This is a genomic window from Paenibacillus sp. FSL R5-0912, assembly GCF_000758605.1.
Lineage (GTDB): Bacteria > Bacillota > Bacilli > Paenibacillales > Paenibacillaceae > Paenibacillus_AQ.
The window spans coordinates 1,787,818-1,903,160 of sequence record NZ_CP009282.1; the positions used below are offsets into that span (position 1 = coordinate 1,787,818).

General features: G+C 52.6%; 93 protein-coding genes, 1 pseudogene and 1 riboswitch (2 of these 95 only partly in view). Of the genes and pseudogenes, 74 read left to right on the top strand and 20 right to left on the bottom strand.

Annotated features, from left to right (window positions below):
* From R50912_RS07605 to R50912_RS07620, 4 genes are all read left to right on the top strand, one after another.
* Positions 1-1,567, top strand: partial view of a glycoside hydrolase family 2 protein gene (locus tag R50912_RS07605; RefSeq protein ID WP_042233661.1) — the 3' portion only. 395 nt of this gene lie to the left of the window's left edge; 1,567 of the gene's 1,962 nt are visible here — the last part of the coding sequence; the start codon falls outside the window, past its left edge; its stop codon occupies positions 1,565-1,567.
* A gap of 16 nt (positions 1,568-1,583) precedes the next feature.
* Positions 1,584-3,938: a beta-galactosidase gene (locus R50912_RS07610; RefSeq protein WP_042233663.1), complete on the top strand. Its 2,355-nt coding sequence runs from the start codon at positions 1,584-1,586 to the stop codon at positions 3,936-3,938.
* A 21-nt stretch (positions 3,939-3,959) separates the two neighbouring features.
* A complete protein-coding gene (locus tag R50912_RS07615; RefSeq protein ID WP_042233665.1) occupies positions 3,960-5,246 on the top strand; it encodes a cellulase-like family protein in 1,287 nt (428 codons plus the stop codon).
* Between the two features lie 141 nt (positions 5,247-5,387).
* Positions 5,388-5,783 (top strand): DUF488 domain-containing protein, encoded by a 396-nt coding sequence (locus tag R50912_RS07620; protein WP_042233667.1) that lies wholly within the window; start codon positions 5,388-5,390, stop codon positions 5,781-5,783.
* A gap of 98 nt (positions 5,784-5,881) precedes the next feature.
* Here R50912_RS07620 and hmpA read toward each other — a convergent pair whose 3' ends face one another.
* A complete protein-coding gene (gene hmpA / locus R50912_RS07625; RefSeq protein ID WP_042241829.1) occupies positions 5,882-7,063 on the bottom strand; it encodes an NO-inducible flavohemoprotein in 1,182 nt (393 codons plus the stop codon).
* 236 nt (positions 7,064-7,299) lie between these two features.
* Between hmpA and R50912_RS07630 the strand changes: the two genes are divergently transcribed.
* Positions 7,300-7,836 (top strand): RrF2 family transcriptional regulator, encoded by a 537-nt coding sequence (locus R50912_RS07630; protein WP_042233669.1) that lies wholly within the window; start codon positions 7,300-7,302, stop codon positions 7,834-7,836.
* Here R50912_RS07630 and R50912_RS07635 read toward each other — a convergent pair.
* A complete protein-coding gene (locus R50912_RS07635; RefSeq protein WP_042233672.1) occupies positions 7,745-8,161 on the bottom strand; it encodes a hemerythrin domain-containing protein in 417 nt (138 codons plus the stop codon). The genes R50912_RS07630 and R50912_RS07635 overlap by 92 nt on opposite strands.
* 288 nt (positions 8,162-8,449) lie before the next feature.
* Between R50912_RS07635 and R50912_RS07640 the strand changes: the two genes are divergently transcribed.
* The 12 genes from R50912_RS07640 (at position 8,450) to ilvB (ending at position 23,612) form a co-directional block, all read left to right on the top strand.
* Complete coding sequence (locus tag R50912_RS07640) at positions 8,450-12,124, top strand: nitrate reductase subunit alpha (RefSeq protein WP_042233674.1); 3,675 nt, start codon at positions 8,450-8,452, stop codon at positions 12,122-12,124.
* Positions 12,114-13,685 (top strand): nitrate reductase subunit beta, encoded by a 1,572-nt coding sequence (gene narH / locus R50912_RS07645; protein WP_042233677.1) that lies wholly within the window; start codon positions 12,114-12,116, stop codon positions 13,683-13,685. Before R50912_RS07640 ends, narH begins: the two co-directional genes overlap by 11 nt.
* The gene (gene narJ, locus R50912_RS07650) at positions 13,678-14,244 is read left to right on the top strand and encodes a nitrate reductase molybdenum cofactor assembly chaperone (protein WP_042233679.1); all 567 of its coding nucleotides are present in this window, start codon (positions 13,678-13,680) and stop codon (positions 14,242-14,244) included. The genes narH and narJ overlap by 8 nt, the downstream gene beginning before the upstream one ends.
* Complete coding sequence (gene narI / locus R50912_RS07655; protein WP_042233681.1) at positions 14,241-14,927, top strand: respiratory nitrate reductase subunit gamma; 687 nt, start codon at positions 14,241-14,243, stop codon at positions 14,925-14,927. The genes narJ and narI overlap by 4 nt, the downstream gene beginning before the upstream one ends.
* 50 nt (positions 14,928-14,977) lie before the next feature.
* Positions 14,978-15,436, top strand: a complete 459-nt coding sequence (locus R50912_RS07660; protein WP_042233682.1) for a GAF domain-containing protein — start codon at positions 14,978-14,980, stop codon at positions 15,434-15,436.
* Entirely contained in the window at positions 15,436-16,479 is a 1,044-nt protein-coding gene (locus tag R50912_RS07665; protein WP_042233683.1) for a PAS domain-containing sensor histidine kinase, read from the top strand. The genes R50912_RS07660 and R50912_RS07665 overlap by 1 nt, the downstream gene beginning before the upstream one ends.
* A 28-nt stretch (positions 16,480-16,507) precedes the next feature.
* Entirely contained in the window at positions 16,508-17,155 is a 648-nt protein-coding gene (locus R50912_RS07670) for a response regulator transcription factor (protein ID WP_042241832.1), read from the top strand.
* A gap of 23 nt (positions 17,156-17,178) precedes the next feature.
* The gene (locus R50912_RS07675; RefSeq protein WP_042233684.1) at positions 17,179-17,706 is read left to right on the top strand and encodes a hemerythrin domain-containing protein; all 528 of its coding nucleotides are present in this window, start codon (positions 17,179-17,181) and stop codon (positions 17,704-17,706) included.
* Between the two features lie 297 nt (positions 17,707-18,003).
* Entirely contained in the window at positions 18,004-19,494 is a 1,491-nt protein-coding gene (locus R50912_RS07680) for a nitrate/nitrite transporter (RefSeq protein WP_042233685.1), read from the top strand.
* Between the two features lie 65 nt (positions 19,495-19,559).
* Complete coding sequence (locus R50912_RS07685; protein WP_042233686.1) at positions 19,560-20,810, top strand: molybdopterin molybdotransferase MoeA; 1,251 nt, start codon at positions 19,560-19,562, stop codon at positions 20,808-20,810.
* A gap of 24 nt (positions 20,811-20,834) precedes the next feature.
* Positions 20,835-21,851, top strand: a complete 1,017-nt coding sequence (gene moaA, locus R50912_RS07690) for a GTP 3',8-cyclase MoaA (RefSeq protein ID WP_042233687.1) — start codon at positions 20,835-20,837, stop codon at positions 21,849-21,851.
* Between the two features lie 84 nt (positions 21,852-21,935).
* On the top strand, positions 21,936-23,612 hold the full coding sequence (gene ilvB / locus R50912_RS07695) for a biosynthetic-type acetolactate synthase large subunit (RefSeq protein WP_042233688.1): 1,677 nt from the start codon (positions 21,936-21,938) through the stop codon (positions 23,610-23,612).
* A gap of 84 nt (positions 23,613-23,696) precedes the next feature.
* Here ilvB and R50912_RS07700 read toward each other — a convergent pair whose 3' ends face one another.
* Positions 23,697-24,410 carry a YwiC-like family protein gene (locus tag R50912_RS07700; RefSeq protein WP_042233689.1) on the bottom strand — a complete coding sequence of 238 codons (714 nt, stop codon included), beginning with the start codon at positions 24,408-24,410 and terminating at the stop codon, positions 23,697-23,699.
* 169 nt (positions 24,411-24,579) lie between these two features.
* Between R50912_RS07700 and mobB the strand changes: the two genes are divergently transcribed.
* Genes mobB through R50912_RS07715 form a run of 3 tightly spaced genes read left to right on the top strand, consistent with a single transcriptional unit; the run spans position 24,580 to position 26,276 of the window.
* Positions 24,580-25,134 (top strand): molybdopterin-guanine dinucleotide biosynthesis protein B, encoded by a 555-nt coding sequence (mobB, locus tag R50912_RS07705; RefSeq protein ID WP_042233691.1) that lies wholly within the window; start codon positions 24,580-24,582, stop codon positions 25,132-25,134.
* Positions 25,135-25,171: 37 nt separating this feature from the next.
* On the top strand, positions 25,172-25,786 hold the full coding sequence (gene mobA, locus R50912_RS07710; protein ID WP_042233694.1) for a molybdenum cofactor guanylyltransferase: 615 nt from the start codon (positions 25,172-25,174) through the stop codon (positions 25,784-25,786).
* A 4-nt stretch (positions 25,787-25,790) separates the two neighbouring features.
* Positions 25,791-26,276, top strand: coding sequence for a molybdenum cofactor biosynthesis protein MoaE (locus tag R50912_RS07715; RefSeq protein WP_042233696.1), 486 nt, complete (start codon positions 25,791-25,793; stop codon positions 26,274-26,276).
* Positions 26,277-26,432: 156 nt separating this feature from the next.
* Here R50912_RS07715 and R50912_RS07720 read toward each other — a convergent pair whose 3' ends face one another.
* Positions 26,433-27,923, bottom strand: a complete 1,491-nt coding sequence (locus tag R50912_RS07720) for a glycoside hydrolase family 43 protein (protein ID WP_042233698.1) — start codon at positions 27,921-27,923, stop codon at positions 26,433-26,435.
* Positions 27,924-28,089: 166 nt separating this feature from the next.
* Between R50912_RS07720 and R50912_RS07725 the strand changes: the two genes are divergently transcribed.
* From R50912_RS07725 to R50912_RS07775, 11 genes are all read left to right on the top strand, one after another.
* Entirely contained in the window at positions 28,090-28,995 is a 906-nt protein-coding gene (locus R50912_RS07725; protein ID WP_042233701.1) for an ArsR/SmtB family transcription factor, read from the top strand.
* A gap of 107 nt (positions 28,996-29,102) precedes the next feature.
* Positions 29,103-29,810 (top strand): DNA alkylation repair protein, encoded by a 708-nt coding sequence (locus R50912_RS07730; RefSeq protein WP_042233702.1) that lies wholly within the window; start codon positions 29,103-29,105, stop codon positions 29,808-29,810.
* A gap of 609 nt (positions 29,811-30,419) precedes the next feature.
* The gene (locus R50912_RS07735) at positions 30,420-30,977 is read left to right on the top strand and encodes an RNA polymerase sigma factor (RefSeq protein WP_042233705.1); all 558 of its coding nucleotides are present in this window, start codon (positions 30,420-30,422) and stop codon (positions 30,975-30,977) included.
* Positions 30,959-32,116, top strand: coding sequence for a hypothetical protein (locus R50912_RS07740; protein ID WP_042233707.1), 1,158 nt, complete (start codon positions 30,959-30,961; stop codon positions 32,114-32,116). The genes R50912_RS07735 and R50912_RS07740 overlap by 19 nt, the downstream gene beginning before the upstream one ends.
* A 199-nt stretch (positions 32,117-32,315) precedes the next feature.
* Positions 32,316-33,656: an ABC transporter substrate-binding protein gene (locus R50912_RS07745; protein ID WP_042233711.1), complete on the top strand. Its 1,341-nt coding sequence runs from the start codon at positions 32,316-32,318 to the stop codon at positions 33,654-33,656.
* A gap of 217 nt (positions 33,657-33,873) precedes the next feature.
* Positions 33,874-34,836, top strand: a complete 963-nt coding sequence (locus R50912_RS07750; RefSeq protein WP_042233713.1) for a carbohydrate ABC transporter permease — start codon at positions 33,874-33,876, stop codon at positions 34,834-34,836.
* Positions 34,833-35,678 carry a carbohydrate ABC transporter permease gene (locus tag R50912_RS07755; protein ID WP_042233714.1) on the top strand — a complete coding sequence of 282 codons (846 nt, stop codon included), beginning with the start codon at positions 34,833-34,835 and terminating at the stop codon, positions 35,676-35,678. Before R50912_RS07750 ends, R50912_RS07755 begins: the two co-directional genes overlap by 4 nt.
* A 101-nt stretch (positions 35,679-35,779) precedes the next feature.
* Positions 35,780-37,534 (top strand): sensor histidine kinase, encoded by a 1,755-nt coding sequence (locus R50912_RS07760; RefSeq protein WP_042233716.1) that lies wholly within the window; start codon positions 35,780-35,782, stop codon positions 37,532-37,534.
* A 94-nt stretch (positions 37,535-37,628) separates the two neighbouring features.
* Positions 37,629-39,233, top strand: coding sequence for a response regulator transcription factor (locus R50912_RS07765; protein WP_042233718.1), 1,605 nt, complete (start codon positions 37,629-37,631; stop codon positions 39,231-39,233).
* A gap of 249 nt (positions 39,234-39,482) precedes the next feature.
* The gene (locus R50912_RS07770) at positions 39,483-40,565 is read left to right on the top strand and encodes a Gfo/Idh/MocA family protein (RefSeq protein WP_042233719.1); all 1,083 of its coding nucleotides are present in this window, start codon (positions 39,483-39,485) and stop codon (positions 40,563-40,565) included.
* 284 nt (positions 40,566-40,849) lie between these two features.
* The gene (locus tag R50912_RS07775; protein WP_081956419.1) at positions 40,850-41,242 is read left to right on the top strand and encodes a DUF4073 domain-containing protein; all 393 of its coding nucleotides are present in this window, start codon (positions 40,850-40,852) and stop codon (positions 41,240-41,242) included.
* Between the two features lie 343 nt (positions 41,243-41,585).
* Here R50912_RS07775 and tnpB read toward each other — a convergent pair.
* Both tnpB and tnpA read right to left on the bottom strand, forming a co-directional pair.
* A pseudogene (tnpB, locus tag R50912_RS07780) lies at positions 41,586-42,660 on the bottom strand (IS200/IS605 family element RNA-guided endonuclease TnpB).
* 9 nt (positions 42,661-42,669) lie between these two features.
* Entirely contained in the window at positions 42,670-43,068 is a 399-nt protein-coding gene (tnpA, locus tag R50912_RS07785; RefSeq protein WP_156123092.1) for an IS200/IS605 family transposase, read from the bottom strand.
* Positions 43,069-43,232: 164 nt separating this feature from the next.
* Here tnpA and R50912_RS07790 point away from each other — a divergent pair, with 164 nt between their 5' ends.
* From R50912_RS07790 to R50912_RS07805, 4 genes are all read left to right on the top strand, one after another.
* Positions 43,233-44,435 (top strand): S-layer homology domain-containing protein, encoded by a 1,203-nt coding sequence (locus tag R50912_RS07790; protein WP_042233725.1) that lies wholly within the window; start codon positions 43,233-43,235, stop codon positions 44,433-44,435.
* Between the two features lie 250 nt (positions 44,436-44,685).
* Positions 44,686-45,366, top strand: coding sequence for a hypothetical protein (locus R50912_RS07795; RefSeq protein ID WP_042233727.1), 681 nt, complete (start codon positions 44,686-44,688; stop codon positions 45,364-45,366).
* Positions 45,367-45,555: 189 nt separating this feature from the next.
* Entirely contained in the window at positions 45,556-45,870 is a 315-nt protein-coding gene (locus tag R50912_RS07800) for a transposase (protein ID WP_052416094.1), read from the top strand.
* 5 nt (positions 45,871-45,875) lie between these two features.
* A complete protein-coding gene (locus R50912_RS07805) occupies positions 45,876-46,808 on the top strand; it encodes an IS3 family transposase (protein ID WP_081956422.1) in 933 nt (310 codons plus the stop codon).
* A gap of 321 nt (positions 46,809-47,129) precedes the next feature.
* Here R50912_RS07805 and R50912_RS07810 read toward each other — a convergent pair whose 3' ends face one another.
* Complete coding sequence (locus tag R50912_RS07810) at positions 47,130-48,173, bottom strand: HAMP domain-containing sensor histidine kinase (protein ID WP_042233731.1); 1,044 nt, start codon at positions 48,171-48,173, stop codon at positions 47,130-47,132.
* Positions 48,170-48,844: a response regulator transcription factor gene (locus R50912_RS07815; protein ID WP_042233733.1), complete on the bottom strand. Its 675-nt coding sequence runs from the start codon at positions 48,842-48,844 to the stop codon at positions 48,170-48,172. Before R50912_RS07815 ends, R50912_RS07810 begins: the two co-directional genes overlap by 4 nt.
* 258 nt (positions 48,845-49,102) lie before the next feature.
* Between R50912_RS07815 and R50912_RS07820 the strand changes: the two genes are divergently transcribed.
* The 4 genes from R50912_RS07820 (at position 49,103) to R50912_RS07835 (ending at position 54,081) form a co-directional block, all read left to right on the top strand.
* Positions 49,103-51,481 (top strand): ABC transporter ATP-binding protein/permease, encoded by a 2,379-nt coding sequence (locus tag R50912_RS07820; RefSeq protein ID WP_042233735.1) that lies wholly within the window; start codon positions 49,103-49,105, stop codon positions 51,479-51,481.
* 178 nt (positions 51,482-51,659) lie between these two features.
* The gene (locus tag R50912_RS07825; RefSeq protein ID WP_042233738.1) at positions 51,660-52,586 is read left to right on the top strand and encodes an ABC transporter ATP-binding protein; all 927 of its coding nucleotides are present in this window, start codon (positions 51,660-51,662) and stop codon (positions 52,584-52,586) included.
* Entirely contained in the window at positions 52,583-53,737 is a 1,155-nt protein-coding gene (locus tag R50912_RS07830) for an ABC transporter permease (protein ID WP_042233741.1), read from the top strand. The genes R50912_RS07825 and R50912_RS07830 overlap by 4 nt, the downstream gene beginning before the upstream one ends.
* The gene (locus R50912_RS07835; protein WP_042233742.1) at positions 53,734-54,081 is read left to right on the top strand and encodes a hypothetical protein; all 348 of its coding nucleotides are present in this window, start codon (positions 53,734-53,736) and stop codon (positions 54,079-54,081) included. The genes R50912_RS07830 and R50912_RS07835 overlap by 4 nt, the downstream gene beginning before the upstream one ends.
* A gap of 40 nt (positions 54,082-54,121) precedes the next feature.
* Here the strand turns inward: R50912_RS07835 and R50912_RS07840 are convergent, their stop codons facing one another.
* Both R50912_RS07840 and R50912_RS07845 read right to left on the bottom strand, forming a co-directional pair.
* Positions 54,122-54,412 (bottom strand): hypothetical protein, encoded by a 291-nt coding sequence (locus R50912_RS07840; RefSeq protein ID WP_039308497.1) that lies wholly within the window; start codon positions 54,410-54,412, stop codon positions 54,122-54,124.
* 166 nt (positions 54,413-54,578) lie between these two features.
* Positions 54,579-56,069: a DHA2 family efflux MFS transporter permease subunit gene (locus tag R50912_RS07845; RefSeq protein WP_042233745.1), complete on the bottom strand. Its 1,491-nt coding sequence runs from the start codon at positions 56,067-56,069 to the stop codon at positions 54,579-54,581.
* Between the two features lie 234 nt (positions 56,070-56,303).
* Here R50912_RS07845 and R50912_RS07850 point away from each other — a divergent pair, with 234 nt between their 5' ends.
* From R50912_RS07850 to R50912_RS07900, 11 genes are all read left to right on the top strand, one after another.
* Positions 56,304-56,885 (top strand): TetR/AcrR family transcriptional regulator, encoded by a 582-nt coding sequence (locus R50912_RS07850; protein WP_042233747.1) that lies wholly within the window; start codon positions 56,304-56,306, stop codon positions 56,883-56,885.
* Between the two features lie 96 nt (positions 56,886-56,981).
* On the top strand, positions 56,982-57,809 hold the full coding sequence (locus R50912_RS07855; protein WP_042233749.1) for a metallophosphoesterase: 828 nt from the start codon (positions 56,982-56,984) through the stop codon (positions 57,807-57,809).
* A 447-nt stretch (positions 57,810-58,256) separates the two neighbouring features.
* Positions 58,257-59,864 (top strand): extracellular solute-binding protein, encoded by a 1,608-nt coding sequence (locus R50912_RS07860; protein ID WP_042233751.1) that lies wholly within the window; start codon positions 58,257-58,259, stop codon positions 59,862-59,864.
* Between the two features lie 100 nt (positions 59,865-59,964).
* Positions 59,965-60,867: an ABC transporter permease gene (locus tag R50912_RS07865; RefSeq protein ID WP_042241837.1), complete on the top strand. Its 903-nt coding sequence runs from the start codon at positions 59,965-59,967 to the stop codon at positions 60,865-60,867.
* Positions 60,868-60,903: 36 nt separating this feature from the next.
* Positions 60,904-61,776, top strand: a complete 873-nt coding sequence (locus R50912_RS07870) for a carbohydrate ABC transporter permease (protein ID WP_042233753.1) — start codon at positions 60,904-60,906, stop codon at positions 61,774-61,776.
* 25 nt (positions 61,777-61,801) lie between these two features.
* Positions 61,802-63,505: a DUF8769 domain-containing protein gene (locus R50912_RS07875; RefSeq protein ID WP_042233755.1), complete on the top strand. Its 1,704-nt coding sequence runs from the start codon at positions 61,802-61,804 to the stop codon at positions 63,503-63,505.
* A 108-nt stretch (positions 63,506-63,613) separates the two neighbouring features.
* Positions 63,614-63,832: an ROK family protein gene (locus tag R50912_RS07880; protein WP_042233757.1), complete on the top strand. Its 219-nt coding sequence runs from the start codon at positions 63,614-63,616 to the stop codon at positions 63,830-63,832.
* Complete coding sequence (locus tag R50912_RS07885) at positions 63,825-65,003, top strand: MFS transporter (protein WP_042233759.1); 1,179 nt, start codon at positions 63,825-63,827, stop codon at positions 65,001-65,003. Before R50912_RS07880 ends, R50912_RS07885 begins: the two co-directional genes overlap by 8 nt.
* A gap of 63 nt (positions 65,004-65,066) precedes the next feature.
* On the top strand, positions 65,067-67,304 hold the full coding sequence (locus R50912_RS07890) for a helix-turn-helix domain-containing protein (protein WP_042233763.1): 2,238 nt from the start codon (positions 65,067-65,069) through the stop codon (positions 67,302-67,304).
* A gap of 534 nt (positions 67,305-67,838) precedes the next feature.
* On the top strand, positions 67,839-68,294 hold the full coding sequence (locus R50912_RS07895) for a VOC family protein (protein WP_042140871.1): 456 nt from the start codon (positions 67,839-67,841) through the stop codon (positions 68,292-68,294).
* Between the two features lie 30 nt (positions 68,295-68,324).
* On the top strand, positions 68,325-69,023 hold the full coding sequence (locus R50912_RS07900) for an SDR family oxidoreductase (RefSeq protein ID WP_042233764.1): 699 nt from the start codon (positions 68,325-68,327) through the stop codon (positions 69,021-69,023).
* 75 nt (positions 69,024-69,098) lie between these two features.
* Here the strand turns inward: R50912_RS07900 and R50912_RS07905 are convergent, their stop codons facing one another.
* Both R50912_RS07905 and R50912_RS07910 read right to left on the bottom strand, forming a co-directional pair.
* Entirely contained in the window at positions 69,099-69,521 is a 423-nt protein-coding gene (locus R50912_RS07905; protein WP_042233766.1) for a response regulator, read from the bottom strand.
* Positions 69,522-69,535: 14 nt separating this feature from the next.
* Entirely contained in the window at positions 69,536-70,753 is a 1,218-nt protein-coding gene (locus R50912_RS07910) for a sugar efflux transporter (protein ID WP_042233769.1), read from the bottom strand.
* 136 nt (positions 70,754-70,889) lie between these two features.
* Between R50912_RS07910 and R50912_RS07915 the strand changes: the two genes are divergently transcribed.
* Complete coding sequence (locus R50912_RS07915; RefSeq protein WP_052416096.1) at positions 70,890-71,801, top strand: helix-turn-helix domain-containing protein; 912 nt, start codon at positions 70,890-70,892, stop codon at positions 71,799-71,801.
* Between the two features lie 180 nt (positions 71,802-71,981).
* A complete protein-coding gene (locus tag R50912_RS07920) occupies positions 71,982-74,804 on the top strand; it encodes a glycoside hydrolase family 3 protein (RefSeq protein ID WP_042233771.1) in 2,823 nt (940 codons plus the stop codon).
* 336 nt (positions 74,805-75,140) lie between these two features.
* Here R50912_RS07920 and R50912_RS07925 read toward each other — a convergent pair whose 3' ends face one another.
* Positions 75,141-76,052: a helix-turn-helix transcriptional regulator gene (locus R50912_RS07925; protein WP_042233773.1), complete on the bottom strand. Its 912-nt coding sequence runs from the start codon at positions 76,050-76,052 to the stop codon at positions 75,141-75,143.
* Between the two features lie 192 nt (positions 76,053-76,244).
* Between R50912_RS07925 and R50912_RS07930 the strand changes: the two genes are divergently transcribed.
* Together R50912_RS07930 and R50912_RS07935 are read left to right on the top strand one after the other, a co-directional pair.
* On the top strand, positions 76,245-79,376 hold the full coding sequence (locus tag R50912_RS07930) for an alpha-mannosidase (protein ID WP_042233775.1): 3,132 nt from the start codon (positions 76,245-76,247) through the stop codon (positions 79,374-79,376).
* Positions 79,377-79,393: 17 nt separating this feature from the next.
* Positions 79,394-80,533, top strand: a complete 1,140-nt coding sequence (locus tag R50912_RS07935; RefSeq protein WP_042233777.1) for a glycoside hydrolase family 88/105 protein — start codon at positions 79,394-79,396, stop codon at positions 80,531-80,533.
* A gap of 336 nt (positions 80,534-80,869) precedes the next feature.
* Here R50912_RS07935 and R50912_RS07945 read toward each other — a convergent pair whose 3' ends face one another.
* The 4 genes from R50912_RS07945 to R50912_RS07960 form a co-directional block, all read right to left on the bottom strand.
* Positions 80,870-81,817 (bottom strand): phosphotransferase enzyme family protein, encoded by a 948-nt coding sequence (locus R50912_RS07945; protein ID WP_042233780.1) that lies wholly within the window; start codon positions 81,815-81,817, stop codon positions 80,870-80,872.
* 58 nt (positions 81,818-81,875) lie between these two features.
* A complete protein-coding gene (locus R50912_RS07950) occupies positions 81,876-82,331 on the bottom strand; it encodes a DinB family protein (RefSeq protein WP_042233782.1) in 456 nt (151 codons plus the stop codon).
* A 200-nt stretch (positions 82,332-82,531) separates the two neighbouring features.
* Positions 82,532-83,074, bottom strand: coding sequence for a poly(ethylene terephthalate) hydrolase family protein (locus R50912_RS07955; protein WP_231637800.1), 543 nt, complete (start codon positions 83,072-83,074; stop codon positions 82,532-82,534).
* 328 nt (positions 83,075-83,402) lie between these two features.
* Positions 83,403-83,837 (bottom strand): GNAT family N-acetyltransferase, encoded by a 435-nt coding sequence (locus tag R50912_RS07960; protein ID WP_042233787.1) that lies wholly within the window; start codon positions 83,835-83,837, stop codon positions 83,403-83,405.
* A 213-nt stretch (positions 83,838-84,050) separates the two neighbouring features.
* Between R50912_RS07960 and iolG the strand changes: the two genes are divergently transcribed.
* The 14 genes from iolG (at position 84,051) to R50912_RS08030 (ending at position 104,801) form a co-directional block, all read left to right on the top strand.
* Positions 84,051-85,094 carry an inositol 2-dehydrogenase gene (gene iolG, locus R50912_RS07965; RefSeq protein ID WP_042233790.1) on the top strand — a complete coding sequence of 348 codons (1,044 nt, stop codon included), beginning with the start codon at positions 84,051-84,053 and terminating at the stop codon, positions 85,092-85,094.
* Positions 85,095-85,132: 38 nt separating this feature from the next.
* Complete coding sequence (iolB, locus tag R50912_RS07970) at positions 85,133-85,963, top strand: 5-deoxy-glucuronate isomerase (RefSeq protein ID WP_042233792.1); 831 nt, start codon at positions 85,133-85,135, stop codon at positions 85,961-85,963.
* 607 nt (positions 85,964-86,570) lie between these two features.
* Positions 86,571-87,581 (top strand): LacI family DNA-binding transcriptional regulator, encoded by a 1,011-nt coding sequence (locus R50912_RS07975; protein WP_042233795.1) that lies wholly within the window; start codon positions 86,571-86,573, stop codon positions 87,579-87,581.
* A gap of 954 nt (positions 87,582-88,535) precedes the next feature.
* Positions 88,536-89,546 carry a 5-dehydro-2-deoxygluconokinase gene (iolC, locus tag R50912_RS07980; RefSeq protein WP_042233796.1) on the top strand — a complete coding sequence of 337 codons (1,011 nt, stop codon included), beginning with the start codon at positions 88,536-88,538 and terminating at the stop codon, positions 89,544-89,546.
* Between the two features lie 111 nt (positions 89,547-89,657).
* Positions 89,658-91,118: a CoA-acylating methylmalonate-semialdehyde dehydrogenase gene (locus R50912_RS07985; RefSeq protein WP_042241843.1), complete on the top strand. Its 1,461-nt coding sequence runs from the start codon at positions 89,658-89,660 to the stop codon at positions 91,116-91,118.
* A 7-nt stretch (positions 91,119-91,125) separates the two neighbouring features.
* Positions 91,126-93,153: a 3D-(3,5/4)-trihydroxycyclohexane-1,2-dione acylhydrolase (decyclizing) gene (gene iolD, locus R50912_RS07990; RefSeq protein ID WP_442950504.1), complete on the top strand. Its 2,028-nt coding sequence runs from the start codon at positions 91,126-91,128 to the stop codon at positions 93,151-93,153.
* 156 nt (positions 93,154-93,309) lie between these two features.
* Positions 93,310-94,206, top strand: coding sequence for a myo-inosose-2 dehydratase (gene iolE / locus R50912_RS07995; protein WP_042241848.1), 897 nt, complete (start codon positions 93,310-93,312; stop codon positions 94,204-94,206).
* Between the two features lie 686 nt (positions 94,207-94,892).
* Positions 94,893-97,145: a helix-turn-helix domain-containing protein gene (locus tag R50912_RS08000; protein ID WP_042233800.1), complete on the top strand. Its 2,253-nt coding sequence runs from the start codon at positions 94,893-94,895 to the stop codon at positions 97,143-97,145.
* 388 nt (positions 97,146-97,533) lie between these two features.
* Positions 97,534-99,144: an extracellular solute-binding protein gene (locus R50912_RS08005; RefSeq protein WP_042233801.1), complete on the top strand. Its 1,611-nt coding sequence runs from the start codon at positions 97,534-97,536 to the stop codon at positions 99,142-99,144.
* 137 nt (positions 99,145-99,281) lie between these two features.
* Positions 99,282-100,121, top strand: a complete 840-nt coding sequence (locus R50912_RS08010; RefSeq protein WP_231637878.1) for an ABC transporter permease — start codon at positions 99,282-99,284, stop codon at positions 100,119-100,121.
* A gap of 25 nt (positions 100,122-100,146) precedes the next feature.
* Positions 100,147-101,019 carry a carbohydrate ABC transporter permease gene (locus R50912_RS08015; protein ID WP_042233805.1) on the top strand — a complete coding sequence of 291 codons (873 nt, stop codon included), beginning with the start codon at positions 100,147-100,149 and terminating at the stop codon, positions 101,017-101,019.
* Positions 101,020-101,057: 38 nt separating this feature from the next.
* Positions 101,058-102,026 carry a sugar phosphate isomerase/epimerase family protein gene (locus tag R50912_RS08020; RefSeq protein WP_042233808.1) on the top strand — a complete coding sequence of 323 codons (969 nt, stop codon included), beginning with the start codon at positions 101,058-101,060 and terminating at the stop codon, positions 102,024-102,026.
* Between the two features lie 58 nt (positions 102,027-102,084).
* The gene (locus R50912_RS08025; RefSeq protein ID WP_042233810.1) at positions 102,085-103,839 is read left to right on the top strand and encodes a hypothetical protein; all 1,755 of its coding nucleotides are present in this window, start codon (positions 102,085-102,087) and stop codon (positions 103,837-103,839) included.
* Positions 103,840-104,360: 521 nt separating this feature from the next.
* Positions 104,361-104,801, top strand: a complete 441-nt coding sequence (locus R50912_RS08030; protein WP_231637801.1) for a DUF5680 domain-containing protein — start codon at positions 104,361-104,363, stop codon at positions 104,799-104,801.
* Between the two features lie 104 nt (positions 104,802-104,905).
* Here R50912_RS08030 and R50912_RS34830 read toward each other — a convergent pair whose 3' ends face one another.
* Together R50912_RS34830 and R50912_RS08040 are read right to left on the bottom strand one after the other, a co-directional pair.
* Positions 104,906-105,301 carry a hypothetical protein gene (locus R50912_RS34830; protein WP_042233812.1) on the bottom strand — a complete coding sequence of 132 codons (396 nt, stop codon included), beginning with the start codon at positions 105,299-105,301 and terminating at the stop codon, positions 104,906-104,908.
* A 139-nt stretch (positions 105,302-105,440) separates the two neighbouring features.
* Positions 105,441-106,742, bottom strand: a complete 1,302-nt coding sequence (locus R50912_RS08040; RefSeq protein WP_052416097.1) for a helix-turn-helix domain-containing protein — start codon at positions 106,740-106,742, stop codon at positions 105,441-105,443.
* Positions 106,743-106,862: 120 nt separating this feature from the next.
* On the opposite strand from R50912_RS08040, the gene R50912_RS08045 reads away from it, so the two are divergent.
* The 4 genes from R50912_RS08045 to R50912_RS08060 all read left to right on the top strand — a co-directional run bounded on the left by R50912_RS08045 (position 106,863) and on the right by R50912_RS08060 (position 111,056).
* Positions 106,863-109,145, top strand: coding sequence for a glycoside hydrolase family 3 C-terminal domain-containing protein (locus R50912_RS08045; RefSeq protein ID WP_042233814.1), 2,283 nt, complete (start codon positions 106,863-106,865; stop codon positions 109,143-109,145).
* An 83-nt stretch (positions 109,146-109,228) separates the two neighbouring features.
* Positions 109,229-109,336, top strand: a riboswitch (guanidine-I (ykkC/yxkD leader).
* Positions 109,337-109,393: 57 nt separating this feature from the next.
* Positions 109,394-109,759: a DMT family transporter gene (locus R50912_RS08050; protein WP_042233816.1), complete on the top strand. Its 366-nt coding sequence runs from the start codon at positions 109,394-109,396 to the stop codon at positions 109,757-109,759.
* Between the two features lies 1 nt (position 109,760).
* Positions 109,761-110,075 (top strand): DMT family transporter, encoded by a 315-nt coding sequence (locus R50912_RS08055; protein WP_042233818.1) that lies wholly within the window; start codon positions 109,761-109,763, stop codon positions 110,073-110,075.
* Between the two features lie 117 nt (positions 110,076-110,192).
* On the top strand, positions 110,193-111,056 hold the full coding sequence (locus R50912_RS08060) for an aldo/keto reductase (protein ID WP_042233820.1): 864 nt from the start codon (positions 110,193-110,195) through the stop codon (positions 111,054-111,056).
* A gap of 728 nt (positions 111,057-111,784) precedes the next feature.
* Here the strand turns inward: R50912_RS08060 and R50912_RS34835 are convergent.
* Entirely contained in the window at positions 111,785-112,123 is a 339-nt protein-coding gene (locus R50912_RS34835) for a hypothetical protein (RefSeq protein ID WP_156123005.1), read from the bottom strand.
* A 468-nt stretch (positions 112,124-112,591) separates the two neighbouring features.
* Between R50912_RS34835 and R50912_RS08065 the strand changes: the two genes are divergently transcribed.
* Complete coding sequence (locus R50912_RS08065) at positions 112,592-114,034, top strand: PTS mannitol transporter subunit IIBC (protein WP_042233822.1); 1,443 nt, start codon at positions 112,592-112,594, stop codon at positions 114,032-114,034.
* A 202-nt stretch (positions 114,035-114,236) separates the two neighbouring features.
* Positions 114,237-115,343, top strand: the 5' portion of a protein-coding gene (locus R50912_RS08070; RefSeq protein ID WP_042233825.1) for a BglG family transcription antiterminator. Its footprint extends 960 nt past the window's final position; 1,107 of the gene's 2,067 nt are visible here — the first part of the coding sequence; it begins with the start codon at positions 114,237-114,239; its stop codon lies off the right edge, out of view.

The window sequence follows — 115,343 nt, forward strand, 5'->3', positions numbered from 1 at the left end:
CAACAGCAACAGTGACGTGGCCTTGCCTCAAGGCAACAGCTTTGACTGGGCCGATGACGGCGGGCTGATCCGGCCGGTAACGCTTGTTGTCACAGGATTGGCGTCCATTCAGCAGTTCAAGGTGGAACCGCTGGTCATCTTCGCTGACCAAGGCGGAAATACAGGCGGCAGACTATCCGCCGCTATTAAGCTTTGCGAACCATCCGCTGACGCGCTCAGTGCAGACATTGCCGACTACCGCAATGAAGTGCGGATTTGGCAGGGGACGGAAGAAATCACAGGCGGGGCCTTATCCTGGAGTTTCACAGACATCCTGCTGCCGGAGGTTGATTTGTGGCATTTTGACCATCCGGATTTATATGAGCTTGAGATTGTACTGCGCACCGGGGATCAGGTCCAGGACCGGGTAGTCCGCCCGTTTGGCTTCCGGGAGATTGTTGTTAAGGGACATGAGCTGTGGCTGAACCGCGAACCGGTCCGGCTGATGGGTGTGGAGTGGATGCCTGGCTCGAATCCGGCGACTGGAATGGCCGAGAAGCAGGCAGATCTGATTGCGATGCTTGAGCGGTTGAAGGAAGCGAACTGTGTCATTACACGATTCCACTGGCAGCAGGGAAATGATTTGCTGGACTGGTGTGACCGTAATGGCCTGCTGGTTCAGGAGGAAATTCCGCATTGGCAGCAGCCTTCAGAGCCGGGGAAGGACACCTTCGTGCTTGCCCTGTCTCAAGCCAGGGAGATGATTGATAGTCATGCGCATCATCCCTGTATCTTTGCCTGGGGAATGGGGAATGAGCTGGATGGCCAGTCTGCAGTGACTCTGCGTTATATGGAGCAGCTGAAGGCGGAGCTTCTGCAGCTCGACCCGAGCAGGCTGATTAATTATGTAAGCAACAGTGTTCTCTATCAGCCTGACAGGGATGCGACTGGTGCTGGAGATCTGCTGATGTGGAACGAATACATCGGATCATGGCATGGTGATTTGGATGAGCATAAGGTCATCCGGCAGATTATTGCCGATTACCCTGAGAAGCCTATTGTTGTGGCAGAATATGGGCTTTGTGAGCCGGTGTTTGAAGGCGGGGACGCCAGAAGAGCCCGGTTGCTTATCGAAAAAACAGAAATCTACCGCCAGTATCCCCAGTTCGCAGCGCTGATCTTCTTCAGCCTAAATGATTACCGTACGCAAATGGGCGAAGAGGGTGAAGGGAAGCTGAAGCAGCGGGTTCATGGTTCTGTAGACATTTATAACCGGGTGAAGCCGTCGTTTGCTGTCTTGCGCGAGATTTCTTCCCCCCTCTTGCTGGCAGAAGCCCCTGTATGGCACGAAGGGGGGCTTGAGGTGAGTCTCAAATGCCGGAAGGATATTCCCAGCTATGCCGCGCGGGGTTATTACTTAACGGTGTCCTCAGCAGGCGCGGAAGGAACCAGACTGGTAATTCCAGCTATGCAGCCGGGAGATATCCTGAACTTGAACATCCCTGTGCAACCAGCGCCGGGACAGCAGCAAGTGCTCACCGTGTATCGGCCTAACGGGTACAGTGTAGTTGAACGGGAATTGAACTAAGGAGAGACAGACCTTTATGAAGAACTACCCGATCAAAGTAAACGATGATAAAAAGAATATATTCTCAGGTCACATTAAGCTTGGCGGTGTGAACCCTTCGGGCGAACGGATCAGCTTTACGAACTATTATATGGAGAAGAACGGGGAGCCGTTTTTTGGCGTGTGCGGTGAATTCCATTTCTCCCGTTATGATGAGCTGTACTGGGAAGATGAGATTATTAAGATGAAGATGGGTGGCGTTAACATCGTCACGACTTATATTTTCTGGAATCTGCATGAAGAAATCGAAGGCGTATATGAATGGTCAGGCAATAAAAACTTGCGCCGGTTCATTCAGCTATGTGATAAGCATGAGCTGTATGTCATGATCCGTATCGGCCCTTTCTGTCACGGGGAAATGCGAAGCGGCGGGATGCCGGACTGGCTGTTCGGCCGCCCGTTCGAGGTCCGCTCCAATGATGAGGGGTATCTGGCCTATGTACGGAGGCTATATGCAGAAATCGGTTTGCAGGTTCAGGGCTTGCTGTATAAAGACGGAGGCCCGATTATCGGTACCCAAATCGAGAACGAGCATAACCATTCCTCGGCGCAGTGGGGCCTTACCACCGGCATTAACAATATGTGGCTGAACGGCGGCAGCGGCGGTAATGAGCATATGCTGCTGCTGAGAGACATGGCCATTGAGGCAGGAATAGATACGCCTATCTATACTTGCACTGGCTGGGGCGGCGCTACGACACCAGTACCGGATATGCTCCCGTTATGGGGCGGTTATGCCTACTGGCCATGGATTTACTATGAGACAGACCGCTTCGACGGCATTAAGGAGCATCCGGCAACGCCCGAGTATATTTTCCGCGACAAACATAATAATGACCTTCCGGTGAGCTATAATTTCGAACCGTTCTACCAGCCGGAGGATTATCCGTATGCCTGCTGTGAAATGGGCGGCGGGATGGTCCAGTTCTATAAATACCGGTTCGAGTTTCCGTATAACAGTGTTCCGGCCATGTCTGTCATGAAGACGGCGGAGGGCTGCAATATGCTCGGATACTATATGTATCACGGGGGAAGCAATCCTAAGGGCAAGGTTAACCCCTACACGAATGATCTGGCGACGCCTAAGATCTCCTATGACTTTAACGCGATGATCGGCGAATTCGGGCAGGTGCGTGAATCGTATAAACGGACGAAGCTGCAGCATTATTTGTTCACAGAGTTCCAGCATCAGTTCGCTTTGACCAAGACGATCCTGCCGGGTGACACCTCGGAGAATGATCCGTATGATGTGAGCGAATTACGCTATGCTGTACGTTCGCACGAGGGATCAGGCTTCCTGTTCCTGAATAATTTCCAGGATCATGCGGAGAATCACGATCTGCAGGATATGAACGTCAGCATCGAGCTTCCCGGCGAGACGCTTACGATTCCGGCTCAAGGAGAGCTGACACTGGGCAGCGGGAGCTTTGCGATTCTGCCGTATAACTTCGATCTGGCCGGAATTACGCTGAAATATGCAACCGCGCAGCTGATCACGAAGCTGGACGTAGCGGATGAGGTGTATTACTTCTTCTTTGTGCCGGAAGGCATGAAGGGGAGTTATGCGCTGCACTCAGCCGATGTGGCGGGTATTGAGACCGAAGGCGGTCATACCAGGCAGCTTGAGGATATGACGATCATTGAAGTTGAAGAGCAGACTTCGGGCATCGTGCGCCTCGTCTCCGCAGCAGGCAAGAAAGTTATCATCTACACCATGACGGACGAGCAGAGCCTCGGCTTCTGGAAAACCGAAGTCCGCGGGAAGCAGCGTGTCCTGTTCACAGACGCCAATCTGCTGGTAGCTGGGGATGAAATTAAGCTGGAATCGACAGACAGGGAGGAAGTTACGCTAAGCGTATTCCCTGATTTTGAAGCGGGGTTAGGTTCGGTATCGGGCGGAGAGCTGGCGGCAACTTCCGATGGCGGTTTATTTACAACCTACAAGCTGCTTATCCCCGGGAGAGAGATCGCTTTTACATGGACGAAGGTCAAGGATGAACGGGCGGTTCTTGAATTCGCATCCGGCTCTCTGGACGGTGTGAAAGAAGCCTTGCTGCAAATCGATTATTCCGGTGATATCGGCTACGCCTTCATTGACGGAGATCTCATTAACGATAACTTCTGCAACAACACGACCTGGGAAATCGGACTCAAGCGGTTCGAAGAGCGGCTGTACGACAAGGGGATGTACCTCTATGCATCACCGATCCGCAAAGGGACTGTCGTGAACAGTAATACGACGATGGCAGGCTGGAATGAGACCGCTGCTGAGCTGATTGCCGATATAGCTTCGGTCCGCGCTGTGCCTGTATATGAGATTGTGATCAGATAACATAAGGAGGGAGTAACAACTATGGATTCTGTATTTGAACATTTGCCGCGCAAACTAACCATTACGATGTGGGATTTCTCCTGGTATACGATGACCCTGCCCGGCGAGCCTTACCACGATTTGGCCGCACGCTTCCAGGAAGCAGTGGATAGAGGCTACAATACGGTCCGGATCTGTGCGATGCCGTTCTTATTGTTCACGGCGGAAGGTAAACGGCCGGGCCCGTTACATTTCGGCAGCCTCGGAGAAGTCGGGCAGCGGACCCGCTGGTATAATTGCCGCGGCGGTGCCGAGCTGGACGGGCACGCCCACCTGCTGGAGCTGTTCAGGCAGGCCAAGGCACATGGCGTCTACATCATGCTGTCTTCCTGGGAATACCAGCAGAGTCCGAGCTTCCTGGCGTATCCCGCGCTGCGCGACGAACTGGCCGCTATCGCTCCTAAGGATCGCTTTATGGCAATCGCCAGATCCATGGATCAGCTCATCTTGTTGGTTAAAGAAGAAGGCTTCGCCAGTCAGATCGTCTATGCCGAGCTGCATAACGAGGTGGAATTCGGACAGCTTACCGCTGTCGGCGTGGAGCGGGGGATCGGAGAGACGGATACGCCTAAGCTGGTGGAAGCGATGCAGCCATACATAGAAGAAGCGGTGGATTATCTCCGGGCGCAGCATCCCGACATCCTGATGACGGCCAGCTATACGCTGAATGAAGCCTATCCGAAGGCTTATGTGGCCCGCAATATGCAGGTCGCCCATTATCATCTCTATATTAAAGGCGTATTAAATGAACTCATGGATGCAGCCGGATTAAATGATGAACAAATGTCATTTCCGAATGCCTTTGTCCGGACTTTATTAAGAGAGGATGCTCCACCCTTTGAGAAGTGGACACTGCCGGCAGGGCAGGAATGGCGGATGGAGGGCAATCCGGTCGGGATGAAGCTCATCTACCTGCATGATTGGGCCGATCCGGACCGGTGGGACCTCTATTTATATGACCGTTACGGTGCCCATAAGCTGGCAATGCTGCAAAAAGCGGATATGCGTCTGGAGGAAGCCCATGAGTGGGCCACGCATTCCGGCATACCGGTCGTTATCGGTGAAGGTTATGTCGGTTATACCCCGCTGCATGCAGGCTTCGAGGAAGGACCGGTCGGCAAATTCATTGCCGAGTATTCGCTGCACAAAGGTATGGCGCTGGGCTTCTGGGGAATGACGTTATGCTCCAACTGTGCACCGCATCATCCATTCTGGAACGACATCGCCTGGCAGCAGAAGTGGAACCGGTTCATTCTTGAGGCGGAATAGCTGCAGCGTATGGGCAGCCCTGACTGGTACGGTAACGCATTCTTACGGGCAGCCTGTCACTGGCAGGGCAATTTGCTCTATGGTATATTGAGTGTAATAAACAACGGTCTGTTCCAGTATGAATAACAGGAGGGAGACTAGATGTTAGAGCGTTCCTGCCGGAAGTCAACTGACCTTCCTTACTCTATATATCTGAAGCGCGTTTATGAGCCGGCGGCTCCGGAGGACGGGTACCGGATACTGGTGGACAGGCTATGGCCCAGGGGAATTACGAAACAGCAGGCTGCCATAGACGAGTGGATGAAGGAGCTTGCTCCGAGCCCCGGGCTGCGCCAATGGTTCGGCCATATTCCAGAGCGGTTTGCAGCATTCAGTGACAGCTATATCCGGGAGCTGGAGGAAGATCCGGCGCGCGGGAGACTTGCTGCGGAGATCGCAGAATTAGCGCTGGGGCAGGACGTTACACTGGTATATGCCGCGAAGGACCCTATACACAATCATGCGCAGGTACTATATAAATGGCTTCTTTCCCGATAAAAAGCACACGAACCTCCCCGAATCGTTAATGATTTGGAAGGGGTTCGTGTGCCTTTTTGGTATACCGGGTTCATGGGCTGCGTACTTAGACCCGCAATCTATTTGCTGTTCAATTGAAGGGCCGGTCCGAAGAACTCATAATGAATCTGCTCTTCCTTCATTCCGAGTGCCCGCAGCTCTCCGATCATCGCTTCCATGAAAGGAACAGGGCCGCAAACATACGCATCGCCGGTAATGTCCACATAACTCTTCAGAATCTCGCCTGTAATGATGCCGTCCGGGCCGCCGGAGTAGAAGGTTCTGGTCTGTACATTGCTCATGGCTGCAGCATGTTTCTCAATATCCTTAACGAAAGCGGCGAGCGATTCATTCCGTGCAGAATGCAGGAATACGGTCTTTCGGTCCGGTGTTACGGCCGCAACGGTCTCGAACATGCTCATCATGGGGGTAATGCCTACGCCGCCGGAGATGAAGGCAACAGGTGTGGTTTTGGTAACATCGAGCAGAAATTCGCCTGCCGGAGCGCTGACTTCAACAATGTCTCCTTCATTCACCTGGTTATGGAGATAGACGGAAACCACACCATTCGGATCATTCGTCTCTTCACGTTTCACGGAAATACGGAATCCATCTGCCCGGGGAGCCTGCGACAGGCTGTATTGGCGGATCATGGTGTATTGCTCTCCAGGAATCAGCACACGGATAGAGATGTACTGGCCCGGCTTGTAATCCGGTACGCCTAAGCCGTCCGCCGGCTTCAGATAGAACGATGTAATACTGCCGCTTTCCTGAACTTTACGTTCAACGGTAAAAGGCTTGAAGAAGTTCCAGCCATTATCCTGTTCGCGCGCTTCCTTGTACATGCTGTCTTCGACGCCGATAAAAGCGCCTGCAATAACTCCGTATGCTTCTTCCCAGGCTGTAAGAATCTCATCCGTAGCTGCCTCGCCCAACACTTCCTTGATCGCCTTCAGCAGGAATTCCCCGACAATCGGATAATGCTCCGGCTTGATGCCGAGGCTGACATGCTTGTGTGCAATCTGGACTACCGCCGGCAGAATATTCTCAAGATTATCTATGTGGACTGCCGCTGCGTAGACCGCATTGGCCAGTGCCGCCTGCTGACGGCCTTGCGCCTGGTTGGCATGGTTAAATACATTCAGCAGTTCCGGGTGGGCTTCGAACAGATTCCGGTAAAACACCGTTGTAATAGTGGTGCCGTGTTCCGCCAGGACTGGCGCTGTGGATTTGACAATGTCACGAGTTTGTTGTGATAAAATATCAATCATCCCCTCTCCATATACTACAAAATTAATATATACGCTTTTTAAGATAAAAGATATATTTAAAATACCACTTTAACAAAATGGACAAAAAATATGATATCATCTGTTAATAATATCACTTACATAAGGCCGGATTTGTGTTCTCCTTCTTCGCTTGTTGGCTGTATGTCCGCTAGACAAGCAGAAATCCGTTGACTGCATTGCATTTGTAAACAGAATGGAGAGAAGAGATGAGGCTGACGTTATATACCGACTATTCCTTGCGAATCCTCATGTATCTCGGAGCGAAGCAGCGGGAAGAGCTGACAACTATACAGGATATCTCCAGCGCATATGGCATCTCCAAGAATCATCTGATGAAGGTCTCGCATGAACTCGGTAAGGCGGGCTATATTGAAACGGTCAGAGGGCGCGGGGGAGGGATTAGGCTTGCGCTTGCGCCGGAGAAGATCAATATCGGGGAGGTCGTGCGCCGGATGGAGGATGATTTCTATCTCGTCGAATGCTTCCATCCTTCAGGCGGCAGTTGTCCGATCTCCCCGGTGTGCGGACTCAAAGGCGTGCTGGGCAGAGCCCTGCAAGCTTATCTGCAGGTACTGGGCGAGTATACGCTTGAGGACCTGTTGATGAATAGAGATGATCTGCGTGCCATTCTGCAGGAGAGCAGCAGCCGTGCTACTCCCCGAACAGAAGACGTTCCTCATCCCGGCTATGAACCGCGTTCACTACCAGCAGTGCGTGGAACTGGTGAACCACCTCAGGAGTGAGGCCTTGTTCCGCCAGCATTGCTTTGACATCCTGAACTATAATCCGCAGTAAGTCATGATCACGTGCAAGCCGGAGAACTGCGTCTTGCAGGCCGGGATGCTTCCCGGCCATCTCCTGATAGAATCCGTCTTCCTCCGCATCGGCGTGGCTGATAATCCGCGTCTCCCAGTACTCGATTAAATGCTCAGCGGCCTGGTGCGCCACTTCGAATTCCTTCGCTTCCAGCAGTTCCTCTACTTCCTCCGTCTTGGCTACAGCGCCGGATAGCCCGCCCTGATGTATAGCGTGATGGGCGTGCAATTGGCGCAGTGAGGGTCCTGGCATGTTGCTTCATCCTCCCGTTTTTGTGTCAGTATAACACACAGATTTGTAGTGTAATTCCCGCTAAGGCATTCCCCGGACAAGAAAGAGGGAAGTCCCTAACAGGCCGCTGCCGGATACAATAAACGGCCAGAACCCAGCTTTTCTCCTCAGCGGGAAAGGCTTATTTGCATTGGATTCAGATCAAGGGAATTCCCGAGGTTCAATAGGTGTTTCCCTAATGGGAAGCAGGGCCGGGGAGATCCATAATGGACTTAACTGAATAGATTTTGAAGGGAGTGTTCCTGAGCGATGAAGAAGAAATTCGGCCTTAACTTTTTTAAACCGGTGGAGAGCTATTCCGGGAACTGGTCCATTCTTGAAGAGAAAAACAGAGATTGGGAGAATATGTACCGCCAGCGCTGGTCTCACGATAAAGTAGTGCGCACCACTCACGGAGTCAACTGTACAGGCTCCTGCAGCTGGAAGGTGTTCGTGAAGAACGGAATCATCACCTGGGAGAACCAGCAGATTGACTATCCTTCCTGCGGACCGGATATGCCGGAATTTGAGCCGCGCGGCTGTCCCCGCGGAGCTACCTTCTCCTGGTACGAATACAGCCCGCTGCGCGTGAAATACCCGTATATCCGAGGGAAGCTGTGGCGGCTGTGGCAGACGGCGCTGCAGGAGCATGACAATTATGTCGACGCCTGGGCCAGCATTGTTGAAGACCCTGAGAAGGCAAGCCTGTACAAGAAAGCGCGCGGGAAAGGCGGCCACATCCGTGTGGCCTGGGACGACGCGCTGCGGCTGATCTCCGCACAGCTGATCTATACAATCCGTAAATACGGCCCCGACCGGATCGCCGGCTTCACCCCGATTCCGGCTATGTCGATGGTCAGCTACGCCTCGGGGGCGCGGTTCATCTCCCTCCTCGGCGGCCAAATGCTGAGCTTCTATGACTGGTATGCCGATCTTCCTCCGGCTTCGCCGCAGATCTGGGGGGAGCAGACGGATGTGCCGGAATCTTCGGATTGGTACAACGCCGGTTACCTGATGATGTGGGGCTCTAATGTACCGCTAACCCGGACGCCGGATGCCCACTTTATGACGGAAGTACGCTATAAGGGAACCAAAGTCGTGTCAGTCGCGCCGGATCTCGCCGAGAACGTCAAATTCGCCGACAACTGGCTGGCTCCGAATCCAGGCTCGGACGCGGCGCTTGCCCAGGCCATGACCCATGTCATCCTGCAGGAGTTCTACCAGGAACGCCAGGAGCCGATGTTCCTGAATTATGCGAAGCAATATACAGATATGCCGTTCCTGATTCTGCTTGACCCCCATGAGGATGCCCTGAAGGGCGGACGTTTCCTGCGGGCGAGTGATCTAGGAGATACCTCCCCGCACTCGGACTGGAAGCCGGTCATCTTCGACGAAGCAGCGGGTGAGATGATGGTTCCGAACGGAACCATGGGGCAGCGCTGGGAGGAGGGCAAGAAATGGAACCTGATTCTCGAGCGGGAGGACGGCCGTAAAGTGCAGCCCGCGCTGACCATAGAAGGGCACGGGGAAGAGTGGACGGAAATCGTGTTCCCGTTCTTCGATAATGCGGGCAACGGCACGTTCAGACGGATGATTCCGGCCCGGACAATCGTGCTGGCCGATGGCACAGAACGTTATGCCGCCACAGTCTATGATCTGATGATGAGCCAGTATGGCGTGGCGCGTACAGACAGCCCGCTGAATGCCAAGGGGTATGAGGATGAATCCTCACCGTACACCCCGGCCTGGCAAGAGAAGATTACGACGGTGAAGGCGAGTGTCGTCGTGCAGATTGCCCGCGAATTCGCCCAGAATTCGCTGGATACAGGCGGGCGCTCCATGATCATCATGGGCGCAGGGATCAACCACTGGTTCAACAGTGATACCATCTACCGTTCCATTCTGAATCTGGTGGTGCTGACCGCTTCCCAGGGTGTCAACGGCGGCGGCTGGGCGCATTATGTCGGCCAGGAGAAATGCCGCCCGATTGAAGGCTGGTCAACGGTTGCCTTTGCCAAGGACTGGCAGGGTCCGGCACGCCAGCAGAACGCGACATCCTTCTTCTACTTTGCCACAGAGCAGTGGCGTTATGAGGAGAGCGGCACCGATTCGCTGAAATCACCGACGGGCGGGGAGGTAGCTTACCAGCATCCGGCGGACTACAACGTGCTGGCTGCACGTCTCGGCTGGCTGCCTTCCTTCCCGCAATTTAACAAGAACAGCCTGCTGTTCGCCGAGGAGGCTGCGCAGCAGGGCAAGAAGACGAATGCGGAGATTATCAGCCACACCGTGGAAGAGATCACCTCGCGGAAAACACGGTTTGCCGTGGAAGATCCCGGCGCACCGGAGAACTTCCCCCGCTCCCTGTTCATCTGGCGCTCGAACCTGATCTCCAGCTCCGCCAAGGGGCAGGAATACTTCATGAAGCATCTGCTCGGAGCCTCCGACGGGCTGCTGGCCGAGCCGAACGAGGAACAGAAGCCGGAGGAGATCGTCTGGCGGGAGGATGTGGAAGGCAAGCTTGATCTGATGGTGGCTCTGGATTTCCGGATGACGACTACGCCGCTGTATGCGGATGTTGTCCTGCCGGCTGCAACCTGGTATGAGAAGACCGATTTGTCGTCCACCGACATGCATCCGTTTGTGCATCCGTTCAATCCGGCCGTGAATCCGCTATGGGAATCCCGTTCCGACTGGGATATCTACCGCCAATTGTCAGAGGTATTCTCCGAGATGGCGAAGTCGCAGCTGCCCGGCGTCTATAAGGATGTTGTGATGTCACCGCTGGGCCATGACTCCATCAGCGAGATTTCGCAGCCGATGGGTCTGGTCAAAGACTGGGCCAAGGGCGAAATCCCGGCCATCCCGGGCCAGACCATGCCGAACTTCACGATTGTGGAGCGGGATTACACCCAGATTCATGACAAATACACCTCACTCGGACCGAATCTGGCAACCGGCAAAGCAGGCGCGCATGGCATCAGCTTCTCTGTTGCTGAAGAATACGAGGAGCTCAAGAAGATCAGCGGCGTGCATTACGATGAATCGATTAAGAACGGACTGCCGAAGCTGCTAACCGCCCGTCAGGCCGCAGATACCATTCTTCATCTGTCTTCAGCCACCAACGGCCGCGTATCCCAGAAGGCTTATGCTGCAGCGGAGAAGGATTCAGGTGTAGAGCTGAGGGATATCTCGGCAGACCGGGCAGCCGAGAAAATTACGTTCCAGAGCATTACCGCACAGCCGCGCGAAGTTATTCCGACCCCGGTATTCAGCGGCTCGAACAAGCAGGGACGGCGCTATTCCCCGTTCACCACGAATATTGAACGTCTCGTTCCGTTCCGGACCCTGACGGGAAGACAGCATTTCTACATTGACCATGAAATCTTCCAGCAGTTCGGCGAAGCGCTGCCGGTCTACAAGCCGACGCTGCCTCCGATGGTGTTCGGGCCGCGCGACAAAGAAGTGAAGGGCGGGCAGGATGCCCTGGTTCTGAGATATCTGACACCGCACGGGAAATGGAATATCCACTCGACCTATCAGGATAACCAGCATATGCTGACGTTGTTCCGGGGCGGTCCAACGGTGTGGATCAATAATGAGGATGCCGCGGCCCATCAGATTGCCGATAATGACTGGCTCGAGGTCTATAACCGCAACGGTGTCGTAACGGCACGTGCGGTAGTCAGCCACCGGATGCCGAGAGGCACCATGTTCATGTACCATGCCCAGGACAAGCACATTCAGGTGCCGGGTTCTGAAATTACGGATACGCGCGGAGGAAGCCACAATGCGCCTACCCGGATTCATCTGAAGCCTACCCAGATGGTCGGCGGATATGCACAGCTCAGCTACGGCTTCAACTACTATGGTCCGATCGGCAACCAGCGTGATGTCTACGTAGCCGTCCGCAAAATGAAGGAGGTCAACTGGCTTGAAAATTAAAGCGCAAGTCGCAATGGTAATGAATCTGGATAAATGCATCGGCTGCCACACCTGCAGCGTGACCTGCAAGACGACCTGGACGAACCGCAAGGGTGCGGAATATATGTGGTTCAATAACGTGGAAACGAAGCCCGGTATCGGTTATCCGAAACGCTGGGAGGACCAGGAGCTCTACAAGGGCGGCTGGCAGCTGCGCAAGGGGAAGCTGGAGCTGAAATCCGGCAATAAGCTGTCGAAGATCGCACTCGGCAAAATCTTCTACAACCCCGACATGCCGGAGATGAAGGATTATTATGAGCCGTGGACGTACAACTACGAGCATCTGACGAATGCTGGAGAACAAAAGCATTCCCCGGTGGCGCGGGCCCATTCCGCTGTAACCGGTGAGAAGATGGATCTGGAATGGGGACCGAACTGGGAGGATGATCTGGCGGGAGCCCATGTAACCGGCCCGCTGGACCCGAATATCCAGAAGATCGAAGAAGAAATCAAGTTCAACTTCGAGAAATCGTTCATGATCTATCTGCCGCGCCTCTGTGAGCACTGCCTGAATCCAAGCTGTGTCGCCTCCTGTCCTTCCGGTGCGATGTACAAGCGGGATGAGGACGGCATTGTCCTCGTGGATCAGGAAGCCTGCCGCGGCTGGAGATACTGCATGACCGGCTGTCCGTACAAAAAAGTATATTTCAACTGGCAGACCAACAAAGCAGAGAAGTGCACCTTCTGCTTCCCGCGCGTGGAAGCCGGGCTGCCTACAGTATGCTCCGAGACCTGTACAGGCCGGATCCGCTATCTCGGGGTGCTGCTGTATGACGCCGACAAGGTTCTTGAGGCGGCATCCACGCCGGACGAGAAGGATTTATACAAGGCGCAATGTGATCTGTTCTTGAACCCGCATGATCCGGAGATTATGGCGCAGGCGAGAAAAGACGGCATCTCCGAGGACTGGCTGGAAGCCGCCCAGAACTCGCCGGTCTATAAGCTGGCGATTGAGCACAAGCTGGCCTTCCCGCTTCACCCGGAATACCGCACACTGCCTATGGTGTGGTATGTACCGCCGCTTAGCCCGATTATGAATTATTTCGAAGGCAAGGATTCGCTGAAGAATCCCGATATGATCTTCCCGGCCATCGAAGAGATGCGCACGCCGATCCAGTATCTGGCGAACATGCTGACGGCCGGCGACACGGAGACGGTCAAAGAAGCCCTGCAGCGGATGGCGATGATGCGCTCCTATATGCGCGCCCAGTCCACCGGCCGGGAATTCGATCTTACCCGTCTGGACCGTGTCGGCATGACCGCACAGCAGACAGAGGAAATGTACCGGCTGCTTGCGATTGCTAAATATGAGGACCGGTTCGTCATCCCGACCTCCCACAAGGAGCAGCACATGAATCCTTACCGTGCCCAGGGTTCGGCCGGTTACGGCAGCGGGATGGGGGACATGGGCTCCGGCTCCGGCTGTGACGGCTGCGGACCGGCCAGCCCTTCCGGCGACACCATGAAGACCGGCAAGGAAATGTATGAAGAGAATTTCTACGGGGGGATTTGGCGTGATTGATCTGATCAAACTGCATGATTACAAGGAATCCTTCGGTTATTTCGCCCTGCAGCTGATGTATCCGGAGAAGCTGGACTTTCATCCGGCTTTTCTGGAAGAGGCGTTTGACAGCACTCATCCGGGTTATGCCCACGTGCATGCCTATTGGAAGCAAATGCAGAGCTTCAGCCTGGATGAGATCCAGGAGAGCTATGCGGCCACCTTTGATTTTCAGAAGGACTGCGCGCTGTATATGACCTATTTCAAATTCGAGGACGCCAAGGAACGGGGGCAGATGCTCGCCAAGCTGAAGCTTCTGTATGAAATGTTCGGCCTTGTCATGCCGGAGAGTGAGCTGCCTGATTATTTACCGCTGATGTGTGAATTTATATATGCCGCCCAGTGGCTGGAGGTTCCGGGAGCGCCGGAGAATTTCCGGATGCTGATGGCGATTCTTGAGGATGGCACCTACCATTTGCTCAAGGCGCTGGAGCGGAATGAAAGTCCCTATTACCACCTGGTTAAGGGATTGCGCGAAACCTTCAAAGCTTGTGTTGAACAGGAGGCCCTGAGTCAATGAATATGGCAGGTCAGTTTTTATGGGTCATTTTCCCCTATATGTGTCTGGTGGTCTTTATCGGCGGGCATATCTTCCGTTACCGTAAGGACCAATTCAACTGGACAGCCAAATCGAGTGAATTTATTGAAAAGAAACAGCTGAAATTCGGCAGCATTCTGTTCCATCTGGGTATTATGCCGGTTATTCTAGGTCATATCGGCGGGCTCGCTGTCCCGAAATCATGGCTGGAGGCCGTCGGCGTGAGTGATCATCTCTACCACATCGGCGCGGTATATATCGGGGGAATCTTCGGCGCAGCTACCCTGCTCGGGATGCTGATACTGACCTCGCGGCGCTTTACGCTGAAGAATGTCCGCCGGCTCAGCAGCGCATCGGACCTGATTGTCAACTCCCTCCTCCTGTTCATCGTGTTCATGGGGATGTACTCCACGATTGTAACGAATGCCGTACAGCCTGAGTTTGATTACCGTGATACGATTTCTGTCTGGTTCCGCGGTTTATTCATGTTCCGTCCGGACCCGTCGCTGATGGCTGATGTGCCGTTTTCCTTCAAGCTTCACATTCTGTCAGGGTTTGCGATCTTTGCCTTTTGGCCGTTCACCCGGCTCGTCCATGTATGGAGTGTTCCGTTGAATTATGTAGGCAGAAGTTATATCCTATACAGAAGAAATAAATCGAATTAACGGAAAGAGCCGGGTGAATTTCTTTCCCTGTTCAAATGAGGAGAGAAACGATGAACAATAAGGTGGATTACCAAATTGAGCTTGACCGGATGCGCACAGCTTTGGGATATGACTTTATGTCGCTGGCCTTTGCCGAACCGGCGGAATATGACTATGTCATCCGGTGGAAATACGCCTCAGGCCATACAAATGACCGTTACAAACGAATTATACTTCAATCCGGCAGGGGGATTGCAGGCATCGTGTTCAAGACAGGCAAACCGTTCTTAATCCCGTCCGTGCAGACAGATGTGCAGCCGGACACCTTGTTTAACTATCCCATTACCAAGATGGAGAATCTGAGCAGCATCGGGGCTGTGCCGGTGTGGAATGATGCCCGTGTCGCAGGCGTGCTTCTTGGCGGTTTCAGGGGCGAACGGCAGGTAACCCCTGACATGCTGGGGGACCTGGACAGGGCAGCGCGTAGGGGGATTGGAGACTTGAACGGAAAGGAATTGTTGCTAAGTTGATGACACCCGGAACGGATCTGCAGAGTCTGCTCATGACGAAGCTGTTTGAGAACAGCTCGGAGGCGATGTTCTTTTTTGACCGGCAAGGGAAAGCCCTGGCCATGAATCCGGCTGCCGAGAACATCGTGGACAAGGATATTCTGAAGCAGCTGTATCAGGGGAATCCTGAGGCGCTTTGCGGGACCTGCCGGGGATACACGAGTGAGACGGAGCTCCGTACCTGCCTCAATTGTTATTTTCATACACCGGACTCCGAGGAGTTCACCTCATACCAGGTCTATCTGGAGACGAAGGATAAGGGGGTTGTCCCTTATGCCGCCACCTTTCACACCATAGATGACGAGAAGGGTATCAGAGTATTTATGCTTAGGGATCTGACCAGACAGTTCAAGACGCAAGAGAAGTTCTACCAGAACAAAATGATGAAGCATATCATTGAGGCGCAGGAGAATGAACGCAAGCGGATCTCCCGGGAGCTGCATGACAGCGTAGCCCAGGAGCTGATGAGTGCCGTGATTGATCTGCGTGTGCTGAAATATATGACAGCGGATGAGCAGCTGCTGAAGAAGATGAAGCAGACCGAGGTCTCCATGACCAGGCTTCTGAATGATATCCGCAACCTTTCGGTAGAGCTTAGGCCGGCTGCTCTGGATGATTTCGGCCTGGAGGCCGCATTCCGGTCGCACTTCAAGCGGGTGGAGCAAACCTATGGCCTGGTGATTGATTATGAGTCCCGGCTCTCCGAGAAACGGTATGGGAGTGAGATTGAAACCGTCATGTACCGTGTGTGCCAGGAAGCGGTGCTGAACGCCCTGAAGTATGCGCAGGTTGACAGTGTTAAAGTTTCCCTTACCGAAAACGACGGTGTGCTGCTGCTTCGGGTAGAGGATAAGGGAACCGGCTTTAATCAGGGTGACGAGCCGGATGGAACCGGACTTGGCCTGTTTGGCATGCAGGAGCGGGCGGAGCTGGTGGGCGGCACCTTCAGCGTAGATTCAGAGACAGGCAGGGGTACGACAATTATTTTACAGGTACCTGTATGATTTGCGCGAGGAAAGGAATGAGCTTCTGATGAAGATCGTCATTGCAGACGACCATGCGATCGTACGCAGCGGATTCTCCATGATTCTCAATTTTCAGAATGACATTGAAGTGATCGGGGCGGCGGCAGACGGCAGGGAAGCTTACACCATGGTAGCCAAATTCCGGCCGGACATTCTGATTATGGATTTAAGCATGCCTCCGGGAGAGAGCGGGCTGACCGCTACCGGCAAGATTAAAGAGGACTACCCCGATACCAAAATCCTGATTCTGACGATGCATGACGATGATGAATACCTCTTCCATGTGCTGAAGAACGGGGCCTCCGGTTATGTGCTCAAGAGTGCGCCGGACGAGGAGCTGCTGCTGGCCATCCGGACCATTTATGAAGGCGGGACCTATATTCATCCCAAGATGGCAACCTCGCTGGTCCGTGAGTTCATCAAGCAGGACAAAACCGGCGGTACAGAGGATCTGTTCGAGCTGTTATCCAAGCGGGAGCTGGAGATCCTGCCGCTCATTGCCAAAGGATACGGGAACAAGGAAATTGCCGAGAAGCTGTTCATTTCGGTGAAAACTGTGGAAGCCCACAAAGCGAAAATTATGGAGAAATTAAACCTTAAAAGCCGGCCGGAGCTGGTCGAGTATGCTTTGAGGAAAAAAATGCTGGATTTCTGACCGGCGAATGGAGGTAAGCCTTGATGCCGGAACATGCAGGGCTCAAGTTTACGGTGCCCGCCATGCGCATTCTTGAGAATGAACACCGCTATTTATCTTTTCTGATGGAAGAATGGCATGATATCGTACTTTGGTTTGAGGGGGCGCAGCCCGCTCCGGAAGAAGCCAGAGCTCAGCTTCATAAGCTGCGTAAGGCGGTTCTGGAGTTTACGGGCCCGCTGAAGAAGCATACCGTGAAGGAAGAAACACATTTTTTTCCGCTGCTGGGCCGTTACATCGGTTTTGAACAAGGGCCGCTGGTCGGCATCCAGGAGGAGCACCGCGAGATTGACGGGTATATAGGACATTTCCTGCATCACACAGAGGGCAATGCTGATCTGATGACGCTTGAGGATATTCGTGCTGCGGTGAAGGATGCAGGGGAAGCCTTTGAGGTGCTGACGGTACACTTTGTCAAAGAAGAGACGGTTATCTTTCCGATGGCTGAGCATCAGCTGAGCGCGAAGGACAAAGAGCGGTTAAGCCAACAGCTGAATACGCTTATTACTTGAGAATGCACATTTAAGAATGAATAATTATGTGATTCTGAACAGGCTGCTCCTATGGGGGGCGGCTTTTTTTGTGCACAGGAAATTAGACAACAAGAAATCCGGATAAATCGGGGGGAGGCGGCAGGAGTGAATAAGCTCTGGAGCAATGCCCCGCTGTGCGGGGTTATTTTTTTAGGGTTTCCCCTGTCAGGGAAAGGGGACTCCCCTATATCTGAGCCGGGGGACCGGCGGATACAATGAGTACAGGAAGTATTCATACGAATAATCAAGAGAATAAACGGCGAAAAGGTGAGTCGAATGATTAAAAAAGTGCAATTGCCGCTACAAACCTTAAACTTGATTACCGGATTCATGGTGTGGGTGATCATCTCTTCCCTGATGCCCTTTATTTCCGAGGACATCAGCATCCCTCCGGGAAGACTTGCGATGGTCACAGCGATTCCGGTAGTGCTTGGCTCGATTCTAAGAATTCCTTTGGGCTATTATGCGAACATTCTGGGAGCACGTATTATTTTTATGTCCAGCTTTATCCTGCTGTTGTTTCCGGTCTTCTTCATCAGTGAAGCGTCCACGGTTACTCACTTGATTATCGGAGGCCTGTTCCTTGGAATCGGCGGGGCTGTATTCTCGGTGGGGGTGACCTCTTTGCCGAAATATTTTCCCAAAGAAAAGCATGGTCTGGTCAACGGGATCTACGGAATCGGGAATATCGGCACGGCGGTCACAACCTTCTCGGCTCCGATGGTGGCGGCACAAATAGGCTGGGCCCCTGCGGTGAAAATGTATCTGATTCTGCTGCTGGTGTTCATCGCCTTGAACTTCTTCTTGGGGGACCGTCATGAGCCTAAGCTCAAAACACCGATTATTGAACAAATCAAAGGCGTATCCAAAAATGAGAAGCTCTGGCTGTTCTCCTTGTTCTATTTCATTACCTTTGGCTCCTTTGTAGCCTTCACGATTTATCTGCCTAACTTTCTGGTATCGAATTTCGGGCTGGAAAAGGTGGATGCCGGGATGCGTACAGCCGGCTTCATCGCCGTTGCGACCTTCTTCCGTCCGGTAGGCGGCTGGCTTGCCGACAAGTTCCAGCCGTTGTTCCTGCTCACCGGCACATTCAGTATCTATACCATTGCTGCTATTATCCTGGCCTTTATGCCTGACATGGGATTATATACAGCCGGATGCCTTGCGATTGCGTTCAGTGCAGGAATCGGTAACGGAGTCATTTTCAAATTAGTCCCGCTGTACTTCAATAAGCAGGCGGGTGTTGCGAACGGAATTGTATCGATGATGGGCGGCCTGGGCGGATTTTTCCCTCCGATCATGCTGTCGGTGATTTATTCGGCGACCGGGCAATATTCCATCGGGTTCATGCTGCTCTCCCAGGTGGCGCTGGCCAGTCTGGTGCTGGTCGTGTGGCTCTATTTCCAGGACCGGCTTGCGCTTACCTCTGAAGTGTTCAATTCTACCGGACAGGGGATTCTGGTTACCGATGTTTCCGGTTTGATTAAGACCGTCAATCCGGCCTTCACGAAGCTCACCGGCTATACGGAAGACGAGGTTCTCGGCAGACAGCCCAGCATTCTCAAGTCAGGCCGCCAATCCAAAGAATTCTACCGCGTCATGTGGGGGGAGGTCAGGGAGACGGGAATGTGGCAGGGTGAGATCTGGAACAGGCGCAAGAACGGGGAAGAGTATCTGCAGTGGCTGAACATCAGCGCTGTGAAGGATGACACCGGCGAGGATGTCCGGTATGTAGGCACATTCAGCGATATTACGCAGAAATAACCAATCCCTTTCCATACAGGACGGCATAGCCGGTTCTACTGGGTCCGGCATCAAGTTAGGAGCAGATGAAGGTGGAAAAGACCAGAAATCCGGTTACCGTGGCGGAGGCTGTATTCCGGGTAACCGAAAGAGTGTGCAGCACAGGTACAGAAAGAGTGCCGCTTGCCGCAAGCTATGGACGCATTCTGGCGGAGCCGCTGACGGCAACCCATGATGTTCCGCATTTTACGCGGTCCCCCTATGACGGGTATGCAATTGCTTCGGCAGATTCAGCCGGTGCTTCCGGCAACAGCCGGATCAGCTTCACGGTTGTAGATCATATCGGCGCAGGGGAGATATCTCAGGTTACGCTTGGGGCATTTGAAGCTGTCCGTCTGATGACGGGAGCCGCGCTGCCGGCGGGTGCCGATGCGGTAGTCATGTTCGAACAGGCCTCGGATGCGGGCCGGACGTTTACCATCCGCAAAGCCTTTGCGCCGCAGGAGAATCTGTCCCTGCAGGGTGAAGATATGCGGTCAGGCGAAAGGATCGTTCCGGCTGGCAGCTTCATTCATCCCGGAACTGTGGCGCTGCTGGCTACCTTCGGGTATGGGGAGGTACGGGTCGGCAAGCGGCCGGTTGTAGGCATATTGTCAACGGGAAGCGAACTGCTGGAGGTGACGGCTCCGCTCGTACCCGGTAGAATCCGCAACAGCAACGGGCCGATGATCGCTGCCCAGCTCGCCCGGATGGGTATTCCTTACCGGATGTACGATACGGCAGCGGACCAGCTGGAAGAATGCCTGCTGACGGTCCGGCAGGCGATGACAGAAACAGACTGCCTGATCACCACAGGCGGCGTATCCGTCGGCGACTATGACTACTTGCCGGAAATATACAAGCGCCTCGGGGCCGATGTGCTGTTCAACAAGGTGGCGATGCGTCCGGGCAGTGTGACTACAGTCGCGGTTGCCGGGGAGAAGTGCTTGTTCGGATTGTCCGGCAATCCGTCGGCGTGCTTCACAGGCTTCGAGCTGTTTGTCAGGCCCGCCCTGCTCACGATGATGGGGGCAGATAAAGTCTATCTGCCGCGTACGACAGCCGTACTGGCAGAGGATTTCCCGAAGGCCAATCCGTTCACCCGGTTTATCCGGGCTGTTCATGACCGGACCTCGGTGCGTCCCGCCGGCTTCAACAAATCGAATGCGGTATCTTCCATCGCACGCGGCAATTCGCTGATTGTGCTGCCTGGCGGGACAAGAGGTTATGCTGCAGGGGATCCTGTGGATGTACTGCTCCTCGGCGTTGAGGAAGGTACGGACGAATGGGTGCTGTAAGCTTACACGAAGGGAGATAGACCTATGACTGCTCATCCATTGCAGGACCAGCTGCGGCGGCCGATCCATGATTTGCGGATTTCGGTAACGGACCGGTGTAATTTCCGCTGTTCCTACTGCATGCCGAAGGAAGTGTTCGGTGAGGATTATGCCTTCCTCCCGGCAAGCGGGCTGCTTACCTTTGCAGAAATTCTCCGGCTGACGAAGCTCTTCGTCTCCCTTGGCGTAAGCAAAATCAGGCTTACCGGAGGCGAGCCGCTCATGCGGCGGAGCCTGCCCGAGCTTGTTGCCGGAATCCGCGCTATCCGTGGTGTCGAAGATATGGGGCTGACGACGAACGGGGTACTGCTGGGCGGGCAGGCATTGCCGCTCTATGCTGCGGGACTCCGCAGGCTGAATGTCAGCCTGGATGCTCTGGAGCCTGAGCTGTTCGGCAGAATGAACGGGCGGGGTTACAAGCCTGGAGCGATTTTACGACATATTGATTATGCCGTAGCAGCCGGCTTTGAGGTCAAAGTAAACATGGTGGTACAAAGAGGGGTGAACGAATCGGAGATTGTGCCGATGGCGGCCTACTTCAAGGATAGAAATATAACGCTGCGCTTCATCGAATTCATGGATGCCGGCAACGACAACGGCTGGAGCTATGAGAAGGTCGTTACCAAAAAAGAAATTCTGGAGCGCCTCCAAGGTGCTTTTGTGCTGGAAGCCCTGGAGCACCATTATTTCGGCGAGGTTGCGCAGCGTTATGGCTACAAAGGCAGTCAGGCGCAGATCGGCTTTATCACTTCCGTATCCGAATCCTTCTGCTCCTCCTGCACGCGGGCCCGGCTGTCTTCCGACGGCAAGCTGTATACCTGCCTGTTCGCATCGGACGGCTTTGATCTCAGGGCAATGCTCCGCAGCGGTGCGGATGATCAACATCTGCTGGCTGCCATTAGAGATGTCTGGGAGAAGCGCGTTGACCGCTATTCCGATGAGCGGACAGAACAGACCGCGGGGAACAGAACCAAGATCGGCATGTCCTATATTGGAGGTTAAGCACAGAACGCATTATTCAGCGGTTGAGCGGGCAGGAATGCAGCCTGAAACTACATTGTATATGACGGGAGACGAACTGAACTTATGAACGGAGCACAGCTGCTGATTGAGATGCTGATCGAGAAAAAGATTGAGACCCTGTTCGGCTACCCCGGCGGTGCCGTATTGCCTATATACGACGCGCTCTATGATTGTGACCGGATTCAGCATGTGCTGGTCAGACACGAGCAGGCTGCGGTCCATGCTGCGGACGGATACGCAAGAGCGACGGGACGCCCGGGGGTAGCCCTTGTTACCAGTGGTCCTGGAGCAACCAATGCCGTCACCGGAATTGCTACCGCCTTCATGGATTCGGTTCCGTTAATTGTCCTCACCGGCCAGGTATCCACCGAGCTTATTGGTCTGGACAGCTTTCAGGAAGTGGATATTTACGGAATGACGATGCCGGTTACGAAACACAATTATATCGTAAGGGAGATCAAGGAGCTTCCAAGAATTATACATGAGGCGTTCCATGTGGCGACAACAGGACGGCCCGGTCCGGTTCTGATCGATCTGCCGAAGAATGTCATGAATGCGGAGTTCATTGCAGACAATGACTCCTCCGGCCAGCCCTCCCCGCCAGTTATCCGGGGGTACCAGACCGAATATTTCATAGACCCAGCGGATTTTCAGCTGGCGGCAGAGCGGCTGAACCGTGCGCAGCGGCCGCTTGTGCTTATTGGCGGAGGCTGTATTCAAGGGGAGACCCCGGCACTCCTGAAGGAATTCGCTGAGCAGCTGGGACTTCCTGTAGCCAGCACGCTGATGGGCCTCGGAGCTTTCCCGTCCGGACACTCCCTGCATCTGGGCATGGTCGGGATGCATGGAACAGTAGCTGCCAACCGTGCACTCCAGGGTGCTGACGTTGTGCTATGTCTCGGTGTGCGGTTCAGTGACCGGGTAACGGGCAACCGGAAGGCGTTCTCACCGGGTTCCTATAAAATTCAAGTAGATCTGGATACCTCCGAGCTGAACAAGAACATTCCTATAGATCTTGCGGTCACCGGTTCTTGTGCAGATTTCCTTAGCGGATTACGGGGACAAGTACAGGCAGCGGAGCATTCCACCTGGGATCAGCAGATCATGGCCTGGCTGAAGCGTCCGGTGAAATCAACCAAGAGCCAGGATGCCAAGATGACTCCACAGGAAGTTATCGGATGCATTCAAAAGGCTACAGCGGGCGATGCGATTATAGCCACAGATGTCGGCCAGCATCAGATATGGACGGCTACGCATTACGAGTTCTCGGAAGCACGTTCGTTCCTGACCTCCGGCGGACTGGGCACCATGGGGTACGGCTTGCCTGCTGCAATTGGCGCCGCTGTTGCTTTTCCTGACCGCCATGTGATTTGCATTACAGGGGACGGAAGCTTTCAGATGAATATGCAGGAGATTATGACGGCTGTTGATCATGGGCTGAACGTCAAGGTGGCTATCTTTAAGAACGGGTATCTGGGGATGGTAAGACAGTGGCAGCAGCTGTTTCTGGGCCGGCGGTATTCCTCGGTGCGGATCAGCTCTCCGGATTTTGTCGCCTTGGCGGCGTCCTTCGGCGCCCACGGGTTCCGGGCACGCACGCTTGCTGAAGCAGAGCAGATTATTGAACTTGCGCTGCATACGGAGGGGCTTGTTGTTATGGAGTTCGATATTACCGAGGAGAGCAATGTATACCCCATTGTGCCGCCGGGATCGAGCAATCAGGATATGATTGTGGAATAGCATTATGCTGCAATCAGGAAGCTCCTCTACCGTGATTACCGGCAGAAGAGCTTCCTGATTATACGTTTGGGGTTATTGTATACACTAGAAGTACAGCACAAGCACAGACACATATAACATAACGGAGAAGCCGATCTCGATGATTCCGGTACGTTTGGCAGTGATGCCCGTCTTAGGCAGGATGGCCGCCCGCAGGAGCAGGATTAGCAGCGGAACCAGCAGAGACGGAAACAGGAACAGTCCGGCTGCTGCAACCAGCAGATGATAGAGCACAGAGCCGTAATAGAAGCGGATATTGTTCCGTTCACGGATGACGGTTTTGACATATAATGCGGTTCCTGTGAAGTACAGCACGGCCAGCACGAACAGCTCGGTCGCAGTCTGCCAGCTCCCGCCCTGACCGACATAGAAGACCGGATATATGATCAGGCAGAAGGCCACTATGGCCGAGATGTCATTGAGCAGGGCCCGTTCATTTTTGGTTTTGGCATAATAGAGATTCACAGCGAACAAAGGCACGAGCGGCAGAACAAACCATAACAGCACAGGCTCAGCTGCCACCAGATAGATGATTAAAGGGAGCAGCAGAATGCCATACAGCTTCAAGGGCTGGGCATAACGCTTGAATTTCCTTGTCTTCACCCCCTGCAGCAAAGGAAAACTGAACAAATAGATCAGCAGCCAGCAGACAAACAGCGGAATATGTATAAGCTGCCCCCGGGATGCGGCTACCCCGAACAGAAAGGGCAGAACGAGCATCGCCCAGGCGCCGTGCTGGTTAGGAATATATTTCTTCATACTAAACATGACCTCCTACCCTGAACTATCATGGCATGTGAGGATGCCAGACTCCTTAACTATACTTTTTTTGATGGGGGACGCGGGTGATTTGAAGCACAAGATATGCACTGCTCCCCAGGGTTATCACTGAACGTTATTATGACGAAGGAGAGGCTGCAACGTGACTATGGAATCTCATCATGCAGCAGTACGGGGACCGGTTCCTGTACTGCAAATTGTCGGTTATAAGAATAGCGGAAAAACAACCCTGGCCTGCCGCATAATCCGCGTCTTATCCGCCCGTGGGCTGCGTGTCGGGTCGGCCAAACATGATGCTCACCACTTTGAATTGGATGATCCGGGCACAGACAGCAGCAAGCATCTGCTGCATGGTGCAGTTGAAGCTGTACTGACCTCGTCAGAGGCTACAAGAATCATGCGGAGGTCCGAAACCTCATTGGAAGACATCGCAGCATCTATGTACGGTAAGGTTGATCTGCTGGTTGCAGAAGGCTTCAAGTCTGCGGATTATCCCAAAATCGCATTAATCCGCAATGCAGACGAGATGATTCTGCTGCGAAACCAGACTGCGAATATATGCCTATGGCTGAGCTGGGAGGAAAACGCGGTTGAGCACCGTGCAGCCTCTCCGGTCAGCCCGAATACTATCCCTGTACTGCCTCTGCAGGATCAAGCGCTTATTGATGAAGAAGTTCTTTCACTGGCTTTGTCACTTCTCTAATCCAATGGAGCCGGAATACTTACGGGAGGTGTTTGATTTGCTGACTGGAATCATACTGGCAGGCGGACAGAATTCCCGGATGAAGGGCCAGAATAAAGCGCTCCTGACCTATCAAGGGGAGCGTTTCGTGGATAGACAGCTGAAGGAATTGCGAACCGTCTGCTCTAAAATTATTGTTGTTACGAACGATGCTTCTCCGTACATGGATTACCCTCCCCAAGGAGGTATCCGGTATCTTCCGGATATCTGTGCGGGGCATGGACCGATGAGCGGGTTTCATGCTGCTTTTGCCGGGGTGGAGACGGAATATGCCTGGGTTGTGGGCTGTGATATCCCTAAGATTTCCGCTCCCGCCGCTTCGTGGATGCTTACCCGGCTCATGGAAGGGAACTATGAGGCTGTTCTTCCCCTGATGAATGGCAGACATCAGATGCTCCATGGGGTATACCGGCCGCACCGGATCCTGGCAGATATTATTGAACGAATGGATACACGGCAGTACCGGCTATCCGGATTATTAGATTCGATGCACTGGTTAGGGGTAGACAAGGACGATCTTGCTGGTGCGGGTATACATGAGGATTTCACTGCAGATATTGATACACCTGAGCAGTATAAGGACTTGCTGCACGCAGATATGGAAAGGGAGTGATCACTTGGGCAGTTCATTATTCGAAATTACAGATAACCCGATTCAGCCGCAGGCGGTGTCTGATAAAGTTCTGCGGAGAGAAGCAGGAGCTGTCACTTTATTCATAGGTACGGTAAGGGAGCTCACGCAGGGTAAGCGGACATTATATCTTGAATATGAAGCGTATCCGCTTATGGCGCTCACGCAATTGGAACGCATCGGGCAGGAGGTCAGTGAACGCTGGCCGGATACCAGGGTTGCTGTGACACATCGGGTAGGAAAGCTTGAAATTATGGATATCGCTGTGGTGATCGCTGTATCTTCGCCGCACCGTAAGGCTGCTTACGAGGCAAATGAATATGTGATAGACCGGATTAAACAGATTGTACCGATCTGGAAAAAAGAAACGGGCGAAGACGGCAAAGCATGGATTGGCGACCAGCTGAATCAATGTGCTTATCCGGAAGGCCGGCCCCTCTTGCCGGATATTCCTGTGGAAGACAGGAAGTAAAGAATCCGCAATTCGCGATCCGATGAACTATCGGATCGCTGATCTGAATGCATTAAGGGAGCTCCGTAACGGGGCTCCCTGTTTTTTTATATCCCGGATATACGCAAAGCGGTGCAGAGATAGAGCGCGGATACCCGCAGGCTCTACTTCTGCTTGTTACAAGTACTCGCACTTAAACTCTGTGAACTCCGCCGAAGCATCTTCCCCGCAAGCGTACAGTCCGATGAGTACCCCTGTAAATCCTCCGGCCACCTCGGAAGAGAGGTATCTGGTCTGGGCCGTGCCGAGGGGGATTTCACCGTGTTTACTACTAATGAAGAAGCTGTAGCGCTCCTTACCGGATTTGATCAACAGCGTGGCCTGATTGTCACTGCCCAGATTCACTACATGCTGGATGGATTTCACATCTCCAATATTGAGGCGTTCGATCACCCGGTACTGCGCCCCGTCTTGGCGGATTGCCAGATCATAATGATGATTCTCATCCATATAGAGTGTGAAGCCGGCTTCTCCGCCTGTGAGCGTTACGTTGCAGGAAATCACCGCGTCGAAATCCCGTTGGCGGAGGCCTATAAAGGTCGGGGATGCCGGAACATCCAGTGTTACTTCTGTGCCTTGTAACGTCAGCTTGTCTTGTCCCAGTAGATACTTCTCTGTGGCCGGATGGCGGAGATAAGCCCAGTCCAGATTCCAGTCGGTATTCTCAAAAGTATAGCTCTTCTTCTCCTGCTGAACCACCGTGTCCGGAATGCGGTCAGTCTCGAAGCTCAGGAGAACCGTTCCGTTATGCCCGGCTGTAAACCAGCCGTCTTCGCCGAAGGTCACCGGAGTAAGGAACACTTCGCGGCCCAGATGGTGGTAAGTGAGCCAGCGTCCGGTTTGCCGGAATCCCAGATGCAAGAGCCACCAGTTCCCGGCGTCATCCTGGATCAGATCGCTGTGCCCGACACCCTGCAGCTCGTAACCGCCCAGATTGCGGTTGGTCAGGACAGGATTCTCCGCATAGGCTTCGAACGGGCCGGAAGGGGAAGTCCCCCGCGCATAAGTCGCCATATGTCCGTATTCGGTTCCGCCTTCGGCTGCGAGCAGGTAGTAATACCCGTTGATTTTATAGAGATGAGGGCTTTCCAGATAACGTCCGCCCGTTCCCTGCCAGATAGACTGGCTTGGCGATAGCTTGCTGCCCGTTTCAATGTTAATTTCACACTGAATCACACCTGGAGTGCCGTTATCGTCCAACCCGTTGCTCATAAACAAAGTCTTGCCGTCTTCGAAATACAAATCCGGATCGATTCCGCCCTGATCGACATAGACCGGTTCCGACCATTCGCCGTAAATATCGTCCGTCCAGACATAGAAGTTCTGGTGGGTCGTGTCATTGGTAGTCACCATGTAGAAACGGCCGTTATTGTGGCGGATGGTAGGGGCGAACACGCCGCCGGAGCTGCTCACCGTACCCAGCTGGATCTGGCTCCCGCGGGTCAGGCAATGGCCGATTTGCTTCCAGTTAAGCAGGTCCGTGCTCTCGAAGATGGGCACTCCAGGGAAATACTGAAAGGAGCTGCAGACCATATAATAGATGCCGTCCACTTTGCATACGCTGGGGTCAGGGTAGAAGCCTTTGATTACCGGATTGTTGTATTTCATACATACACCTCTTCTATAAATTCATATATATATAAATTCAATATGATCACTTCTAAGGAAATTAAACACCAACTTGAGATTCATAGCAATAGATTAAGTTTGTCGGCGGGATTTAAATCGGTTAAATTAATAGAAATATGAATTCAGTGATCAGGAGAAAATCATGATGATAAAAGCGGACGGGAAACCGGAGTACATGCCTTTATACGAGGCGCTGGCCAGTGAAGTCAGGTGGAGAATTATGAGCCTCATTGCCGAGTGTGAAATGAATGTGAAGGATATCGCGGATAAGCTTGCGCTCAGCCCGTCCATCGTTACCCTGCACATCCGGAAGCTCGAAGCCGCCGGGCTGACCGGAAGCCGCAGGGTCCGGCTGAACGGGGGGACGCATAAGCTGTGCTTCCTCAAAGCAGCAAGCATTGATATCCAGCTGCCGTCTGTCCGCAAGGACGCGAAGGTGCTCGAGCAGAGTATTTCTGTGGGTCACTATACGGCGTTTGAAGTCCATCCAACCTGCGGGCTGGGTACACATGAGATGGAAATTGGGGTGTGGGATGATCCGCGTTATTTTCTGGATCCCGAGCGGGTTAATGCTGCGATTCTATGGTTTGGCAGAGGATACGTGGAGTATAAAATGCCCAACTATCTGGCCGCCGGCCAGACGGCGGACTTCCTTGAAATATCCATGGAGCTGGCTTCGGAAGCGCCTGGCTTAAGAGACGAATGGCCGTCGGATATCGGCTTCACGTTTAACGGTGTGTTCCTTGGAGCCTGGACGAGTCCGGCGGATTTCGGCAGAGCGGCACGCGGCAGATATACGCCGGAATGGTGGCACCGGAATGTGAATCAGTACGGGCTGCTCAAGACGATCCGCATTGACGCTTCGGGTACTTTTATAGATGGAGTGAAGATGTCGGAGGTGACCATTCAGGAGGTGAAGCTGCATGAGCCGTTCTGGACGCTTCGGTTCACGGTGGACGAGCAGGCAGAACATGTAGGCGGATTGACGCTGTATGGGGCGGGCTTCGGCAATCACGACCAGGATATTGTGGTTCGGGTGTATCTCCGGTAGGTTGCGGCAGAACAGGCAGTACAGTACACTTTCAGTAACCGGTGATGCCGGTCAGGCTTAAGGGATCACTTTGAAGAGAATACTTCGGATAAAGGGAGTGTTATATAATGAACGCAGAAATGGTCATGCAGGAGCTGGAAGAGCTCGGCAAGGAACGAACCAAGAAAATATACAGCTCGAATGGCGCGCAGGAACCGCTTTTTGGTGTAGCTACCGGGGCGATGAAGCCGATTTTCAAAAAAACCAAAATCAATCAGCCGCTGGCTGAAAAGCTATATGCGACGGGGAATTATGACGCGATGTATTTTGCCGGAATCATTGCCGACCCTAACGGGATGACGGAAGCCGATTATGACCGGTGGATGGACGGGGCTTATTTCTACATGCTGTCTGATTTCGTGGTGGCCGTAACTCTGGCGGAGGCGGATATCGCCCAGCAGGTTGCCGATAAATGGATCGCGAGCGGCGAGGACCTGAGAATGTCGGCGGGCTGGAGCTGTTACTGCTGGCTGCTGGGAAGCCGCCCGGATAAGGAATTCTCTGAGAGCAAGCTGGCCGGTATGCTGGAGCTGGTGAGCAAGAGTATTCATGAGGCGCCGGAGCGTACCAAATATTCAATGAACAACTTCCTGTACACCGTAGCCGTATCCTATTCGCCGCTGCATGATCTGGCAACGGAGACGGCGAAAAGGGTAGGCCCGGTAGAGGTGGGCAAGGACAAGCCTGCAGGCAAATTCATTAATGCCTACGACAATATACAAAAGGCGGTCGAAAAAGGCCGCGTCGGATTTAAACGCAAGCATGTGCGGTGCTAGGAAGGTATCCGCTGAATCTAGTACTTTAATTAACATCTGCCTCCTGACGTGGGCAGGTGTTTTTTTGTTGGGGCGGAGTTCACGATTGTAAGCCGTCTGCAAAATACGTTTAACTAACGTTCCACCCACGTCCACCCTGTTCAGCACATGCTCAAACCACGTTTAACCTGTTTTTTTGCGCGGCTGGAATCCGGTTGCCTTTATAATCCTGCACAGTATACAACCTTATCCTCCTAATGCCGGACATAATCGCCAATTATTGTATTAAATGCAGCATTTCTCCTCCTCCAAGCGGCTTGTCAGGAAAATTCTTGTATTTCGTACAACAATCCGGCCGAAACCCCCGCTAGCCAGGAGCCCGAGTTACAAAACGTACAACATTTCCGGGCTAAGCTTCGGCGGCCGCAGGCCCCGGGAACCGGGGAGCCGCCCGTGTGGCGCTATGGCTGGACCGCTAGTTGTATCGCATGGTTTTTACATAACGAGATCAACAGAGTACTGTCTGTTGGTCTCTTTTGCTGCGGAGCCCGGCATAAATAATTGTCACGCCTCAGGCTGCTCAAGTGTTATATCTATAGAAACAGAAGAAATAGAAGAAAGGAGACCAACGTGGATTCTATCGAAGAGAAGATTGGGAGAATACAGGCAGGAGAAGCCCACCTGTACTCCGAAGTGATCAGGCTGTACCAGCAGCGGATATACCTCTACTGCTTCCGGCTACTGAACAGCAAGGAAGAGGCGGAGGATGCGGTGCAGGATGTTCTGATTAAGGCCTACCAGAATATCGGGCAATACAAGCCGCAGGCGGATTTCGTATCCTGGCTCTACAAGATCGCTTACCACCATTGTCTGAACCAGCTGCGGCGGCAGAAATTTCAGCTTCAACTGCGCAAGCTGCTCCGGCAGGAGGTTGCAGTGGACAGCGCCGAACAAATGGTGGAGAACCGCCTGTTCAGCGAGCCGGTCTCGGCCGCCCTGGGGAAGCTTGATATGGAAGACCGGAATTTGTTGATTCTGCGTATTTATGAAGATAAATCGTTTGCAGAAATCGGCGAAATTCTGGGTGTTAGTACGGCTACCGTACGCAAAAGATATGAACGGACCAGAGACAAACTGAAAAAAGCGATTGAGAGAAAGGAGAAACAATTATGGCCAAGAGTGAATTGACCCCGGAGGAGCGGTTTCTGAAGGACGGAGACCGGTCTGCTAATTATATCTCCGTTGATGTACATGACCCGGTAATGAAAGCGCTCGGGCTTGGAGGGACTTTACCTGCTGATGAAGAGCAGACAACGGTGCAGACGCTTCCGCCAAACGGAGGTGCTCCTAACATTATGCGCAGGGTTGAGACAGAAGCCGGAACGGGACGTAAGCGGAAGCGAATCCTGCGGATTCGGGTGCAGGGCTGGGTGGCGGCACTCCTTGTGGTAGTGTTGCTGGGCGGCGGTTATACCCAGTATTCCGGTGAAGTCCGGCAGGGGGCTGGGGCTCAGTACAAGGTGCTGCCCTATAAGCCGCTTCCGGTGACGGCATCAGGCGGCATGATAGAGAAGGCGAAAGAACCCTTGATGCCCTATACTCCTCAAGCACAGCCGGGTATAGAGGATGAAGCCTACCAGGAGAGTAAGCTCTACAGCCAGAAATATTCAAAAGGGCACGAACTCATGAAGGAGTTGCTGCTTCCCGGAGAGTATGCCACCTATGTAATTGCGCGTGAAGACCGGCAGGAAGAGGGGAGTCTTAACATGTACCTTCCACCGCTCACGTTCAAGGAGTATGCAGCTTACAAGACCAGCGTAGAGAAGCACAACATTCCGCTAGTGAAGCAACCGGCGTATATGCCGGAAGGGTATGTCTTGGACGAGGCAATCATCAAGCCTTCTTTCCTAAAGGTCCCAGATGAGAAGCAGCTTGAGGGCGGAAACGAGAGAGACCTGGGGGACAACTTCCGGCTGATCTGGAGAGTAGAGAAGGCGGAGAACCTTGTCTACCAGTATTCCTCGCTGATATATAAGAAGGGGGAGACTCAGGTAAGAATTGGTGTCTCACGTGTTGATGACAATTCAGGACCGGCATATCCGCTGCCGTGGAGCGAAAAGACAAAGGTGGAGAATGTTGAGATAGGTGGCAAGCAGCTCATTTATCTCGATGACTCCAGCAACACAGAGCTCGACTTGGGGTATAAGTATAAACTGGTTTGGTCTGACCCCGAAGCGCAGATCATCTATTCCGTGGCGGTTGGTCAGGAGAATTCGGAGTTAACCAAGGATGATATCATCCTCATTGCAGCCAGTATGATAAATTAGACGAATGCAGATTGGGCGCTCAGGGCTGTCCCGCTATCTATGATAGCGGGACAGCCCTCGGGCATTTTTTATATCCGAAAGATTGCATTTCCGGGAGATTTTAAAATAAATCGTGCATTGCCCTTATATAAACTTCAATTCCTAATTGTTACTATAGCAATGTAGCAAGACAATACAGATTTATACAGGAGGGTTAAAGATGTTGAATTGGAAGCGTTCTCTTTCGATGTTGGCCATGACAGCTATATTAGGTACACTAGCTGCCTGCGGCGGCGGAGGGAATGGAGCAAACAATGCAGGAGCTGCTACTGAGGCACCTGCCAGCACAAATGCAACTGAGGCTGCAACTACTGCTCCAAGCAGTGAACCTGTCAAGCTTCGTATTATGTGGTGGGGCTCCCAGCCGCGTCACGAAGCTACCTTGGCGGCGCTGGATTTGTATACGAAGAACAATCCGAATGTAACGTTTGAGCCGGAGTATTCAGGTATGGACGGTTATCTGGACAAATTATCCACCCAAGCTGCGGCCAACAATGCTCCTGATGTTGTTCAGCTTGACCCGGGCTGGATGCCGGACTGGATGGCACGCAGTCAATTGGCAGATTTGGCTCCTGAGGTGGATGTAAGCAAATTCGACGTGAAGCTGCTGGCCGGAGGCCAACTGGACGGGAAGCAATATGCCGTTCCACTGGGCTCGGTAGCCTTCGGTATGGTATATGACAAAGCTGCCATGGATAAGCTGGGCATTGCCAATCCGGCGAACGGCTGGACCTGGGATGAATTCTTCGCTTTAGCTAAGGAATCCAAAGCCAAGCTGCCGGACGGTCAATATTTCACCCTGGACTATGCGGGTAACTACTTTATGTATTCCGCTTACCAATACGCAAGAGGTAAAGGGCAGGTTATCACGGATGACGGTCATTTCAACGTGGATGAAGCCACGTACCTGGAATGGACCAAGAAATTTGAAGAGCTGCGTAAAGAAGGCCTGGTTCCTCCAGCGGACGTGAATGCATCCGATAAGGAAAACGATCCGCAAATGGACCTGCTGGCAGCGGGAAAAGTCTTGTTCCGTTACAGCTTCTCCAACAATCTGGGTACTTGGGACAGTATTAAACCAGGGGCGTACGCACTTGTAACTATGCCGCGTGCAGAAGAAGCCGGAGGATGGCTGAAGCCGTCGATGTACATGGCTGTTTCCAAGAATTCCAAGCATGCAGAAGAAGCCAAGAAATTCATCAATTGGTTTGTGAATGATCCGGAAGCCGCCCAAATCACCAAAACCTTCCGTGGTCTCCCGGCCAACAAGGACAATGCCGCTCTGCTGGAAGCGAACATGAGCGATCTGGATAAGGTAGGCTTAGGTCTTCTTCGTGCTACGGAGCCGGATGGCCAGACCTGGTCGGCCGGAGCCGGAGGCTGGACGAACTTCGTGGACAAAGACTGGGTGCTGGTCCGTGATCAGCTCAGCTTCGGGAAATCCACGCCGGAAGAAGCATATAAGCAGCTTAAGGAAGCAGCGCAATCCTACGAGAAATAGAAGGATAATTTATAGCGTAAAGCATATACATTCTTATTTTTGAACGTAAGCCTGGGACAGCAATGTCCCGGGCTTTTTTATTGAAATGAGAAAATAGACTTTGCTCCATAAATTAATCGTTATATTTTAAAAGAATTCGAGCATTCCCCTCCTTTAGCAGAGCGTGGACCAATTATATACTTAAGCTATAAAAATTGACCACAAGAGGTGACCACAGATGAACCGTTCCACAACGACTATAGCCGAAGCCGCTCCATCGCCGAAAAAAAGCTCATACTTTCGAAGCCGATGGAACGCTCCGCTTGCAGGCTATTTGTTTATTTCACCCTGGCTGATCGGGTTTCTGGCGCTGACAGCGTATCCGTTATTCCTATCGCTGTACTATTCGTTTACCGACTACACGTTGATGCAGCCCATGCAATGGATCGGGTCCCGCAATTACGAGCGGATCTTTACTGCAGACCCGAAATTTATACAATCTGCCAAAGTTACCGTCATGTATGTGCTTGCTTCGGTGCCCTTGAAGCTTGCGGCAGCTCTTTTCGTGGCAATGATCCTCAGCAAGGCCGTTAAAGGGATCAGTGCTTACCGTACGGCGATCTATTTCCCCTCACTTATCGGAGGCAGTATCGGGGTCTCGCTGCTCTGGCGGAACATCTTCGGGGTAGACGGGATCTTCAATAAATTGATTGCGGTCTTTGGCATCGAGGGGAAAAGCTGGATTACCAATCCCGATACAGCGCTGGGCACATTAATCCTGCTGACGGTCTGGCAATTCGGTTCCACCATGGTAATCTTCCTGGCTGGACTCAAGCAGATTCCGAACGACTTGTACGAGGCATCTTCGGTCGACGGGGCTAACAAGGTAGTTCAATTCTTCCGCATCACCCTGCCCATGCTGTCGCCGATCCTCTACTTCAACCTTATCATGGCCGTTATTGGTGCCTTCCAGATGTTCACCTCCGCCTTTGTGATTACAAACGGAGGACCGATGAACGCTACATATGTGTATGCCATGTATTTGTATGAAAGGGCATTCAGCCGCTATGAGCTGGGTTACGCTTCGGCACTGGCGTGGATTATGCTGGTCGCAATCGTGGCTGCAACGCTTGTGATCTCCTACACCTCGAAGTATTGGGTATTCTATGAAACAGACACTGGAGGGAAAAAACGCAAATGACAACTCTGAATTGGAAGCCTGCACTCCGACATCTGTTCATGATTCTCTTCAGCTTCGTCATGGTCTATCCGATTGTCTGGTGGATCGGGGCTTCGCTGAAGGATAGCACTGAGCTGAGTTCACCGGGTATCTTCCCGGCGGTCCCGCAATGGGAGAACTTCACCAAAGGCTGGAATTCGGTTCCCGGACATACCTTTACGGATTTTTATCTCAATACCTTCGGTCTTGAAATTGCTGTACTTATCGCAACCTTGCTATCCTGCACTCTGGTTGCCTTTGGTTTCGCAAGACTGGATTTTCCGCTGAAGAATTTCTGGTTCTCCATTCTGATGCTGACCCTGATGATGCCGGGACAGGTGCTGATCATCCCGCAGTATGCCTTGTTCCATCAATTAGGCTGGGTCAATACGTATTTGCCGTTTATCGTTCCCCATCTGCTGGCGGGCGGGGCCGGCGGGAGCTTCTTCGTCTTCCTGCTGATTCAGTTTATCCGCGGTGTTCCAAAAGAGCTTGATGAATCGGCCAAAATTGACGGCTGCTCCTGGTTCGGGATCTTCTGGAGAGTGGTTATGCCGCTGGCCTTCCCGGCGATCGTTACGGTGACCATCTTCTGCTTCCTGTGGAACTGGGATGATTTCCTGGGTCATCTCCTCTACATCAACACGGTAGATAAGTATACAGTCGGCCTCGCGCTGCGCATGATCAACGATTCCCAATCTGCGGCGGAGTGGGGTCAACTGCTTGCTATGTCGCTTGTATCCATTCTTCCGGCTACGCTCGTCTTCATGTTCCTGCAGAAGTATTTCGTAGACGGGATTGCGACAACAGGGATAAAGGGATAAGATGTAAAAAAACATCCGTCACATAACGGTAAAGCGCCCGAGCCTCATTCGCAGCTTTACCGTTTCTTTCGTGTGAACCGGAAGTGAAGGAAGGTAAGGACTTGACCAATCCTTTTAAAAAATTCAGAATCGACCGCCTGTTTTTCCACAGCTTTGCTATTGTGCTCATTCTAGTAATCGCAGTTACAGCTTGGACAAGCTACAGCAATTCATCCAAAGCCCTCGTGCAGACGACCTCCCATTACCAGCAGCGGCTGCTGGACGAATTGAATAATGAAATTACAACGCGGCTGGATATGATTGAGCAGATTTCACTGTCTACCTCACGGGACAATGAGCTGACGACCTTTCTGCTGAACAGGCAGGATGATTTCGAGCGGTACCGCAAGCGTGTAAGCGTTGAGAGTGCGCTCGCCAATCTGACCTATGCCATTCCTTTAATTCAGGGTATTGATCTATATATGGATGAACCTATGCCGAGTGAGAGCCAAAGCTACATCCAGTTCCGGAATATTATTGATCTGGATAAGCAGGAATGGTCCAAGCGTCTGGTGAAAAGCGACTTCGCCTGGTCCGGGGAATATACCATTCCCAGCTTTCAAGGGGACGTCCCGGTGCTTAGCTTCGCCCGGAAAATCATGTATGAGAATGACTATCTGGGCGTGCTGGTCGTCCATATTAAAGCCAAGGAAATCCGGCAGCTGCTGACCGGCAATTCCTCCGGGTCAAACCGCATCATGGCTGACAGCGAAGGGAAGCAGATTCTGAGGATCGGGGAGACGCTCGAACAGAACGAGTGGTCTAAGTGGATCGATCTCAAGAGTAAGAAGTCGGGCTATGTGCATATTCCGGGCAAAGCAGGTTCCGGCAACACCCTGCTGGTCTATTCCAGAATGGATAACTCCATCTGGACGCTGATCGAATTCACGTCATGGAAGCAGATTACGGCAAGCAGTTTGAAGCTGGCAGAGTGGATCGGTCTGATCGGTATCGCAGCGATCCTGCTGGTGGTGCTGCTGACGCACTATCTGAGCAAGCAGTTTACCAAACCGATCAAGAAGCTTGTAAGCGCGATGCGCATGTATTCCGTCGGCGGCCACAAAGAGGAGCTGCCTACGGATTATGAGAATGAATTCGGTTATTTATTCTCCGGCTACCGCAAGCAGAACGAGCGGATTGAGGAGCTGTATCTCTCGCTGGAACGGCGTTATGAGCAGCAGCGGAAAGCTGAGATTGAAGCGCTGCAGGCCAATATCAATCCCCATTTCCTCTATAATATGCTGGATCAGCTAAACTGGATGGCAATCGATGCCGGGCAGGAAGAGCTCAGCCGGATTCTGGAGCTGATGGGACAGATGTTCCGGATCGGCTTATCCAACGGGGCGAGCTTCATTACAATCTCTGAAGAGCTGCTGCACATCCGGTGTTATCTCGAAATCCAGCAGCTCCGCTGGGGGGAAGGGCTGGAATACAAGATCGAGGTAGCCCCGGAGCTACAGGATGTGTATATCCCGAAGCTTACCCTGCAGCCGTTCGTGGAGAATTCAATCGTACACGGATTCAATAAGCAGAGCAGCGGCGTTGTTGCTGTCTATATAGGCAGAGCAGAGGAGGCGCTGCAGATTATTATTGATGATAACGGAGCAGGCCTGAAGCAGCATGAAGAGCGGCCGCGTAAACGCCATACCGGCGGCTATGGCATTCGCAATGTGCGGGAGAGAATTGCCGGATATTTCGGCAATGGCTATGGGGTTACGCTGAAGGAACGTGAAGCAGGCGGAACCAGAGTAGAAGTGATTCTGCCTTTGCTTACAGAGGCTCCGGGGCAGCGACTAAGCGAGAATCGAATGAGCTAAGTGGAAGGCAGAAGTGGGAGCGCTTCCCACGCCGGGCAGGGCAGATAACGTTGCGGCGGATAGGATAGCAAGGAAGCTTAAGGAGGCAGAGACGATGTGGAAAATCGCCATTATTGATGATGAGCGACAGGTCCTCCAGGGGATGAAGCGGGCGATCCCATGGGATGAACTGGATGCAGAATGGGCCGGGGAAGCACTTAACGGGGAGGATGGTCTGGAGATGATCCGTGCAACCTGTCCGGATATTGTGATTACCGATATCTATATGCCGGTGATGAGCGGCCTCGAGATGATGGAGCATCTCAGGAAGGAAGGCTTCAAGGGCAAAATTATTATTTTGAGCGGATATTCAGACTTTGAGCATGCCAGACAAGCACTCAGGCTTCAAGTAAGTGACTATGTCTCCAAGCCGATCAGTCTTCCGACGCTTAAGTCGATACTGGGCAAGATCACCGAGGAGCTTATCAAGGAGGAGGAGGAGCGGATCAGACAGGGGGAGCTTGAGCTGAAGATGATGCTGTATGAGCCCTTTGTCGAGAAAGAATGGGTTCGTTCCGCAGCAGTCGGTACCTTGGACCCCTCTTACCGGAACAATACCCATCTGCCGCCTTCTTATCAGTATTGGCTGGAACGCAAGCATGCCACCATCGGTATTGAGCTGATCCGCGATGAGCGGGCCAGTTCCTTCTCTGTCTCCGACTGGAATCTGTTTCGCTTCGCCGTCAGCAATATTGCCTGTGAGGTTGCGCGCAGGTTTTTCACGGACATGGAATATACAGAGCTGAACAGCAATAGGGCATTATTAATTATTCATCCCGGGGAAGAGTGCGTGTACCGGCTGGAGGAGCTTGGGACCCGGCTGATCGACAGTATCAGCTCGTATCTGAGGCTGGTAATACGTATCGGAATCGGAGGACTGAAGGAAACGTGGATCAAGATCCCCGAATCGACGGAAGAGGCTTTCCGTGCGATGGATCAGGGAGCCTTGCGGATGAATCCGGCTTATGAAGTGTATCAGTACCGGGAGAGCAGCAGCGGCGGGCAGGAGAGGGGGGCACTGTTTCCGGTCAAGTTCTCCTATAAGCTGGCCGCTGCGATGAAGGCATCGCAGGAAGCCGAAGCCCAGCAGCTTGTAAGCGAATATGTCACCGAGCTGCAGAAACAGCAAGGGGTCTCCGCCGGCTACGTGCAGATGCTTGGCAGCGAATTGTGGGGAATCATAACCTACTCGCTGTATGAATCGGGACTGGTGCTGGATGATCTGTTCACCAATGACCAGATTGCCAAAGAGATCGGTAATCTGGCAGTGCCCGACCAGCTGGCAGGCTGGTTGTCCGCCAAAATAACCGCAATCTGCGCCAGCCGGCAATGGAAAGGCAGCAGCAAACACAGGCAGGTTGTTGATTTCATGACCAGCTATATTCATGAGCACTATGCGGAAGAGCTTACGCTGGCCGATCTGTCAGACAAGGTATATATCTCGCGGAATCATCTGTCCATTATCTTCAAGAATATTACCGGTGAAACCTTCAACAATTACCTGACCCGGGTGCGGATTGAGAAAGCACGAGAGCTATTAATGGAACGGAATATGCTGGTCTACGAAGTGGCAGAACGGGTGGGCTACAAAAACATTCCTTACTTCAGCACGCTGTTCAAGAAAATCACCGGCATGAACCCTACAGAGCTGATCAACTAAATCAAATGGATCTGTCAATCGCCATTCTGTCTTATCCAGGAGGCGAATTGGCCCAGGTTACCAGCTGCTGTTCTGATTGACGGGCATGAAGGAAGACGCTGGAGCTGGTCACCGCCATCTATGAAGCCTCGATTACCGGGCGGCCGGTAACTCTTCCATTAGCTAAGGACTGTATGCTGTATACGAGGGACGGTATTCTCGCCAATGCCCCGCGGTTCCCTCTCGGCAGCTGATAAGGGAGGTAAGAATATGACAGTGAAATTCAGCATTATCGGCGGAGCGGGCTTCCGCGCACAATATTTCCTCAGAATCGCCCGTTCCATGCCGGACCGCTTTCAGATTAGCGGGCTTGTGGTAAGGGATGCGGCCAAAGGCAGAGCCATGGAAGAAGCATGGGGGGTTCAGACTTACCGTTCTCTTGAAGAGCTGCTTACGAGCGAAACCCCGGATTTCGTGCTTGTCTCGGTCAGCGGCCGGGCATCCCTGGATTATCTGTACCTCTTGGCAGAGAGAGGCATCCCGGCGCTGACGGAGACGCCGCCTGCCGCAAGTCTGGAGGAGCTTGAGCAGCTGCACAAGGAACTGACTATGCACGGTGCGCGGATTCAGGTAGCCGAGCAGTATCCTTATCATCCGGTGCAAGAGGCGCGGCTGTCGCTGATCCGTTCGGGCAGACTCGGACGGATCACGGAAACAACGGTGTCCGTCTCGCATATGTATCATGGAGCAAGCCTGATCCGCAGGATGCTTGGGCTCGGTTTCGAGGAAGCTAACATTAGGGCTATGCGGTTCGGGTCCCGCTGGATTAACGGCCCTACCCGCAGCGGCCCTCCGGCTGAGGACAAGCTGATTCCTCTGAAAAGAGACCTTGCCTGGCTGGATTTCGGAGACCGGCTGGGAATATACGACTTCACCAAGGATCAGCACCGCTCCTGGACCCGTTCGAATCACCTCTCCGTGCGCGGAGAGCGGGGAGAAATCTTCGACAACCGTGTGCTGATTCAGCAGGATAACCTGGTTCCGCTTCAGCTGGAGCTGAGACGCATCAACAAGGGGGAACTGGAGAATGCCGAAGGCTATTATCTTCAAGGGATAATCTGCGGTGAACAATGGCTCTACAACAACCCGTTCACCCCTGCAAGGCTGTACGATGATGAGATCGCGATTGCGGCCTGTCTGGATAAAATGGCTGGCTATGCCGCCGGCGGCCCCGGATTCTATGGACTGGAGGAGGCCTCACAGGATGTGTACCTCGGACTGATGATTGAGCAGGCGATACAGACCGGTGAGACCGTCAGAACTGAGCGGCAGTGCTGGGCGGGTGAGAGGTAGCACGGGTTAACTTGATTCAACAATGTATGTATCAGCTAACCTATTCAATAAGAGATTTTCTTGCGCGGGTGTCGTAGCAATTCCCAGCATACAGGAATCTCTTTTTTTGCTTTTAACAAGGGTGAGGTGCCAGGTTCATTGCAAAGTGATTGAGACTATAGAGTAAATCTGCCGTTAATCCAAAATTTTATATTAAATTTATAATTTTAAAGGAATAATTATCCAGAATAAGATATAATATGATCTGTGTTATATTTCTCATTTAATAAGACGTGGAGGTTGAAATGATGAGGAGAACTGTCGATAAATACATCCGTCTATCTCTAATCGGAATCCTTGTTGCGGGTGCAGCCAGTCTGGGTGTAAGTACTACGAAGGCCTATGCAGCGGATAACTTCACCCTGGCAGCAGGGAATAACTCTGCCTTGGACGTGGCTCTGTTCGCTCAGCCGCCATGGCCGCCCAATGTAACTGCAGATGATATTGCAAACACCATTACAGGCGCGAACGAGAAGATGGAGTATTCCACCGATGGGGGCTTGAATTGGACTGCCTATGATCCAGTCAACCCGCCGGTCTTCTACGGTGCGGTAACGGTGCTGGTGCGGATAGCGGGAGACAGCGTGAATTACATTCCGGCCGGGTTCATCACAACGCTGACCTTTACGCCGGATTAATATCAGCTCCCCATCTAGTTCAACGCGAGACCCTTAAGTTCAATGCTTATCGGAACAGACTCCAGCGATACCGGAGCCATAAGGTGATAATGTTCTATCCGAAGGGATCAGCAGGCTTTATCGAGGCTGCTGATCTCTTTTTTTGCGGAGTAAGCAAGGATTTAGCCTTAGAAATTACTGCCTCAAGTACCATATCCCTAATCAGCAGCGGTTGCTATAATGTGGAAGAAGAGGATAAAGTGAACTACACACCACCTAAGAGGTGGGTGCTTCTTGGTCAATAGAGCTACTGCTCCAAGTTTACCCAAGCTTATAGGCTAGTTCCTAACCCGCTAATGGCCATTTACATGGCTAGTTGTAGAAGATTCAGTGCCGCATTCCGGTCTCTGTCATGCTCTGTATGACAGGCAGGACAGGACCACTCCCGTACGGCTAGGTTCTTTACTTCTGCATTTTTGTAGCCACAGCAGGAACACAATTGACTGCTTGCAAAGTGTTTGGGGGCAATGATTAATTCTCTGCCGTACCATTTCGCTTTGTAGGTCAGCATGTCTCTGAACAGGCTCCAAGACACTTCGGATATGGCTTTGGCTAACTTATGATTCTGCATCATGTTCTTTACACGCAAGTCCTCCATCACGATCACTTGGTTTTCGTTTATCATTTGGGTGGACGTTTTGTGCAAAAAGTCTTTCCGTTGATTCGCTATTTTTTCATGCAGTCTGGCGACCTTCAGCCTTGCTTTATACCGGTTACGGCTACCTTTCTTCTTTCGTGACAAGTCCTTTTGCAGCTTGGCTAATCGTTGTTCAGACTTCCGCAAGTACTTCGGATTCGGTATGATTTCGCCATGTGAAGGAATCGCAAAGTCTTTCAACCCCAGATCCACACCGATCTTCGTCTCGAGTGGGGGGCAATGGGATGATATCCGTTTCCACCAATACGGAAGCGTAATATTTTCCCGTGGGTGTTTTGGAAATGGTGCATGATTTAATACGTCCCTCGAATGGACGGTGCAGCTTGATTTTGATTTTCGTTTTTAGTTTAGGAATTTTGATCCTTCCATCTGTAATGGAAATGGTTCCCTTCTGGTTATTGGTTGTGAAGCTATGGCTATTCCTCTTCTTGCTCTTGAATTTTGGAAATCCCGCGTTCGGTTCACGGAAGAAATTCTGATACGCCTTCTCTAAGTGAAGCTGGGCATTGGCTAAGGCTAGACTATCCACTTCTTTCAGCCAGCCAAAATCCTTTTTGTAGGGCGCAGGTGTCGTTTGGAGCATCGTTTCCGTTTGCTTGTAATGTTCAATCTTATCTGCAAGCATTCGATTGTAGATGAAGCGAACTGCGCCGAATACTTTAGTGAAGTACTGCTCTTGCTTATAGGTGGGATGGATTCGATACTTATAAGCCTTTAACACCTGTCCACCTCATTTCTGACCTTGAGATTCGATGTACTTCCGGATGACTTCAATCGGCGCACCGCCAGTCGTCAGTAGACAATAACTTCTGGACCAGAAATATTCCTTCCACAGCTGTTGACGAATTACAGGAAATTCTTTCTTAATTAGACGGGAGGATGCACTCTTATAAGCGTTCAGAAATTTAGAAATATCGCTATTGGGGTGAGCTTTCATTAGAATGTGAACATGATCCTTGTCATGCTTCCATTCCTGCAGGGTGATATTGTAATTAGGCTGAATAGACTCAAATATCTCTTGTAACCGATTCGAAATGTCATCGTCTATTACTTTTCTGCGGTACTTCACGACTAGAACAAGATGATAATGAAGAGAGAATACTGAATGATTATTTGTGTCTAATTCCACGGATATCACAACCCATTTCATAATACTACTGAATAGTTTTATTGTAATATTTTAGGTTGTATTTGTCTATGAGAAAGACCGCTGACATTCATCCCGCCACTTAGAGAAGTGGGGGAATTCTGACAGCTAACTGTTAAAATATATTCACGAAAGGATAGATAAGATTGAGGACAATCAAACTGGTGGTTGCCGGACTGATTGCGGGTACGATTGCGGGTGCCGTCACACCGGATTATCCGGTTAGAGCGGATTCAGTGAGCTATGAGGAAACAGCGGATGACAATGACACGGGAGTCACCTCTCCTATTTTCCCGGATATTCAAGGTCATTGGTCGGAGCGGTGGGTACGCTGGGCGCTGGGGAATCAGTATATAACCGGTTATTCAGACTTGACTTTCCGGCCGGACCAGCCGATTACGGAAGCTGAATTTCTGAAGGTGTACTATCTCTCCTTCGGCTATCCGAAGGCAACGATCTTTGGGGAAGAGTGGACCGCTGGACCTTATCGGATGGCCAAAAATTGGAAGCACCCCATCCCGGGTCTCCAGGACCCACAGGCACAAGCTGCGCCTATAACCAGACAGACGGCAGCGCAGTTTATAGCTTCTGCTCTGGGCAAGAACTATAATGATAGGGATTCCATCATTTTTCTGCTTGGAAATCAGCTGCTTCCGCTTCCGGAAGAGCCTACTGTGGAGGGATTCAAGGGGAATGCGACTTTAACCCGGGCAGAGGCGTTGGAGTGGATCAGGATGTTAAAGCTGAAGGGAAATATATTGAAACCCCGGCCGCAGGAGCTGTCAGACCCAGGGTTACTGCCTCCATTAACGGACAAGGGTACGGGATTAAAGGATTTCACAGCGGTACCTGTTACTGAAGGGGATTTCGGGATAGGTGATCCGGACGGGAAACTCATTATGGAATGGAACAGCCCGAGGTCTCTGGTTGAACAATACTATGGAGCCTCCACCGGACAAGATGTGTTTAACAATGAGATGTATAAGGATGTATCCGTCCACTATGATTCATCAGGCAAGATGGATTCATGGTCGGTAAAAGCAGATGAAGACGCAGGGGAACCTGCTTTGACCGCTACCCTGCAGCATATCCGCCCCGGAGTAAGTACGCTGGAGGATGTGCTGATGGCGTATGGTACATATGCAGAAGTAAGCAGCACATATGGAGTTATTCTAAGCTACACCTTTGAGAATATGGACGGGGTGTTGATCCCGCGCCTGTTTCCTGGCGATAAGGTCAATACCGATAGAGGATATGTCATGGCGTTTGGCTTCGATGAGGAGACGCTAAAAGTAACACATATGAAATTATCTACGCTCCAGCGGGCCATCAACCCTGACGATAACTGATCGGCGATTCCGGCTGTTACCGGAGGCCGACGAGTTCATTGACGCCGGGAAGCAGCAAGAACTATAATCTATAAAACGGATGAAGCACATCCCGTACCCATGGCTTTTTGGGTGCGGGATTTTTTGTGTGCATTACTCCGCCAGAAACTATAGGTTCTGGAGTCTACGCAAGGCAACCGGGCAATCAAAGAAGACAAAAAGGCTCCTCTTTGCGGGGGGGCGGGGGATTTTGCAGAGGAGGAATAGAGGAATGGGGTTCGCTGAAGAGCATCACCAATGGCTGGAGTATCACAAGAAACGGAGAACCGGGGAACGTCTGGACCGGCTGGAACGGGGACACCGGCATGGTGAGCAAATGTTTGTGGAGCGGGTGTGGTGGCCGATTTTCGGGAATATGGACGATCTTCACCCGGAGTATGAGGTTGCGGATTGGCGGGGAAGGCCTTATTTTGTTGACTTTGTATGGAAGCCGGGTCAGGTTAAGGTGGCTATTGAGGTGAAAGGGTACGGGCCGCATGTTCAGAATACAGACCGGACCCGCTACCGCCAGGAGCTAAACCGGGAAACGTATCTGCAAATTGCCGGGTACCGTGTGGTTGCGATCCCTTACGATGATTTGGAGTCTGCTCCGGAGCTGACAATCTCTCTTCTGAAAGCCTTACTTACTCCATGTTTGTTGAAAAATACGGATGAGGGTGGGCGTCAATATACGAGGATGGAGTTGGATATTCTGCGGATCGCCAGCCGTAAGAACGGGTTCCTCCGGCCCGTGGAGGTGGTGAAGCAGCTTGGGATAAATCGGCGTACAGCGAGAAAATATATAAATGCTTTATGCGAAAAAGGTAAATTCAAACCTGTGTTAGAGCAGGGAAGTAATCGAGTTTGCCGGTATGAGCTTATTCATTCTTTTATGGATTTAGAGGTATGGTAGAAGATCAGTATGAGTACCTGAATCCGCCGAAAGCAGGCGGCAAGCGGGAATGAGGGGCAGAAGTGCCCCTGAATCCGCCGAAATCAGGCGGCAAGCGGAAATGAGGGGCAGAAGCTCCACAGCCCCCTAAAGAAGTTGGAGTCCTCCCCCACAAAAATGTAGACTGAATACAAGAGGAGGAGGAGCACAATGGGACACCTAACAGGAACAAGAGAGAAGGCAGCGCAAGAGGTGTTGTCTGGCATAAAGGCAGCGGTGGTTGCCCGGAAATATGGGGTGACCCCAGCGACGGTGAATCAGTGGGTGAGAGACTACCGAGGGGCCCATGGGGAACAAGATCATCCGTATCCCCAGGAGCAGGTGGAGGAACTGAAGCGCCTGCTGGAAGTGGAGCAGAAATACGAGAAGGCCGTCAAGATGCTCGGCGAAAAGGAGTTAGAGATTGAGATTCTCCGTGAACTGCTAAAAAAGCCAAGCCCTGCTTATCCGAAAAAATCGAGGTAGCCGACATGTTCATTAAGCAGGGGAATACAGCGGCCTTAGTGCTGCGTCTCATAGGGCTAGCGGAGTCCACGTACTACGACCGTAAGAAACGCAGGTCACTGTCCCCAACAGCCGTTCAAGGGGGGCGTGGAAGGCCCCAGCCAGGCTACTCCTTGACCGAGTCTGGCGAGAAGATTAGCGACGAGGAAATCCAGGAATGGCTGCTGGAATTAATCGCTGGAGAAGAGCACGTGTACGGGTACAAACTGCTGGCCAAGTGCTTGTGGAATCAGCACCGGTTGAAGCTCAATCACAAGAAAAGCTACCGGCTGTGTCAGGCGCTGGATATCCTGCAGCCCCAGCGTCAGAAGCGCTTTAAGCATCCCCGGAAGCTGCCGGAGAACCGGTTCATTACCGGAGCGGGCCAACTCTGGCAGATGGACATTAAGTATGGTTACGTGGTGGGCCGTGACAGGCACTTCTTTGTCCTGAGCATTATCGATGTGTTTACCCGTGTCATCGTCGGCTACCACCGGGGATCGTCGTGTGAGGCGAAGCATGCCTGCCAGACGCTGGGACGCGCCATGGAGCAACACTGCGCCCCTGACAGCGCACGTCCGGTGATTCGCACCGACAACGGACCACAGTTCGTCAGCCACCTGTTTGGCGACATGTGTGAAAGCTGGGAAATGACCCATGAACGCATTCCGCCTCGAACGCCGGATTTAAATGCTTTTATTGAATCGTTCCACAGCAATATCGATCGGGATTTGTTCCGCAAAGAGGCCTTCGACACGTTCGAAGAGGCCTATGAAGCCGTGGACCGGTACATGGACTTTTACAATAACCGCAGAATGCATACGAGTCTTCGCAACATGCCGCCAGCTACCTTTGCGGAGTGGGTGCTGACCCTAGAAGACCGCTCCGGCTTCTTCTGGCCGAGAGAAAAAGCGAAATAAAGAGCAAGGCTACGACAAGTACCGATTTTATACGGAGGACTCCGGGATAAGGGGGTCGCACCGGCAGAAGTGCCCCTGAATCCGCCGGAAACTGGCGGCAAGCGGGAATGAGGGGCAGAAGTGCCCCTGAATCCGCCGAAATCAGGCGTCAGGTGGAAATGAGGGGCAGAAGTGCCCTTGAATCCGCCGAAATCAGGCGTCAGGTGGAAATGAGGGGCAGAAGTGCCCTTGAATCCGCCGAAATCAGGCGATCAGCGGCACGAGGATCTAAGAGTCCTCCGCCCCGGCTCCCGCTCCGCCCCGGCTCCCGCTCCGCCCCGCTCACGCCCCCGCAACCGGCAGCTTGATCGTAAACGCCGAGCCTTGCCCCGGCTCGCTGCGCACCTCAATGGTTCCCTTGCTTAAGCTGATGATGCGCGCGGTCAGCGGCAGGCCGAGGCCGTTGCCTCCGGCCGCGCGGGCGGGGTCGCCCTGATAGAATTTCTCGAAGATATGCTTACGCACCTTCGGAGTCATGCCGATCCCGGTGTCGGAGATGATCACGGAGATCCAGGAGCTGTCCGCCTGGATGGAGACCGAGATTTCCCCGCCTTCCGGCGTGAATTTGATTGCATTGCCAAGCACATTGAGCCACACCTGCATCATCAGCTCTTCATTTCCATAATAGCGCTGCTCCTCCAGGTCGAGATTAAGATTAAGCTGTTTGGCAGACCAGAGGGACTCCAGCAGCAACAACGCCTGGCGGAGCTGCTCATCCAGAGGGTATTCAGCCAGCTCGGTAAGCATTTCCTGATTTTCGAGCTTGGATATTTTGAGAATGTTGCCGGACAGATTGGACAGCTGCCGTGAACTCTCAATAATCATCCCGGTGTATTCGTCATGCTCCTCTTTGCTCAGGTTCTCTTCCTGCAGGAGCATGGCGTAGCCTTCGATAGCCGCAATAGGGGTCTTGAATTCATGAGACACATTGACTACGAAATCATTGCGCAGGGTCTCAATGCTGCGCAGCTCCTGTACCATGAGATTGAAGTGATGTGCCACCTCACTGATCTCATTGACGCGGTGCGACTCATTCAAATAGATATCGAAGTTGCCGCCGGCGATCTCCTTGGCCGCTTTGCTGAAGTCCGTAATCGGGGACAATATTTTGCGGCCTACCATAATGCTGATAGTGGTCCCGATGACCAGACTGAATAACATCATAGTCAGAATAGGCGGGAAGGGGTTTCCGTGCTCCCAGGTGTTATTTTCTACCCGGAAATACAGGAAGGCCAGCACAGCCATAATGAAGACAAACGACAGAATGATGATGAATACCATGGATACAAAATACCACCACAGGCCACTGTTTTTGCCGCTCCTCATCCCCGTTTCACCGCCTTATAGCCAAGCCCCCGGACGGTGACGATTTCAAAATCAGCGCTATCCCTGAAACGCTCACGCAGGCGGTTAATATGAACCACCACCGTGTGCTCATCCGATTCGGAGTCCATCCCCCATATTTCATCCATCAGCTGCTGCTTGGTGAAGATTTTATTCGGATAAGAGATCATTTTATAGAGGAGATAGAATTCCTTCTGTGGAAGCAGGATACTCTCAGGCCCCTGAATTACAGTTAACGTATCGTAGTCCAGCACGGTTTCTCCCCATTCAATTTTGCGCTCGCTGATGATTTTGGCCCGGCGCAGCAGCGCCCCGACACGCAGGATCATCTCATTCACATTGATCGGCTTGACCATATAATCATCGATCCCGACGAGGAAGCCCTGCTGCTTATCGGCAAAATTCTCCCGCGCCGTCACCATAAGAATGGGAAGCTGCTGATCATTGTCCCTAAGCGTCCGTGTCAGCTCGAAGCCATCCATCCGGGGCATCATTATATCGCAGATAATCAGATCAATATATTCCTTATCCAGCACGTCCAGCGCATCCTCGCCATTCACGGCCGGCAAAGCCTGGTATCCATTTCTGGTGAGTACGGTACAGAAGAGCTGGCGTAACTTGGCATCATCCTCAACCACAAGAATATTAAACATAAGGTCTCCTCCTGGAACGGTTCCATGTTATTCAACGTATAGCTTGTTTATATATGGTTTTGGGGTCTCTCAAGTACCTGATTAACTGAGTAATCCCCCGAAGCCAAAGTACTTGTTCTAGTATACCTCATCAAGATCAAGTCAAGCTCAACTGGGAGTTTAGGTTTAGTTTATATTGGGCGGCTATACTGGGGTACAGTAAGACTAGAAGATTTCAGAGAGACTAATGATTACAGGGATGGAAAGGGAGATCGGACAATGCTGCAATTAAAAAACATCACCAAGAGCTACAAGACCGGCGAATTTACACAGGTTGCACTGGATAAAGTAAATCTCAATTTCAGAGAAAGTGAATTCGTCGCGATTCTGGGCCAAAGCGGCTCGGGTAAGACCACGCTGCTGAATATCGTCGGCGGGCTGGATCAGTATGACAGCGGAGAGCTGATCATCAACGGCCAATCGACAGAGCGCTTCAAAGACAGCGAGTGGGATGCGTACCGCAATAATAGTGTCGGCTTTATTTTTCAAAGCTATAATCTGATCTCACATCTGAGCATTACAGACAACGTGGAGATGGGGATGACGCTCAGCGGGATAGCTTCAGCTGAGAAGCACCGCAAGGCGCTTGAAGTACTGGAGAAGGTTGGACTTAAGGATCATGTGCACAAAAAGCCGAATCAGCTGTCGGGCGGACAGATGCAGCGTGTAGCGATTGCCCGTGCGCTGGCGAACAATCCGGACATTATCCTTGCGGATGAGCCTACAGGTGCCTTGGATTCAGAGACCAGTGAGCAGATCATGGAGCTGATCAAGACCATTGCGGAGGATAAGCTGGTGATCATGGTTACCCATAATCCGGAGCTGGCAGAGAGCTATGCAGACCGCGTCATCCGCTTCTCGGACGGTCATGCGATCTCCGACAGCAATCCGCTGGCCACGCAGAAGACCTCAAGTGCGTATAAGCTGAAGCAAACGAGTATGAGCTTTTTCACAGCACTGAAATTATCCGGTAAAAATATCGCCACCAAGAAATGGCGTACGGGGTTGACCGCTTTTGCCTCAAGTATCGGAATTATTGGCATCGCGCTGATCCTGTCCTTGTCCAACGGCTTCGATAAACAGATCAGCTCATATGAAACCGGCGCACTCTCCAACTTCCCGGTCTCGATCAACCAGACGGCGATAAATTTGCAGAATGCTGGCCCTCCGGGTCAAGAGTCAACGGAACTTACCTCTTATCCTGTTGATAAAAAGCTCTATCCGTATGACCCGACCGTGAATTCAGCCATGCATACGAATGTGCTGACCAAGGAGTATATGGAGTATCTGGATGGAATTGATCCGAAGCTGATTGACGGCGTTTCTTATACCCGCACCGTGAATATGAACTGGCTGGTTATGGATGGGGACAAGGCAACCACTCTGGATAAAAGCAATATTACTGTAGCCCCGTATCCAAGCAAACAGGGCAGCGCTTCGGGAAGCTATCTGGAGCAATATTACGATCTGCTGGAAGGATCATTCCCTACAGAGAAGACGGATCTTGTGCTCATCGTGGATCAATACAACCGTCTGACCGATGCTGCAGTGGATGCTCTGGGGCTGGATTATAAAGCGGAGAGCATCAATCTGAGCGATCTTGTAGGAACTCAATTGAAGCTGATAATGAACAATGATTATTATAAGAAAAATGGCGAGCAGTTTGTTGTCAATGGGACAGCTGCTGATCTGACCGGTCTCTACAATAGTCCTAATGCCGTGACGCTGAACATTGTTGGTGTTCTGCGCGGGCAGGAAGGTTCCAGCATTTCTACGCTGTCTCCCGGCATTGTCTATTCCGATGAGCTGGCCGCTACGTTCATTGCCGATGCACAGAAATCTGAGATTGTACTTGCACAGGAAGCCGCAGATACCAATGTGTTGACAGGGCAGGCCTTGTCAGAAGGGGTAGCCGGCATGGCTTCGAGTGGTGCAATGGGCGGTTCTCCCCTCATGAACGCTGGTATGGCAGCAGCAGGCAGTATGGCTTCCTTGACTAAAGACGATGCACTTGCCGCTCTGGGGGCAACTGAAATTCCAAGCGCAGTCTCGCTGTACCCGATTGATTTCAGTGCCAAAGAATCCGTTACAGCCTATCTGGACAAATGGAATGAAGGGAAGGCAACGGAGGATCAGGTGCAGTATACCGATCTGGCGGCTATTGTCACCAACATTTCCGGCGGGATTATGGACGGAATCACGATGGTACTGATTGCTTTTGCAGCGATTTCCCTCGTGGTCTCACTGATTATGATCGCGATCATCACTTACATTTCTGTTATGGAACGGACGAAGGAGATCGGCGTACTGCGTGCGCTGGGTGCCCGCAAGAAGGATATTACACGGGTCTTCAATGCCGAGACCTTCATTATCGGGGCTTGCTCGGGGATTCTGGGGATCGGCATTACCTACCTGCTGACCATTCCGGTTAACGCGATTCTGTATAACCTGACGGAGCTGAAGAATGTGGCTCAGCTTAACCCGCTGCATGCGCTCATTCTAGGCGTGATCAGCGTCCTGCTGACCATGCTCGGCGGTGCGATTCCGGCCAAGATGGCAGCGAAGAAGGACCCGGTTGCTGCACTGCGCAGTGAATAATAGACCGTAGTCCTGACAATCCGGACAAAATTTCAAGAAATCCAAAGGGCGTACATCCCTTTGGATTTTTTTGTCATTGATCACAGACGAATAGAGTATTGTGGGATAAAATAACAGAAATGAGAGTTTCTTTTGGTATGAGGCCCGTATCAGAACTGTTCAGGAGAGTGTGAGAAGAGTGAATGATATACTATTAGAATTAAAGGAAGTGGATAAAAGCTTTGGCAGCTTTAAGGCAGTTGACCACTTGTCCTTCACGGTGAGGCGGGGTGAAATTTTCAGTCTGCTGGGCCCAAATGGTGCCGGCAAAACAACGGTCATTCAATTAATCGCCGGTACATTGGAACCGGACAAAGGGGATATCCAAATTGGCGGTATCCCGTCCCGGAGCAACCGCTCTTTGAACAAGCGGGTGGGAGTCTGCAGTCAGGAATTGCAGCTGTGGCCGCTGTTAACCTGCGAAGAACAGCTTCATTTTGTAGGGGATTTGAATAGAATGGATAGGCAATGGATCAAACAACGTACAGCTATGCTGCTGGAAAGCGTCGGGCTCGCGGATAAGCGTAGGGTGCTGGCGAAGAATTTATCCGGGGGCATGCAGAGAAGGTTGCATATCATTCTGTCGGTCCTTCATGATCCCGAGCTGATCATCCTGGATGAACCCGAAGCCGGGCTTGATCCGCAGAGCAGGGTGCTGGTTAGAGATTTCATCACATCGCTGTCGTGTTCCAGTGCTGTGCTGCTTACTACGCATAATATGGATGAGGCACAGCGCCTGTCATCCAGAGTAGCTGTGATGGACCGGGGAAGAGTACTGGTCTGTGACACGCCCGCTATGCTTCAGCAGAAGATTGCTCCTGAGGAGACGCTGGAGATCAATTATCAAGAGCCTGTGCAGAGGACAGCGCAGCTGGATTCACCGGAATATACTGTACAGTTCAATGATACAAGCATCTGCATTAGAGGGGATCGCCTGACTGCAGCAGTTCCGCGTATTCTTAGCCGGCTGACCTCCATATACGGTAATCCGTTAACTTTCACTCTAAGGCAAAGTACGCTGGAAGATGTATTCATTAAGCTGACGGGAAGGTGCTTGCGGGAATGAGAGTGTGGGCGGTGTTCAAAAAAAGCTTAGTGGAGCAGTTTCGGGATTACAAGGCGGTCCTGCTAACCATTCTTTCACCCATTGTCTTTATCGTCATCTTCGGGCTGGCTTTCGGACAGGGATTCTATACTTATTCGCTGGCGATATCGGATGAAGATCAGGGGGGGCTCGGCGGCAGCCTGGTGCAGCAAATCGTAAGCAGCGAGTATCCGAACGGAAATACGATGTTTAAGACCATTCAGGCGGATTATAACAAGCAGGAGTTACTGGATGGGGTTAAAAAAGGTAGATATGATGCGCATTTGTACATTCCGCCCGGCTTCAGTGAGTCGCTCCTCAGCAACGGGCGTTCCGGCCAGTCCTCACAGGTACAGGTGAAGCTGCTCGGCAATCCGTCCAATCTGACGTACAGCTTCATCAGCAGCTTCGTGGAGAACTATATTCATAATTTTGTGTGGGCGAACGGCACGGCGGAGAGTCCGGTGCAGATTGTATATGAGGAAACCGGTGAAGTGAAGGTCCAATCGGAATTTGAGAATATGGCTCCGGGGCTGATGGTATTTTCGGTCTTTTTCCTGTTGATTCTAAGCTCGATGGTGGTGACGAGGGAGCTGGAGAACCGGACGATTCAGCGGATTATGCTGTCCAAGGTCAGAGCGTTTGAATTTTGCGCAGGCGTCAGCCTGTCACAGATGGTGCTCGCAGCGATTATGCTGCCCCTTGTTTTTGCTTCCAGCCTATTGCTGGGCTTCTCATCCTCCGGCTCCTATGCGCTGGCTTACCTGGTCAGCCTGATCGCAACCTTCTCAGCCATCGGCATCGGGCTGATCATCGCGGCATTTTGCCGAACTTCATTGGAGGCCTTCATCATCGGCAATGTGGTGGTGACGCCTATGATGTTCCTGGCCGGGATTTTTTTCAAAGTTCCGCCGGTTAAGCTATTCGCGGTTATGGGCAAAGAGATTGAGCTGCTGACACTCATGCCGACACTTGATGCTGTAAGCGCGATGAACAAGATTCTGATTAACAACGCCAGTTTCAGCGAGATTCTTCCAGAAATTATTGTGCTTGTGTTGTTATCTGCGGGCTATTTCTTAGTGGGAGGGTATTTGTTTAGTCGTAAAATAATGCACTCAGGAGGGGTAAAATGAAAACCAAAACCAGTAATAGCGTCACTATGACGGCGTACTTTCTTGTGCTGGCGGCTGTTATTACATTGCAGGATGTATTCACGAATTACAATCTGAGGATCGTATTATCTTTGGCGCTAGCCATTGTCTTTGCCTACATCATTTCAAGAAGTGCCATTCAGCAGCCGTCATCCTACAGAGCGATAACACGGTTATTAATTGCTTTCTTTGTCTTTACCTGTGTATATCATATCCTGCTATCCGTAGCCTTAGGACAGAGTATATTTGCTAATTACTATTGGGGCTTCTTATGCGTAATCTATTTGTTAATCTGGCTGCGTGTCCGCTTTAGCCCGCAAAAATAATATCTGGCATGGCTTCACGGACATAGCCGGCAACAGCGGATTACTCCGCAGGCGGAAGCTGGGCGCGCGTGGACTTCTTTTTGTTAATCTCCTTGGACAGCTCTAAATGCTGCTGGGAGATTTTTTTGAGTTCTGCCTGTAATTTAGTGATCCGGCTCATTTTGCTGCTAAGTGCGCTGGGGGAAGTGCTTAATTTACAGTCTTTTTCGATCTGGTTAATTTTGAGCCGGGTCTTGTGGGTCTTCTTCTGGAGCTCCGCTATACCCGATTCCATCTCTGTGATTTCCTGATTTAAGCGGTTAAGCATAGATTTCGTGAAGCTAATAGCCATCCGGGCACCTCATACTCTTCTTCTATAATGTACAGCCAAGATATTATTGTACTACAAGCGTTTGGTTTATGCGAGGAGCCCGGCAGTAACGGTTGTGCCGTCAACAAAAAAGGGGCTATCCCAGGCAGCTATTTCATGGCTTTTGGGATAACCTCTTTTGCATAACCTAGACTTCCTTGGCAACAACCGTCTTTAGCTTCATTTCGGGTTCTTTCTCCGAGGCCTGGCCTACCTTCTTGATGAAGAAGGAGAGCAGCAGGCCGATGATGCCGATACCCACAATGACCAGATACGCATCATTGATACCCTGGATGGTAGCTGCTGTAATCATATGCTCCTTAGTGTCTTGCACGCCACTGACCATCATATCCTTCATGTGGGTAGTGGTACGGCTGGTCATTACGGTGACCAGCAGGGAAGTACCCACAGCGCCGGCCACTTGTCTTACAGTATTCGAGATGGCTGTACCATGCGAATTAAGCTTGGATGGCAGCTGGTTCAGCCCGAGGGTCTGAATCGGCATGAGCAAGAGCGCCATTCCGATCCGCCGTCCGGTGGACATGAGCATCAGATAGGCATAGCTTGTCGAGTCGGTCAGATTCACGAAGCTCAGGGTAGCGAGGATCGTGATCAGCAGGCCGATAATGGCCAGCCACTTCGCACCGAAGCGGTCAAACAGCTTGCCGGTAACCGGCATGAGCAGGCCCATAATGACTGCACCGGGAAGCAGCAGCAGGCCGGATTCCATCGCTGTGAATCCGCGTGCGTTCTGCAGGTAGAGCGGCAGCAGCATCATATCTGCATACATCACAATCGTAACCATGACACTGATGACAGTGGTCAGGGAGAACATATTATATTTGAAGGCCTGCAGATCCAGCAGCGGGCTATCCGAAGCCAGCTGTCTCCATACGAACAAGCCGAGGGAGATAACACCTGCAGCCAGCGACAACAGTACCTCTGCGCTCGACCAGCCAGCGCTGGCCGCCCGGCTGAAGCCGTACAGCAAGGTTCCGAATCCGATGGTGGACAGGGCCACGCTGGTTAAGTCGACTTTTGGATAAGAACGCTCTGCTACATTTCTCAGATAAACAAATCCGCAGACAATAACGATAACCGTAAGCGGAAGCATGCCGTAGAACATAGTCTCCCAAGAATAGTGTTCCATAATGTAACCGGCCAGTGTAGGGCCGATCGCCGGGGCGAAGATAATGGCGAGTCCGACCATACCCATGGCGGCGCCTCTCTTCTCACGCGGGAACAGGGTTAAGATGACATTGGTCAGCAGCGGCATAATAATACCGGCACCGGCTGCCTGAATCATACGTCCGGTTAGCAGAATCGGGAAGCTTGTCGCCATAGCTGAAACGACCGTTCCTGCGAAGAAGATAAACATAGATGCCTGGAACAGCTCGCGTGTAGTGAAACGCTGCATCAGATAAGCAGTGATTGGAATCAGCACACCGTTAACCAGCATATAGCCGGTGGTCAGCCACTGGGCCGTTGCGGCCGTGATGTTGAAGTCATGCATTAACTCCGGTGTGGCAACGCTCATTATCGTCTGATTCAGTGTGGCCAGAAAGGCGCCGAGAATCATTACGAAAAGAATAGGTCCCTTTTTGATGGAACTGTCTTGAATGTCTGTCTTGTTACTCACTATTCTCCATCCTTTCCAATCGCCGAATCATGGACTAAATTTACAGTGTGTTGTATAGTTTACAATGTATAAAGTAGATTATAGATGAAATTTTCATGTAATCAAGCAACGATTTCTGAAAAACTGTATATTAGTTTACGATTAAGCTATAACTGTAGTTTATATAGGCGATAAACGACATTTTATTGAAAAGTGTAGTCTGCGATTTGAACGTTGAAGAATGGAGTGATTAAAATGACGAAAACTCCCCCGCATGTGGACCCGCGTGTCCTGCGTACACGGCAATTGCTTAGAGAGGCTGTAATTGATCTGATGGAAGAAATGAGCATTGAGAAAATTACGGTCAACCGCATCGCGGAGCGGGCCAAAATTAACCGGGTGACCTTCTATCTGCATTACCGGGATATCCCCGATATGATGGAGAAGATGGCGGATGATATGGCCGAGGACGTGCTTCAAGTGGTAAGCGGTTATATGGGGAATGCTGAAGCAACTGAAGGAGAACAATGGCCGATGCTGGAGCGCCTGCTGACGCATATCGCGGAGAATGCCAAATTCTATAAAATTGTGCTAACGTCGCGGAAGAGTACGATATTCACCGATCGCCTGTTCAGGCTGATGGCGGATATCATTTCTACCCGGGTGGAGAGAAGATTGGCTACCCGCAATGCTTCTGAAGTAACGGTTCAGAAGGACATTGCCGTATGGTACGGCTCTGCAGCCCTCATCGGTACGATCATCGCCTGGCTCCGGGAGGATATGCCGTATTCGCCGCAGTATCTGGCCAAACAGATCACTTCGCTGCGTTCGAGCTAAGGAAAGTCCATAGGTCCAAGAACCGCCAATTCATCCCGCATATAAATAGTAGATATTACTGTGCATCGCGAATCTGTTGATATGAGGTGGTTCCAGGTGAATAGGCAGGCACGTCCAAAGCGGAAACGGGTAATTCCGGCAGGGCAGCAAGCTGTACCCCGGGTAAAGCGCAGAGTGAAGGCCCAGGCCGTCGAATTTGCGGTGTTTGGCGACAGCCATGTGGGATACGGAAACAGCTTGAGTATATTTAAAAGTCTCTTGCCCAAAGCAGTGGGCAGCGGCAATAAACGCTTTATCATCTTTGGCGGAGATAATGCACAGGCAGGAGCGGATCACGGGAATAATGCGAACGCGTATTACAAAGAATTCAAGAATACAGTAACAAGCACGCTCGGAAGCATCCCGTATAAGGCCTCTATAGGAAATTGGGAAGCAAGCACCCGGTCCCTATTTACGCAATACTTGGGGGCGGTTACAGGACAGATGAATTTCCCAGGGACACAAGGTAAGGTGAAATATGTATGGCTTGATTGTGCTCTGGGACAATTCACTCCGGCGAGTATCACCCTGCTGCGCAATCTGGATGACCGGTATTTCTATATTATTGATTTCCACTGGCCGCTAAGAGTGCAGGGAATTACGGTTGATTCCAGCCATGTGCTCAGCGCTGCGGAGACATCCAGATTCTTCTCGGCGATTCCGGTAAAAGCTAGAGATAAGGTCCTGGCTATCTTCACACATCATGGACATAAATTCTACCGGAAGCTTAGCAATATTAATCCGGGATACCCACGGACGAAATTCTTCGTATGCGGCTGCTCGGGAGACTATAAATGCAAGCCGGATGGAAACATGGGTTACTATAATGCCAAATTAACCAGCAGCGGCTCCGGATATAAAGTCGATGCGTATATTGCACACTGAGTCTGTTCCGGCTCCAGGTTATATTTAGTAGAGAAGAGAGTGTTCCTGCGGGAGCATTCTTTTTTTGCAAATATAAGAATTTATATATTTCACGCTATAAATTATCGTTCTATTTCTCGCTGAAACGGTAAGGTCCTGTATAAGGACGGCAAAGCCGTTTCTACTTGCTGCCTGGAAGGCATAGCTGACATACACTAAGGCCAAAATAAGCAGAATTTGCTATTGTATATGGCAGATAGGGGAGTTGAAAGCAGTTTGTTTGGACGATAATTGTTTGTTTATAAGCTTTTCTTACATATATAACGTGTGTTTTAGGGTGGAAAATGGTTTATTGTGCACTTATCTTAACTCATGTAATACTAGGTGACATCAAAGGTGCTTGCAACAAGTTAATCGGCAACTGAAGATAAGTTTTCTGACATTGATAAGGGGAAAGGTGATGAGAGAATGACAACAAGAGGGTCTAAGAAATGGGCAAGCCCGGCAATAGCGGTGCTGATGGCCTCCACAATGCTGTTATCCGCGTGTTCTTCGAAGGAGGATACGGCGAGCGGCAATGCCGGTTCCGGTTCTCCTGAGCCTGCTACATTAAAGGTAGAGGTGTTCGACCGCGGAAATACGCCTTCCGGTTATACGATCTCTGACAGTTACCTGACCAGACTTGTGCAGGAACGGTTCGGTAAGCTGAACAATATTGATGTAGAGTTCGTTCCTGTTCCCCGTTCAGAAGAAATTCAGAAGCTGAATGTGCTGATGGCCAGCAAAAGTGAAGTGCCTGACATCGTGTTCACCTATGATTCGGGAACATTCAACCGGTATGCCGAGCAGGGCGGGCTTACGGATCTTACAGAGCTTATTGACGAATATGCCCCGAACCTGAAAAAGTTCCTCGGCGAGGACACGTTGGCTTACGGACAATACAACGGCAAGCAATTTGCGCTTCCGGGAAGAAGGCTTGTGCTTGGTAAATACGCCGGATATGTCCGCCAGGATTGGCTGGATAAGCTGGGACTGCCGGCACCGACGACTACGGAAGAGCTCTACACCACACTCAAGGCGTTTAAGGAGCAAGATCCGGGCAACACCGGCGGTAAGGTGATTCCGTTCGGAGTAAGTCTCGCAGCTGCGCAGTATGAACCGCTGATCTGGTCGTTCATCAAGCCGCTTACTGATGAGCAGCGGTATACGCTGACCCAGCAGCTGGGCTCAAGCGATTACCCGGCGCTGCTGCCGGGCTTCGAGGATGCGCTGAAATTCATGAATAAGCTCTATAATGAAGGGCTGATGAGCAAGGACTTCGGTCTGGATAAAGATAAAAAGCAGCTGTGGCAGAGTCTGCAGAATGGTCTGGTAGGCTTCTATACAGAGGATGCCGGTGAGCCGTACTTCACCTGGAACGACTTCTATGAGAATCTGCAGACCCATGTGCCGGGTGCCTCGATCACGCCGGTAGATACCTTCACGAATGCGGCGGGTGAACATGCCAAACCGGCCTATGCACCCAATGCAATGTATGTCATGATCCCGAAATCAAGCAGCAATGCTGTAGCGGCGCTGAAATATCTCGACTGGATGGCTTCGGACACGAACCTGTTCGATATCCAGTTCGGTGTGGAGAATGAGAACTACACCCTTGTGAACGGAGTTCCGGTTGTTAAACCGGATGCGACCTCTGAAATTACGGACCGTCTGTATAACTTTGGAGATATTGCGGTAATTGTTAATGGCAAATTTGCCGGTGATGATGCCAAGAATGAAGCGGCTTACATTGCCCAGACTCCGGAGAAGTTCCAGGCGGACATGAAGAAATCTGTTGAAATCTCTAATGTTGACACCATTCAGCCGGTACGGTTCGGCCATCCGATTGAGGCTGAAGCGAAATACGGAACGGCGCTGGCCGACAAGTTCCAGGAAATTATCGTGAAGATGACCATGATTAAGCCAGAACAGTTCGAGAGCACTTATGATTCGATGATCAAAGATTATATGGCGAGCGGCGGTCAGGCGATTCTCGATGAACGTACGGCAGCTTATAAGGAAATGACGTCCAAATAAACGGACGGAGCATAAGAAAGAGAAGGGTATGCGCTATGGAGGCCGGTCAAGGCCTCCAGCCGCTGCCGCAGACAAAGGGCAGGAGAGGGGAGTGGAGGCAGTGAAGAACACGACTTACTTACGCAGAAACTGGCAGATATACGCTTTGCTTATGCTGCCGGTCATTTACTTTCTGATTTTTAAATACGGGCCGATGTACGGGGTGCAGATAGCGTTCAAAGAATTTAACTTCTTTGAAGGTATCGCCGGCAGTGAATGGGTCGGGCTGGATATTTTCCGCGAGGTCTTTCAGAGTAACGATTTTTTCAAAGCACTGCGCAACACGCTACTGCTCAATCTGCTGGATCTGATTATTTCTTTTCCAGCACCGCTGATTCTGGCAATTATGCTCTATGAGCTGCGGATCATCTGGTTCAAGAAATTCGCCCAGACCATTCTGTATGTCCCTCATTTCATCTCTTGGGTCATTATCGGCGGCATCGTGCTGCAGGTATTCGGCACAGAGTCAGGCTTCATCAACAACCTGCTGACAGGTATGGGGCTGGACGCTATTCCGTTTCTCTCCAACAAGCATTACTGGCTGATCACGTATTTGCTGGTCGGAGTGTGGCAAAGTGCAGGCTGGGGAACCATTCTATACCTGGCGGCATTAACCGGCATCAACAAAGAGCTGTTCGAAGCCGCAGAGGTGGACGGAGCAGGCCGCTTCAAGAAAATCTTCCATATTTCTCTGCCGGGCATCAAAACAACGATTGCTACCCTGCTCATTATCAACCTGGGCAATATGATCTCCATCGGCTTTGACCGGCCGTTTATCGTCGGCAATGTAGCCGTCCGCGATTACTCCGAGGTGCTCAGTACCTTCGTATACCGTGTCGGCATAGAATCCGGACAAATCTCACTGGCAACTGCAGTCGGCTTATTCCAGGCGCTGGTAGGTCTGATCTTCCTGCTCGGTGCGAACTATGCATCCAAGAAGCTGGCGGATGAGAGCATACTCTAGTCAGTCCAAAGCAAATAGAGACGAGGGGGAACAACGATGAGCGAACGCGCATCAAACCGGATATTTGATATCCTTAATGTCTTGATCATTATTGCCGCTATTCTTGTATGTCTGCTGCCCTTTGTTCATATTATTGCGATCTCGCTCAGCTCCAGCCGTCCGATCATGTCGGGCCTGGTGACCTTTTTTCCGCGGGAATTCACTTTTGAGGCCTATACCAAGGTCTTCTCCGATATGTCGATGATCCGTTCACTGGGCTTCACGATTATGCTGACTATTCTGGCTACCGTGCTGTCGATGGCCATGACAATAGCCGTTGCTTACTCTTTGTCCAAGAAGGAGCTGCGCGGACGAAAATGGTTCATGCTGATTATCGTCGTTACGATGTTCTTCAGCGGAGGCATTATTCCGGATTATATCCTGATCCGGAACCTCCACCTGCTGGATACCGTCTGGGCGCTGGTGCTGCCCGGTTTAATCAGCCCCTTCTATATGATTATCCTGATATCCTTCTTCAACAGTATTCCGAAGAGCCTGGAAGAGGCAGCGGAGATTGACGGGACGACGCATCTGGGCACCTTGTTCCGCGTTATACTTCCGTTGTCACTGCCGTCACTGGCCACATTAAGCTTATTCTATGCCGTAGGCCGCTGGAACGGATTCCAGGATGCGCTGATGTATATCAACCGTCCGGATCTCTATCCGCTGCAACTGAAGCTGTATCAGATGATCCAGAACAATCAGGTCAGCGAGCTGATGCAGCAGGAGGGTCTGGGTATGGCACAGCTGATGCCGGAGAGCTTGAAGGCGGCAAGCGTAGTCTTCTCCACAGTGCCGATTCTGATCGTATATCCATTCCTGCAGCGTTATTTCATCAGTGGCATGATGGCAGGTGCGGTTAAAGGCTGAGGAAGACGAATAGGAGGGAGATACCGTGACACAGGCGATGATCGACAGGCTTACGGAAAGACAGCGCCATCTGGTAGAGCAGGCGATGGCGCTGATGGATTCATTCTATGACGCAGAGATGGAGCTGCTGATTGATGAGGAGCAAAGTGACCGGCATAATACGCGCAGCAGTGCGCACTATGCACTGGGACTGCTGATCCGCAGCGGTGAGGGTGATCATGAACGGGCAGTGGGGCTGCTGAATAAGGTCATGGACCTGCAGTTTGACTGCCCGGATGAGATTTATCACGGCACCTTCCGCGTGTCGCCCCAGGCTGCGCTGCCACCGGCCGGGAACTACAATTGGAAGGAATTCGCACCGGGTTTTGCATACTTTCTCAGTGAAACTACTGACAAAATCGGCAAGCGGCTCGGCACCGCACTTTCCCGGGAAATAAGTCAGGTTCTGCCGGATTTTGATGAGCTGGCGGTTAGGAGATATCTGCAGTCTGCAGTGGATGAGGTTCTGCCTCCCGTATGGAAGAGCTATGACCCGAACTGGCGTGAGTTCATCGCCAGCACGTTTGCGGTGATTCTGGGCGAGTTCGGTGATGTACTCCCTGCGGAGCTTGTCTCACGCATGGACGAATCCATGCAGCTGGCAGTCTCGGCTTCCATCGACCGGCGTCTCTCCGATGCCGTGCCGATGAACTCCAATATTGAGCTGATGCACATCTTTATCGTCCATTATTACGGGCACAGGTTCGCCCGGGAGGACTGGACCCGCCATGCTGACCAAGAAGCCGCTGCATTCCTCGCGGCCTATGCCGAATTCGGCTCAATAGCCGAGTTCAATACAACGACCTATTACGGCGTTGACCTTACGGTGCTGGGCTTATGGAGAACCTATGGATGTTCTGCCGCTTTCAGGGAAACCGGGCAGACACTGGAGCGGGGAATGTGGAACAACATTGCCTTGTTCTATAATCCGGTACTGGAGAATCTGTCGGGACCGTTCTCCCGGGCTTATGAGATGGAGATGACCGGACACAGCTCCATCGGTGTGTTCCTCTATCTTGCGCTGGGGGCAGGCTACGAGCATCTGGCTGCACCGAACTGCGAGACAACACATGATCCGCTGATTGCGCTGGCTGGCGTTGACATTCCGGCTGAACTAATGCCGCAGTTCGTAAGCTTTGGCGGGAGCCGCAGAGTGGAGAAGCAGTTCCGCGAGCTGTGTGAGCGGGACAAGCCGGGAGAGAACCGCAATCTCTGCACCGCTGCGGCCTGGATCGGGGAGAAGCGGATGATCGGGGCGATGTCGGGGAGCCGCAATACGAACGGCCAAATGCATCCGGCGACCATTCACTGGATGGATACCGGCGGTGCCCGTTATGATCTGCGCCTCATCCGCAGGGAGCCGGGCAAGAGCTGGAACAGCCATCTGCGCGGCATGATCTTTGAGGCTACGGCAGAGAAGGATCTGCTGACTGCGGCTGTTCGGCTAGATACAGACGTCCCGGTTGAAGTGTTGTTTGAAATTACCGGACCGGGGCTGGCTGCTGCCCGGATAACGCCAGAGCGCTGGATATTGCCGGCTCTTGGCTGTAGTGTAGTAGCGGCTGCATCGGCCCCGTCCATACAACTGGATGAGCCGGGAGAGAAGCTGGAGATTATCTATCTGCACTGTCCCGAAGACGGCGTGCAGGAGATGACCTTTACGCTGCGGCTGGACCCGGCTTCAGAATAGATAAGGCCTGTGAAGATAGACCTCAAGCAAACGGCGAGGTCTATCTTTGTCTACAATGGGGCATCCGCAGAAAGCGGAGAGCCTGAATATGGAAGGTGGCATACAGAAATGGCAGAGGCGAGAGTAACCCGGATTTACGCCGGTATTGATGTCGGCAGCACCAAAACAATGTTCTGCGTCACCGGCGGCAGTGGAGAAATTCTGCTGCTGGAGCGGAGAAGTACGGCGGCGTATGAAGCCCCCGGACCGTTTATGGCTTGGCTGTCTGGTGAATTAGCGCATCTGCTGCGGCCATCTTGTGGTAAAGGAAGAATGCAACATGGATGATACGGCAATCATACCTCTGGAAGCCAGGACCGAGCTGCTGAAGCTGCGCTTATTATATTTGCTATCGGGTCTTGCAGGCGGACTTTTTAATCCCTATCTAACGACCCTGTTTGTACATCAGGGCATCGGGGCCAATGTCGTGGGGGTGCTCATGTCGATCGGAACGCTGCTGTCCATCACAGTTCAGCCGGTATGGGGCCTTATGGTAGACAGATACCGCCAGACGAAGCTCGTGCTGTTGCTGAGTATTTCTGTACCGGCTGTTTTGTCTTGCTTATACGGCTTCAAGTACACTGCGGTAATTATAATGGCCTATATACTCTCTATAGTCTTTCAGGCTACCCAAAGTCCTGTAGCGGACTCCTATGCTGTTACTGCGGCCCGCAAAGGACGCACCTCCTACGGAACGATTCGCAGCCTGGGCAGTCTTGGCACGGCAATAGGCGGTTATGCCGGAGGATTCTATCTTTCGCATTTTGAAATTACTCAGCTCTGGATGCCGTTTCTGTTCTTGAGCCTGGGCGGGGCGGCAACTGTACTAACACTGTCACGCAGTACGGAGCGGACAGCAGCGGCTATATCACTGTCGCAAGGCATGAAGGAGCTGCTGGGAAATAGGCTGTTTGTGTTGTTTCTACTGGCCTGCTTTTTCGTAAACCAGACGCTTACGGCTTATAATTCCTTCTTCGTCCTGGCGTTTCAGGAGGCCGGGGGCAGTTACTCCCTGGTCGGGACAGCGCTGCTGCTGGCTTCACTTACGAATATACCTTCGATGCTGCTGGCTGACAGAATCCTGAAGCGGATCGGACATGAACGGACGCTGCTGCTGGCTGCCTTCTTTTATGCGCTGCGCTGGGGAATTCAATGGCTGTTCCCGGTGCCGGCGGTCATGGTGGGGATTCAGGTGCTACACGGGTTGTCCTTCGGGCTGTTCTATGTGGCTGCGGTGGAATATGTGGCAGAGGCTTCCGGCAAAAGAATGCAGGCTACCGGCCAAAGCTTGTTCAACATGGTTTTTTCCGGATTGGGCGGGATTGTAGGGAACCTGTTAAACGGTTATTTGTTCTATTCAGGCGGTGCACAGATGATGTATCTGGCCTGCACGGTTAGTGCACTTATCGGCGCGGGCATGCTATATTGGATAAACCGAATGGCCAAGTCATCTGTGTGAGCTTTTCTTTCATCCCGCAGGCAAAAGGTTTCGGATTCCATTTCAAGAAGGGCGGGAGTACATATGAAACGAAACTGGTCGAGCAGAATGATGTTCTCCTATTTCCCTATCTTTTTGCTGACAGTGTCGATCCTGATTTTCCTGTCGTTCCTGATTGTGGGCGAGCTTTCACGCAGTGAGACGGACAAAGCCAACCGCATCTCTACCGGCTACGTAGTAGATTCCCTGCAAAATGCGCTGAGTGATGTGGAATTATCCGTGCTCCAGGAGATGGAGACCAATCATGATTACGGCGATTTCCTGAACGGGCTGAGCGATGAAGGCGACCGGACCCGGCTCTATAATTCTGTAAAAGATATGAGTGCTGTCCTCTACCGCAATCAGCTGATTGACTCGATCTATATTTACCGTAAGTGGGATGATAAAGTGCTGACACTCAGCGGGCTGGTGGACAGGGAAGTGTTCGCAGACCGGGAATATCTGAACCAGGCGCTGACGGAGAGCGGTGAGCGGAACTGGAGTGATGTGCGTACGCTGCGGATATTCAGCTCTGACCAGCCGGTGCGGGTGATTAGTATGCCGAAGAAGCTGCCGCTTCCCTTCGGGGCCGAGGGGATGATCGTCGTCAACTTAAGCATGTACCGGCTGGAACAGATGATTGACAGCATGACGAACAGCCAGGTGTCCTTCATGCGTGTGGTGGACGGACAGGGACAGCTGATCTATACGGCGCATGGGGACAATAATATGCAGGAAGGCAGCGTGCTTACCCGCATCTATTCGGATAATACAGGCTGGACCTTTGAGAGCGGCATTCGTGCGGGCGAGTTATTCGCCTGGATGTCGGTCGTGTCGTATGTCTGGATTATTATCGGCATCCTGACCGTCGTGCTGGGCACGCTTTATATTCTATATATCACCCGCAAAAACTACCGGCCGATCCAGGCCATGATGAACCGGATTCAGGCGCTGCAGTTCCGCGAGGAGAGTCTGGACAGCAAGTCGCGCAGCGAGCTTGTGCTGATTGATCAGGCGCTGGAGACGCTGATTAATCAGACGGTAAGCTATCAGGAGCAATATGACGAGAACCTGCTGGTGCAGCGCCGCCAGCTGTTCCTGGATCTGATGGAAGGTGAACGGGGCGATTCCCCGGACGGGAAGCTGGAGCGGTTCAAGCCGTTCACGGAAGAGGCTGAAGCTTATGCGTTTATTGCCGCAGAGATGAACCAATATGACGGGTTCCGCCGCAAATATCCGGCGAAGGAGCAGAATATGCTCAAGCTGACGCTGATGAATCTGTTCCAGGAGCTGGCGGCGGAAGAAGGCTTGCAGGGCTGGGCCGAATGGGTGAGCGGCAACCGGATTGGACTCATCGTCGGGAGTGCTGACAGTCTGAAGGATGACAAAATTACTTTGCGTAAACTCGCGGAACGTTATCTCCGCTGGGTGAGTGACAACCTGGGGTTGTCGCTGGCGATTGGAGTAGGCCCGGTGGTTACCGGCCTGGAGGCCATTTCGGATTCCTGCAAGGCGGCGGAAACGGCACTGCAGCATAAGCTGTCACTCGGTAAAGATATGGTGGTGCTGAGCGACAGCCTGCCTGACCGCTCCACGCTGCATTCCTATAAATACCTGCAGATGCTGAGCGAATTTGTCCGTGAATTCCGGATCGCCGATGAGAATTGGCGGAAGCGGGTAGATGAGCTGTTCGTCTGGTTCAGCGGTGATCAGATCAGGGATGAAGAGATTCGTATGCTGCTGCATATGCTGATCCAGATGCTTGACCGGGAGCTGGGGCAGCTGTCGGACAGCCTGCGGCGGATTTTTGGCGGGCCGAGTCTACAGGGGTATTACAGTGAGATCGAGGCGCAGGCCACGCTGGAGCAGGTTCATTCAGTAATGCTGAAGTGGCTGGCGGAAATTTACCGGATCTATGTCTCGGTCAATGAATCGAAGAGCTACCGGGCGATGATCAGCGAGATGAAGGTATATATAGAAGAGAACTTTGATAATCCTGATCTTTCGCTCAAGCATCTAAGCGACCGGTTCCAGATCTCGGGCAAATATGCCAGCCATTTGTTCAAAGAGGAATTCGATATGAAATTCGTCGATTTCCTGACCCAGCTGCGGATGCAGCGCGCGGAATATCTGCTCGCCACAACCAGCGATAATCTGCAGGACATCGCCTTGAAGCTGGGCTATACCAGTTCGATCACGTTCGGCCGGGTCTTCAAGCGGGTCGTCGGGGTTACGCCGGGTGACTACCGCAAGCACCGGATGAAGCCGGGAGCGGAAGATTAAGACAACAGAAAAGGGGGCCCGGTGCATCGTATTTAAGGCTATAACCAGCCGATTGCCGATCCATAGGTGATGGGAGAAGTCGTGTGCCTTATATAATTTGCTGATAATGAGGCCCACTCAAGTTGACGACTGGAGAATTGTTGTATAAACTTGCAACTCTAGCCCGTAGATGCCGGAGTATTTGAGCGGATTGTTGTAGGAAATACAAGAATGTTTCATTAATCAGCTTGGATGGGGAGAATTGCTGCATTTCGTACAATAATTCCCGCTTACGGCGGATTTGACGGGCAGAATGTTGTATTCTGTGCAGGAATTCAGAGCGGCTCATTACTTTAGTCGGCAGTCACCGGGTCTCCGGCACATCCAGAGGGTTAAGTCGGTGATTCTTGCGGCACAGACACTTGAAGTGCGAGGATTCGCTGCTCTGAAGAGCAAAATCTGTTGTTTTTTACCGGGAAGCATCTCTGTGCCAGGCTTGACAGCCCTTTCATCGTTTGGGTATGGTAGTCTGGTCAGAATAGAAGGAGGTATAGCCTGATGTCAGGATTGCTTGGGAATCACTTCATTACGCAGATTGGAATTCTGGTGAATGATATCGAGAAGGTAAGCGCGGCGTATGCGGACTTCTTTGGCATCGAGAAACCGGAGATCGGCATTACAGATACGGCAGATATTGCTCAGACTAACTATAATGGCGGGGCGACGGAGGCTCGGGCGAAGCTTGCTTTTTTCGATATGGGCTCCCTGCAGCTGGAACTGATTGAACCGGATCATCAGCCTAGCACATGGCGCGACTATCTGAATGAGCACGGAGAAGGGCTTCACCACATTGCTTTTGCAGTAGAGGGAATGAAGGAGAAGATTATGCTGCTCGAAGGCAAGGGCTTCCCGCTTCAACAGAAGGGGGAGTACACCGGAGGACGTTATGCTTATATGGATACGTTCAAAGAGTTGAAGGTGATCCTGGAGCTGCTGGAGAACGATAAATAAGTAAGAGTGTCATAGAGGAGGAATGATCATATGAATATACTGATTACCGGGGCCGGACGGGGACTGGGATTGGATCTCGTTAAGATAGCGCTGGAACACGGACATTCAGTCATTGCCGGTGTGCGTGACCCCCGCCGGGGGCAAGACGCATTGTCCGGGCTTAGCGCAGATTATGGAGACAAGCTGACGGTGGCTGCGCTCGATGTTACGGACGAAGAGGGGATCGCAGCGCTTGCTGCCAGCCTGAAGGAAGAGGGGCGCGCGCTGGGCTCCATTGTTAACAATGCTGCCGTGCTGAATGCCTCAGACACCCCGCTTGAAGAGCTGGACATTGCTGAGATGCAGCTTGCGCTGGATATTAATCTGTATGGGCCGATGCGGGTGGTCAAGCACTTCCTGCCGCTGCTTACAGAGCCGGAGGCTTCGATCATCAACATCTCGTCCGAGGCAGGCAGCATTACGAATGCTTACCCGGGCAGCTACCCGTACACCATCTCCAAGACAGCACTTAATATGTTCTCGCAGAAGCTGCATGTTACCCTGAAAGAGCGTGGTGTACATGTACTAAGCGTGCATCCCGGCTGGATGCCCACCGATATGGGCGGGGCGAAAGCGCCAACGAGCCCGCGCACCAGTGCCGAAGGTATTATCAGTCTGCTTGAGCAGCGCACCGCGCCGGAGGGGCACTTCAGGTTCGTGGATTACACGGGTAAGGATATGGAGATTTAGACTTATATATATTGAAAAAGAGATCAGCGGATCGTTCACCGCCGGTCTCTTTTTGCGTGCTGCCGTAATTATAGGTCATATCATCTGGTCTGAGCGCTGGAGCTCCGCTTGTTCGAGATAGGGATGATTATAACCGTTGCTCATCCCTGCTGATCCAAGCAGCAGCATGTCTTCCAGCTCCCCAAGTTCAATGGGCTTCAGCAGAGAATCGATGCCGCCCTGGCAGAAGGCCTTCAGGACAAATTCATGGCTGCTGGTGACGATGATTCTGCCGTTTGTCTGCTGATCATACCACTGGTCCAGCGGCATGGCTTCGCTCAGCAGCAGCAGCCTGGCATCTGTAATAATGAGTTCAGGTCTATGCTTCTGAATAAGCCGCAGGGCAGAAGGCTCGCAGCCGGATTCCAGAATATCCGCCGCTTCGGGGAAGAGCTGCTCCAGCATGTGCTTTAGGCGATCACGTACATGAGGGTTATCGTCAATGAGTAGTATTTGCATAGGAATGCCTCCTGTCAGGATGCCATTTGATGGGTGATTTTCTCTTCCGGGGAACGCTGCGGCCATAACAGCAGTCCCAGTGAACCTACAATAAGGATCAGGCACAGCCAGTAAGAATGCCGGTAGCCTACCCACTGTGCGGCGGCTCCGCCTGCCAGGCTTCCGGTCAGTCTGCCGATCGTTGTAGCATTGGTATACAGCGTTGATGCGTAGCCCGGGAGGTCCGGCAGCAGGTCCTGGATATAGCTGATTCCAATCGCGGAGATTACGGCTACGAAGAAAGCCAGCAGCACCTGTCCGGCAATGAGCTGCCACAGCTCTCCAGCCCCAAGCACCAGCAGGTAATAGACTGCACCGAGCACGATTCCCCAGCCCATCAGCGTCTTGTTAGAATATTTGGCGGATAACAAGCCAAGCATGAACATGAACGGAATTTCCAGCAATGCGCATATACTCGCAACCGAAGCGACATTCTGCGTATTGCCTCCAAGCGTATTGATGATGAATAGTGAAATGTTCAGGTTATTGGCCCAGTGTCCGGCATAGAGCAAAGTCAGGACGAGAAAAGGTACCAGCACCCGGGTATTCCGGTGCAGCCGTACCGGCTTGTGTACACTTGTGAGGGCCTGTCTGACGGCTGCGGTTGCGGATGAACGTACGAAACTAAACACAAGCAGCGCATTCAGTAAGAAAATTATGGTGGTAGACAGGAACACACCCTGATATCCGAAATGGTCCAGCAGAACGGCTCCTGCCAGCGGACCGCTAATGAATCCGAGTGAGAACATAGAGCGTAAGGTAGAATTGGCAAAGGCATGGTCAGCGGATGCGCTGGCGTTCACAGCTTCCCTGCTACTAGCGAATAATTGCGGCATCGCCGGAGCGCCGGCTGCGGTGAACACAGTCATATAGATCAGCAGCGGGTAGAAGTCATGGATAAATATATATCCGGCAAAAGCGATGGCATTAAACGTCATGCAGATGACCATAAGCTTGCGGCGGCTCAGGCCGGTATCCGAGCGTTTGGCAATCAGCATACTTAGAGCGACACCGCTGATGAGCGTCACGGCAGTGAAGATTCCAAAGGTTCCGGCGGATACGCCAAGCTCTTCCGTGAAGTAGACAGCCAGGAACGGGGCGCTGATCGAGATGGCCATTCCCTGCAGCAGCATGCAGAGCAAGAATATCGGATAGGTTGGAATCAGAAGCAGGGCATAGGTTCTTTTTAACATGGAGGCAATGCAGTTCCTTTCGGCATAAGCTTGCGGACTTATCTTTGATTTGGTTATAGTATAGTTAATTATTTGCGAATATTGAATGTTTTATCTGATCATAAAAATATACTATTTGGCTGGGATGGTGACGATTGTGGACGTGAGACTGCATGCCTGCGCGTATTCATTTCATACGCTGCCCTTCAAAACCTCCTTTACTCCCCCGCCGTTTTTCCTCTTCCGGCTGCAGGTGGTGGGCAGCTGCAAGGCGCTAGTCAACGGGAGAATGACAAGAATTCAACCCGGGGATTTGCTCATCTACCAGCCCGGAGAGCCTTATCATCTGGTGGTGGAGGAAATGGACGGGAGGATCGAGAGCGGCGATTATTATCTGCTCTGTGAAGGCTCGTGGATTCAGCAGTGGTGGGAATCGCAGCCCCGTCTGCTGCATCAGCGGATCCATCTGGATGCCGGCATGCTGTCCCTCTGGCAGCAGCTCAGCATAGAGCAGCACCGGATCGTCCAGGACAGCCCGGAGCTGATCCGCCATCTGCTCTGCGCGCTCTGCCTGTCGCTTGACCGCTTGTCGGTGGAAGCCGCCAATGTTGAGGATGCGCCGAAGCGGTCCAATGAAATGGTGATGAGAATGCACCGCTATATTAACGAGCATGCGCTCAGTCCGCTGCGGGTAGAGGATGTTGCGGATCATGCCGGGCTCAGCGTGTCGCGTGCGGTGCATCTTTTCAAAGAGCTGTCAGGGTATACCATTATTCAATACACGCAGGAAATCCGGCTGTCGAACGCCCTGGAGCGTATCCGCTATACCGACTTCAGTCTGGAGAATATTGCGAATGCCTGCGGCTTCGCGACCTATTCCTATTTCCACAAAGTATTCAAGGCCAGGTACGGCATCTCCCCCAAAGAGATCCGCAAGCGGCCGCTGGAGAACAAGCCGGAAGGGGATTATGTAATTACGAGCGGAGACCTTAAATTTACCGGATTGTCGGCTGATGCGCTGAAGTTTCATTATCCGCACGGAGATTCCCCGCAGCCCGGCAGCTCCTGATTTCAGCTGACGATTCTCTAATTATGAACTGATTTTTATGTCAATTGTTCAGGTGTTGCTGTAAGCGCTAATCTTTTATGATGAGGAAGGATAGAACAACCGGGCTGTGCGGAGGACTGTGAACGCCTGGCTTTGGATGTGATGAAACCGTTATCATTAAGATTGAAGGAGCGAATATTCATGGAAACAGCTACATATCCGTTTAGACAAATTGAAGTACAGCTGAATGAACGTGTTCAGGATCTGCTCTCCCGGCTGACGCTGGAGGAGAAGGTAAGTCTGATGCCGCAATACCAGGCGGCTATTGACCGTCTTGGTGTAGGCGGTTACAAGCATGGTACGGAAGGGGCTCACGGGATTTCGTGGCTGGGCAAAGCAACCTCATTCCCGCAGCCAAGCGGACTGGCCTGCACCTGGAACCCGGAGCTGCTGCAGCGGATCGGTTCAGCGATCGGCGATGAGGCCCGGGCGTTCTACCGGAAGAATCCAACCGTTAACGGCCTGACTCTATGGGCACCGACCGTGGACATGGAGCGGGACCCGCGCTGGGGCAGAACAGAGGAAGCCTACGGGGAAGATCCTGAGCTGACGGGCCAGCTGAGCACCGCACTTGTAAAAGGCATCCAGGGCGATCATCCGGTGTATTTGAAAGCGGTAGCAACCCTTAAGCACTTCCTCGGCAACAACAATGAAATCGACCGCGGTGTGGCTTCATCCAGCATTGATCCGCGGAACATGCGTGAATATTATCTGGAAGCGTTCAAGCCGGCCTTCAAGGAAGGCGGAGCACAATCCATGATGACCGCCTACAACTCCGTGAATGGCGTGCCGGTTATCCTGCACCCGGCCGTGATGGAGATTGTGAAGGGCGAATGGGAAATGGATGGGTTCATTGTAAGCGATGCCGGGGACCTGTTCGGGATTGTGAAGGATCATAAATATTACGATTCATTCGCCCAGTCGATGGCCGAGTCGATCAAGAACGGGATTGACAGTGTAACCGAAGAGACGGAGGAGACCATTAAAGTCATCCATGAGGCGCTCCGTGAAGGCCTGCTGACCGAGGAAGATCTGGACCGCGCGCTGGCGAACACCTTCCGCATCCGCTTCCGTCTGGGTGAATTTGATCCGGAGGAAGGTAATCCTTATGCGGCAATTGATGATTCCGTTATTCTCAGTAAAGCGCATAGCGACTTGTCTCTTGAAGCGGCCAAGGAATCTATTGTCCTGCTGAAGAATGACCATGCAGCCCTCCCGCTGAGTGCATCCGCGCTGTCCAAGGTAGCTGTCATCGGCCCGCTTGGGGACGAAGCCTTCAGAGACTGGTATTCCGGCACACTGCCTTATGGGGTGACACCTCTGCAGGGAGTGACCAAGAAGCTGGCAGGCAAGCAGGTCTCCTTCGAGAGCGGCAGTGACCGGATTCTCTTAACCTCAGCGGCCAGCGGCCGGACGGTGGGCATTACCGGCGAAGATGGACGATTGGCTGTGCTGCATGACAAGCCGGAGCGCGGAGAATTGTTCCGCCATACGGCTTGGGGCTGGACCGCGAATACCCTGGAGGCCACAAGCCGGGGACAATATGTCACCCTGACGGATGCCGGCACACTGACAGCTTCCGCTGATGAAATCTACGGCTGGTATGTGAAGGAATCGCTGAATCTGGTGCCCGAAGCAGAGGGTGCAGTATCCCTGCGGACCTGGAATAATAAGCCGCTGATTATTGGCGCCGAGGACGGAACCATCCGCGCTGCTGAAGAAGAGACGTCTGCCGCAGCAGCTCTATTCCATAAGAAAGTTGTAGTGAACGGCATAGAAGCTGCGGTAGAAGCGGCCCGGGCTGCTGAGGTCGCAGTTGTATTCGTCGGCAACCACCCGCTGCTGAACGGGAAGGAAGAGATCGACCGGCCGGATATCGTGCTGCCCCTAGAACAGGAGAACCTGGTTAAGGCGGTCTATGCCGCCAATCCGAATACGGTAGTGGTGATTGTCGGCAGCTATCCGATCTCTTCCACCTGGATCGATGAGCATATCCCGGCAGTGCTGTACACCTCCCACAGCGGACAAGAGCTCGGCAACGCGGTGGCAGAGGTCCTGTTCGGTGATTATAGCCCGTCCGGCAGACTGAATATGACCTGGTACCGCTCCGTGGATCAGCTTCCGGAATTCATGGACTACGACATCATCCAAGGCAAAAGAACCTACATGTACTTCGACGGGGAGCCGCTGTATCCGTTCGGCCATGGTCTGGGCTATGCGCAGGTGGCTTACAACAAGCTGTCGTTGGCAGCAAAAGAAGTGCAGGAGGACGGCATGATCAGCCTGACGGTAGAGCTGGAGAACAGTGGAAGCGTAGACGGCGCTGAAGTGGTTCAGGTGTATGTGCAGTCCCTGTCAACCCGGATCAGACGCCCGCTTAAGCAGTTGAAGGATTTTGACAAAATCCATCTGGCCGCAGGACAATCGCAGACCGTAGCCTTTGCTCTGCCGGTGTCTGATCTCGCCTTCTGGGATGTAAGCCGTGAACAATACTGTGTAGAAGACGGAGAATACAACATTCTTGTGGGCCGTTCCTCCGGCGATATTAAGCTGTCGGCCAAGATTAGAGTACACGGCGACACGGTACCGGCGCGTAACCTGTACACAGCCGTCAAAGCCGAGAACTACGATGATTATGAAGCGGTGTTCCTGGATGAATGCAAGGCAGGCGGAGCTTCGGTACGTCCGGTGAAGGACGGGGCCTGGATTGCCTTCCATAATGTACAGTTTGCCAAAGGCGCGGCTGGCGTCGAAGTGCTCGTGTCTTCCGTGAATGGCGGCAGCATTGAGGTCAGAACCGGCGGTTCGTCCGGCAAGCTGGCAGCAACGCTGGAGATTCCGGCAGGCGGGGTTCAGCAGTGGCATAGCCAGTGCGCCATCGCAGGCGTGGATGCCGGAACGGCCGATGTGTACCTTGTATTTAAGGGTGAGGTTCTGCTCAGCCGTATTCAGTTTACAGTGTAGAAGGTCCCACAAGTAGAATTGGTAAGGAAAATTGGTCTATGGACTATTGAATGTACAAAGAAATCGCTCTTTTTGAAATGGTTGGGTGGTACCTCCATTTACCAAAAAGGCGATTTTTTTTGTGTTTCAACAAGGGGTTTCGTATCCCGCTCAAACAGCGGAGAGGACGGAACGAATGTGGAAAAGCGAATGCGTTCGCCTTGGTCTCCGGATTTTCACCGCTAAGGGGAATGAAAAAAATCTGGAGACCACAGCGATTGGAACATCGGTCCGTTCGCGCAGCGTCCACCCAAGTGCTTAAGTTGATCCACTTGCTTGTTGCATGATCCGCCTGAATCAATACGACAGCGTGGACGAAGCCCCGCCGGACAAACTCTGCTGCTTACGGAATGCGGAGGGTGACATGCCGCTGAGCTTATTGAAGATGCGGTTGAACTGTGAGAAGCTGTTGAATCCGCATTGTCCGGCAATGTCAGAGATCTTCTGACGGGTATGCAGCAGCAATTGCTGGGCTTTGCGGACGCGGGTCATCTGAATGTATTCCGTCAGAGTGAAGCCGGTAACGGTTTTGAACTGATGGGACAGGTAATAAGGGCTGATATAGAATTCTTTGGAGATAGAATCCAGGGACAGCTCGCTGCTGTAATGGCTGTGAATACGGGCAGTGATCGAATAGATTTTTTGCATCATCGCGTTTCCGATCTCCTCCAGCACATAAGCGTTCTGGCCGCACTGCTGGGATAAGCTGCACAGAAATTGCTGGAACAGGCTGTGTATCAGCACTGGATTCAGCGGCGAGTCGTTGTGAGACAAGGTGAAAATGGCATTCAGCGGCTCGAACACGGCACTGCGCGGAACGCCTGTGAACCGGTAGATCGGAACCTCCCCGGCGAACGGTTGCAGCATGGTATGGTAAGCGGCCTCAAGTCCGGGGATATTCCCGGGCATGTTGAAGTTGATGATCAGCCGCTTATGCGGCGGCCCTGCGGGATACTGGGTCATATGCAGCCGGTACGGGGCGAGCAGAACAATATCATATTGCTGCAGGGCATGAACATTACCCTCAATAATATGCGTGGCGCTGGAATCGAGCAGTATGTGGATCTCATAAAAAGCATGATCATGCTGAAACTCCATATTAATGTCGTGGGACCGCTGATCGTAGTCAAAATAATAAAACAGCGGATCAGCCGGAGTATTCATACGGACGCTATATCCTTGCTCATACAACAGGTCGCTTTCAAGCATAACCTCTCTCCTCACCGTTGCCGTTATCCCAAAAGATGTAACTGCGTACTACTTACCAATTACCTGTATATTATAGGCCCGAAAAAGCAAGATATGCAATGTACAGGGCGAAATACAGCAAAAGTAAGGTAGTTTTTGAGGCGGAGGGTTTGCTATAGTGATGATATGAAAGCGGATACAAGGAGTGATGAGATGTTATTCACAGAAGAAAAGCTGATCAAGCGCCAGGCCGAGGTGGACAAATACAGATACCTTAGGGTTCTTGAGCTTACAGAGTTTGCGTTCGCGGAGGATGAGGAAGGGGCTAACGGCGTATACCCGGAGGCCGTCTCCTTTGATGGCATAATCAGACTTCAGGAGCATTGGCGCGGGCGGGACCGTTATGTCTGGCTGCGTACAGTGATCGTAATGCCCCAGAGTCAGGCAGGCTTCAGAATCGCCGGCAGATTTGACTTCGGGAAGACCGGGGACTTCAATAACTCCGGCTTTGAATCGCTGCTGTTCGTGAACGGATCGCCTTACCAGGGCGTAGATAATAACCATAGAGAGGTGATCTTCGGTGATGAATGGGGCGGGCAGACGGTAGAGCTGGTCTTCCGGCTGTGGTCGGGGCTTGAAGGCGGCGGGCGTCCCAAGATTCAGGATCACCGGATCAGCGAAGCCTTCATCGGCTACCTGGACGAGAGAATTGACGATCTGTTCTATATGTCGAAGGCCGCGCTGGATACCTTCCGTTACCTGGGCAGAGACCAGCCGGAGAAGCAGTGGCTCAAAAAAGCGCTGAACGACGCCTTCCGCCTGATCGACTGGTCGGAGCCCGGCTCGCCGGAGCATATCACCTCGCTGTACGAGGCAGGCTCCAGTCTGAATCAGGCGATAGAGGTTATGCCGCAGACTTTTGACGTAACGCTTACGGCTGTAGGCCATACCCATATTGATGTTGCTTGGCTATGGCGGCTCAAACATACCCGTGAGAAGACTGCCCGCTCCTTCTCCACCGTTCTGCGGCTGATGGAGGAATTCCCGGAGTACCAGTTCCTGCAGACACAGCCGCAGCTATACGCCTACCTGGAGCAGGATTATCCTGAGCTGTTCGGGCGGATCTCGGAGAAGGTGAAGGAGGGACGCTGGGAGGCGGAAGGTGCAATGTGGCTGGAGGCCGATTGTAACATCCCGTCCGGTGAGTCGCTGGTCCGCCAGATCATGACGGGCAAACACTATCTCCGTGAACAATTCGGAGTCGAGAGCAAATACCTCTGGCTGCCGGATGTATTCGGGTATAGCTGGGCGCTACCGCAGATTCTCCGCAAATCGGGCATTGATACCTTCATGACCACCAAAATCAGCTGGAACCAGTTCAACCGGATGCCGCATGACACCTTCTGGTGGCGGGGGATGGACGGCTCGGAGGTGCTCACGCATTTCATCACCACCTCAGAGAAGGACGGGGCTGAATATACGTATAACGGCCGGATGACGGCGGCGCTGCTGCGCGGGATCTGGAATTCCTATCAGGACAAGGAGATCAATGATCACCTGATGTTTGCCTACGGCTGGGGCGATGGGGGCGGAGGACCTACACGGGAGATGCTGGAGCTTCGCCGGCGCTTCAACAAGCTTCCGGGCATTCCGAAGATTGAGACGGGCAGTGCCGGGGACTATTTCACCGGACTGCATGAACGGATCGGGAATGCAGAGGCATTCGTGCATACCTGGAATGGCGAGTTGTATTTCGAATGCCACAGGGGAACGTATACCTCGCAAGCCCGCAACAAGAAGTACAACCGCCGCCTGGAGCTGCTGCTGCGTGATGCGGAGTGGCTGTATACGCTGACCGGGGTAAGTCGGGGGAATCTGCAATCGGTATATCCTGCGGCTGAACTGGCGGGAATCTGGGAGATTCTGCTGCGCAATCAGTTCCATGACATCATCCCCGGCTCGTCCATCCAGGAGGTCTACGAGGACAGCGACCTTGAATATGCGGAAGGAGAGACACGTTCACTGGCGCTGATTAACGGCGCGGCTGAAGGAGAGACTGGCAGCCGGGTCACCCTGCTGAACAGCTCCAACTGGAACCGTCCGCGGTATGCACTGATTCCCGCAGAGGCCGCAGACAGCGTACAGGTTCATGACGCGGACGGGAACCGGCTGATGCAGCAGCAAACGGCAGACGGCGGAGTGCTGGTGTATGTTCCGTCGGTGCCTGCACTAGGCACGGCAGTCCTGCAGGTCGTACCCGGACATGCAGAGGAGGCATCCCGGGAGGAACAGGTTCAGCCGCTTGCAGCCGTATCCGGCAACACGCTGACAACACCGCTCCTGGAGGTGGTGTGGAATGAGCAGGGCCAGTTCACTTCGATGCTTGACCGGCGGAGCGGCCGTGAGCTGCTGGCTCCAGGGCAGCGGGGCAATGTGCTTCAGGTGTTTGAAGATAAGCCGCTGGACTTTGAGGCGTGGGATATTGATATTTTTTACCAGGAAAAGATGACGGAGATCTCACAGCTGACCGGCTGGGAGCTGACCGAGAACGGTCCGCTGCGGGCTGTGCTGCGCATGAGCTGGACCTATCACCGCACAGCGGTAACCCAGGACATCCTCTTCTACCGGGATACCGCCCGGATTGATTTCCGCACAGAGCTGGACTGGCACGGACATAACCAACTGCTGAAGGTGGCCTTCCCGGTGGATATTCATGCGCTGGAAGCTACCTATGATATTCAGTTCGGCAATGTAAAGCGCCCGACTCACTGGAATACGAGCTGGGATGTTGCCCGCTTTGAAACGGTAGGCCATCAGTGGGCGGATATCAGCGAGAAGGGGTATGGCATAGCGCTGCTCAATGACTGCAAATATGGCTATGACATCAAGGATAGCGTACTGCGGCTGACGCTGCTGAAATCGGCGGTTCATCCCGATCCTGAGCAGGATCAGGGGCATCATGCCTTTACGTATGCCCTTTATCCGCATACTGGCGATTTTGTGGAAGGCGGGGTAGTCCAGGAGGCGTGGGAGCTGAATAATCCGCTGCGCACCGTTGCAGGAGAGCTGGCGGGAGCGCCGCTGCTTAATATCGGAGGCGCACATGTAATGGTGGATGCCATCAAGCGCTCGGAAGACGGCAACGATGTGGTGCTGCGGCTGCATGAATATGCCGGTTCCCGGACGCAGATCACGGTGGAGAGCGCATATTCCATTGCCTCCTGGCAGGAATGCAATCTGATGGAGGAGCCGTTCGGAGCCTGGCAGGAAGCGGAGCTGTCCTTCCAGATTAAGCCTTATGAGATCCGGACATTCAGAATGAAGCTGCGCGGGGCGCAAGCATGAGAGGGGAGCATAGCGGCATGGAAGCAGGACAGAACCTGAAGGTGTATGGAAGCACTATTAATAGAGTGGAGCTGCTCCGTAAGCTGGACCTGGTTACAGATAAGCTGATGAGGCTGAGCCGGCCGGACAACGAAACGGAATTGCAGAAGCAGGTGGAAGGAGCGGGACGGCATCGTTATTTTGCCCGTGACTTCGGGATGGAGGAATGGGATTGGCCGCAGGGGGTAGGGCTGTATGGTCTGCAAAAGCTTGACCGGCATTTCGGGGACGGCCGTTATGAGGCTTACACCAAGCCGTGGATGGCCCGTCAACTGGGGAAAGGCCTGCCCAGCCGGAACATCAATACAACCGCTCCGCTCTTATCACTGATGGAACTGGAGGAGGCCGGGGAGCTGAGTCTTGAATGGATGGATTGGCTGATGCATGGCCTGCCCCGGACACTGGAGCAAGGGTATCAGCATGTCACCACAGGTGCGGAGAAGCATGAAGTCTCACTCCATGAGAATGAGCTTTGGATCGATACGCTGTTCATGGCGATTCTGTTCACGGCCAAAATGGGAGTGAAGCATGATAACCCGCAGTGGCGGGAAGCCTCGCTGCATCAATTGCTGCTGCACATTAAATATCTGTATGACAAAAAAACCGGCCTGTTCTTCCATGGCTGGCATTGTGAGCAGCGGCATAATTTCAGCGAAGCCTTCTGGTGCCGCGGCAATAGCTGGTTCACACTCGGCCTGCCGGAATATCTGGAGCTGATGCGCCCGTATCTGGCAGAGGGGATCTTCACGTATCTCCAGCAGATCCTGCAGGCCCAGGCAGACGCCTTACTGGCTTGCCAGAGCGAGGGTGGACTGTGGCATACGCTGCTGGATGATCCGGACAGTTATACCGAGACGTCCGGCTCGGCCGCCATTGCCGCCGGTATTCTGAACGGTGTACGCACCGGAATGCTGCCGGGAGCTTATGCGGAACCGGCGCTGAGAGCGATCCAGGCTGTGCTGGATCAGATTGATGGCGAAGGCACCGTGCTTGGCGTATCGAGCGGTACTCCAATCGGTGCTGCTAAGGAGGATTACAAAGCGATTGTTATTGCCCCTATGGCCTATGGCCAGGCGATGGCGCTGGTTGCACTGGGCGAGGCTCTGCCTTACTGCTGAGGCGAAGGCGGATTTGTAGAACAGGCGGAGCGCAAGAGAAATGAGTCTGTATAAGCGGCAGCTAAGGACGGGAGAATCGTCTTCGGCTGCCACTTTTTTGTACAAGCTATAGATCTTGAGACAGGCGTATCCTATCGACAACTTGGATCCCATTCTCAAATAGCGCTTCATACACCCCGATTACACGGCTATCCGCCTCAGCGACGAAGCAATGCCCTCTTTCGGTATATTCATCAACAAGCTTCGGGGAAGGGTCCGCCGACAAAAGCAATTCTCTTGGGGGCTGTTCACCTGTAGTTAACGCTCTGATCTTCATACTATTACCTCGTTTCGCATTCACTGTTCATCCAAAGCGCCTGTGCCCCATCTGGTTTCGATCTTGTTTCTATATAAGTTCAGGATTCGAACCTCAGCCTCGCTTAGCTCTTTGAAGTTCCAGTACCTATGCATCTGATTATATTCGAAACATTCTTTAAGCTTCAGAAATAACGGGAATTTCGTAAGCATCTCAGAAGAGAGGTTATACTCCTCCTGATATCCTTCGAGCAGCGCCTTAGTAATGGATCGCTCGTAATCCCTCAGATTTCCGCCGCCCATGAAGGAGTACTCCAGTGCAGAATAGATCGGCACAACTAAATCGTATATATAGAAATGCTGTTCACAATCTTGAAAGTCAATCATGGTTAGTGCAGAGTCGCGGTCTACAAGGATATTTTCCAGCCACAGGTCACCGTGGATTAAGCCGTAATTGGTTTGATCCTGCGGCAGCTCTTTAATTTGGGCTACCACGCCGGCTGCAATCTCCCGTATGGACTTCTCTTCTACAGGAATATATTTGAGGAAATCGTATTCTTTACTTTCATACCAATGACGAATAGTTACAGTAGCTTCAGCATTCATATATCCTTTACTGACCCGGTGCATCCTGCCGATTTGTTGTCCAAGCACTCTAAATACAGCTTCATTCCACTCTGTCCGCGGCAGATGGATTCCGGGTGCAGCCTTAAATACAACGCACAGCTGTTCTTCGTCCAGGCTTAAAGGTTCAAGAAATGAACCCTTGCTCGAGGGTACAATCTCTGCGACACCTACACCTTGGTGGAATAAATAATGGGTCCACTTAAGCTCTTCTAATTGTTCTTCATAGGTCTTGTAATTTGTTATTCGGACGTAGAAGATACCCTTTCGGGAGTGACAACGGTACATTTCATTGGTTACTGCTTCAATCTTATAGAACTCTACTTGGTAGGTCTCGTTTAAAAATAACAATATTCGTTCTTCCATAAGTTAATCCCCCCATATGTTCCTCCTGCGTAATGAGCATCAACGTGTTATGGGGAAATTAGAGCCTTGCAAACGTGATGTAATCGACTGGAGCAGGCTCTGCCGAATCCATCCGAAGCGCCCGGTTAATCTGTCCCCGGTGATATTGCCCATGTAAAAGGACCTGTAACAGGATATCCCGGACGGATGTTCGGAACGGAACTCCGCTCTGGTTGGCATAATCAATCATCTTGTCCAGCCCGGATTCCTCCAGCCCTTCGATATAGATGCGGTATTGCTCAGCATTCTCTTCAAATATCTTCCGGATTGCCGTCAGGTCTTCAGCTTCCTCCCACAATGAATATTGTGCGCTGCCTTGACCCTGTAACCGGGACAGCCATACCCGCTCTGCGACTGCGATGTGCCGTACCAGCTTCAGCAGCTCTTTATTCTTCGTGTCACTCGCCTCCAGCGCGTCCAAGATCCGGCCGTCCGCCCAGTACAGGTGATCCAGCATGGACTTTATCGTTTTCATTTCGTTTCCTCCTCTTTATGTTCGAATTCCCCAATCTCCGGCAACATCATATCCGAGCGAAGCATCCTATCGTTATGCTCAAAACGCACGATTTCATCTGCAAATATAGTAGTTAAAAATGCAGCTTCCTTCCTAGAATATAGTTACTACAGGATCACCCTCTGAGTTGATTGGAACAAGGGCTTCGCTAGGCAGAAATGCTACATTGCGAGGCACAGCACCCCTATTAAAAACGGCCTCCACGAATGCGGCTGCAGCTTCTGCGGTAACGTCATGAATTGGAGCTGCATGGTTATCACCATAATGAAGCGGGATGTCTCTTGCCGAAGCAGTAAAACCGGAACCGATGACACACTGTTATCACGGCGTATCAGGTGAAAACTGGGATCAAGAAGGATCACAGCCTTGATCCGATTATCGTGCTTGGCGACTTCGAGAACAGCTGCACCCCCAAGTGAATGCCCCATTGCAGCAACCTTACCTATATCGAACAGGCCTGCAAGCTCTGAGTCGGAGCGGTTAAGCGTATCCATATATTCCAGAACGGCGGTTATTAAGTGGGCGCGGCTTTCCAGGAGACGGGACCAGCCAGCATAGTCATTGCTTGCTAATTCTGCTATTGCTGCCGCTTGCTTGATCGTGCCGCCGTCTGGAAATACGGTGAACACGGACTCATGCGGAGCACTGATAGTAACAACCATAAATCCTCTGGGGATTAGCTTAGCAATGATCCCAAGATACATATCGCGTTCCACACCGAAGCCAGGCGATATAAGGATGACGGGGTATCCTCCCTTTTTTTATAGTCAACGACTCACTTGTTGTTATAACACTGGTAATATTCAGGTTGTCAAGATTAACGCCCATCTCCGTTAAGACCGCAGCGGCCTCCGCCTGGCAGGGTGCGTATAAGTCTATACCACTGACAGAGGCTCCCCCGGAGGCTGGATAAAAAACACTAATTACAAATCTGGGGTTGCCCTCCAGAACTCTTATGGTCCTCCCGATCATTTCAACACTCCTTAAACCAGCTCTTTTGAGCAAAATCAATTTCCAATCGGGTATTCCCAGTTAGCTTTTTTGAGAGATTTCTTTGGTCAAATAATAGTGAGAGTAGCCGCCAGCGTTATGTATCGTTCCAAATACCTCGAAGCCTTGCTTCAGGTAGAAGTCCAATGCCTGAAAGCTCAAGGTGTCTAATTTGATGAAATCACATTGTTTCTCCTTAGCCATTGTTTCAGCTGCTGAGAGCAGTTTCTTACCGTATCCGAATGTCCGGCAGGCCTCTTCCACAAAAAGATAGTGCACCTCTAACCAGTTCCAACATATCTCACCGACCAATCCGCCGTAAATATGTCCAGCCGTATCTTGTAATAGCAGGTTCACTTCCTGGTATCTGCCCTTCAACTCATCAGGGAAATGCTTGAGATTAAATTCAATCATCTTGTTGGTCACATAAGACTTGTGGTGGTCTGTCTCCGGCCCGTTAACGATCTGCAATTCCATTGGCAACACTCCTTCAAGCAAGCAATGTAATAACTTAATTGTACCATTGAATTCCAGTATCAAGCTGTAAAAAACATCTAAACTTAAGCTATCCTGTCTCTTCGCCTTATCCTAGAGGAGCCGGGTAAAAGATTTGCTTGAAGCATCCGGGAGCATGAAGTATACTATTCTCGGGAAGGTTAAGCGCTTACCCTCTGAGGAGGATAAGCGAACATGGTAAATCCGATTGTAGTTGGCATTATCGGCGCGGGAAGAATCGGGCGCCTGCACGCGGATAATCTGCGTGCGATGCCGTCGTTCAAGCTGAAGTCCATTGCAGAAGCAATGATGAGTGATGAATTGCTGGCCTGGGCGGAGAGCCGGGGGCTTGGCTCTGTTTTTGCAGCGGGTGAAGATATTCTGAATGACTCCGAGATTGAAGCGGTGTTCATCTGTACACCGACGGATACACACGCTTCGTGGATTGAGCGGGCTGCGCTTGCCGGGAAGCATATATTCTGTGAGAAGCCGATCAGTCTGTCATCGGAAGAGACCCTTCGGGCATTACAGATTGCAGAGGAAGCAGGCGTGCTGCTTCAGGTCGGCTTCAACCGCCGGATGGACCCCAGCTTCCGTAAGCTGAAGCAGCTGGTTGAGTCCGGGGAGCTGGGCAGCCCGCATATTGTGAAGATCACCTCGCGTGATCCGCAGCCTCCCGGTGAGTCTTATGTGCGCTCTTCGGGCGGCATGTTCATGGATATGACGATTCACGATTTCGATATGGCCCGCTACCTGATGGACGGGGAAGTGGCTGAGGTCTACACCCGGGGGGCGAACCTGATTGATCCAATGTTCGGCCGCTGCGGGGATGTGGACACAGCCGTCATCACACTGACCTTCGAGAGCGGAGCAATCTGCGTGATTGATAACAGCCGCAAGGCTGTCTACGGCTATGACCAGCGGGTGGAGGTATTCGGCACGCTCGGTTCGGCGACTGCCGACAATTGCCGTCCGACGACAGTGGAGGTGTCCACCGCTACTTCGGTTACCCGCGACCAGCCGGAGCATTTCTTCCTGGAGCGCTATAATCGGGCGTTCATGGATGAGATTGCCGCGTTTGCCCGTTCGGTACGGCTGCAGGAGCCGCTGATCTGCAGCGGCCGCGACGGTCAAGCAGCACAGCTGATAGCCGAAGCAGCCAGAGCATCCTATGTGAGCGGGCTTCCGGTCAAGCTGTCTGCTGCAGGAGCGGGACTATCGGAGATGCAAGCCTTGTAAGCGGATGCAAACCTTGAAGACAGAGGAGGATGAGGAAGATGTCCGAACTAATCATTAAGGCTGGAGCGCCAGACCAGGATGGACTTGTGGCTGCGGTCAGCCCGGAGAGTGCCGGGTGGAAGTATGTAGGATTTGAGGTGTACCAATTGCAGGCCGGGGATACACTGGACCGCAGGGCAGAAGGGAACGAGGTCTGTCTGGTACTGCTTGCGGGCAAGGCGGATATCCGGGTGGATGGCGAGCTGTTCGCGGGTATCGGCGGGCGTATGTCGGTCTTTGAAGACATGGCACCATACGCTGTGTATGTTCCGGCGGGAGCGAATTACAAGGTTACAGCACTGACAGAGCTGGAGCTTGCAGCCTGTCTTGCTCCGGGAACGGGCAAATACCCGGCCCGGCTGATTACGCCATCCGATGCGGTTGCAGAGGATCGGGGGTATGGCAGTATGTCGCGCAGGGTCGTTAATATCCTGCCTGAGCAGAGTGTAGCTGAGAGTCTGCTGGTGGTGGAGGTGCGCACGGGCGGCGGCAACTGGTCCAGCTATCCGCCGCATAAGCATGACCGCGATAATCTGCCGGAGGAATCCTATCTGGAGGAAACCTACTATCACAGGGTGAATCCCGCCCATGGCTTTGTGGTGCAGCGGGTCTACAATGACGACCGCAGCCTAGACGAGACTCTGGCTGTAACCGACCGGAGCATCGTGCTTGTTCCGGAAGGGTATCACCCCGTCTCTGCGCCGCCGGGTTATGATTCGTATTATCTTAACGTGATGGCGGGTCCGGTCCGCACCTGGGTATTCCATAATGATCCAGATCATGAATGGCTGTTCAAGTCGGGGCAGGGCGCGGCTGCTGTGGAAGATTGAACGGAGTCCGGGAGGGAAGATTAAGCGGAGTCCGGGAGGGGAAATTGAACGGAGCCCGCGAGGCAAGTTAATAGATTAATCTGGGGCTTCCGCGTAGCGGGGGCCTTTTGATGCGGGGATAAGCAAATTATAGATAAGCTCAGCGGTTCACATCCGAAGAAGTGCCGGGGCGGCTTGATCGAGCGGTGATACTCTGGGAGCGAAATAGTGAATAGTGAAATAGTGAAATGCTGAAATACAGTGGTTATTGCAATTTGTGTTCATAGATAGCCAGCCGGGTGCATGGAAGAGATGTTGCAGAGAATACAAGAATAGTCTTGCTATGATCGCATAGTGAAGGTGAAATCTTGCTTTTGATGCAACAATTATGGATTAGAGCTGATTTTGGTGAAGGAATGTTGTATTCTGGTCAGGATTTTAATCTGGACAGGATTTCAATAAGGAGGAAGCCGAATGCAGAACAAGGAAGCCGAATGCAGACAAGTCTGAGTTTCTGCGGTCTCTATTTTGCGGAGGAGGCAGCATGCCTGTTAGATAGACACCGCCGGAGGACTTCCTTATAATCGAGTTATAAGAAGGCAAGAACGCAAAGGCGGGCTTAATAACGATGAAACCTACGATCTATGATGTGGCACGGGAAGCGGGAGTCTCCATCGCTACCGTGTCCAAGGTATTGAATAAGAGCGGACGGATCAGTGTCAATACGCGGGAAAAGGTAGGGCGGGTCATGGCGGAGCTGAACTATCAGCCGAGCATGGTAGCTTCCGCCCTGACCAACCGCCGGACAGGGACCATCGGGCTGATGATTCCCGATATTGCCAATCCTTTTTTTGCTGAGACAGCCCGTGGTATCGAGGATTATGCCCAGGAACAGGGCAGTGACTTAATCGTGTGCAGTACGGACCGCAGTGATGAGAAGGCCGCACGGTATATCTCGCTGCTGCTGCGCAAACGGGTGGACGGCCTGATCATTGCTTCCCATCCCGGGAATCCTGAGCTGATTCGTGGGATGGTGGCCGATCATGTGCCGCTCGTGCTGTTCTCAGCAGATATCCGCAGCTTGGAGAGCAACAGTGTCACGGTGGATGATTATAAAGGCGGCTATCAGGCAACAGAATATTTACTGTCCCTCGGCCACCGTAGGCTGGGGATAATCTCCGACAATCTGCCGGGGAGCAAGCTGCGTGTGGAAGGTTTCCTTGATGCGCTGAAGGCGGGGGGAATTGCTTGTGACAATCCGGCGAATATGATACACACCTCGGCTACGCTGGAGAACGGGCGGACAGCAGCAGCAGAGATGCTGAATCAGGCCACAGAAATCCGCCCTACAGCCATCTTTGCCTGCAATGACCTGCTGGCGATCGGGGTGCTCAAGGAGGCGCGCAGTGCCGGCCTGTCCATTCCCCGCGACCTGTCTGTAGTAGGCTTCGACAATACGGTGCTGGCAGAAATCTGCCATCCCACATTAACCAGTATCGCCCAGCCTTTGCGCGAGATGACAGAGCAGGCGATGATTCTGCTGAATGAATCGATCAGTAATCCGGCCAGCCCCAAGCGGAAGATTATGCTGATGCCGGAACTGGTAATCCGCCATTCTACAGGCCCGGTTCCGCAATAAGGAATTCATAGGCTGGGCAGCACCCGTGAGACCCTCAAGCAGAAACAGCGCGCCGTCCTTCAACAATACGGCCTCCGTTTCAGCGAGAAGGATAAGAAATATTTATTGCGCGAAGCATATAAATTCTATATTTCAAGGATAGACCCCACTTTGTGGGGTCTTTTGCTGAAACGGAGGCCAAAGATGCCCAGAGGGGGCTGGATAGTCTGGAAGTGAGAGTAATCAGGAATTAGTTGGATTTTCTCCACTTGCTGATGAACGAATGGACGCTGCCAAAACAGTAGTTGGATAAATGACACTTAAATTAGCATAAAATCCCCAAAGTAGAGAAACTGCCGCCAGTAGATGCTATTTATCCACTTGTTTCGGTCCATCTCTCGAAAATCGGCGGATTAAGATACATTTTTCCACTTGTTTACTGGGAGAGCCGGAATCCCCCGGTGTTCTCTCGTCGTCCCGGCGTTCCCAGCTTCTCCCCCTGGCGCTTCTCCCCAGAGTCTCATCAACCTATCCTTCAACGTTCTCTCAATTCCGCTCAGCATCCTCCCATTAACTGAAATAACCCTGTCCTTTCAAAAGAGGATAACGGTTCAGTGGTGTGCAATTTCCAAGGTTGTTATCGCTTTCAAATTGAGGATTGCCAAATGCCTTGTTCTAATCTATACTAAAGAGGAAAATTAGGTTAAGCGCTTACCCTCCCCCCGAAAAGAAAATAACTTTCTGAGAAAGATCAACTGGCCAATTATTCAACTATTCAATCGACAACCAACCAAACAACCAAACAGTCAAACAACCAACCAAACAACCAAACAGCAAAACAACCAAACAGCAAAACAACCAATCAATCAATCAAACAACCAAACAATCAATCAATCAAACAATCAACTAACCAACCAACACTCGGTCAGTTATTCAACGACCGTATTCCCTAAGCTCGATCAAGGAGGCATCACTATGAACGGTTTACAGTTCGACCCTACCCGGCAGCTGGATTTAATCGCCATTGGCCGGCTTTGTATAGATCTGAACGCCAATGAAACCGGGAGACCGATGGAAGAGACGATGACCTTCACCAAATATGTCGGCGGCTCTCCGGCCAATATTGTAATCGGTGCAGCGCGTCTGGGTATGCGTACCGGCTTCATCGGCAAGATTGCCGATGACCAGATGGGCCGGTTCATCCGCAGCTATCTGCAGAAGGGCGGCATAGATGACAGTCAGGTGAGCGTTGACCGGACGGGTGCGGTGACGGGGCTGGCTTTTACAGAAATTAAGAGCCCGCAGGAATGCAGCATTCTCATGTACCGGGATCATGTGGCCGATCTCCTGCTGAAGCCAGAGGAAATCTCGGAGGAGTATATCCGCAGCTCCAAAGCGCTGCTCATCTCCGGCACCGCTCTCGCGCAGAGCCCTTCCCGTGAAGCGGTATTCCTGGCGCTGGAGTTTGCCCGCAAGCATGGGCTTACTGTATTTTTTGATCTCGATTACCGGCCGTATACCTGGACTTCGAAAGCTGAAACGGCGGTCTATTATAACCTGGCGGCTGAGAAATGTGACTGTATTATCGGGACCCGGGACGAATTCGATATGATGGAAAACCTCTATAATCTCGCAGGTGCGGACGATAAGGCAACGGCGGCACGCTGGTTCGCGCATCAGGCAGAGCTGGTGGTCATCAAGCATGGCGGCAGCGGATCGATCTCTTATACCGCGGATGGGCAAAGCCATAGAAGCGGTATTTTTCCGGCTAAGGTGCTGAAGACGTTCGGTGCAGGTGATTCCTATGCCTCGGCCTTCATCCACAGTCTGATGAACGGGCACAGTGTCAGTGAGGCGATGCGGCGCGGCAGTGCGTCGGCATCCATCGTCATCTCCCGCCATAGCTGCTCCGATGCCATGCCAACCCTCAACGAGCTGGAAGACTTCCTGCTCTCGAACGAGGAGATTACATCAGGCGCACAATAAGCACATATGCGGGGGACAGAAGGAACCGGCGGCGATTACACATTCAGGCAGCAGCAGAACAGACTGAAGTCATTACCAGCAGACATCAATAGAGCCGAAGGAGTGGACAGAATGACAGTGCCAACTGCACAAATACTGAAGAATTATATTGACGGACAATGGGTAGAAGCGGATACAGCGCAGACGGAGCAGGTAGTTAATCCGGCGACGGGTGAGGAGCTGGGCAGAGTTCCCCTGTCTTCGAGAGCAGATGTGGACCGGGCGGTGGCGGCGGCAAAAGCAGCTTTTGCCGGATGGTCCAGTACGCCGGTGCCGCGCAGGGCACGGATTCTGTTCAAATACCAGCAGCTGCTGGTTGAGAATTGGGAGCCGCTGGCGAAAATCATCACACTGGAGAACGGTAAAAGCTTCAAAGAAGCCTATGGCGAAGTGCAGCGCGGCATTGAATGTGTAGAATTCGCGGCAGGCGCCCCGACGCTGATGATGGGCCGGCAGCTGCCGGATATTGCGACTGGGATCGAGTCCGGCATGTACCGCTATCCGATCGGGGTGGTCGGCGGGATTACCCCGTTTAATTTTCCGATGATGGTGCCCTGCTGGATGTTTCCGCTGGCGATTGCCTGTGGCAACACCTTTGTGCTGAAGCCTTCGGAGCGTACACCGCTGCTGGCGGCACGCCTCGCTGAACTGCTGGAGGAAGCCGGACTTCCGAAGGGCGTGCTGAATGTAGTGAACGGTGCGCATGAGGTGGTGAACGGCCTGCTGGAGCATCCTGATGTGAAGGCGATTTCTTTTGTCGGATCGCAGCCGGTGGCAGAGTATGTCTATAAAAAAGGGACAGACCATCTGAAACGCGTCCAGGCTCTGGCCGGAGCGAAGAACCATTCGATCGTACTGGCGGACGCGAACCTGGAGGCATCGGCTTCCCAGATTGTGAATGCGGCCTTCGGCTCTGCCGGGGAACGCTGTATGGCCTGTTCTGTGGTGACGGTGCAGGAGGAAGTGGCCGATGAGCTGATCTCCATCCTATTGCGTGAATGCAACAGCATGACCATCGGGAATGGCCTGCAGGAGGATACGTTTCTTGGGCCGGTGATCCGGCAGGGGCATAAAGACCGGACGGTTGCCTACATTGAACAGGGGATCGCGGAAGGGGCGAAGCTGCTCAGGGATGGCCGGGAGGATGCTGCGGTGCAGGAAGCGGGTTATTTTATCGGGCCAACGTTGTTTGACGGAGTGACGGAGGAGATGAAGATCTGGCAGGAGGAGGTCTTTGCGCCGGTGCTGTCGGTCATCCGGGTGAAGGATGTCGCTGAGGCGGTGGAGATTGCGAACCGCTCGCGGTTTGCGAATGGAGCGTGTATTTTCACCAATGATGGCGGCAAAGTCCGCTATTTCCGCGAGCATATCGAATCCGGGATGCTGGGTGTCAATGTAGGCGTACCGGCACCGATGGCCTTCTTCCCGTTCTCGGGCTGGAAGGATTCATTCTACGGCGATCTTCATGCGAACGGAAGCGACGGGGTGGAATTCTATACGCGCAAAAAAGTGGTCACCGCCCGTTGGCAGTAGGGCGAAGATGAAGGGAGGACATCAGGTGGAACGGATCAAATTAACGACAGCGCAGGCGCTGGTTAAATTTCTGAATCAGCAGTATGTCGATTTCGGCGGCGGGCCGGAACGCTTCGTGCACGGTGTATTCACCGTGTTCGGACATGGCAATGTACTCGGACTCGGACAGGCACTTCAGGAAGCGCCGGGGGAACTGACGGTCTATCAGGGACGCAACGAGCAGGGAATGGTTCATGCGGCGACCGCGTTCGCCAAGCAGAGCCGCAGGCGGAAGATTATGGCCTGTACCGCTTCGGTAGGGCCGGGGGCGGCCAATATGCTGACGGCTGCCGCTACGGCGACGGCGAATCAGATTCCGGTGCTGCTGCTGCCAGGGGATACTTTTGCCACCCGCCAGCCGGACCCGGTGCTGCAGCAGATGGAGCATACCTATAATCTGTCGATCTCGGTTAACGACGCCTTCAAGGCAGTAAGCAAATACTGGGACCGGGTCTGCCGGCCTGAGCAGCTGATGTCGGCTATGCTGAATGCAATGCGGGTGCTGACGGATCAGGCGGATACCGGGGCGGTAACAATCGCGCTGCCGCAGGATGTACAGGGGGAGGCTTGGGAGTATCCGCTTGATTTCTTCCGCAAAAGAGTTCACCGCGTCCTTCCCCGGCTTCCGCATCCGGCTGAGATCGCTGCTGCTGCCGAGCTGATTGCGGGCAAGCAGCGGCCGCTGCTGATCTGCGGCGGCGGTGTCCGGTACAGTGATGCCGGAGAGGCACTGCGCGCTTTTGCAGAGAAATTCGCCATCCCGTTCGGGGAGACCCAGGCCGGAAAAAGCGCGGTCGCCAGCAGCTTCGAATACAACCTCGGCGGTATCGGTGTCACCGGCAATGGCTGCGCCAACGCGCTGGCCCGGGAGGCTGATCTGGTGATCGGCGTCGGCACCCGGTTTACGGATTTCACAACAGCTTCCAAGAGCCTGTTCGGTCATCCCGAGGTGAAATTCCTGACGCTCAACGCCTCGCCGTATCACGCGGCCAAGCTGGATGCGCTGGCTGTTGTCTGTGATGCTGCGGAAGGATTGAACGCATTATCCGCAGCTCTGGAGGAGCGGGGGTACCGCTCAGCGTATACGGATGAGATCGCGGAGGCCAAGAAGGCTTGGAGCGCGGAGAGAGTACGTCTCGCCGGTGTGGAATATCCGGGGAATGCCGGAGATGCGGGCAGCTTGCCGGGTGGCATGACGGAAGGTAGCGTTAAGCAGGATCTGGCTGATCGCGCAGCAGATTCGTTTATTCCGGAGATAGCTGGTCATCTGGATGAGAAGCTCACCGAATATGCTGAGGTGCTGGGTACTTCGCTTACACAGACGCAAGTGCTGGCGATCCTCAATGACACCATACCGCAGGATGCAATTGTCATTGGAGCCGCAGGCAGTCTTCCGGGAGACATGCAGCGGATGTGGAACTCGGAGATACCGGATACCTATCATATGGAATATGGATTCTCTTGTATGGGCTATGAAATCTCGGGTGCGCTGGGTATCAAAATAGCCGAGCCGCAGCGCGAGGTCTACGCGCTGGTCGGCGACGGCAGTTACCAGATGCTGCATTCAGAGCTGGTAACCAGCCTGCAGGAGAACCGCAAGATTAACGTCATTCTGCTGGACAATGCAGGCTTCGGGTGCATTAATAACCTGCAGATGGAGCAGGGAATGGACAGCATGGCAACGGAATTCCGTCACCGGGGTCCGGACGGCCAGCTCAGCGGTGAACTAATGCGTATCGACTATGCTGCGAGCGCTGCCGGTTATGGGGTTCAGACCTTCCGCGCGGCGACAGCCGGGGAGCTTCAGGCTGCTCTGGCGGCGGCCCGGAAGTCGGAACGCTCCACGCTGATCGACATCAAGGTGCTGCCCAAGACGATGACCCATGGCTATGGGGCCTGGTGGAATGTGGGGGTAGCTGAAGTATCCGGCAGTAAGGCTGTGCAGGCTGCTTACCAGCAAAAATCCAGCGAGCTGAAGAAGGCCCGCAGCTACTGAGAGTGCACAGGGTTTACTGAAACGGAAGCCCTCCTACTTGAAGGAGGGCGCAGCCGTTGCGACTTGCCGAAACGGCGGGCTGGTCAGCTTCCTGAAGCCACATCATGAAGATGAAGCCTGCCATACTTGGGATTGTGGAAGGGGTAGAACAAGATGATGTTCCGAGAACATGCCATCCAGCTGGCCATTGCTCCGATCGCCTGGACCAATGATGATATGCCTGAGCTTGGGCAGGGCAATACCTTCGAGCAGTGCATCAGCGAAATGGCGCTTGCCGGGTATCAGGGCAGTGAAGTCGGCAACAAATACCCGCGCTCCCCGGAGGTGCTGCGCCGGGCATTGGAGCTGCGCGGTCTGAAGATTGCCAGTGCCTGGTTCAGTGCGTACCTGACGGTACGCCCGTATGAGGAGACGGCAGAAGCTTTTTGCATACACCGTGATTTCCTGCATGAGATGGGCGCCAAAGTCATTGTAGTATCCGAACAGGGACGGAGCATTCAGGGACAGATGGACACGCCGCTGTTCGCTGACAAACCGGTATTTACCGGCCAGGAGTGGGCGGCGCTTGCGGCTGGTCTGGGCGGACTGGGGCGGCTGGCGGCTGAGAAGGACATGACACTGGTGTATCACCATCATATGGGGACCGGTGTGCAGACGGCTGCGGAAATCACCCGGCTCATGGAGCTTACCGATCCTGGTGAAGTGTCGCTGCTGTACGATACGGGGCATCTGGCCTTCTCCGGTGAGAACCCGCTGGAGGTACTGCGCGAGCATCTGCCGCGGATCAGGCATGTGCATCTGAAGGACATCCGGCCGGAAGTGGTCCAGCGGGTGACTACGGAGAAGCTGAGCTTCCTCCAGGCGGTAAAAGCGGGAGCGTTCACCGTACCGGGGGATGGCTGTATTGCGTTCGGGGAGATTTTTGCCGAGCTGGCTGCCTCCCCCTATACGGGGTGGTTCGTCGTCGAAGCGGAGCAGGACCCGGCGCTTGCCGATCCGCTGGAATATGCCATCAAGGCACGGCGTTATATCCGGGAACTCAGCGGTTTATAAGCCATAAGGGTGGTAGTCGTTATAGCTGAGGGGTGAAAGTATGCGGGGGTGCACGGCTGCGGCTGTGCTTACTCCGCTTTTTCATGGAATGGTGGTTGATGGGGGGCACCCGTATGATAAAAATGGGCTGGGGGCGTGAATAAGGAGCAGGAGTAGGCGAGAAATCACATTTTTCAGGTAACCGCCGACCCTCCCGCCGCTCGTCCCTGGTGACATCCGCCTCCACATCCCGGGTGCTGGCTCCTATTCCTTTGGGCTATATAGATTGTACTTGTAAGTTGTCCGTTCTGGGATGGCCGTGACTGCTGATGCTCCAACAGTTATATAATTCTCCTATGTCACTTTTCCCTGTTTGTATATTTTTCAAGTTCAATCAATATAACTCATCGTTTCTGCTGGTGTCCGTCCATCGGGTTGTTTCCACATATATCCACACCTAGCTTGCTTAACCCAAGCAGGCAGGGCATAAGAAGCTGGCGGGGAAGATAGCTGCGGCGAATTGACTTTATCTGGTTGGCTGGACCGGGAGCGCGTATGCTATAATGGCAGGAATTCGGGCAGAAGTTATGTCTATGACCCCCTCAGTTGAATGTCTGTATTTGCCGCGGCTTCGTTCAGAGCGGTGTTTGTTATTGAGCGGCCGGACCGCGGACGGGTATCTAGATGGTTGTGGAGGAGGTTGTCTATTGTTTCGTACCTGGTATCGCCGATTGGTGCTGTCCTATTTCCCTATTTTTTTGCTGACGGTGACGATTCTGATCTTTGCCTCATTTGTGTTTATTAACGATATCTCCCGGATGGAGACGAAGAAAGCAGACCGCATCTCAGCCAGCTATCTCAGGGATAGTGTGGACCGGACGATCAAGGAAGCCGAGTTGTCGGTGCTGGAAGCGGTTGAGCGAAGCGATATCTACAAGCTCTATTTCAATAATCAAGGCGAGCCGGAGCAGGGAACAGTCTATGCAGTTGCCCAGAGTCTGCGTAATATGATGAAAGAATCCTCGTATATTCAATCCGTCTATTTGTATGACCGTGTCCATGGAAGCGTTTTAACAGATACGGGCTTGAAGGAGCTTGAAGGATTCTTCGACGAGGACTGGATTAAGGCTATGACCTCCACTCCAGTGTTACCGGAAGGGTGGCAGCCGGTCAGGGAGTATAATTCTGACCTGTTTCAGCGTACCCCCATCCGTGTGCTGACTACCAACAAAGCGATGCCGCTTCCCTTCGGCTCCGGGGGCATGCTGGTCATCAATCTCAAAATGAGCGCCATGGAGCAGCTTATCGACAGTATGGTCAACCAGCAGCTTTCTTACATGACCATTCTGGACAGTAACGGGGAGACGCTGTACCAAGCGCATTCCGACACTGAGGGTGCCACCCACGGCAAGCTGCTGAATACGCTGAAGCTGGAGAGAAACGGCTGGACGTTCGCAAGCGGAATCAAGGCCGGGAACCTGTTCAATTGGGTTTCTGTGATTTCTTATCTCTGGGTAGCGATTGCCATCGGGACTGTAGTATGTGCGATATTGTATCTGATCTATGTGACCCGGCGCAATTATAAACCGATCCAGGTGATTATGAACCGGATTGAAGGCCATCAGATCCGCATGATGGATCAGTCTACCGACAGGCCTGACGAGATGATGCTTATTGACGGGGTGCTGGAGGATCTGATCAATCACATGACCGATTATGATAAAAAAAGCAGGGAGAACCTGCTTCTGCAGCGCAGCAAGCTGTTCACCGATCTGCTGCATAGCGAGCGGCTGGAGCAGGTGACCCAGCGGCTGGAGGAGCTGTCGCCCCTTACCGGTGCCGAGGCCTCATCACGCTTCATGGTTGTATTAGCTGAGATTAACCAGTATGAGCAGGTCTTCGAGGACCGCTATACCCGCGGCGACCAGAATACGCTTAAGTTTGCCCTGATGAATGTGTTCCAGGAACTGGCGCGGAATTCGGAGCTGCAGGGGTGGGCAGAGTGGGTAGGAACCGAGCGCGCTGCGATTCTCTTCCTGGCAACCGGCAGCGATCAGGAGATGGAGGCCAAGATCCGCATCTTCGCGGAGGACTGCCGCTCTTGGGTAGAGCAGAATCTGCGGATTTCGCTCAGCTTCGGGATTGGCTCCGCAGCAGCCGGGCCGGCCAAGATCCGGGAGTCTTATGCTGCAGCCGAATATATCATGCAGCATAAGCTGCTGATCTATGGGGATATCGCTTTGGCCGAGAGCGGCGAAGCGCGCCAGCCGCTGCTGGAGACGTATAAATATCTGCAGATGATCGCGGAGTTCGTGAAGCACTTCCGCATGTCGAGCGGACAGTGGCGGGAGCAGCTGGAGCGGATCTTTGAGGCGTTTGAACAGGATTTCCTGAAGGACGAAGAGATCCGTTCCCTAATCCAGGCTATGCTGCAGATGCTGGGCCGGGAAGTGGCGGTAATGTCCGAGCAGCTGCAGGACGAGCTGTCGGCGGAGAATGCGCAGGTCCGGCTGAAGCAGCTGGAAGAGGCCGAGGCCATCCATGAAGTGAAGGCTATTTTATTTGAATATGTCACCGATTTATTCCGCACCTATGTCTCTGTCAGCGAAACCAAAAGCTACCGGGCCATGGTCAATGAGATGAAGGATTATATCGAAGAAAATTTTGCCAATCCCGATCTGTCGCTGAAGCATCTGAGTGACCGGTTCCAGGTCTCCGGCAAATATGCCAGCTATCTGTTCAAGACGGAATTCAAAATGAAGTTTGTGGACTTCCTCACTGAGCTGCGGATGAAGGAAGCTGAGCAGCTGCTGGCGGAGACGGATTATTCCCTGCAGGATATCGCGCTTCAAGTAGGATATGCGAATGCCATTTCATTCGGCAGGGTATTCAAACGGATTGCCGGCATCACGCCGGGCGATTACCGCTCCTCGAAACGCCGCGAAGCCTCCAGAACCTGAGCCGCAGGTTGGGCCGAAGCTTCAACATGGTTACATCAGCTACACTCTGTACACCCAGGCCGCATCACTCGTCCGCTAACCTCCGAAAAAGGGGTGCGAACAGCGATGCGGCCTATATTTTTGCCGATGTGAAAGCGGTTTATCGTACGAAAATCGTTGGTCTGATAAACCGGATGTCCGAATTCAGGCGCTGTAGCTCATCCGAAACAGGTTTATTGCCAGACCCCCAAAAGTTATGGAATACTGTGGGCATCCCGAAGCAGCAAGCAGCCTTGAACGCTAAAGGCCCATGTTGCTTGAGGGACACCGCTAAGAATCGGGCACTATACAAGCTCGGGGGTATCATGAAGTCACCATTATAGCCTGCTAAGGCGAGGGAGATGGAACAATGACAGTGAACGTAAACCAAAGAGTTCTGAAGAAGGCAATCGGCATCGGCTTGACCGCAGTAATGGGGGCTACTCTGCTTGCAGGCTGCTCCTCTGATGGCAAGAGCAATTCGGCAGCCGGAGGTACAGAAGCACCCGCTAAAGCCGAACGCGTAACTCTAAAGGTGGAGATCTTCGACCGCGGCAAAAGTCCGAAGCAATACACGATTACCAATAACTTTATGTCCCAGATGATTCAGAAAAATTTCGGTGATCCCAATAACATTGACGTCGAATTTGTACCGGTGCAGCGCTCCGAGGAAGTCACGAAGCTGAATGTACTTATGGCAAGTAACTCCGATGTGCCGGATATTGTGTTTACTTATGATTCCAGCGTCTTCTACCGTTATGCCCAGCAAGGCGGGCTGACGGATGTCGGTCCCCTTCTTGAAGAGCACGGTCAGACGCTGACAAAATTCATTGGTGACGAGACGATGGCCTTCGGCCAGCTCGACGGCAAGCAGTTCGCCATCCCGGGTAAACGGGCGATTACAGGCCGCTATACTTCATACATCCGCCAGGACTGGCTGGATAAGCTGGGGCTGCCGGTACCGAAGAATACCGATGAGCTGTACACTACTTTGAAAGCGTTTAAAGAGAAGGACCCGGGCGGTCTTGGCAGCAAAACCATTCCGATGGGCATGTCCCTTGGCTCGGCTCAGCTAGAGACGCTGATCTACTCCTTCATTAAGCCGATCAGCGGCGATCTGACCTACAGCCAGCGCTACGAGCTGCCGCTGCATGAGGGCTTTAAGGATGCGGCACAGTTCCTCAACAAGCTCTACAATGAAGGGCTGGTCAGCAAGGACTTCAGTCTGGATGAAGACAAGGCCCAGGTGTCCAAGGACATTCAGAACGGCAACGTCGGCTTCTTCTCCGAGGATGTGGATAGCCTGTTCTATGCCGACGGTACGCTGGATAATCTCTACAAGAATGTACCGGGCAGCAAGCTGCTGCCGGCGGATGTCCTCACCAATGCCAAGGTGGACAATAAGTATATCAAATCCCGCTATGCCTCGAACGGCATGTACATCATGATCCCTAAGAGCAGCAAACGTGCAGTGGAAGCGGTGAAATACCTTGACTGGATGGCGACAGGCAACAATCTGATTGACATCTACAACGGTGTTGAAGGCGAGAACTACGATATGGTGGACGGCATCCCGGTCGTTAAGGCTGATGTATCCCAGGAATTCCAAGACCGTCTGTTCACTTCCGGGGACACCGCGATTATCTCCAACGGCAAGAACCTCGGCGACCAGGCTATGAATGAGAAAGCTTGGATTATGGGCTTCCCTGCGAACAACCAGGAGGCGCTGAAGCAGTCGATCGATATTGCCAACACGGATACCGTGGGTCCTATCGTCTTCGGTAAGCCGATTGAAGCAGAATCGAAATACGGCACTACGCTCAGCGACAAGCTCAACGTCATTATCGTGAAGACCGCGATGGCGAAGCCGGAGGAGTTCGATACCACCTTCGAGCAGGAAATGAAGGATTACATGTCTCTGGGCGGAGACAAGCTGAAAGCGGAGCTGGAGCAGGCGCTAACAGAGATTTCAGCCAAATAAACTAAAAAAAGTGAAAACCGGGGGGAGCTGGCATGCTGCTCTGCCCGGTTTTTTCTCCATAGGAGGAGAGTAACTTGAGCAAAGCGTCCTACATCAGACGGTATTGGCAACTATACGCGCTGCTTTCACTGCCCATTATGTATTTCCTGATTTTCCGCTATGGCCCTATGTATGGGGTACAGATTGCCTTTAAGGATTTCAACCTGTTCCAGGGGATCAACGGCAGTGAGTGGATCGGCTTCGATGCCTTCCGCGAGGTTTTTGGCATGAAAGAGTTTTACAGCAGTCTGCGCAACACGTTTTTATTGAACTTTCTGGATTTGGTTGTATCTTTCCCGGCCCCGATTATTCTCGCCATTATGCTATATGAAGTGAAGTCGGTATGGTTCAAAAAAATATCACAGACCCTTCTCTACATTCCCCACTTTATTTCCTGGGTGATTATCGGGGGAATCGTCTATCAATTGTTCGGCAACCAATCCGGTATGGTGAACGGGGTGCTGGAGAGCATGGGGCTGAACCCCATTCCTTTTTTGACCGAAAAAAATCCATGGCTGATTACCTATCTGTTCACTGGTGTCTGGCAAAGTGCCGGCTGGGGAACCATCCTGTATCTGGCGGCGCTTACCGGTGTCAACCGCGAGCTGTTTGAAGCTGCCGAGGTGGATGGGGCGACCAGAATGAAGAAGATCCGCTACATTACGCTGCCCAGTATCAAACCAACCATTATTACCCTGCTGATTCTCAATCTGGGGAAAATGGTCAGCATCGGCTTCGATCGTCCTTACATCATCGGGAATACGGCAGTGCGTGAATATTCCGATGTGCTCAGTACCTTCGTCTACCGGATTGGTCTGGAATCGGGCCAGTATACGCTGGCGACTGTAGTTGGATTATTCCAAGCTGTGGTTGGACTGGTATTCATCCTTGGTTCCAATTATATATCGAAAAAAGTGACCGGCAACGGCATTCTATGATAATGAAGAAAGGAGGCGGAGTACTATGAGTGAACGTACCTCAAACCGGATATTCGATATCGTTAATGTTACCTTTATTACCCTGTTCGTGCTGTTTTGTCTGGCTCCGTTTGTACACGTGATTGCGGTGTCCCTCAGCTCCACGCGGGCCATTACTTCCGGGGAAGTAACGATTTTCCCGATTGAACTGAACTGGAAGGCTTATGTGCAGGTCTTTACCGACAATGCAATGATCCGCTCGCTGATCTTCACTATTATCCTGACGGTTGCTACTACGGTATTATGTATGCTCTTCACAATCGCAGCCGCTTATCCGCTGACCAAAAGCAAGCTGAAGGGCCGTACCATGTTCATGTATCTGATCATCATCACCATGTTCTTCAGCGGTGGGATTATTCCTGAATACCTGCTGATCCGTGATCTGCATATGATTGATACAGTCTGGTCGCTGATTCTGCCCGGTCTGGTCAGCCCGTTCAACCTGATTATCCTGATCTCATTCTTCCGCAGCATCCCGCCGAGTCTGGAAGAATCAGCCGAGATCGACGGTAGCTCGCATTTCCGCACCCTGATGAAAATTGTTCTGCCGTTATCCATGCCGGTTATGGCTACACTTGCGCTCTTCTACGCGGTTGGCCGCTGGAACGGATTCCAGGATTCCCTGATGTATATCAATAATCCCGATCTGTATCCGCTTCAGCTGAAGCTCTTCCAGATGGTTCAGAACAATATGATCACTGAGCTGACACAGCTGGAGGGGGCGGCCCGCACCAAGCTGCCGCCGGAGAGCCTCAAGGCTGCTACTGTCGTCTTCGCTACCGTTCCGATTCTTGTAGTCTATCCTTGGCTGCAGAAATATTTCGTCAGTGGTGTGATGCTTGGTGCGGTCAAGGGCTAACCTGCAACACTGCGCTATAGGGAAAGGAGAGAACGGATATGGAGGATAAAGGCGAATTCGCATTCTCAACCTGCTGGAACATCAGGCGTCACACTACAGGTGACGGGATGCTGAATGAGATCCGTGAGCTGGGCTTCCGGCGGGTGGAGCTGAATTACAATGTGACGGAAACAATGCTGGCTACGATTGAACCGATGATTGAGCGGGGGGAGATCGGCGTATCCAGTGTCCATAACACCTTCCCCCACGTGGCAGACCCTGATTATGGCACGGATTCCGTGCTGCTGGGCTTCGCAGACAGGGAGAAGAGGAAGCGGGCGGTAGACCTGCTGGTCCGTTCGGCAGAGTATGCCGATCGCTTCGGCGGGGAAGCTGTGGTGGTGCATCCCGGCGAAGTGCCTTTTCCGGGTGATATCTCCGGGGAGCTGGAGCAGCTCTATGGCGGGCAAGGGAAGAATTCGGAGGCTTACCGGAGGAAGTGGGCAGAGCTGCTCGAACGGCGTGAAGCCTATAGCGCGGGTTATGTGCAGACGATTATCGAAAGTCTGGATGAAGTATGTAACCGCGCCGCGTCCAAGGGACTGAATGTCCGCTTCGGGATCGAGACACGTTCCAAGCCGCAGCAGATTCCGACGCTTGCCGAAGCCAAGACTATAATAAGCGCGCTGCAAGGAGCGCCTGTCGGCATCTGGTATGACACCGGTCATGCCATTATGATGGACCGTCTGGGACTGTACGACAGCATCGGGGAGATGGAAGGGCTGATGGATGACATTGTCGGTGTCCACATCCATGAGACTATCGGTCTCTCCGACCACTGGTGTCCCTATGTGAACAGCGGGAACCCCGATTTCTATGACGCCTATTTGCCGATGATTGAACGGGCGCAGGTTAAGGTGTATGAGCTGAAGGCGGCCTGCCGCCCGGAGGAGATTCATGAGAGCCACCGTCTGCTTACGGCCAAGCTGGATAGGCTGAGTGCGTCTTATATATATGAGAAGCGCTAAAGAAATAAACAAAAAGCAAAAGAAGATATAGCAAGATTTTCTGCAAGGAGGAAGCATAATGTATAAGCAGCTGGTGGACAGCAATGACAGAGCAGTGGAGAAGGGCATATCCCGGCAGGTGCTTGATACGGAGAACCGGTATTACGGAGGAACCATTGATCCCCATACGGGTGTTGCCTGGGTCAATCATACAACCGGAACGCCGACTGACATGTGTTATTGGGGGGCTGCCCTGGCGAACCCCGATTCCAAATACTACCGGAATATGGAGATCCTGGACCGATTGAGGCTGGCCACAGAGTTTGTGCTGCGCTTCCAGCATGAGGACGGCTCGATTTCCCCGGGCTGGACGAACTATCATTCTCCGCCGGATACGGCCTTCGTTGTGGTAGGCTATGCACAATTGTATCAATTGCTGGCTAAGCAGGAGTGGGCTCCGCTTCAGCCGGTGCTGGACAATATGCTCCTGTTTCTTGAACGGACCCTTCCCGTGATGCTTACGGGAGGTGTTCACACCCCGAATCACCGCTGGGTACTGTGCGCTGCACTTGGATTCCTGCATGAGCTGTTCGGAGTGGAAGAGGCCGTACAGCGGGCCAGCCAGTGGCTGGCGGAAGGCATGGATATTACGCCGGACGGGGAATGGACAGAGCGGAGCAACGGCATTTACAGCGCTGTTAGCGACATCATGCTGATTCATGCCGCCCGTCTGCTGAACCGGCCTGAGCTGCTGGACCCGGTCCGGCAGAACCTGCACATGATGGTCTACCTGGTTCATCCTTCGGGTGAGGTTGTGACCGATTATTCCGGGCGGCAGGATCTGGGGAGCGTGCATGATCTGTCTCCCTATTATTTGCCGTATGCCATTCTTGCCCGTTCCGACAAGGATACTGTGCTGGCAGGCATGGCAGAATGGGCAGGGAGAGCACTTGCCGATCCCGGTGTCTGCTCGGCCAATGTGCTGGTGCGGCTGCTGCTGGAGCCGGAGCTCCAGCAGCCGTTCGAGTCAGCGGCAGGGCTGCCCGAACAGTATGAGAAAATACTGAACGGTGATTTCCTGCGGCACAGCTATCTGCAGGAAATGGAGTCTGCTGGTCATCAGGGGCGGATTTTCCACAGCCGACTGCATACCGATTTCGGAGCCCCCGTTGCCCGGATCAGAGATGGGGATACCAGCGTGACGCTGATCACGGAGACGCCATCGTTCTTTGCGCTGCGTCATGGTGCCGCAAGGCTGTTGGCGGTACAGCTGGCTTCCTATTTCTATCCCGGCTTTGTGCCGATGCAGGAGATGACTAGACTTCCGGAGGGATACCTCTTGAAGGGAGAACAGAAGAAGGGCTACTACGGTCCGGTTGAAGGTGCGCTTCTTCCGCCTTCAGCGGGTACAGCGCTCAGTCCCTGGTATCTGCTGCCGCACCAGAGCCGTCTGCTGACGCATGAACAGACGCTATCCGTGGAGGCAGAGGTGCAGCGCACCGGGACGGGCTGGACCATCCGGCTGCATTGTGAGGAACCGGGCGAGGTCATGGCACAGCTGTCTTTCAATTTTGGCTGGGAAGGAAACTTCACCTCCGGAGAGCTGCAGACTGTGGAAGAGGACTGCTGCCTGTGGACAGGCGGTAAACTCCGCTATACTTATGGCGGGGACTGGATAGAGCTGACGGGGGGAGAAATGGCTCATCGGGCAACATCGGTACGTGAGGCTAAGCTGCAGAATAACTGCAAGGCAGTGCTGGTTAATCTGATGACCCCGTTTGATAAGACGTTCACCCTTACGCTTTCTCCTTCTATAATAGGAGGCGGCAATTAAAGTATAAGAGACTGCAATTGAAATGGTGTGGTCTTGCAGCTGCCAGCATCTTCGGATGCTGGTGTTTTTGTGCATATATCTGGTTATACAGCCTGAACCGTGCATCCTCCGGCCGCACCAGGCATCCGCATCATTAATAATGTCCGGTTGCCTGCTTTGCTCTGAGACTCCCGTTCAGGGGATAACTGTACCGGGGAGTTTTAATTGCACTCTGTACACTTATTTAACTCTGTTAGGGCATAAAAGGATACTTTTCCCTTTTTTAATTGTACAGAATGCAGTTATTCCTGCTCATCCGGTTTTTACGCCGTTTTTAGTTGTACCAAATACAATTATCCGCTATGCGTTACGTACGGCCAACTCAAGTACACCGTGCTGCTTAACGGTCTGTCACATCAAAGTACATTTTTATGTCCTGCTATGCAATATAGATACAGATATTAGGAGGAAAATCACTGCTAGTTCAGAACGTATGTTCTATTGTAGCTAAAGATGTATTAATCTTTCGGAGGATGATAGTTATGATGGACAAGATTAAGTTTCTGATAGAGGCCAAGCAAGCAACCTATGCAGGTAAGGGGCCGGAGTTAATCCCGTCCCGGCCGGCGTCTCATGATCTGGAATTTGTGCGCGGGAACCTGAAATACATAGACACCTACCTAGGTTCGGAGAAGTTTGCCGGAGAGGAAGCCTTGTGGGAGGATGACCAGCCGCTGTGGGCGATGAATTACGCCGGGCGTGTGACTGCGGAAGGCTTCAGCGGAGACTTCCTGAAAGCCGCCCTGCAGCTGGTGCCGGAGGATAAACCCTTCCGCGGGCCGGAGCATTATACGGATGGCCATCTCATCTATAAATGCTCAGTAGACGGGGACTTCTCCTGGTTCAGCGGGTCAGAGGTGATTTGGGCCGGAGATACAATGGTCTATGAATGTATGTTTCATGGCGGTGTAGTTAAGGAGTAGCACGCGGAACGTCCTTTCCTGCCAAACGCGCGCCCGGACGATGCTCAACACAAAAAGTCTCCCGAGCAGCCAATTCATGGCCTATAGGAGACTCTGTTGTTCAGTCAATCGCCACCACCGCCGCCGCCGGAATCCCCGCCACCGCCGGAATCGCCACCACCACCGCCGAAATCACCGCCGCCATGTCCTCCATGACCGCCGCTATCCATGCCGCCGTGGCCGCCGTGATGACCGCCGCTATCCCAACTGCTTCCGCCATGGCTGTGGTTATGATGCCCGTGATGATGGCTGGCTCCGCTGTGCCCGTCATGGTGATGGTGATCATCGCTGCGGCTGTCTCCGGCAGAGTTGTTCAGATCTGGCCCCGGAAAGAAATAATTATCAGCCGAATTATTTCTGTGCTCGTAATGCTTGTTTTTGCGTTGAAGACGATTACTGTGATTAATCCCCAGCATAGCGACATATACAACTACTCCAACAAATACAATGCTACCGATCATGCTGAATCGCTCCTTTGTAAGAAAGTAGAAAAGCGTCCTTAACCGGATCATACCATAATTTTGCAAATCTATGCTGTGATTACACAGTAGGGCGGACCGCGATCCGTCATAATCGGGAGCTTGGCTCAATTGTCCACACTTAGGTGAAACGGGAGAACCGCTCTGAATCCTGCTTGTATTGTCCGGGAGTGAGGCCCGTGTATTTCTTGAATACCTTGGTGAAATAGCTCTGGTCGTTGAAATGCAGCCGGGAGGCAATATCCGACAGCGGAATGCCGGGCAGCTCCATCAGCCGTTTGGCTTCTTCGACCCGCTGTTGCTGGATATAATCGCTGATGGCGGTTCCGGTCTCCTTTTTGAACAGCTGAGACAGATAACTGGCGTTAAGTCCGGTGAATTCGGCCAGCCTGCTGAGCGGAATCTCTTCATATAAATGATTGTAAATATAATTCTGGCACAGCGCGGAGATGCGGGAGAGCTTCGAACTGCGGCTGCCCAGCACCTGGTCGGCGAAGTCACAGAGAGCGGCAAGCTGGGCGCGGTCCACGGCCGGAATATCATGAAGCTCTTCAATATGCTGGATGTGAAAGTCGCTGAGGGTATAGGCAATCTCCCAGAACAGCCCGCCTTCAATCGCTGCGCGTGTCGCCAGTGTAATGGAGGAGACGGCCAGGTTTTTTTTGCTGCGCAGCTGGCTTTTCTTCGACAACCGTCCGTAGCTCTCTTCCGAAAAAGAAGCCTGGGTCCGCAGCAGCCCCGCCTTGTCCCCGTTCGCAATATGGCGGAACATCTCCCGCTCCAGCATCGGGTCATGGTGCAGCCAGGTGTTCTCGCGGCGGTAGGACAGGTCCAGATCCGGGCTGTCATCCGGCTGCGGGACAGACTGCTCCGCATTGCCCGCAGCCAGCAGCAGCTCTGTAATGGACAATGCCTCACCGGTGGCGAGGGTGTAGAGCAGCAGCGCAGCATGATACCAGCGCATCCGGCTGAGCACAGGCAAGCTGCGGTAATACTGCTGCCAGCCTTCCTGCTGCCCCGGAGGAATGCTGTAATCGCGCATCAGGCTGGCCGCGTTATCTCCGGTGACCGGTGCGCTTAGCACCGGACCGATGAGGATGGCTCCGCCGGCATGATCTGCTTCAGGCAGCTGGAGAATAATGAAATTCTCCAGGAAGCCGGTAGTATGCAGATACGGCGGAGCCGCAGTGCGGGCAGCCTTCCCGGCAGCTGTTGCAGCAGGGCTGCTCCTACGGGCAATATCCATGACCTCTTGAAGCAGGGAGTGAGCCCCCTGAACGGCCGGGCGGCATTCGAATGCCGGAGGCAGGGTCAGCCGGGGAGTGTCTGCGGCATCCAGCCACATGACCGGAACCCGGTAAGCCTCATATATCAGCTTGCAGGTATACTCTACTCCTTCGCGTTCTTCCATGTTCTCGGGCATAACCAACACTTCCTTTTCTTATATAACCAAATTACCAAAAATCCAAATAAAATGCCATAAATGCCGGAACAAGTCGTATAAAATAAAGAAAAGAAAACGCATTCTTAGGAGGGCTACACTATGGCAACGGCAACAGCAGCGGAAATCCGGCAGCTAATTTCACAAATGACACTTGAAGAGAAGGCTGGACTCTGCTCCGGACTGGATTTCTGGAATACCAAAGGCATTGAACGGCTGGGCATTCCTTCACTGATGGTAACAGACGGGCCTCATGGTCTCCGTAAGCAGCAGGGAAGTGCGGACCATCTGGGCCTGCATAACAGCGTACCGGCGACTTGTTTTCCGTCAGCAGCGGGTCTGGCTTCTTCCTGGGACCGTAAGCTGATTGCCCGGGTAGGCGAGGCATTGGGGGCGGAATGTCAGGTCGAGAATGTTGCTGTTCTGCTCGGGCCGGGCAATAATATCAAGCGTTCACCGCTGAATGGCCGGAACTTTGAATATTTCTCGGAAGATCCTTATTTGGCTTCGGAGATGGCCGCGCATCATGTGAAGGGAGTGCAGAGCCAGGGGGTCGGGACTTCACTGAAGCATTTTGCCGCCAATAATCAGGAACACCGCCGGATGTCCGTGGATGCCGTTATTGATGAGCGGACCCTCCGCGAGATCTATCTGGCCAGCTTCGAAGGCACGGTGAAGCAGAGCCAGCCTTGGAGCGTGATGTGTTCCTATAACCAGGTGAATGGTGAGTATGCTTCAGAGAGCCATAAGCTGCTGACGCAAGTGCTTCGCGACGAGTGGGGCTTTGAAGGCTTTGTTGTGTCCGACTGGGGTGCGGTCAATGAGCGGGTGAAGGCGCTGCAGGCGGGTCTGGAGCTGGAAATGCCGTCAAGCGGAGGCATCGGCGACGCCAAGATCGTAGCTGCAGTGAACAACGGGGAGCTGTCCGTGGAGACTCTGGATCTTGCGGTAGAGCGGATGCTGGCTTTTATCTTCAAGAGTACGGGCAGCCGGGACGAACAGGCCGTCTTCGATCAGGACAAACATCATGCACTGGCACGTGAGGTGGCCCGGGAGAGCATGGTGCTGCTGAAGAACGAAGACAGTGTTCTGCCGCTTGCCAAGAGCGGTACCCTGGCAATTATCGGCGAATTCGCCAAGACACCGCGCTATCAGGGCGGCGGCAGCTCGCATGTGAATCCGACGAAGCTGGATGATGCTTTCATCGAGATGCAGGCGGTTGCAGGTGATCGGGCTAGCTTCCTCTACGCACAGGGGTATGAGCTGGCCAGCGATGAGGTTAATGAGGAACTGCTGCAGGAAGCCCGCGATACAGCGGTGAAAGCGGATGCTGCCGTGCTGTTCCTTGGATTGCCTGACCGCTATGAGTCGGAAGGTTATGACCGCAGCCACCTGTCGCTTCCGGCGAGCCATCTGGCTCTGCTCGATGCTGTGGCTGAGGTTCAGAGTAACATTATCGTGGTGCTCAGCAACGGCTCTCCAGTAGAAATGCCTTGGCTGCCGCAGACGAAGGCTGTGCTGGAAGGATATCTCGGGGGGCAGGCTTTTGGCGGCGCGGTGGCCGATCTGCTCTTTGGTGAAGTAAGCCCAAGCGGCAAACTGGCGGAGACGTTCCCGCAGAAGCTGAGCGACAATCCATCATTCCTGAATTTCCCTGGAGAAGGCGATACCGTGGAGTACAAGGAAGGCTTGTTTGTCGGCTACCGTTATTATGATAAAAAAGAAATTGAGCCGCTGTTCCCGTTCGGGTTCGGACTCAGCTATACAGAATTCGAGTACAGCAATTTGTCGCTGGATCAGACCAGCATCAAGGATACGGACACCGTAAAGGTTAAGGTGACCGTTAAGAACACCGGCAGCAGAGCAGGCAAAGAGACCGTGCAGCTCTATGTCAGCGATGTAGAGAGCAGCGTGCTCCGTCCGCTGCAGGAGCTGAAGGGCTTCGACAAGATTGAGCTGCAGCCGGGGGAAGAATGCGACGTAACCTTTACACTGAATAAGCGCTCCTTTGCCTACTACAATGTGAAGCTGGCCGACTGGCATGTGGAGAGCGGGATGTTCAAGATCGCCGTAGGTTCATCCTCACGCGATATCCGCCTCACCGCAGAGCTGGAGGTAGTATCGACGACGAAGCTGGCCGTAAGGTTCCACCGCAACTCTACGGTCGGAGATCTGCTGGCGAATCCGCTGACTGAGGGCAAAGCCAAGAATTACGGCAGTATCTTCGGGATGGAAGATGCGATGGGTGATAATCCTGAAATGTTCCTGGCCATGATGAAATACATGCCGCTGCGCGCGCTGATCGGCTTCGGCCAGGGCAAATATACCGAAGCCGATCTGGCTGAAGATTTGCGTGAAATGAACGCATTGGCCGGACAGGAGTAAGACGCAGCAGCGGTGCCGGCAAGAACATAGGGGTTGCTTTTCACAGGGGGATTTGCTAACATACGTTGTAACTTAATAATGCTTTATATGTTCTCTAGGGTTCCGCAGCTGTTATGCTGGTCTGGTCCGAGGGAGAACGCACGGAGTGAACCATAGCCGTGTATACACGGAGGGATAAAAGCCCGGGAGGTATCGTCATACGACGATAACCTTCCGGGCTTATTTTATTTTCAGGAGGCAGAAGAGAAATGAGCAAAAATAACAACAGCAAGGCATGGACAATGATTGCAGGTGCTGCCTGCTTTGAAGTGGTATGGGTAATCGGGCTGAAGCACGCTGTGGCCCCCTGGGAATGGGCGATAACGATAGTGGCGATATTGGTCAGCTTCTACGCCCTCATATGGGCCAGCGGCAGGCTGCCGGTCGGTACAGTCTACGCAGTATTTGTCGGGCTCGGGACTGCGGGAACCGTTCTGGCTGGCGGAATCCTGTTCGGAGAGCCGCTGCGTCCGCTGAAGCTGGTACTGATAGTGTTGCTGCTGGCCGGAGTTGTTGGCCTGAAGCTGGCCACGCCTGCGGATATGGCGGATAAGCAAGCAAAGGAGCTGAAGTAATATGGCATGGGTAATGTTGATTGCCGCCGGGTTATGTGAAATGTTCGGGGTGGCCATGATAGGTAAGCTGCATAAGAACCGCAACTGGCAGTCTGCAGGCCTGCTTGTCCTGGGTTTCGGTGCAAGCTTCCTGCTGCTGTCCCTGGCGATGGAGAGCCTGCCGATGGGGATAGCTTACGCAATCTGGACAGGGATTGGCGCGTCTGGAGCGGCGATTATGGGTATGTTGTTCTATGGTGAAGCCCGCGATCCGCGGCGTATTTTCTGCATCGTGCTGATTCTTGGAGCTGTAGCCGGGTTGAAGCTGATCGGCTGATTCCGCTGAAAGTTTATGATTTGGACACTTGCCGGATGTTTCGGGAGAGCGGATATGGTAAATATAATAAGTAGTAGCAAGTCACACCATTCATCCTATAAGGAGACTTCCATTATTATGAGCAAACCTGTATCTGATAAAATCCTACTGCCGGACGGAGTTATGTTACCCAAACTGGGCCAGGGAACCTGGTTCATGGGCGAGCATGCAGCGAACCGGGCTGAAGAAATCGCTGCTCTGCGCTTTGGCGTAGAGCTGGGAATGAATCTGATTGATACCGCTGAGATGTATGGGGACGGCCGTTCCGAGGAGCTTGTCGGTGAAGCGGTGAAGGGAATCCGCGATGACGTATTCCTCGTTTCCAAGGTTTACCCGCATAATGCTGCAGGAGCCGGACTAATCCGCAGCTGTGAAGCAAGCCTGAAGCGGCTGGGCACCGATCATCTGGATCTGTACCTGCTGCACTGGCGGGGGACCATCCCGCTGGAGGAGACTGTAGAGGGAATGGAGGCACTGGTAGCTTCCGGCAAAATCGCCCGCTGGGGCGTCTCCAATTTCGATACGCCCGACATGCAGGAGCTGCTGCGCATTCCCGGCGGCAATCACTGCGCAGTGAATCAGGTGCTCTACCATCTCGGCTCCAGAGGCATCGAGCATGAGCTCCTGCCATATCTGAGCGGACACAAGATTCCGGTAATGGCCTATTCTCCGCTGGCCCAGGCTGGAACGCTGAGAAAAGGATTGACGGAGAATGAAACCGTGCAGAGGATTGCCCGGGACCATGAAGCGACTCCGCTGCAGATTCTGCTCGCCTGGAGCATCCGTGAAGCGGATGTGCTGGCGATTCCCAAGGCGGGCACCCGCCAGCATGTGGAAGAGAATGAAGCCGCCGGCAAGCTTGTGCTTACGTCAGATGAGCTTTGGCAGCTGGACGATGCTTTTCCGCAGCCGTCATGGAAGGTTCCGCTGGATATGATTTGAGAACGTGCACTAAGCATGTTAAGAATGATAAGCATGAGAAGACAAGGCTGTCCCCGTACAGGGGGCAGTTTTTCGTATTATTAGGTCAACCAGAAGTTTCTGGTTGGCTTTTTGTTGTATTTTTGTTAGGAACTCATGAATTCCGTCTGTTGTGGATAATCTTCATTGGAGCAAGAAGCAAAAACGTCTGAAGGATCAATATGTTCTTGTATCAGGAATCCCGCAGAATCCCCCTGAAGGCTGGCCAGAGGAGGCCGATGTATGCGCGAAAAACCAAACACAATGAGCTGCTGCGAGGGGAATCAGGCCAAATGTATGCGAAAACAAACATGTCTTCCAAGGCACAACTCCAGCATGAAAATGAGCAGCGTGGCTAAAAAACAGAACATCGTCTTTTCATTTATTTAACATATTTTAACGGAAAACCGAACACAATTGGACTGGGTAAGCCACGTAAGCCAAATGTAATCGAAAAACCGAACACAATTGGACTGGGTGCACCGCGTAGGCAAAATGTAATCGAAAAACCGAACACAATTGGACTGGGTGCACCGCGTAGGCCGTGCGTTTATCGCAGTGCCAGACGTATTTTCACAGAAAAACCGAATACAATGAGCTGCTGCGAGGGGAATCAGGCCAAATGTATGCGAAAACAAACATGTCTTTCAAGGCACAACTCCAGCATGAAAATGAGCAGCGCGCCTAAAAACAGAACGTCGTCTGTTCATCTATTTAACAAATTTTAACGGAAAACCGAACACAATTAGACCGGGTGGGTAGCGTAAGCCGAATGTAATCGAAAAACCGAACACAATTGGACTGGACGCGCCACGTAGGCCGAATGTAATCGAAAAACCGAACACAATTGGACTGGGTGCACCGCGTAGGCCAAATGTAATCGAAAAACCGAACACAATTGGACTGGGTACGCCGCTTAAGCCGAATGTAATCGAAAAACCGAACACAATTGGACTGGGTAAGCCACGTAAGCCAAATGTAATCGCAAAACCGAACACAATTGGACTGGGTGCACCGCGTAGGCCAAATGTAATCGAAAAACCGAACACAATTGGACTGGGTGCGCCGCGTAGGCCGTGCGTTTATCGCAGTGCCAGACGTATTTTCACAGAAAAACCGAACACAATTTGCATCCCTGGAAGAAATGAGGAGCATAAGTAGCAACTGGCTATCCAGCAACTTTGTGCGGTTATTTTGTACGGCAAGGCTGGAGGATATGATAAATAACGGTAATTGGGTGCATCCTAAAAGGGGAATGCGGCGGACAAAAGGTTTGCACACAGAATGGAGTATCCTTGCTAATAGGCCTGATATAGGTCATTGGGAGCAGTGGAAACACCATACTATAGCCCCTTGGCAGGAACTCTTAAATGATGTCAACAACATTCATGACGAAACCGTGTTTTCAATTTGGTGACAAAGAAAGCGCTTTGAATTACGATGTGTTCATAGGGAATAACCTTTAAGGAAGCAGTGCGAGAAGGGTTCCTATTCAATTCAATAAGGGGGCATCTTAAATGGCCACAACGGCAACTCAGCAAACTTCATCCGGTGGTGCACGGGTAAGAGTCCAGCAATTCGGACGCATGCTCAGCGGTATGGTTATGCCGAATATCGGCGCATTCATCGCATGGGGGTTAATTACAGCATTATTTATTCCAACAGGCTGGCTTCCAAATGAAAGCCTAGCAGCTCTGGTTGATCCAATGATCAAATATTTGCTTCCGCTGCTGATCGGATATACCGGCGGTCAGATGGTTCACGGCAAACGCGGCGGTGTTATCGGGGCTGTAGTTACCATGGGGGTTATTGTCGGATCATCTATTCCGATGTTCCTTGGAGCTATGCTGGTCGGTCCGCTGGCTGGCTGGGTATTGAAGCAATTTGACAAAGCGGTTGACGGCAAAATTAAAGCCGGCTTCGAAATGCTTGTTAATAACTTCTCACTCGGTATTATCGGTGGCGTACTATCCGTTGGAGCACTTAAAGGTATCGGACCTCTGGTTGAAGGTTTGACTAACATCTTGTCTAATGGTGTTGAGTTCCTGGTAAATCATAATCTGCTGCCGCTCATCAATATTATCATTGAGCCAGCCAAGGTATTGTTCCTGAACAATGCTATCAATCATGGTGTACTTGGACCAATCGCGCTTGAACAATCACAACGGGTAGGTAAATCTATTCTATTCATGCTTGAATCGAACCCTGGTCCAGGTCTTGGTATCCTGCTTGCTTACTGGCTGGTTGGTAAAGGCTCTGCTAAATCTTCCGCACCGGGCGCAATCATCATTCACTTCCTGGGCGGTATTCATGAAATCTACTTCCCTTACATCCTGATGAACCCGCGTCTGATCCTTGCAGTTATCGGTGGCGGTGTATCGGGTACATTCACCTTCCAGATGCTGGGTGCAGGTCTCGTAGCTTCTCCTTCTCCAGGCAGTATCTTTGCATACTTCGCGATGACACCTAAGGGCGGATATCTTCCAATGCTGGCCGGGGTTATCGTCGCAACCGTCGTGTCCTTCGCTCTTGCGGCCCTGCTGCTGAAGACTGTTAAGAAGAATGACGAAGAAGAAATGGATATTGAGGAAGCAGCAGCCAAGGTTAAAGACATGAAATCCGCGGGAACTGCAGCTCAAACTGCGGCAACTGCAACTACTGTAGCTGCTAATGTACGCACGAAAGCCAATGTGAACAAAATCGTCTTCGCTTGTGATGCAGGGATGGGTTCCAGTGCGATGGGCGCTTCCGTACTGCGCAAGAAACTGCAAAGCGCAGGGGTTAACATTACGGTTGTGAACTCTGCTGTCAGTGAAATTCCTGCGGATGCCGACATCGTAGTTACGCAGAAGACACTTACTGACCGTGCCATTGCCGTGAATCCAAACGCAGAGCACATCTCGATCGACAACTTCCTGAAGAGCCCGAAATATGATGAGCTCGTGGAACGTTTGAAGTAAGACGCAGAAGTGTAAGATAAATTAATAAGCATAATGTCAAATAAGGAGACGCTGGCCGACAAAGCCAGCGTTTGTCTCCAAATATAAGAAAGTATATGTTCCACTATACTTTACCTTATATTTCTTGCTGAAACGGATGCCGTCCCTTATAGGACGGCATAGCCGTTTCTACTTGGTGTAGGGCGGAGGGTGTTCGCGGAATATGAGGAAAATTACCGCCAGGCAGCGCCAGATTATATGGCTTTTGCTCGGAGTCAGCGGAGAAATTACGGCCGCTGAAATCGCCGAGGCTACCGCTGTGAGTGTAAGAACCGTTCACCGGGAGATGGAGGACATAGAGTCTGCGCTGAAGAATTTTGGTCTGAATCTGATCAAAAAATCGGGAAAAGGCATACAATTGAGCGGCCCGGAGGCCGGTCTTGCGGAGCTGCGCCTGTTTTTGCGGGAAGAGAAGCCGGCGGAGTATTCTGGAGAAGACCGCAAGGTGTATGAGCTCTGCGCCCTGCTGGAGGCGGAAGAGCCGGTGAAGCTGTTCACGCTCGCGCATTCACTCAAGGTGACAGTCGCCTCTGTAAGCTACGATCTGGACGAACTGGAGCAATGGGTCCGTAAATTCGGCCTGGAGCTGGTCCGCAGAAGAGGCTACGGCGTTGAAATCACCGGCAGTGAGATCGATAAGCGCCGGGCGATTGGCCGGCTGGCCGCTGAGCATCTGGATCTGTCCGATCTGGTAGGTCATGGCTCCCAGGCTGAGAGCAACCCGGCCTTCCGTGTTCTGCTGTCTACGGTAGGGAAATCCAATCTTATGGAGGTAGAGAATACCCTGTGGGATATGGAATGGAAATGGACCGCTGAGCTTCCGGAAATTGTCTACATGGAAATGCTGCTGGGTCTAGCCGTAACGACCAGGCGGATCGAAATCGGCCGGAGCATTGACAGCGGTGAAGAGGCGGGTTATTCCAGAATGTCTGATCACCGCAACATTGCCGGGGCTGAGAGCTTTGTCCAGCAGCTCGGAGCGGCGCTTGGGATGGAAATTCCCCGGGTAGAGGTCTTGTATATCGCCGGATTATTCGACCGGGTACAGGATTCATTCTCTTCTGCCGGTTTTGCCTACGGCGATATTGAGTTAATGGAGATCGTCTACAAGCTGACGGAGAGTGTGGTCAAACGGACAGGGCTTCCTTTCCAGAGTGACCGTTCCCTGCGCGAAGGATTGCTGGAGCATATCGATCCCGCCCTGAAGCGGATTCGTGAAGGTACACGCATCCGCAATCCGCTGCTCGGACCGATCCGCCGGGATTATGAG

Coding starts and splice junctions, on each gene's coding strand:
- R50912_RS07610 (WP_042233663.1), top strand. CDS start 1,584: ATGAAGAACTACCCGATCAAAGTAAACGATGATAAAAAGAATATATTC.
- R50912_RS07615 (WP_042233665.1), top strand. CDS start 3,960: ATGGATTCTGTATTTGAACATTTGCCGCGCAAACTAACCATTACGATG.
- R50912_RS07620 (WP_042233667.1), top strand. CDS start 5,388: ATGTTAGAGCGTTCCTGCCGGAAGTCAACTGACCTTCCTTACTCTATA.
- R50912_RS07630 (WP_042233669.1), top strand. CDS start 7,300: ATGAGGCTGACGTTATATACCGACTATTCCTTGCGAATCCTCATGTAT.
- R50912_RS07635 (WP_042233672.1), bottom strand. CDS start 8,161: ATGCCAGGACCCTCACTGCGCCAATTGCACGCCCATCACGCTATACAT.
- R50912_RS07640 (WP_042233674.1), top strand. CDS start 8,450: ATGAAGAAGAAATTCGGCCTTAACTTTTTTAAACCGGTGGAGAGCTAT.
- narI (WP_042233681.1), top strand. CDS start 14,241: ATGAATATGGCAGGTCAGTTTTTATGGGTCATTTTCCCCTATATGTGT.
- R50912_RS07660 (WP_042233682.1), top strand. CDS start 14,978: ATGAACAATAAGGTGGATTACCAAATTGAGCTTGACCGGATGCGCACA.
- R50912_RS07665 (WP_042233683.1), top strand. CDS start 15,436: ATGACACCCGGAACGGATCTGCAGAGTCTGCTCATGACGAAGCTGTTT.
- R50912_RS07670 (WP_042241832.1), top strand. CDS start 16,508: ATGAAGATCGTCATTGCAGACGACCATGCGATCGTACGCAGCGGATTC.
- R50912_RS07675 (WP_042233684.1), top strand. CDS start 17,179: ATGCCGGAACATGCAGGGCTCAAGTTTACGGTGCCCGCCATGCGCATT.
- R50912_RS07680 (WP_042233685.1), top strand. CDS start 18,004: ATGATTAAAAAAGTGCAATTGCCGCTACAAACCTTAAACTTGATTACC.
- R50912_RS07685 (WP_042233686.1), top strand. CDS start 19,560: ATGAAGGTGGAAAAGACCAGAAATCCGGTTACCGTGGCGGAGGCTGTA.
- moaA (WP_042233687.1), top strand. CDS start 20,835: ATGACTGCTCATCCATTGCAGGACCAGCTGCGGCGGCCGATCCATGAT.
- ilvB (WP_042233688.1), top strand. CDS start 21,936: ATGAACGGAGCACAGCTGCTGATTGAGATGCTGATCGAGAAAAAGATT.
- R50912_RS07700 (WP_042233689.1), bottom strand. CDS start 24,410: ATGAAGAAATATATTCCTAACCAGCACGGCGCCTGGGCGATGCTCGTT.
- mobB (WP_042233691.1), top strand. CDS start 24,580: ATGGAATCTCATCATGCAGCAGTACGGGGACCGGTTCCTGTACTGCAA.
- R50912_RS07720 (WP_042233698.1), bottom strand. CDS start 27,923: ATGAAATACAACAATCCGGTAATCAAAGGCTTCTACCCTGACCCCAGC.
- R50912_RS07725 (WP_042233701.1), top strand. CDS start 28,090: ATGATAAAAGCGGACGGGAAACCGGAGTACATGCCTTTATACGAGGCG.
- R50912_RS07730 (WP_042233702.1), top strand. CDS start 29,103: ATGAACGCAGAAATGGTCATGCAGGAGCTGGAAGAGCTCGGCAAGGAA.
- R50912_RS07740 (WP_042233707.1), top strand. CDS start 30,959: ATGGCCAAGAGTGAATTGACCCCGGAGGAGCGGTTTCTGAAGGACGGA.
- R50912_RS07745 (WP_042233711.1), top strand. CDS start 32,316: ATGTTGAATTGGAAGCGTTCTCTTTCGATGTTGGCCATGACAGCTATA.
- R50912_RS07750 (WP_042233713.1), top strand. CDS start 33,874: ATGAACCGTTCCACAACGACTATAGCCGAAGCCGCTCCATCGCCGAAA.
- R50912_RS07755 (WP_042233714.1), top strand. CDS start 34,833: ATGACAACTCTGAATTGGAAGCCTGCACTCCGACATCTGTTCATGATT.
- R50912_RS07765 (WP_042233718.1), top strand. CDS start 37,629: ATGTGGAAAATCGCCATTATTGATGATGAGCGACAGGTCCTCCAGGGG.
- R50912_RS07770 (WP_042233719.1), top strand. CDS start 39,483: ATGACAGTGAAATTCAGCATTATCGGCGGAGCGGGCTTCCGCGCACAA.
- R50912_RS07775 (WP_081956419.1), top strand. CDS start 40,850: ATGATGAGGAGAACTGTCGATAAATACATCCGTCTATCTCTAATCGGA.
- R50912_RS07795 (WP_042233727.1), top strand. CDS start 44,686: ATGGGGTTCGCTGAAGAGCATCACCAATGGCTGGAGTATCACAAGAAA.
- R50912_RS07800 (WP_052416094.1), top strand. CDS start 45,556: ATGGGACACCTAACAGGAACAAGAGAGAAGGCAGCGCAAGAGGTGTTG.
- R50912_RS07805 (WP_081956422.1), top strand. CDS start 45,876: ATGTTCATTAAGCAGGGGAATACAGCGGCCTTAGTGCTGCGTCTCATA.
- R50912_RS07810 (WP_042233731.1), bottom strand. CDS start 48,173: ATGAGGAGCGGCAAAAACAGTGGCCTGTGGTGGTATTTTGTATCCATG.
- R50912_RS07815 (WP_042233733.1), bottom strand. CDS start 48,844: ATGTTTAATATTCTTGTGGTTGAGGATGATGCCAAGTTACGCCAGCTC.
- R50912_RS07820 (WP_042233735.1), top strand. CDS start 49,103: ATGCTGCAATTAAAAAACATCACCAAGAGCTACAAGACCGGCGAATTT.
- R50912_RS07830 (WP_042233741.1), top strand. CDS start 52,583: ATGAGAGTGTGGGCGGTGTTCAAAAAAAGCTTAGTGGAGCAGTTTCGG.
- R50912_RS07835 (WP_042233742.1), top strand. CDS start 53,734: ATGAAAACCAAAACCAGTAATAGCGTCACTATGACGGCGTACTTTCTT.
- R50912_RS07840 (WP_039308497.1), bottom strand. CDS start 54,412: ATGGCTATTAGCTTCACGAAATCTATGCTTAACCGCTTAAATCAGGAA.
- R50912_RS07850 (WP_042233747.1), top strand. CDS start 56,304: ATGACGAAAACTCCCCCGCATGTGGACCCGCGTGTCCTGCGTACACGG.
- R50912_RS07860 (WP_042233751.1), top strand. CDS start 58,257: ATGACAACAAGAGGGTCTAAGAAATGGGCAAGCCCGGCAATAGCGGTG.
- R50912_RS07870 (WP_042233753.1), top strand. CDS start 60,904: ATGAGCGAACGCGCATCAAACCGGATATTTGATATCCTTAATGTCTTG.
- R50912_RS07880 (WP_042233757.1), top strand. CDS start 63,614: ATGGCAGAGGCGAGAGTAACCCGGATTTACGCCGGTATTGATGTCGGC.
- R50912_RS07885 (WP_042233759.1), top strand. CDS start 63,825: ATGGATGATACGGCAATCATACCTCTGGAAGCCAGGACCGAGCTGCTG.
- R50912_RS07890 (WP_042233763.1), top strand. CDS start 65,067: ATGAAACGAAACTGGTCGAGCAGAATGATGTTCTCCTATTTCCCTATC.
- R50912_RS07900 (WP_042233764.1), top strand. CDS start 68,325: ATGAATATACTGATTACCGGGGCCGGACGGGGACTGGGATTGGATCTC.
- R50912_RS07905 (WP_042233766.1), bottom strand. CDS start 69,521: ATGCAAATACTACTCATTGACGATAACCCTCATGTACGTGATCGCCTA.
- R50912_RS07910 (WP_042233769.1), bottom strand. CDS start 70,753: ATGTTAAAAAGAACCTATGCCCTGCTTCTGATTCCAACCTATCCGATA.
- R50912_RS07920 (WP_042233771.1), top strand. CDS start 71,982: ATGGAAACAGCTACATATCCGTTTAGACAAATTGAAGTACAGCTGAAT.
- R50912_RS07925 (WP_042233773.1), bottom strand. CDS start 76,052: ATGCTTGAAAGCGACCTGTTGTATGAGCAAGGATATAGCGTCCGTATG.
- R50912_RS07930 (WP_042233775.1), top strand. CDS start 76,245: ATGTTATTCACAGAAGAAAAGCTGATCAAGCGCCAGGCCGAGGTGGAC.
- R50912_RS07935 (WP_042233777.1), top strand. CDS start 79,394: ATGGAAGCAGGACAGAACCTGAAGGTGTATGGAAGCACTATTAATAGA.
- R50912_RS07945 (WP_042233780.1), bottom strand. CDS start 81,817: ATGGAAGAACGAATATTGTTATTTTTAAACGAGACCTACCAAGTAGAG.
- R50912_RS07950 (WP_042233782.1), bottom strand. CDS start 82,331: ATGAAAACGATAAAGTCCATGCTGGATCACCTGTACTGGGCGGACGGC.
- R50912_RS07955 (WP_231637800.1), bottom strand. CDS start 83,074: ATGTATCTTGGGATCATTGCTAAGCTAATCCCCAGAGGATTTATGGTT.
- R50912_RS07960 (WP_042233787.1), bottom strand. CDS start 83,837: ATGGAATTGCAGATCGTTAACGGGCCGGAGACAGACCACCACAAGTCT.
- iolG (WP_042233790.1), top strand. CDS start 84,051: ATGGTAAATCCGATTGTAGTTGGCATTATCGGCGCGGGAAGAATCGGG.
- iolB (WP_042233792.1), top strand. CDS start 85,133: ATGTCCGAACTAATCATTAAGGCTGGAGCGCCAGACCAGGATGGACTT.
- R50912_RS07975 (WP_042233795.1), top strand. CDS start 86,571: ATGAAACCTACGATCTATGATGTGGCACGGGAAGCGGGAGTCTCCATC.
- iolC (WP_042233796.1), top strand. CDS start 88,536: ATGAACGGTTTACAGTTCGACCCTACCCGGCAGCTGGATTTAATCGCC.
- R50912_RS07985 (WP_042241843.1), top strand. CDS start 89,658: ATGACAGTGCCAACTGCACAAATACTGAAGAATTATATTGACGGACAA.
- iolD (WP_442950504.1), top strand. CDS start 91,126: ATGAAGGGAGGACATCAGGTGGAACGGATCAAATTAACGACAGCGCAG.
- iolE (WP_042241848.1), top strand. CDS start 93,310: ATGTTCCGAGAACATGCCATCCAGCTGGCCATTGCTCCGATCGCCTGG.
- R50912_RS08005 (WP_042233801.1), top strand. CDS start 97,534: ATGACAGTGAACGTAAACCAAAGAGTTCTGAAGAAGGCAATCGGCATC.
- R50912_RS08010 (WP_231637878.1), top strand. CDS start 99,282: ATGTATTTCCTGATTTTCCGCTATGGCCCTATGTATGGGGTACAGATT.
- R50912_RS08015 (WP_042233805.1), top strand. CDS start 100,147: ATGAGTGAACGTACCTCAAACCGGATATTCGATATCGTTAATGTTACC.
- R50912_RS08020 (WP_042233808.1), top strand. CDS start 101,058: ATGGAGGATAAAGGCGAATTCGCATTCTCAACCTGCTGGAACATCAGG.
- R50912_RS08025 (WP_042233810.1), top strand. CDS start 102,085: ATGTATAAGCAGCTGGTGGACAGCAATGACAGAGCAGTGGAGAAGGGC.
- R50912_RS08030 (WP_231637801.1), top strand. CDS start 104,361: ATGATGGACAAGATTAAGTTTCTGATAGAGGCCAAGCAAGCAACCTAT.
- R50912_RS34830 (WP_042233812.1), bottom strand. CDS start 105,301: ATGATCGGTAGCATTGTATTTGTTGGAGTAGTTGTATATGTCGCTATG.
- R50912_RS08040 (WP_052416097.1), bottom strand. CDS start 106,742: ATGCCCGAGAACATGGAAGAACGCGAAGGAGTAGAGTATACCTGCAAG.
- R50912_RS08045 (WP_042233814.1), top strand. CDS start 106,863: ATGGCAACGGCAACAGCAGCGGAAATCCGGCAGCTAATTTCACAAATG.
- R50912_RS08050 (WP_042233816.1), top strand. CDS start 109,394: ATGAGCAAAAATAACAACAGCAAGGCATGGACAATGATTGCAGGTGCT.
- R50912_RS08055 (WP_042233818.1), top strand. CDS start 109,761: ATGGCATGGGTAATGTTGATTGCCGCCGGGTTATGTGAAATGTTCGGG.
- R50912_RS08060 (WP_042233820.1), top strand. CDS start 110,193: ATGAGCAAACCTGTATCTGATAAAATCCTACTGCCGGACGGAGTTATG.
- R50912_RS08065 (WP_042233822.1), top strand. CDS start 112,592: ATGGCCACAACGGCAACTCAGCAAACTTCATCCGGTGGTGCACGGGTA.